This is a genomic window from Paractinoplanes hotanensis (assembly GCF_023717965.1).
GTDB lineage: Bacteria > Actinomycetota > Actinomycetes > Mycobacteriales > Micromonosporaceae > Actinoplanes > Actinoplanes polyasparticus.
In genome coordinates this window covers 1-88,720 of record NZ_JAMQOL010000068.1, presented here as the reverse complement: position 1 = coordinate 88,720, position 88,720 = coordinate 1, and the positions used below count along the sequence as shown (strand labels likewise).

Annotated in this window: 82 protein-coding genes, 1 tRNA gene and 4 pseudogenes; 62 read left to right on the top strand and 25 right to left on the bottom strand. The window is 69.0% G+C overall.

Annotation, left to right across the window (positions count from 1 at the left end; all coding sequences use genetic code 11):
- Positions 1-885 (bottom strand): annotated as a pseudogene (locus LXN57_RS41185) (hypothetical protein); the annotation flags it as partial.
- Between the two features lie 33 nt (positions 886-918).
- Here LXN57_RS41185 and LXN57_RS41180 point away from each other — a divergent pair.
- From LXN57_RS41180 to LXN57_RS41170, 3 genes are all read left to right on the top strand, one after another.
- Positions 919-2,151, top strand: a complete 1,233-nt coding sequence (locus LXN57_RS41180; protein WP_251803737.1) for a hypothetical protein — start codon at positions 919-921, stop codon at positions 2,149-2,151.
- Positions 2,148-3,152: an HAD-IIA family hydrolase gene (locus LXN57_RS41175; protein ID WP_251803736.1), complete on the top strand. Its 1,005-nt coding sequence runs from the start codon at positions 2,148-2,150 to the stop codon at positions 3,150-3,152. Before LXN57_RS41180 ends, LXN57_RS41175 begins: the two co-directional genes overlap by 4 nt.
- A gap of 86 nt (positions 3,153-3,238) precedes the next feature.
- Positions 3,239-3,871 carry a flavin reductase family protein gene (locus LXN57_RS41170; RefSeq protein ID WP_251803735.1) on the top strand — a complete coding sequence of 211 codons (633 nt, stop codon included), beginning with the start codon at positions 3,239-3,241 and terminating at the stop codon, positions 3,869-3,871.
- Between the two features lie 155 nt (positions 3,872-4,026).
- Here the strand turns inward: LXN57_RS41170 and LXN57_RS41165 are convergent, their stop codons facing one another.
- Entirely contained in the window at positions 4,027-4,362 is a 336-nt protein-coding gene (locus tag LXN57_RS41165; protein WP_251803734.1) for an alkyl sulfatase C-terminal domain-containing protein, read from the bottom strand.
- Positions 4,363-4,469: 107 nt separating this feature from the next.
- Between LXN57_RS41165 and LXN57_RS41160 the strand changes: the two genes are divergently transcribed.
- The 18 genes from LXN57_RS41160 (at position 4,470) to LXN57_RS41075 (ending at position 23,544) form a co-directional block, all read left to right on the top strand.
- Positions 4,470-5,351 (top strand): phasin family protein, encoded by an 882-nt coding sequence (locus LXN57_RS41160; RefSeq protein WP_251803733.1) that lies wholly within the window; start codon positions 4,470-4,472, stop codon positions 5,349-5,351.
- Positions 5,352-5,355: 4 nt separating this feature from the next.
- A complete protein-coding gene (locus tag LXN57_RS41155) occupies positions 5,356-5,640 on the top strand; it encodes a hypothetical protein (protein WP_251803732.1) in 285 nt (94 codons plus the stop codon).
- Entirely contained in the window at positions 5,637-6,494 is an 858-nt protein-coding gene (locus LXN57_RS41150) for a TlyA family RNA methyltransferase (protein WP_251803731.1), read from the top strand. Before LXN57_RS41155 ends, LXN57_RS41150 begins: the two co-directional genes overlap by 4 nt.
- Positions 6,491-7,378, top strand: coding sequence for an NAD kinase (locus LXN57_RS41145; protein WP_251803730.1), 888 nt, complete (start codon positions 6,491-6,493; stop codon positions 7,376-7,378). Before LXN57_RS41150 ends, LXN57_RS41145 begins: the two co-directional genes overlap by 4 nt.
- A 54-nt stretch (positions 7,379-7,432) precedes the next feature.
- The gene (recN, locus tag LXN57_RS41140) at positions 7,433-9,178 is read left to right on the top strand and encodes a DNA repair protein RecN (protein WP_251803729.1); all 1,746 of its coding nucleotides are present in this window, start codon (positions 7,433-7,435) and stop codon (positions 9,176-9,178) included.
- A 121-nt stretch (positions 9,179-9,299) separates the two neighbouring features.
- Positions 9,300-10,478 carry a putative cytokinetic ring protein SteA gene (steA, locus tag LXN57_RS41135; RefSeq protein WP_251803728.1) on the top strand — a complete coding sequence of 393 codons (1,179 nt, stop codon included), beginning with the start codon at positions 9,300-9,302 and terminating at the stop codon, positions 10,476-10,478.
- An 18-nt stretch (positions 10,479-10,496) separates the two neighbouring features.
- Entirely contained in the window at positions 10,497-11,438 is a 942-nt protein-coding gene (locus LXN57_RS41130) for a copper transporter (RefSeq protein ID WP_251803727.1), read from the top strand.
- 25 nt (positions 11,439-11,463) lie between these two features.
- Positions 11,464-12,297: a hypothetical protein gene (locus tag LXN57_RS41125; RefSeq protein WP_251803726.1), complete on the top strand. Its 834-nt coding sequence runs from the start codon at positions 11,464-11,466 to the stop codon at positions 12,295-12,297.
- Positions 12,294-13,985, top strand: coding sequence for a murein biosynthesis integral membrane protein MurJ (gene murJ / locus LXN57_RS41120; RefSeq protein ID WP_251803725.1), 1,692 nt, complete (start codon positions 12,294-12,296; stop codon positions 13,983-13,985). The genes LXN57_RS41125 and murJ overlap by 4 nt, the downstream gene beginning before the upstream one ends.
- Before the next feature lie 12 nt (positions 13,986-13,997).
- Positions 13,998-15,104 (top strand): glycosyltransferase family 4 protein, encoded by a 1,107-nt coding sequence (locus LXN57_RS41115; protein ID WP_251803724.1) that lies wholly within the window; start codon positions 13,998-14,000, stop codon positions 15,102-15,104.
- Complete coding sequence (locus LXN57_RS41110; protein ID WP_251803723.1) at positions 15,101-17,320, top strand: hypothetical protein; 2,220 nt, start codon at positions 15,101-15,103, stop codon at positions 17,318-17,320. The genes LXN57_RS41115 and LXN57_RS41110 overlap by 4 nt, the downstream gene beginning before the upstream one ends.
- Before the next feature lie 131 nt (positions 17,321-17,451).
- On the top strand, positions 17,452-19,131 hold the full coding sequence (pyrG, locus tag LXN57_RS41105) for a CTP synthase (protein ID WP_251803722.1): 1,680 nt from the start codon (positions 17,452-17,454) through the stop codon (positions 19,129-19,131).
- A complete protein-coding gene (locus LXN57_RS41100) occupies positions 19,128-19,724 on the top strand; it encodes an NUDIX domain-containing protein (RefSeq protein WP_251803721.1) in 597 nt (198 codons plus the stop codon). The genes pyrG and LXN57_RS41100 overlap by 4 nt, the downstream gene beginning before the upstream one ends.
- Positions 19,725-19,910: 186 nt before the next feature.
- On the top strand, positions 19,911-20,159 hold the full coding sequence (locus LXN57_RS41095; protein ID WP_251803720.1) for a hypothetical protein: 249 nt from the start codon (positions 19,911-19,913) through the stop codon (positions 20,157-20,159).
- Positions 20,160-20,418: 259 nt separating this feature from the next.
- On the top strand, positions 20,419-21,258 hold the full coding sequence (locus tag LXN57_RS41090; protein WP_251803719.1) for a hypothetical protein: 840 nt from the start codon (positions 20,419-20,421) through the stop codon (positions 21,256-21,258).
- Positions 21,259-21,358: 100 nt separating this feature from the next.
- The gene (locus LXN57_RS41085) at positions 21,359-21,496 is read left to right on the top strand and encodes an LPXTG cell wall anchor domain-containing protein (RefSeq protein ID WP_251803718.1); all 138 of its coding nucleotides are present in this window, start codon (positions 21,359-21,361) and stop codon (positions 21,494-21,496) included.
- A 286-nt stretch (positions 21,497-21,782) separates the two neighbouring features.
- Positions 21,783-22,541, top strand: a complete 759-nt coding sequence (locus LXN57_RS41080; protein ID WP_251803717.1) for a cutinase family protein — start codon at positions 21,783-21,785, stop codon at positions 22,539-22,541.
- A gap of 250 nt (positions 22,542-22,791) precedes the next feature.
- Positions 22,792-23,544, top strand: coding sequence for a hypothetical protein (locus LXN57_RS41075; RefSeq protein ID WP_251803716.1), 753 nt, complete (start codon positions 22,792-22,794; stop codon positions 23,542-23,544).
- A 40-nt stretch (positions 23,545-23,584) separates the two neighbouring features.
- Here the strand turns inward: LXN57_RS41075 and LXN57_RS41070 are convergent, their stop codons facing one another.
- Together LXN57_RS41070 and LXN57_RS41065 are read right to left on the bottom strand one after the other, a co-directional pair.
- A complete protein-coding gene (locus LXN57_RS41070) occupies positions 23,585-25,072 on the bottom strand; it encodes a M28 family peptidase (protein ID WP_438872972.1) in 1,488 nt (495 codons plus the stop codon).
- A 72-nt stretch (positions 25,073-25,144) separates the two neighbouring features.
- Positions 25,145-25,822, bottom strand: a complete 678-nt coding sequence (locus LXN57_RS41065) for an NUDIX domain-containing protein (RefSeq protein WP_251803715.1) — start codon at positions 25,820-25,822, stop codon at positions 25,145-25,147.
- A gap of 59 nt (positions 25,823-25,881) precedes the next feature.
- Here LXN57_RS41065 and LXN57_RS41060 point away from each other — a divergent pair, with 59 nt between their 5' ends.
- Together LXN57_RS41060 and LXN57_RS41055 are read left to right on the top strand one after the other, a co-directional pair.
- Positions 25,882-26,640 (top strand): DeoR/GlpR family DNA-binding transcription regulator, encoded by a 759-nt coding sequence (locus LXN57_RS41060; protein ID WP_251803714.1) that lies wholly within the window; start codon positions 25,882-25,884, stop codon positions 26,638-26,640.
- 63 nt (positions 26,641-26,703) lie between these two features.
- The gene (locus LXN57_RS41055) at positions 26,704-27,144 is read left to right on the top strand and encodes an Imm63 family immunity protein (protein ID WP_251803713.1); all 441 of its coding nucleotides are present in this window, start codon (positions 26,704-26,706) and stop codon (positions 27,142-27,144) included.
- Between the two features lie 186 nt (positions 27,145-27,330).
- Here the strand turns inward: LXN57_RS41055 and LXN57_RS41050 are convergent, their stop codons facing one another.
- Positions 27,331-28,284, bottom strand: coding sequence for a helix-turn-helix transcriptional regulator (locus LXN57_RS41050; RefSeq protein ID WP_285904730.1), 954 nt, complete (start codon positions 28,282-28,284; stop codon positions 27,331-27,333).
- Positions 28,285-28,337: 53 nt separating this feature from the next.
- On the opposite strand from LXN57_RS41050, the gene LXN57_RS41045 reads away from it, so the two are divergent.
- The 6 genes from LXN57_RS41045 (at position 28,338) to LXN57_RS41020 (ending at position 33,259) form a co-directional block, all read left to right on the top strand.
- Positions 28,338-28,988, top strand: coding sequence for an alpha/beta fold hydrolase (locus tag LXN57_RS41045; RefSeq protein ID WP_251803712.1), 651 nt, complete (start codon positions 28,338-28,340; stop codon positions 28,986-28,988).
- A gap of 125 nt (positions 28,989-29,113) precedes the next feature.
- Entirely contained in the window at positions 29,114-30,253 is a 1,140-nt protein-coding gene (gene ald / locus LXN57_RS41040) for an alanine dehydrogenase (protein WP_251803711.1), read from the top strand.
- A 7-nt stretch (positions 30,254-30,260) separates the two neighbouring features.
- A complete protein-coding gene (locus LXN57_RS41035; RefSeq protein WP_251803710.1) occupies positions 30,261-31,175 on the top strand; it encodes a site-specific tyrosine recombinase XerD in 915 nt (304 codons plus the stop codon).
- Positions 31,176-31,289: 114 nt separating this feature from the next.
- Complete coding sequence (locus LXN57_RS41030) at positions 31,290-32,219, top strand: ParA family protein (protein ID WP_221380227.1); 930 nt, start codon at positions 31,290-31,292, stop codon at positions 32,217-32,219.
- Positions 32,220-32,223: 4 nt separating this feature from the next.
- On the top strand, positions 32,224-32,892 hold the full coding sequence (locus LXN57_RS41025) for a zinc metalloprotease (RefSeq protein ID WP_251803709.1): 669 nt from the start codon (positions 32,224-32,226) through the stop codon (positions 32,890-32,892).
- Positions 32,893-32,998: 106 nt separating this feature from the next.
- The gene (locus LXN57_RS41020; protein WP_251803708.1) at positions 32,999-33,259 is read left to right on the top strand and encodes a hypothetical protein; all 261 of its coding nucleotides are present in this window, start codon (positions 32,999-33,001) and stop codon (positions 33,257-33,259) included.
- A 40-nt stretch (positions 33,260-33,299) separates the two neighbouring features.
- Here the strand turns inward: LXN57_RS41020 and LXN57_RS41015 are convergent, their stop codons facing one another.
- Positions 33,300-33,716, bottom strand: a complete 417-nt coding sequence (locus tag LXN57_RS41015) for a nitroreductase/quinone reductase family protein (RefSeq protein WP_251803707.1) — start codon at positions 33,714-33,716, stop codon at positions 33,300-33,302.
- Positions 33,717-33,955: 239 nt separating this feature from the next.
- On the opposite strand from LXN57_RS41015, the pseudogene LXN57_RS41010 reads away from it, so the two are divergent.
- The 4 genes and pseudogenes from LXN57_RS41010 to LXN57_RS40995 all read left to right on the top strand — a co-directional run.
- A pseudogene (locus LXN57_RS41010) lies at positions 33,956-34,921 on the top strand (segregation and condensation protein A); the annotation flags it as partial.
- 1,214 nt (positions 34,922-36,135) lie between these two features.
- Complete coding sequence (gene scpB, locus LXN57_RS41005) at positions 36,136-36,978, top strand: SMC-Scp complex subunit ScpB (RefSeq protein WP_438872973.1); 843 nt, start codon at positions 36,136-36,138, stop codon at positions 36,976-36,978.
- Entirely contained in the window at positions 36,965-37,702 is a 738-nt protein-coding gene (locus LXN57_RS41000; protein WP_221380233.1) for a pseudouridine synthase, read from the top strand. Before scpB ends, LXN57_RS41000 begins: the two co-directional genes overlap by 14 nt.
- Before the next feature lie 144 nt (positions 37,703-37,846).
- Positions 37,847-38,209, top strand: coding sequence for a DUF4383 domain-containing protein (locus LXN57_RS40995; protein ID WP_308206700.1), 363 nt, complete (start codon positions 37,847-37,849; stop codon positions 38,207-38,209).
- A gap of 171 nt (positions 38,210-38,380) precedes the next feature.
- Here the strand turns inward: LXN57_RS40995 and LXN57_RS40990 are convergent, their stop codons facing one another.
- Entirely contained in the window at positions 38,381-38,611 is a 231-nt protein-coding gene (locus LXN57_RS40990; protein WP_251803705.1) for a hypothetical protein, read from the bottom strand.
- A 179-nt stretch (positions 38,612-38,790) separates the two neighbouring features.
- Here LXN57_RS40990 and LXN57_RS40985 point away from each other — a divergent pair, with 179 nt between their 5' ends.
- Positions 38,791-39,069, top strand: a complete 279-nt coding sequence (locus LXN57_RS40985; RefSeq protein WP_251803704.1) for a hypothetical protein — start codon at positions 38,791-38,793, stop codon at positions 39,067-39,069.
- Here LXN57_RS40985 and LXN57_RS48085 read toward each other — a convergent pair.
- Positions 39,059-40,003 (bottom strand): NADP-dependent oxidoreductase, encoded by a 945-nt coding sequence (locus tag LXN57_RS48085; RefSeq protein WP_285904729.1) that lies wholly within the window; start codon positions 40,001-40,003, stop codon positions 39,059-39,061. The two genes, LXN57_RS40985 and LXN57_RS48085, sit on opposite strands and share 11 nt — an antisense overlap.
- Before the next feature lie 84 nt (positions 40,004-40,087).
- Between LXN57_RS48085 and LXN57_RS40970 the strand changes: the two genes are divergently transcribed.
- Positions 40,088-40,675: a TetR/AcrR family transcriptional regulator gene (locus LXN57_RS40970; RefSeq protein WP_251803702.1), complete on the top strand. Its 588-nt coding sequence runs from the start codon at positions 40,088-40,090 to the stop codon at positions 40,673-40,675.
- 140 nt (positions 40,676-40,815) lie between these two features.
- Here LXN57_RS40970 and LXN57_RS40965 read toward each other — a convergent pair whose 3' ends face one another.
- Positions 40,816-41,475 (bottom strand): enoyl-CoA hydratase/isomerase family protein, encoded by a 660-nt coding sequence (locus LXN57_RS40965; protein ID WP_251803701.1) that lies wholly within the window; start codon positions 41,473-41,475, stop codon positions 40,816-40,818.
- Between the two features lie 107 nt (positions 41,476-41,582).
- On the opposite strand from LXN57_RS40965, the gene cmk reads away from it, so the two are divergent.
- The 7 genes from cmk (at position 41,583) to LXN57_RS40930 (ending at position 48,587) form a co-directional block, all read left to right on the top strand.
- On the top strand, positions 41,583-42,263 hold the full coding sequence (gene cmk, locus LXN57_RS40960) for a (d)CMP kinase (RefSeq protein WP_251803700.1): 681 nt from the start codon (positions 41,583-41,585) through the stop codon (positions 42,261-42,263).
- Complete coding sequence (der, locus tag LXN57_RS40955) at positions 42,260-43,648, top strand: ribosome biogenesis GTPase Der (protein WP_251803699.1); 1,389 nt, start codon at positions 42,260-42,262, stop codon at positions 43,646-43,648. The genes cmk and der overlap by 4 nt, the downstream gene beginning before the upstream one ends.
- Positions 43,649-43,698: 50 nt before the next feature.
- Positions 43,699-43,775 (top strand) — tRNA-Pro (locus tag LXN57_RS40950).
- Between the two features lie 169 nt (positions 43,776-43,944).
- Positions 43,945-45,072: a site-specific integrase gene (locus LXN57_RS40945; RefSeq protein ID WP_251803698.1), complete on the top strand. Its 1,128-nt coding sequence runs from the start codon at positions 43,945-43,947 to the stop codon at positions 45,070-45,072.
- A 236-nt stretch (positions 45,073-45,308) separates the two neighbouring features.
- Positions 45,309-45,503 (top strand): helix-turn-helix transcriptional regulator, encoded by a 195-nt coding sequence (locus LXN57_RS40940; RefSeq protein ID WP_251803697.1) that lies wholly within the window; start codon positions 45,309-45,311, stop codon positions 45,501-45,503.
- Between the two features lie 63 nt (positions 45,504-45,566).
- The gene (locus tag LXN57_RS40935) at positions 45,567-46,244 is read left to right on the top strand and encodes a hypothetical protein (RefSeq protein WP_251803696.1); all 678 of its coding nucleotides are present in this window, start codon (positions 45,567-45,569) and stop codon (positions 46,242-46,244) included.
- 945 nt (positions 46,245-47,189) lie between these two features.
- Positions 47,190-48,587 (top strand): IS701 family transposase, encoded by a 1,398-nt coding sequence (locus LXN57_RS40930; protein ID WP_251803695.1) that lies wholly within the window; start codon positions 47,190-47,192, stop codon positions 48,585-48,587.
- Positions 48,588-49,113: 526 nt separating this feature from the next.
- Here LXN57_RS40930 and LXN57_RS48685 read toward each other — a convergent pair.
- Positions 49,114-49,626 (bottom strand): hypothetical protein, encoded by a 513-nt coding sequence (locus tag LXN57_RS48685; RefSeq protein ID WP_438872971.1) that lies wholly within the window; start codon positions 49,624-49,626, stop codon positions 49,114-49,116.
- Between the two features lie 227 nt (positions 49,627-49,853).
- On the opposite strand from LXN57_RS48685, the gene LXN57_RS40920 reads away from it, so the two are divergent.
- Positions 49,854-50,132: a hypothetical protein gene (locus tag LXN57_RS40920; protein ID WP_251803694.1), complete on the top strand. Its 279-nt coding sequence runs from the start codon at positions 49,854-49,856 to the stop codon at positions 50,130-50,132.
- A gap of 377 nt (positions 50,133-50,509) precedes the next feature.
- Here LXN57_RS40920 and LXN57_RS40915 read toward each other — a convergent pair.
- A pseudogene (locus LXN57_RS40915) lies at positions 50,510-51,343 on the bottom strand (transposase); the annotation flags it as partial.
- A gap of 123 nt (positions 51,344-51,466) precedes the next feature.
- Between LXN57_RS40915 and LXN57_RS40910 the strand changes: the two are divergent.
- The 3 genes from LXN57_RS40910 (at position 51,467) to LXN57_RS40900 (ending at position 55,156) form a co-directional block, all read left to right on the top strand.
- On the top strand, positions 51,467-52,093 hold the full coding sequence (locus tag LXN57_RS40910) for a site-specific integrase (protein WP_251803693.1): 627 nt from the start codon (positions 51,467-51,469) through the stop codon (positions 52,091-52,093).
- Positions 52,065-52,682: a tyrosine-type recombinase/integrase gene (locus LXN57_RS40905; RefSeq protein WP_251803692.1), complete on the top strand. Its 618-nt coding sequence runs from the start codon at positions 52,065-52,067 to the stop codon at positions 52,680-52,682. The genes LXN57_RS40910 and LXN57_RS40905 overlap by 29 nt, the downstream gene beginning before the upstream one ends.
- A gap of 71 nt (positions 52,683-52,753) precedes the next feature.
- Positions 52,754-55,156, top strand: a complete 2,403-nt coding sequence (locus LXN57_RS40900; RefSeq protein WP_251803691.1) for a tyrosine-type recombinase/integrase — start codon at positions 52,754-52,756, stop codon at positions 55,154-55,156.
- Between the two features lie 11 nt (positions 55,157-55,167).
- Here LXN57_RS40900 and LXN57_RS40895 read toward each other — a convergent pair.
- The 5 genes and pseudogenes from LXN57_RS40895 to LXN57_RS40875 all read right to left on the bottom strand — a co-directional run.
- Positions 55,168-55,677, bottom strand: a pseudogene (locus LXN57_RS40895) (transposase); the annotation flags it as partial.
- 236 nt (positions 55,678-55,913) lie between these two features.
- Positions 55,914-56,744, bottom strand: a complete 831-nt coding sequence (locus LXN57_RS40890; RefSeq protein ID WP_251803690.1) for an oxygenase MpaB family protein — start codon at positions 56,742-56,744, stop codon at positions 55,914-55,916.
- A 41-nt stretch (positions 56,745-56,785) separates the two neighbouring features.
- Complete coding sequence (locus LXN57_RS40885; RefSeq protein ID WP_308206699.1) at positions 56,786-57,985, bottom strand: MAB_1171c family putative transporter; 1,200 nt, start codon at positions 57,983-57,985, stop codon at positions 56,786-56,788.
- On the bottom strand, positions 57,975-58,532 hold the full coding sequence (locus LXN57_RS40880; protein WP_251803688.1) for an ImmA/IrrE family metallo-endopeptidase: 558 nt from the start codon (positions 58,530-58,532) through the stop codon (positions 57,975-57,977). Before LXN57_RS40880 ends, LXN57_RS40885 begins: the two co-directional genes overlap by 11 nt.
- 256 nt (positions 58,533-58,788) lie before the next feature.
- Entirely contained in the window at positions 58,789-59,646 is an 858-nt protein-coding gene (locus LXN57_RS40875; protein ID WP_251803687.1) for an SAM-dependent methyltransferase, read from the bottom strand.
- Between the two features lie 146 nt (positions 59,647-59,792).
- Between LXN57_RS40875 and LXN57_RS40870 the strand changes: the two genes are divergently transcribed.
- Positions 59,793-62,111 (top strand): ATP-binding protein, encoded by a 2,319-nt coding sequence (locus LXN57_RS40870; protein WP_251803686.1) that lies wholly within the window; start codon positions 59,793-59,795, stop codon positions 62,109-62,111.
- Between the two features lie 21 nt (positions 62,112-62,132).
- On the opposite strand, the gene LXN57_RS40865 is transcribed toward LXN57_RS40870, so the two are convergent.
- A complete protein-coding gene (locus tag LXN57_RS40865) occupies positions 62,133-62,585 on the bottom strand; it encodes a helix-turn-helix domain-containing protein (RefSeq protein ID WP_251803685.1) in 453 nt (150 codons plus the stop codon).
- A gap of 816 nt (positions 62,586-63,401) precedes the next feature.
- Between LXN57_RS40865 and LXN57_RS40860 the strand changes: the two genes are divergently transcribed.
- Positions 63,402-63,851, top strand: coding sequence for a helix-turn-helix domain-containing protein (locus LXN57_RS40860; RefSeq protein WP_251803684.1), 450 nt, complete (start codon positions 63,402-63,404; stop codon positions 63,849-63,851).
- Positions 63,852-63,910: 59 nt separating this feature from the next.
- On the opposite strand, the gene LXN57_RS40855 is transcribed toward LXN57_RS40860, so the two are convergent.
- A complete protein-coding gene (locus LXN57_RS40855) occupies positions 63,911-64,603 on the bottom strand; it encodes a hypothetical protein (protein ID WP_251803683.1) in 693 nt (230 codons plus the stop codon).
- A gap of 522 nt (positions 64,604-65,125) precedes the next feature.
- On the opposite strand from LXN57_RS40855, the gene LXN57_RS40850 reads away from it, so the two are divergent.
- Genes LXN57_RS40850 through LXN57_RS40840 form a run of 3 tightly spaced genes read left to right on the top strand, consistent with a single transcriptional unit; the run spans position 65,126 to position 69,386 of the window.
- The gene (locus LXN57_RS40850; RefSeq protein ID WP_251803682.1) at positions 65,126-66,904 is read left to right on the top strand and encodes an asparagine synthetase B family protein; all 1,779 of its coding nucleotides are present in this window, start codon (positions 65,126-65,128) and stop codon (positions 66,902-66,904) included.
- Positions 66,905-66,945: 41 nt separating this feature from the next.
- Positions 66,946-68,217, top strand: a complete 1,272-nt coding sequence (locus LXN57_RS40845) for a cytochrome P450 (RefSeq protein ID WP_251803681.1) — start codon at positions 66,946-66,948, stop codon at positions 68,215-68,217.
- A gap of 11 nt (positions 68,218-68,228) precedes the next feature.
- Positions 68,229-69,386 carry a histidine decarboxylase gene (locus tag LXN57_RS40840; RefSeq protein WP_251803680.1) on the top strand — a complete coding sequence of 386 codons (1,158 nt, stop codon included), beginning with the start codon at positions 68,229-68,231 and terminating at the stop codon, positions 69,384-69,386.
- A 45-nt stretch (positions 69,387-69,431) separates the two neighbouring features.
- On the opposite strand, the gene LXN57_RS40835 is transcribed toward LXN57_RS40840, so the two are convergent.
- Positions 69,432-70,277 carry a hypothetical protein gene (locus tag LXN57_RS40835; RefSeq protein ID WP_251803679.1) on the bottom strand — a complete coding sequence of 282 codons (846 nt, stop codon included), beginning with the start codon at positions 70,275-70,277 and terminating at the stop codon, positions 69,432-69,434.
- A 429-nt stretch (positions 70,278-70,706) separates the two neighbouring features.
- On the opposite strand from LXN57_RS40835, the gene LXN57_RS40830 reads away from it, so the two are divergent.
- The 11 genes from LXN57_RS40830 to LXN57_RS40780 all read left to right on the top strand — a co-directional run bounded on the left by LXN57_RS40830 (position 70,707) and on the right by LXN57_RS40780 (position 81,928).
- Positions 70,707-71,756, top strand: coding sequence for a MinD/ParA family ATP-binding protein (locus LXN57_RS40830; protein ID WP_251803678.1), 1,050 nt, complete (start codon positions 70,707-70,709; stop codon positions 71,754-71,756).
- A complete protein-coding gene (locus LXN57_RS40825; protein WP_251803677.1) occupies positions 71,756-72,121 on the top strand; it encodes a hypothetical protein in 366 nt (121 codons plus the stop codon). Before LXN57_RS40830 ends, LXN57_RS40825 begins: the two co-directional genes overlap by 1 nt.
- 8 nt (positions 72,122-72,129) lie before the next feature.
- Positions 72,130-74,247 (top strand): ICP22 family protein, encoded by a 2,118-nt coding sequence (locus tag LXN57_RS40820; RefSeq protein WP_251803676.1) that lies wholly within the window; start codon positions 72,130-72,132, stop codon positions 74,245-74,247.
- 27 nt (positions 74,248-74,274) lie between these two features.
- Positions 74,275-75,792, top strand: a complete 1,518-nt coding sequence (locus LXN57_RS40815; protein WP_251803675.1) for an SCO6880 family protein — start codon at positions 74,275-74,277, stop codon at positions 75,790-75,792.
- A complete protein-coding gene (locus tag LXN57_RS40810) occupies positions 75,789-77,357 on the top strand; it encodes a putative type IV secretion/conjugal transfer ATPase (RefSeq protein ID WP_251803674.1) in 1,569 nt (522 codons plus the stop codon). Before LXN57_RS40815 ends, LXN57_RS40810 begins: the two co-directional genes overlap by 4 nt.
- A complete protein-coding gene (locus tag LXN57_RS40805) occupies positions 77,357-79,213 on the top strand; it encodes a type IV secretory system conjugative DNA transfer family protein (RefSeq protein ID WP_251803673.1) in 1,857 nt (618 codons plus the stop codon). Before LXN57_RS40810 ends, LXN57_RS40805 begins: the two co-directional genes overlap by 1 nt.
- On the top strand, positions 79,213-79,827 hold the full coding sequence (locus tag LXN57_RS40800; RefSeq protein ID WP_251803672.1) for a hypothetical protein: 615 nt from the start codon (positions 79,213-79,215) through the stop codon (positions 79,825-79,827). Before LXN57_RS40805 ends, LXN57_RS40800 begins: the two co-directional genes overlap by 1 nt.
- Positions 79,824-80,123, top strand: a complete 300-nt coding sequence (locus LXN57_RS40795) for a hypothetical protein (protein ID WP_251803671.1) — start codon at positions 79,824-79,826, stop codon at positions 80,121-80,123. The genes LXN57_RS40800 and LXN57_RS40795 overlap by 4 nt, the downstream gene beginning before the upstream one ends.
- Positions 80,123-80,404, top strand: coding sequence for a hypothetical protein (locus tag LXN57_RS40790; RefSeq protein ID WP_251803670.1), 282 nt, complete (start codon positions 80,123-80,125; stop codon positions 80,402-80,404). The genes LXN57_RS40795 and LXN57_RS40790 overlap by 1 nt, the downstream gene beginning before the upstream one ends.
- Positions 80,401-80,850 (top strand): hypothetical protein, encoded by a 450-nt coding sequence (locus LXN57_RS40785; RefSeq protein ID WP_251803669.1) that lies wholly within the window; start codon positions 80,401-80,403, stop codon positions 80,848-80,850. The genes LXN57_RS40790 and LXN57_RS40785 overlap by 4 nt, the downstream gene beginning before the upstream one ends.
- 85 nt (positions 80,851-80,935) lie before the next feature.
- Positions 80,936-81,928 carry a VldE C-terminal domain-containing protein gene (locus LXN57_RS40780; RefSeq protein ID WP_251803668.1) on the top strand — a complete coding sequence of 331 codons (993 nt, stop codon included), beginning with the start codon at positions 80,936-80,938 and terminating at the stop codon, positions 81,926-81,928.
- A gap of 404 nt (positions 81,929-82,332) precedes the next feature.
- Here the strand turns inward: LXN57_RS40780 and LXN57_RS40775 are convergent, their stop codons facing one another.
- The 6 genes from LXN57_RS40775 to LXN57_RS40750 all read right to left on the bottom strand — a co-directional run bounded on the left by LXN57_RS40775 (position 82,333) and on the right by LXN57_RS40750 (position 88,416).
- Positions 82,333-82,992 carry a hypothetical protein gene (locus LXN57_RS40775; RefSeq protein ID WP_251803667.1) on the bottom strand — a complete coding sequence of 220 codons (660 nt, stop codon included), beginning with the start codon at positions 82,990-82,992 and terminating at the stop codon, positions 82,333-82,335.
- Complete coding sequence (locus LXN57_RS40770; protein WP_251803666.1) at positions 82,993-83,391, bottom strand: hypothetical protein; 399 nt, start codon at positions 83,389-83,391, stop codon at positions 82,993-82,995.
- 554 nt (positions 83,392-83,945) lie between these two features.
- Positions 83,946-85,175 carry an AlbA family DNA-binding domain-containing protein gene (locus tag LXN57_RS40765; RefSeq protein ID WP_251803665.1) on the bottom strand — a complete coding sequence of 410 codons (1,230 nt, stop codon included), beginning with the start codon at positions 85,173-85,175 and terminating at the stop codon, positions 83,946-83,948.
- Between the two features lie 202 nt (positions 85,176-85,377).
- On the bottom strand, positions 85,378-86,133 hold the full coding sequence (locus LXN57_RS40760) for a hypothetical protein (protein ID WP_251803664.1): 756 nt from the start codon (positions 86,131-86,133) through the stop codon (positions 85,378-85,380).
- A gap of 543 nt (positions 86,134-86,676) precedes the next feature.
- A complete protein-coding gene (locus LXN57_RS40755; RefSeq protein ID WP_251803663.1) occupies positions 86,677-87,999 on the bottom strand; it encodes a hypothetical protein in 1,323 nt (440 codons plus the stop codon).
- Between the two features lie 12 nt (positions 88,000-88,011).
- Positions 88,012-88,416: a hypothetical protein gene (locus LXN57_RS40750; protein ID WP_251803662.1), complete on the bottom strand. Its 405-nt coding sequence runs from the start codon at positions 88,414-88,416 to the stop codon at positions 88,012-88,014.
- Between the last annotated feature and the right edge of the window lie 304 nt (positions 88,417-88,720).

Here is an 88,720-nt window from a genome sequence, read left to right as displayed (position 1 = left end):
CGTCCTCAGGGCGGTGGCTTCCGTGACCGTGGTGACCGTCCCCAGGGCGGTGGCTATCAGGGCCGTGGTGACCGTCCTCAGGGCGGTGGCTTCCGTGACCGTGGTGACCGTCCCCAGGGCGGTGGCTATCAGGGCCGTGGTGACCGTCCCCAGAGCGGTGGCTATCAGGATCGCGGTGACCGTCCTCAGGGCGGTGGCTTCCGTGACCGTGGTGACCGTCCCCAGGGTGGCGGCTACCAGGGCCGTGGTGACCGTCCGCAGGGCGGGTTCCGCGACCGCGAGCGCGGCGGCTACCAGGGCCGGGACGACCGGGGCGGCGAGCGTCCGCAAGGCGGCGGCTACCAGGACCGTGGTGACCGCCCTCAGAGTGGCGGCTATCAGGGCCGGGGTGACCGCCCGCAGGGTGGCGGCTACCAGGACCGCGGCCGGGACGACCGGGGCGGGTTCCGTGGTGGCGACCGTCCGCAGAGCGGCGGCTACCGGGGCGACCGCGATGCCGGCGGCGCCCGCGGCAGCTACCAGGGTGGCTCCGGCGGTTACCGCGGCGGCGACCGTCCGCAGGGCGGCAGCTACCAGGACCGGGGCGACCGGCCCAGCGGTGGCTTCCAGGACCGTGGCGGCTTCCGGGACCGCCCGCAGGGCGACCGGCCGGGCAACCGCGGCGGCGGCGGCTTCCGCGACCGTCCGCAGGGCGACCGGGGCGGCTACCAGGACAGGGGCGACCGCGGCGGGTACCGGGGCGACCGGGGACCGCGCGAGGGTGGCTTCCGCGACCGCGAGGACCGCGGCCCTCGCGACGGTGGCTTCCGCAGCCGGGACGACCGCGGCTTCCGGGAGCGTGAGGACCGCGCCCCCAGCGTCCGCGACGACCGCGAGAATCGGCACCCGGCGAACGACGAGCGGGCCCGCGAGGACCAGGTGGCGTTCGTAGCGCCCGAGATCCCCGAGGACATCGAGGCGGCCGACCTCGACAAGGAGGTCCGCTCGGAGCTGCTGTCGCTGGCCCGGGAGATCGCCGACAAGGTCGCCCGGCACCTCGTCGCGGCCGGTCAGATCATTGACGAGGACGCCGAGCTGGCGCTCCAGCACGCGATCGCGGCCCGGCGGCTCGCGTCGCGCATCGCCGTGGTGCGCGAGGCCGTGGGCCTGGCCGCGTACGCGGCGGGGGACTGGACGACCGCGATCGCCGAGCTGCGTACGTACCACCGGATGACCGGGCAGCAGACGCACCTGGCCGAGCTGGCCGACTGCGAGCGCGCGCTGGGCCGCCCGGAGCGGGCCATCGACCTCTACCGGGGCGCCGACCTCGAGAAGATGGACAAGTCGGGGGCGATCGAGCTGCTGATCGTGGCGGCCGGCGCCCGCACCGACCTCGGCCAGAACGACGCGGCGGTGTCGATGCTCCAGGTACGCGAGCTCAACACCGACGAGGACGCCGAGTGGGCGGCGCGCTTGCGTTACGCGTACGCCGATGCCCTGCTCGCCGCCGGCCGGCGCGAGGAGGCCCGCGAGTGGTTCACCCGGGCCGCGACGGCCGACGACGAGGGCCTCACCGACGCGGCCGAGCGACTGCTCGAGCTCGACGGCGTGACCCTGGCCGACGAGGACACCGAGCCGGACGACGGTGACAGGCGCAGCGGCACGACTCCCGCCGAGGAGGAGGCCGAGCTCGACGGCGACGACGAGCGCGCGACCGTCGACGACGACGATGAGGACGACGAGTACGACGACGAGGACGAGGACGACGAGTACGACGACGAGGACGAGGACGACGAGCCGGCGGCCCGCGGCGACATCGAGGACGGCGACGACGAGGACGACGAGCCCGCGGCCCGCGGCGACATCGAGGACGACGAGGACGAGGACGACGAGCCGGCGGCCCGCGGCGACGACGAGGACGGCGACGACGAGGACGACGAGCCCGCCGCCCGTAACGACGTCGAGGACGGGGACGACGAGGTGGCCGCGGTGGCGGACACCGATGTCAACACCGACCCGGTCGCCGTCGAGGACGTCGCCGAGGAGCTCGAGGCGGACGCCGAGGAACTGGCCGACGAGAAGCGGGCCGAGGCGGGCCGGGACGAGAAGGACGAGAAGGACGAGAAGGCGGCCGACGAGTTCGTGAGCGAGCGGAAGCCGTCGCAGGAGTGACGGCCGATCTGGCGGGCGGCTACGACCTGGTCGTCTTCGACCTCGACGGCGTCGTCTACCTGATCGACAAGCCGATCGCCGGCGCGGCCGAGGCGGTCGGGCAGTTGCGGGGGCGGAAGACAGCGGTGGCGTACGCGACCAACAACGCGTCCCGCCGCGCCGCCGACGTGGCCGCGCTGCTCACCGGAATGGGTGTGCCGGCGGCACCGGCCGAGGTTCTCACCTCGGCCGGCGCCGCGGCGGCCGTGCTCGCCGAGAAGCTCCCCGCGGGCTCCCCGGTGCTGGTGGTCGGCGCGGACGCGTTGCGCGACGAGGTCCGCGAGGCCGGCCTCACCCCGGTCGGCGAAGCCGGGGACGAGCCGGTCGCCGTCGTCCAGGGTTACGGCCCGGACGTCGGCTGGCGCGTTCTCACCGAGGCCTCGCTCGCGGTGCGGGCCGGGGCCATGTGGGTGGCCACGAACACCGACCGCACGCTGCCGAGCCCGCGCGGCCCGCTGCCCGGCAACGGCTCGCTGGTGGCCGTGCTGCGCACCGCGCTCGACCGCGACCCGGATCTGGTGGTCGGCAAGCCGGGACCGGCCCTGTTCACCACCGCCGCGTCCCAGGCGCACGCCGAGCACCCGCTGGTGGTGGGCGACCGCCTCGACACCGACATCCGGGGCGCGGTCGCCGCGGGCCTGGACAGTCTGCTCGTGCTGACCGGCGTGAGCGGCCCGGCCGATCTGCTGGCGGCCGATGAGTCCGAGCGTCCCACGTTCGTGGCGGCGGATCTGTCGGGCCTGTTCCGCCCGGCGGCCGAGGCTGCCGTGCCGCTGAAGGCGGAGGACGCGGGCGGCTGGCGGGTGGACCGCGACGGCGACACGGTGACGCTCGCCGGCGCCGGCGACCCGGTCGTGGCGCTGCGTCTGCTGTGCGCGGCCACGTGGTCGGGCGTTCCCCTGTCGGGCATCACGGCCGCCTCCGACGCGGCCCGCGAACTGCTCGGCGCCTGGAAGCTCTAGACGTCTGCTTCGTGGCCCGACAGGGCGGCGACGCGACGTCCGAAAGCCGCCAGCCCTCGGCCGGGCGGCCGGGCCAGCATGGAGCCATGCATGTCGTACCCGGTCTCAAGGTCCTGTACTTCGGCACCCCGGTGGTGCTCATCAGCACGCTCAACGCGGACGGCACAGCCAACCTGGCACCCATGTCGTCGGCGTGGTGGCTGGGCCAGTCGGCGATGCTCGGGATGGGCGATCGCAGCCGTACCGCCGAGAACCTGCGCCGCGAACGCGAGTGCGTGCTCAACCTGCCGTCCTCGGCGCTGGTGGGCGCGGTCGACCGGATCGCCCTGACCACGGGACGCCCCGACGTGCCGCCGGCCAAGGCCGAGCAGGGCTACCGGTACGTGGCCGACAAGTTCGCGCTCGGCGGGCTGACCCGGCAGACGTCGGTTCTCGTGGCGCCGCCGCGAGTGGCCGAGTGCCCGATCCAGTTGGAATGCCGCGTCGCCCGGGCGCACCGCTTCACCGGGGATCTGCACGCCACGGCGTACGAGATCGAAGTTCTGCGGACGCACGTCGAGCAGAGCCTGCTCGTGCCGGGCACCGCCCACGTCGACCCGCTGCGATGGGACCCGCTGATCATGAAGTTCACCGAGTTCTTCGGCGGCGGGGTCAACCTGCACCCGTCCCGGCTGGCGGCCGGGTGGCGGATGCCCGCGCTGGGCGCCGCCGGGCGGTGAGCCTCAGAACAGCGGCTGGCCGCCGGGGTGGCGGATGCCCGCGCTGGGCCCCGCCGGACGGTGAGCCTCAGAGCAGCGATGCCCGCGCTGGGCCCCGCGAGACGGTGAGCCTCAGAGCAGCGATGCCCGCGCTGGGCGCCGCCGGACGGTGAGCCTCAGAGCAGCTTGCGCAGCTTGAGCAGGTCGAACGGGTTGGCCTTGACCTGGATCTGGCGACCGGCGAGGGCGCGGGTGACGTCGAGCTTGCCGGCGATGAGGGCCAGCAGCTCGTCGCTGTCGGCGATCAGCGCGATCTTCGCCTTCGGGTCGTCGCCGTCGGCGATGTCGACCAGCAGACCGTCCGTGAGCCGGCCGTGGAAGGCCGTCCGCAGGTCGGGGACGCGGCACGCCAGCGTGCGGTCGAAGTCGAGCCGGCCGCGGGTCTCGGCGTTGCGTTGCAGCCTCGCGGCCAGGTCGTGCAGAGCCTGCCGGCACTCGTCCACGGTGGCCATCTGAACCCTTTCCTCACGACACCTGTACGCGTACCGCACCGTACCTCACGAGGACAGGCCGACCGACCGGTAGCGTTGCACCCGACGAGCCGCGAGAGGAGCGGAACATGCCGGACGCATGGCGGGCGTATCTGGAGATGGCGCTCGGACTGACCGAAGTACCGCGCAAGCGCGCCCAGAAGGTCGTGGGCGACGTGGTGAACCGTGGCGGTGCCACGGCCGCGCAGTTGCAGGGCCTGGTCGACGATCTGCTGTCGGCCGGCATGGCGAACCGTGAGGCGCTGACCAACATCGTGCGCTACGAGGTCGACAAGGCGCTCGGCGTGGTCGGCCTGGCCACCGCGGAGGAGGTCACCGAGCTGACCACCCGCGTTCGGGATCTGGAACGGCAGCTGCGGGACGCCGAGTCGCGCGCCCAGACCGGGATCGCGGCCGACGCGCCCAGCGAGGGCGTCGGCGGCACCCGGGTCGACGAGCCGGCGCCGAGGCCGCGTGCGGCCAAGAAGGCGGTGGCCAAGAAGGCGGTTCCCAACGCGATGCCGTCGGCGGGCACCACGCCGTCGCAGCCGCCGGCCAACACCCCGCGCGAGACCCCGGCCAAGAAGGCGGTCGCGAAGAAGACGGTCGCCAAGAAGGCCGTGCCACCGCCCGACGAGGTGATCCCGGCCGATCAGAAGGCGACCGCGAAGATCGCCCCGGCCACGGCCCAGGCCGAGGCGCAGGGCGCGCGCCCTGCGAAGAAGGCGCCGGCCAAGAAGGCGGCCAAGGCAACCGAAGCACCGGCCAAGAAGGCGGTCAAGGCGACCGAAGCACCGGTGACCGAAGCGCCGGCGAAGAAGGCCGCGGCCAAGAAGACGGCGGCGAAGAAGGCGGTGGCCAAGAAGACCACGCCGAGCGCGCCGGCCGGCACGGCCGATGCCCCCAACGCCGCCGTACGCGAGGCCGCGGCCGCCACCGAGCTGCCGCCGACCTCGAGCCCGGAGGCGTGAGCCGATGACGTTCCCGACGCCGGGTAATTTCCGCCCCGGGCCGCCGCCGGTGCCGCGGCCGCCGATGCACGCTCCGAGCCCGCAGCCGGCGCAACAGTCGTCGACCGGCGTGCCGCAGGCTGTCGACCAGCAGACCGGCGAGATCGTGCGGGAAACGGGCCACCCGGCCGTCGACGCCGTGCTGAGCGCTCTCGAGAACGCTTCCCGGCTCGCCCCGTCCGAACAGATCGCCGAGTACGAGGCGGCTCACCAGGTTCTCCAGGAGACCCTGGCGAGCATCGACCGGTGAAGCGGGCCCGGCTCGACGCCGAGCTGGTGCGCCGCAAGCTGGCCCGCTCGCGCGAGCAGGCAGCGGCGCTGGTCGAGGCCGGCCGCGTGCAGGTGCGTGGCACGGTCGCCCGCAAGGTGGCCGCGATGGTCGACCCGGCCGACCCGGTGCTGGTCACCGGCGAGGATCCGGCGACCGAGTACGTCTCGCGGGGCGGGCACAAGCTGGCCGGGGCGCTCGCCGCGTTCGGCCCGCGGGGGCTCGCCGTCGAGGGGCGCCGGTGCCTCGACGCCGGCGCCTCCACCGGCGGGTTCACCGACGTGCTGCTGCGCGCGGGGGCCCGGCAGGTGGTGGCGGTCGACGTCGGCTACGGGCAGCTCGCCTGGCCGATCCGCACGAACGAGCGGGTCGTCATCTTCGAGCGCACCAACGTCCGGGCCATCACGCCGGAGTCGATCGGCGGCCTCGTCGACCTGACTGTGGCGGATCTCTCGTTCATCTCGCTGCGGCTGGTGCTGCCCGCGCTGGCCGGCTGCACGGCGCCCGACGGCGACCTGGCGCTCATGGTCAAGCCGCAGTTCGAGGTGGGCAAGGAACGGGTCGGCGCGGGCGGGGTCGTCCGGGACTGGAAGCTGCGGGCCGAGGCGGTGCTGGACGTCGCGGCGGCCGCGGCCGAGCTGGGTCTGGGCGTGGCCGGGGTGACCGCGAGCCCGCTGCCGGGGCCGAGCGGCAACGTCGAGTTCTTCGTCTGGTTCCGCCGCGACGCTCCGCCCGCCGATCGAGCGCAGATCGAAGAAGTTGTCGCGGCCGGGCCCGCGACCAAGGTAGCTTCTGCCGGGCCGGAGCAGACGGCATCCCCTTTGGAGGACACATGACGCGCTCGGCCCTGCTGGTCACGCACACCGGCCGGCGGCAGAGCACACAGCACGCTCGCACGGTCGCGCAGGACCTGCTGGCGGCCGGTTTCGAGGTCCGTGTGATCACCGAAGAGGTGGCCGATCTCGACCTGCCGCCCGAGGTGACCCCCGTCGAGGGCCGGGGCGTGGCCGAGGGCGTCGAGATCGTGCTGGCGATGGGCGGCGACGGCACCTTCCTGCGCGCCGCCGAACTGGCCCGCCCGGTCAAGGCGCCGCTGCTGGGCATCAACCTGGGCAAGGTCGGCTTCCTGGCCGAGGCCGAGATCGACCACCTCGACCAGGCCGTCAAGGACGTCGTCGACGGCGCGTACAAGGTGGACGAGCGGCTGACGCTGGACGTTCGGGCCGAGTACGGCGGCCGCGTGATCGCCGAGTCGTGGGCGCTCAACGAGGTCAGCGTCGAGAAGGGCCAGCGGGCGCAGATGCTCGAGCTGCTGGTCGACGTCGACGGCCGGCCGCTCGCGCGTTACGGCTGCGACGGTGTCGTGTGCGCGACGCCGACCGGTTCCACCGCGTACGCGTTCTCGGGCGGCGGCCCGGTGGTGTGGCCCGAGGTCGAGGCGCTGCTGCTGGTGCCGATCAGCGCCCACGCGCTGTTCAGCAAGCCGCTGGTGACCGCGCCGACGTCGACGTTCGCGCTGACCGTCGACCCCTACACCTCGTTCGCCGTGCTCTGCTGTGACGGTCGCCGCACCTGGGACCTGCCGCCGGGAGCCAAGGTCACCGTCGAGCGCGGTCAGCTTCCGGTACGCCTGGTCCGGCTCCAGCCGAGGCCATTCACCGATGTGCTCGTGGCCAAGTTCGCGCTTCCGGTGGAGGGCTGGCGCGGCAATCGCCGCTGATCCGTGGTGACCGCCGGTGGGCAAATGTCGGGGGGCACCGATACTGTCTGCCGTGTGCTGGAGGAACTGCGCATCACCGGGCTCGGCGTCATCGACGACACGACGCTGCGGCTGACGGCGGGCATGAACGTCATCACCGGTGAGACCGGTGCCGGAAAGACAATGGTGGTGACCGGTCTGGGCCTGCTGTTCGGCGGCCGGGCCGACGCGGGCCGGGTCCGGGCCGATCCCGGCCGCGCGGTCGTCGAGGGCCGCCTGCGGCTGGGCGGCAAGCTCGCCGGCGAGGTGACCACGCGCATCACCGACGCCGGCGGCGAGATCGACGACGACGGTTCGGTGCTGCTGAGCCGCACGGTGACCATCGAGGGCCGCTCCCGGGCCCATGTCGGTGGCCGCAGCATGCCGGTGGCGATGCTCAGCGACCTGGGCGAGCGGGTGCTCGCCGTGCACGGCCAGTCCGACCAGCTGCGCCTGCTGCGCCCGGCCGAGCAGCGGGCCGCGCTCGACCGCTTCGCCGGCCCGGAACACGAGAAACTTCTCGAGACCTACCGCGAGGCGTACGGCCGCTTGCGGGCCGTCGTCGACGATCTGGCCGACCGCCGCCGCAACGCGCGGGCCCGCTCGCAAGAGGCAGACCTGCTCAAGCTCGGCCTCGACGAGATCAGCCGGGTCGATCCCCAGCCCGGTGAGGACGACGATCTGCGGGCCGAGGTGCAGCGGCTCGAGCACGCCGAGGGGCTGCGGATCGCCGCCGCGCTGGCCGCCCAGGCGCTGGCCGGCGGGGTCGAGGTCACCGACGAGGCGCCCGACGCGACCGAGCTGCTCGGCACGGCCCGCCGCACCCTCGAGGCGCAGGCCCCGGTCGACCCGATGCTGGGCGAGCTGGCGGCCCGCATCGAAGAGGCGGCCACCCTGGTCGCCGACGTCTCGTCCGAGCTGTCGGCCTACCTGGGCAGCCTCGACGCCGACCCGGCCCGCCTCGAGCAGATCTACGAGCGCCGGGCCGAGCTGCGCGCGCTCACCCGCAAGTACGCCGACGACGTCGAGGGCGTCATCGTCTGGGCCGAGCAGGCGCGCACCAAGCTGGCCGCGCTCGACTCGTCCGACGAGCTGCTCGACGAGCTCGACAAGGAACGTCAGCGCCTGTCCGCCCAGGTGGGCGAGCTGGCGGCCCGGCTCACCGAGGCCCGGGTCGAGGCGGCGGGCCGCTTCTCCGAGGCGGTCAGCGTCGAGCTCGCCGGCCTGGCCATGCCGCACGCCAAGGTCGAGGTCGCGGTCGTCCCGCGGGTGACCGGCAAGGACGAGCCGACCGCCGGCGACCTGCCCGTCGGCCCCGACGGCGCCGACGAGGTGGAACTGCGTCTGCTGGCCCACCCGGGCGCGCCGTCGCTGCCGCTGCAGAAGGGCGCGTCCGGCGGTGAGCTCTCCCGGGTGATGCTCGCGATAGAGGTCGTCTTCGCCGGCGCCGGCGGCCCCGAGACGCTGGTGTTCGACGAGGTCGACGCGGGTGTGGGCGGCACCGCCGCGGTCGAGATCGGCAAGCGGCTGGCCCGGCTCTCGCGCACCCACCAGGTGCTGGTGGTGACCCACCTGCCGCAGGTGGCCGCGTTCGCCGACCGCCACCTGGTCGTCGCCAAGGACACCAGCGGCGCGATCACCACCAGCGGGGTCCGGATAGTCGAGGAGACCGAACGGGCGCGGGAGCTCTCGCGCATGCTCGCCGGTCTGCCCGACTCGGATCTGGGCATCGCCCACGCGGAAGAGCTGCTCGCCGTCGCGGGTCGCGAAAAAAGGGCCTGACCAGCAGGTTCGGTCATGGCACCATGACCGAGAGGGACTAGCGGGGCGAATGCCCCTTTTGTGGGTGAGATCGCGCATGTCGCGTGCCAGGCGCGTGATTCGGCATGTCAGGATGGCCGTGATGCGACTTCCCACTTTGCGCCGCGCGCGGAGCACCGATCCCGATGCCCTCGCCGGCACCGCCCGCCTCGACCGCCGGACCAAGCGTCTGACCGGCCGGCTGCGCCCGGGCGAGATCGCCGTGATCGATCACGTCGACATCGACCGGGTGGCCGCCGACGCGCTCGTCGCCGTCGGCGTCGCTGTCGTGCTCAACGCCAAGCCGTCGATCTCGGGCCGCTACCCGAATCTCGGCCCCGAGGTGCTGATCAAGAACGGCGTCGTGCTGATCGACGACCTCGGCGAGGAGATCTTCGAGAAGCTGCGCGAGGGCGACTCGGTGGTCGTCGAGGGCGACACCGTGCTGCTCGACGGCGAGGCGGTCGCCTCCGGCGTGCGGCAGGACGCGGAGACCGTGGCGCGCTCGATGGCCGACGCCCGCGAGGGGCTGTCAGTGCAGCTCGAGGCATTCGCCGCGAACACCATGGACTATCTGAAGCAGGAACGCGACCTGCTGCTCGACGGCGTGGGCGTGCCCGAGGTGCAGACCCGCATCGCCGGGCGGCACGTGCTGATCGTGGTCCGGGGTTACGACTACAAGGACGACCTGGACGTCCTGCGGCCCTACATCCACGAGTACAAGCCGGTGCTGATCGGCGTCGACGGCGGGGCCGACGCGCTGGTCGAGTCCGGCTACACGCCCGACATGATCATCGGCGACATGGACTCGGTGACCGACGACGTGCTGCGCTGCGGGGCCGAGGTGGTCGTGCACGCGTACCCGGACGGCCGGGCCCCCGGCCTCGAGCGGGTGCACAACCTGAACGTGGCCGCGCTGACCTTCCCGGCCGCCGCCACCAGCGAAGACCTGGCGATGCTGCTGGCCGACGACAAGGGCGCCACCCTGATCGTGGCCGTGGGCACGCACGCCAACCTGGTCGAGTTCCTCGACAAGGGCCGCGGCGGCATGGCCTCCACCTTCCTCACCCGGCTCAAGGTCGGCGGCAAGCTGGTCGACGCCAAGGGCGTGAGCCGGCTCTACAAGCAGAACATCTCCGGCTCGGCGTTGCTGCTCCTGGTGCTGTCGGCGACGGCCGCGATGGCCTCGGCGGTGGCCGTGTCGACGGTCGGGAAGGCGTACCTGACCGTGGTTTCCGAGTGGTGGGACAATCTGGTTTTCCAGCTCGGACATCTTTTCTGACGTTTACGGGGCATTGTCGTGATCAACTTCCGGTACCACGTGGTGTCGCTCACCGCGGTCTTCCTCGCCCTGGCCATCGGCCTGGTCGTCGGCACCGCGGCGCTCAACGGTCCGGTGGCCGACAACCTCAAGAGCCAGATCACCGCGCTCAACAAAGACCTGGGCAACAAGCGGGACGAGATCAACCAGTACCGCGAGGAGATCAACCGCAGCCAGGAGTTCGCCACCGAGATTGCGCCCACCGTGCTCAACGGCAAGCTCGCCGGGCGCAAGCTCGCGGTGCTGGCCCTGCCCGGCACCGACCAGTACGCCGACAAGGTCATCTCGATGCTGACCATCGCCGGCGCCACGATCACGGCCAAGGTCACGGTGCAGGACAAGTTCTTCGACCCGGCCGTCGAGCTCGATCTGCTCGACCTGGCCAACGAGTCGTCGCAGCCGACCATCCCGATCGCGGCCGTGCCGCTGAACAGCAACGGCGTCGAGACGGCCAGCGCCCAGCTCGCGCTCGCGCTGCTGCAGCGCAGCCCGGTCACGGCCACCCAGCCGGCCGCTGGTGACGTGACGGCGGTGCTGACCGCCTACAGCGAGCAGAGCTACATCTCGGTCGATGACAAGGCGGTGGGCGGGGCCGAGGCCACCGTGATGATCAGCGGCGCGCCGGCCGTCGACAAGGACGCGGCCAAGAAGTCGCAGTCGCTGGTCTACATGGCCACCGAGGTGAGCAAGAACCGTCCGCTGGTGGTGGCGGGTGTCGGCGTGGGCGAGGGCAACGTGATCTCGGCCGTGCGCGGCGACCCGACTCTGGTCAAGAGGATCTCCACGGTCGACAACGCGAGCACCGCCGACGGCCAGGTCGCGTCGGCCATGGCCACCGTCGAGCGGGTCGTGGACGACGAGGTCGGCCATTACGGCCTGGCCGCCGGCGCGTCCTCGCTGGTGCCCAAGGCCGCCTCGTAGCGCCGGTTCTCTAGACTTCCGACCCATGGCAACCCTCCGCTCGTTCGGCGCCGGCGCGGCCGTCGCCCGGGCCGCGCTCGCCTGGATCCGCCGCGACCAGCACGCGGGCGTGCTCGAGCGCACGAACTTCCACGGCCGCACGGTCACCCTCGCGGGTGGTCCAGCGCTCGCCGCGGGCGCGACCGCGGCCGCGGCACTCGGCGCGGGCAGCGGCCGGCTCGCCGCGGCGGCCGTGACGGCCGGGGCGGTCTCGGGGGCGGTCGGGCTCTACGACGACATCGCCGGCAACCGGCCCGAGCAGAAGGCGGCCAAGGGTTTCGCCGGTCACCTGGGCGCGCTCCGCGAGGGGCGGATAACCAGCGGCCTGGTGAAGATCGCCGGGGTGGGCGCGGCCGGCCTGGTGGCCGGCGCGCTGGTCGGCAGCAACCGGCCCAGCCGCCTCGGGCGCACCACCGACGTGCTGCTCGGTGCGGGGGTCGTCGCCGGCCTGGCCAACCTGGTCAACCTGCTCGACCTGCGACCGGGCCGGGCGATCAAGGCCGGGGCCATCCTGGGCGCGCCGCTGGCTGTGGGGCGCCGCGGCGGCATCGCGGCCGGCGCTCTCGGCGCCTCGGCGGCGCTGCTGCCGGACGACCTGGGCGAAGAGATCATGCTGGGTGACGCGGGCGCCAACGCGCTGGGCGCGCTGCTCGGCGTGGCTCTGATCGCGCGCTGCGGCCCCGGCGGGCGGCTGGCCGCGCTGACCGTGCTGGGCGCGCTCACCGCGGCCAGCGAGAAGATCAGCTTCACCCAGGTCATCAACGACACGCCGTGGCTGCGCGCCCTCGACGAGCTGGGCCGTCGCCCTCCGCAGGCGTGAGCGACACCCGCGGCGGGTCCGGCGAGCAGCGAGGCTCGACCGCCGAGCCTGCCGCGAGGAGCGCCGAGCCTGCCGCTGGGAAGGCCCAGCCTGCCGCGAAGACCGCCCAGCGTGCCGCGAGGATCGTCGGCCCCGGCGCGAAGATCGTGGGGGCGGCGGCGCTGATCACCGTGCTGACGGTGGTGGCCCGCATCGCCGGATTCGGTCGTACGTTCGTCTTTCTGCACACGGTCGGCCACGAAGACCTCGGCAACATCTACAACGCCGCCAACACGATCCCGAACATCGTCTTCGAGCTGGTCGCGGGCGGGGCCCTGGCCAGCCTGGTTGTTCCCCTGCTGGCCGGAGCGGTATCGGCTGGTGACCGCGAGCGGGTCAACGCGGTTTCATCGGCCCTGCTGACCTGGGTGCTGGTGCTGATGGTGCCGCTGGCCATCCTGGTCGCGCTGCTGGCCGGCCCCATCGCCGGGCTGCTGCCCAAGGTGCCGCCGGACCATCAGGAGACGGCCGCGAGCATGCTGCGGATCTTCGCGCCGCAGTTGCCGCTGTACGGCATCGGCATCGTGCTGACCGGCATCCTCCAGGCCCACCACCGCTTCGCCTGGCCGGTCATCGCCCCCTTGCTGTCCAGCGTCACGGTGATGGCGGCCTACCTCACGTACGCGGCGGTGGACGGAGCCAAGACCGACTTCGCCGGGCTGACCCGCACCGGCGCGCTGACCCTGTCGATCGGCACCACCTGCGGGGTCGTGGTCCTCGCGCTCTGCCTGCTGATCCCGCTGCGCAAGGTGAAGCTGCGACTGCGGCCGGCCCTGCGTTTCCCGGGCGACACCGGTCGGCAGGCGGTGCGGCTCGGCTGGGCGGGTGCCGTCACCGTCGGCTCCCAGCAGCTCATGACGATCGTCGCCATCGCGCTCGCGGTCAGCGACGGGCTGACCCTCTACAACGCCGCGCAGACCGTGTTCCTGCTGCCGTGGGCGGTGCTGGCAGTGCCGATGGCGACTGCCGTGTATCCGGCACTCTCGGCCGCGGCCAGCCGAGGCGAAGAGGACGCATACGCGCACGCGTTGTCGGCGGCGGCGCGGTCGGTGATCCTGCTGGCGGGCCTCGGCGTGGCTGCTCTGATCGCCCTGGCCGGTCCCCTCGCCTATCTGATCGACGCCGCCCCCGCGTCGTCCGGCATCGTGGGCTTCGCGCCGGGTCTGTTCGGTTACGCGCTGTTCGCCCTGCTCTCGCGGGCGTTGTATGCCCGGGGGGCCACGGTCGCAGCCGCGTTCTCGACGGCGGTCGGCTGGCTTGTGGCCGCCGGATCCGCCCTGGCCCTGGCCGGTCTGGGCGAGGACCGTCAGGTGTTCGGGCTCGGGCTGGCCAACGCCATCGGTATGTCGGTCATCGGCGTGCTGCTGGTGATCGCCGTGCGGCGGCACGCGGGCCCGCCGGCTCTCGCCGGTCTTGGCCGCGCCACGGCGGTTGGTGTCGTGGCGGCCACCTGCGCCGCGCTCGCCGGGTGGGGTGTGGTGGTCGGGGTCGACCGCCTGCTCGGCGACACCCCGCAGGCTGTTGTCAGCATCGTGCAAGGCATATTGGGTGGGCTCGTCGTGCTGGTGGCCTTCGTCGGCGCCGCCTACCCGATGGCCCGCCGCGAACTGGCGCCGCTGGCTCGCCGCCTGCGCCGCCGCGCGGCCTGAGAAGGAGGTTCCGTGGGCGAGGATTGGCGTGGTTCGGTGGCACTGGTGCTGGCCTCCAGCACGGGTGGGGTCGGCCAGCACGTCGCCTCGCTCGCCCGCGGCCTGGTCGCGGCGGGTTGCGAGGTGCTGGTGTGCGGCCCCGCGGCCACCGACGAGCTGTTCGGGTTCGCCGGCTCGGGCGCCATCTTCGTCCCGGTCGAGATTCCGGCCAGTCCCGGCCCGCAGGACGCGGGTGCCGTACGCCAACTGCGCAGCGCCCTCTCGGCCCGCCGGCCGGACGTGGTGCACGCACACGGCTTCCGGGCCGCCTTCGTGGCCCAGCTGGCGCGTTCCGGCACGCCGCTGGTTGTCACGTGGCACAACGCCGTGCTGTCGCGCAAGGGCCTGCGCGGGCAGGCGTCGCTGCTGGTCGAGCGGCTCGTCGCGCGCAACGCCACGCTCACCCTGGGCGCCTCGGACGACCTGGTCGAGCGGGCCACCGCGCTGGGCGCCCGCAATGCCCGCCTCGGGGCCGTCGCGGCCCCTACCCTGCCGCTGCCCAAGCGCACCCGCTCGGCCGTGCGGGCGGAGTTCCGCCTGCCGCCCGACACCCCGCTCATCGTCTCGGTGGGCCGCCTGCACCCGCAGAAGCGCTACGACCTGCTGGTCGACGCGTCGGCCCGCTGGCGCGACCTCGACCCGGCGCCGGTGGTCGTGGTGGCCGGCTCCGGGCCCAGCTACATGTTCCTGGCCCAGCGGGCGTCGCGGAAGCACGCGCCGTTCCACCTGCTCGGCCGGCGCAACGACGTGGCCGACCTGCTGCTCGGGGCCGACCTCGCGGTGATCACCAGCGAGTGGGAGGCGCGGCAGCTGTTCGCACAGGAGGCCCTCGAGTCGGGCGTGCCGCTGATCAGCACGGCCGTGGGCGGGCTGCCCGGCCTGGTCGGTGACGCGGCGATGCTGATCCCGCCGGACGACGTCGACGCGCTCGACAACGCTGTCCGGGCCCTGCTCGACGATCCGGCGCTGCGGGCCGACTACGCCGCCCGGGGTCCGGTGCAGGCCGCCACCTGGCCGCGGGAGGCCGACACGGTGGCCGACGTCCGCGCCGCGTACGCCGAAGTGACGGGCCGTTCGTGAGACTCGTCGACCGTCTGCGCCGGGTCCGTCCGGCCGCGTTGCCGCCGGCCCGCCGCCGCTGGACCTGGGTGCCCTACCTGCTGGTCGGGCTGATCGCGCTGGCCGGCATCGCCGGACTGGCGATCCGCCCGACGACCGACAACAACACCGGCAGCGCCGACTACGTGATCGTGGCCGGGTCGGCCGGGCTGCGCTGGGACGACCTCGACCCGCAGCGCACGCCCACGCTCTGGGCCGCGGCGTCGAAGGGCTCGATCGGCTGGCTGTCGGTGCGCTCGGCGATGCGGGTCACCTGCCCCTCGGACGGGTGGCTGACGCTCGGCGCCGGCAACTACGCCGCGTGGCCCCGGCACACCACGGGCAGCCAGTGCGAGCCCGCGTCGCCGGCGCTCACCCAGCCCGACGACATCGGCGCCAACCTCACCGAACAGCGCTCGGTGGTCCAGAACAACCAGGACACGCTTCCGTACGGGGCGGTGCCCGGCGCCCTGGCCGAGTCGGTGCGCTGCACGTACGCCTTCGGCCCGGCCGCGGCGATGGCGGCCGCCCGCCCGTTCGGCCGCGTCGACAAGTACCAGCCGTCGCTGCCGGTCGACCCCACCGGCCTGCTGTCGCAGTGCAACCTCAGCATCGTCGACCTGGGCGCGGTCTCGGGCAGCGGCGCCCAGCGGCAGCAGCAGGCGCAGGCGGCCGACGCCATGCTGGCCCGCGTCGTCGCCGCCCGCCCGCAGCGCTCCCTGCTGATGGTGGCCGGGGTGTCCGACACCGAGCGCTCGTCGCGCCTGCACGTGGCGATCGCCGAGGGCGACGGCTGGAACGGTGGCTGGCTCACCTCGGCCGGCACCGGCCGCGACGGCTACCTGCAGCTGATCGACCTCGCGCCCACGGTGCTGACGGCGCTGGGCCGGCCCGCGCCCGACAAGCTGTTCGCCGGGCGTACCGCCACTGTGGTCGAGGGCCGGCCGGCTGATGTCGCCGACGCGATGCTGGGCGTGCACAACGCCGACCAGCGCTCGGTCGCCCAGAACGCGGTCGCCGAGATCTTCTTCAAGGTGCTGGCCGGGCTGCAGATCCTGTGCTTCCTGCTGACCATCCCGGTGATGGTGCGCGCCCGCCGGCACGCCGGACCGCGGGGCCCGGCCCTGCCGTCGGCGCGGCTGGTCGCCGTACTGGAACTCGCTCTGATCGCGGCCGCGCTGGCCATCCCGGCCGCGCTGCTGGCCGATGCCACCCCGTGGTGGCGCTACGGGCACCCGGCCTGGGTCTTCGGCAGTGTCACCGGCCTGTTCATCGTGGTCGGCACCGTGCTGGTGCGGCTGGCCCCGCGCTACGGCCGCACCCTGTGGCCGCTGGGCGCGGTCGCCGCCATCGCGGCCTTGGTCGTCGGGTTCGACCTGCTCACCGGGGCCCAGTTGCAGCTCAACGGCGTCGCCGGCTATTCGGCGGTGTCCGGCGGCCGGTATGCCGGGGTGGGCGGGGTCGGCCTCGGCGTGTTCGTGGCCGGGCTGCTCGTGCTGGCCGGCTCGCTGGCCCAGTGGATCGCCAAGCCGTGGCGGCCGGTCGTCATGGTGCTGCTGGGCGGGATCGGCGTCGTCGTCGTGGGCAGCCCCTATCTGGGCGCCGACCCGGTGGGCGCGATCGCCGTCACCGCCGGGGTCTGCGTGGCCGCCGCCATCACCACCGGCGGCTGGCTGACGTTCTCGCGCTTCGCCTGGGCCGCGCTGGCCGGACTGGCCGTCACCATCGGCTTCGCGGCGGTCGACCTGCGCCGGCCGGCGGCCGACCAGGGCATCGTGGGCCGGCTGCTGACCGAGCTGGGCAACGGCACCGCCGGGCCGGCCATGCAGCGCGCGGCCACCGCCAACGGGCAGGCGCTGCTGGACAGCCCGCTGACGATCCTGGCCGTGGCCGGGGTGCTGATGCTGGCCTTCTGCCAGTTCTCGCCGTGGGGCGGGCTCAACCGGCTCTTCGGGCTGCACCCGGCGCTGCGGGCGGCCGGGGCCGGGATCACCGTGGCCGTGCTCATCGCCGGTGTGCTCAACGGATCGGCGCTGACCGTCGCCGGCGCCGCCGCAGCGGCTGCCGTGCCGACCGCGGTGCTCACCGCGCTGAGGGTGCTGCTGCACGCCGCCGACCGCACCCGCCCCGACGGGGAGTCCGACGGTCCGGGCGGTCCGGCCCTGCGCGGTCAGGCCTCGTCGGTCACTTCTGCGTGATCGCCCGACTGCGGACACGCGTCACCACCAGCCCGAACGTGCGGCCGCCGCCATAGGTGTTACGGTGGACTCCCGTGGATGGGGCCTCGCCCCGGCCGCAGTCACAATCAGGCGACCACGGGAGCAGGGCGTTGGCCTCTACAGTGCGCGACACGCGGCACATCTTCGTCACCGGGGGCGTCGCCTCCTCGCTGGGCAAGGGCCTCACCGCCTCCAGCCTCGGTAATCTTCTGACCGCGCGCGGGCTCCGGGTCGTCATGCAGAAGCTCGACCCCTACCTGAACGTCGACCCGGGCACGATGAACCCCTTCCAGCACGGCGAGGTCTTCGTGACCGAGGACGGGGCCGAGACCGACCTCGACGTCGGTCACTACGAGCGGTTCCTCGACCGGTCGCTCTCCGGCAAGGCGAACGTCACGACCGGCCAGGTCTACTCGGCCGTCATCGCCCGGGAGCGCCGCGGTGAGTACCTGGGCGACACGGTCCAGGTGATCCCGCACATCACGAACGAGATCAAGTCGCGCATCTTCGCGATGGCCGACCCCGACGAGTCCGGCCGGCGGCCCGACGTCGTCATCACCGAGGTCGGCGGCACGGTCGGCGACATGGAGTCGCTGCCGTTCCTCGAGGCGATCCGTCAGGTGCGCCACGAGGTCGGCCGCGACCACGTCTTCTACCTGCACGTCTCGCTCGTGCCGTACCTGGCGCCCTCGGGCGAGCTCAAGACCAAGCCGACCCAGCACTCGGTGGCGGCCCTGCGCAACATCGGCATCCAGCCCGACGCGCTGGTGTGCCGCAGCGACCGCGAGATCCCCGAGAAGCTGAAGCACAAGCTGGCGCTCTACTGCGACGTCGACCGTGAGGCCGTGGTGGCCGCGCCCGACGCCCCCAGCATCTACGACATCCCCAAGGTGCTGCACCAGGAGGGGCTGGACGCGTACGTCGTACGCCGTCTGGGTCTGTCCTTCCGCGACGTGAACTGGACGCAGTGGGACGATCTGCTGCACCGCGTGCACCATCCGAAGCGGACGATCACGATCGCGCTGGTCGGCAAGTACGTCGACCTGCCGGACGCGTACCTGTCGGTCAGCGAGGCCATCCGGGCCGCCGGCTTCGGCAACAACGTCAAGATCCAGCTGCGCTGGGTGCCCAGCGACGACTGCGAGACCACGGCCGGCGCCGCGGCTGCCCTCAAGGGCGTCGACGGCATCGTGATCCCCGGCGGCTTCGGCGTCCGCGGCATCGAGGGCAAGATCAATACTTCCCGGTACGCCCGCGAGAACCGGATCCCCATCCTGGGCATCTGCCTCGGGCTGCAGTGCATGACGATCGACGCCGCGCGCCACCTGGCCGGTCTGGCCGGGGCCAACTCGCTCGAGTTCGACGAGCGGGCCCCGTACCCGGTGATCTCGACGATGGCCGACCAGGAGGACATCGTGGCCGGCAAGGGCGACCTGGGCGGCACGATGCGCCTGGGCGCCTACCCGGCGGCGCTGACCGAGGGCTCGATCGTCGCCGAGGTGTACGGCTCGACCGACATCTCGGAGCGGCACCGCCACCGCTACGAGGTCAACAACGACTACCGGGCCAAGCTCACGGAGGCCGGCCTGGTCTTCTCGGGCACCTCGCCCGACGGCCGCCTCGTCGAGTTCATCGAGCTCGACCGCGAGACCCACCCGTACTTCGTGGCCACCCAGGCCCACCCCGAGCTGAAGAGCCGTCCCACCCGTCCCCACCCGCTGTTCGACGGCCTGGTCAAGGCGGCCGTGGAGTACGCGGCGGCCGACGAGCTGCCGGTGGAAGCGTCGTGACCTCCTTCGCGCACGAGACGCGTTCGCGGACCCCGCGGTACGAGGGCCCGATCTTCACGGTCTTCACCGACGAGGTGACGATGTCGTCCGGGGGCACAGCCCGGCGCGACGTCGTGCAGAACAAGGGCGCGGTCGGCGTGGTCGCCCTCGACGACGTCGGCCGGGTCGTGCTGATCCGGCAGTACCGCCACGCGGTGGGGCGGCGGCTCTGGGAGCTGCCGGCCGGCTTGCGCGACGTCAGCGACGAGGCCCCCGAGGCCACCGCGGCCCGCGAGCTGGAGGAAGAGGCGGACCTGCGGGCGAGCCTGTTCCACCTGCTGATCGACCTGCACACGTCGCCCGGCTTCGCCGACGAGACGATCCGCATCTTCCTGGCCCGTGAACTGTCGGCGGTGCCGGACGAGGAGCGTTTCGAGCGTACGGACGAGGAGGCCGACCTCGAGGTCGCCTGGATCGACCTCGACGAGGCGGTGGCCATGGTCTTCCGCGGCGACATCACCAACGCGGCCGCCGTGGGCGGCTTGCTGGCGGCGGCCCGGGCCCGCGACGAGGGCTGGGCGACGCTGCGCCCCGCCGACAGCCCCGCTCTCTGAGACCGGGTGAGCGCGGGCCGGCCGCCACCGCCCGCGCTCACCGTTTCCTCGGCGCCGGCGGGCTCGGGTCTCGGTCCGGTCCGTCGGGTTTGGAAAGATCGTGATCGTGGCGGGGCTGGAGAACCAACGCGGCTACTGGGACACCGTCGGCGCCACGAAGACCTTCACCCATCCGATCGAGGTCGGGTGGCTGCGCGGTCTGAACGCCACGCCACGGCCCGGCTCGTCGACTTCGGTTGCGGCTACGGCCGGATCACCGGAATCGCCGAGCAGCTCGGGTTCACCAACGCCGCCGTCTGCCGCCACCACAGCGTCGAGTGGCTCCTCGAACTTCTGCGCGACCGGTTCACCGTGAACGCCACCCGGGAGCTCGACGTCGTGACGATGAACTCGAACACCGCCCGCGCGATGCAGATCCTCGCGGCGAGGTCGTAGCCACTCCCGGAGGCGATTGCCCTCCGCGCCGAGGTCAATTTTCAAGATTTTCTTGGACCCGTTCTGAGCTGCGCATTTGCGCCGTGGCGAGGGGTGATTTGGGGGGTCTGGCGGGTGGGGGCGTTGAACCGGGCGGCGGGTGGGGGCCGTACTGGCCCGCAACACCGGTGACATCGACGTCCAACGACGAGGAGTGGTCATGAGGCCCCGCACGTACCGACGACGGAACGACGGCAACCGGCGCAAGACGATCGGCGCGGTGGTCGTCGCGGGCGTGGTCGTCGCCATGGGTGTGACCGGGCTTCAGCTGGCCTCGGCGTCCACCGACCCCAAGGCCGTGAACCTGGTGACCGTGGACGGTCAGCAGTTCGACGTCTCGAAGTGTGAGGACGTGCAGGTCAACGCCGGCGCCATCGTCTGCGACGGCGAGCCGCTGGCCCCGGTCGAGGAGCAGGCGCCCGGCGACGCGGCAGCCGCTTCGGCGGCCGCGCTGGAGACGGCGTGCGACACGTTCGCGGCCGATGCGGCAGCGGCCGCGGGCGGCGGCGAGGAAGCGGGCGAGGAAGCCGCTCCGGGTTCGCCGGCAGCCAAGGCCGAGAACAAGGCTCAGGCCAAGAAGTGGGCCAAGACGCTGAAGGCCCGCGCGGCGGCCAAGGGCGAGAAGGCGGCCGGCGGGGCGGAGGCCGGTGCCGGTGAAGAAGCGGGCGAAGAGGCTGGTGCTGGTGAGGAAGCCGGAGCTGGCGAAGAAGCGGGTGCTGGTGAGGAAGCGGGTGCTGGCGAAGAGGCTGGCGCTGGCGAAGAAGCGGGTGCCGGCGAGGACGCGGGCGCTGCGGCCGACGCGGCCGCCAAGGCTGTGACCTCCGCCCAGCAGAGCCTGCTGCAGGCCTGCCTGGCGCTGGCCGACGCGAAGGCCGCGGCCGGCATCGGCGGCGACGCCGGTCAGGGCGAGGATGCGGGCGCTGGTGAGGAAGCCGGTCAGGGCGAGGACGCCGGTGCCGGTGAGGAAGCCGGGGCCGGCGAGGACGCAGGCGCCGGTGAGGAGGCGGGTGCCGAGGGCGGCGCCGCCGACGAAGGGGCAGCTCCGGCCGCGAAGAAGTAGCAGCGGCGCGTACGGCGGCGGTGTGGGGTCCATCCCGGCCCACACCGCCGCTCTTCTTTGCCCATCGGCCGTTCGGCCTCCCGGATCGCGGGGCAGAAAGTTGCGCTTCGTCCGGGCGGGGGCGGTACTGACGGGCGCCAACATCGCGGTCGTGGCGGGGGCCGGCGGGCTGCTGCTGACCGGCGGTCTGGCGGCCTTCGTGCTGGCGCGTCGTCGCCGTACGAGCTTCAGCGCCTGATTTCCACCATCGGTGAAGGGCTGGTCGCTTTCGGGCGGCCGGCCGTTCTCGCTCATTGCCGGACGACCATTTCCGGAGCATTTCTGAGACGGCCATCTCAACGCTGTGACCAGCGGATATGCCATTCGGTCAATGGGGTCGACATTCTCCGGCACACCCGCTCGATCCCGCCTGGCCGCTCTCGCCGTACTCGCCTGTAGCAACCGATCGATGGCGCGGTTGCGGGGATGAAGGAGGGCTAGGAATGGCGAAAAGGCGTGTGGGGGCCGGGAAAAGCAGGCGGTTCTTGACGATCGGCATCTGCGCCGCCGTGGTGGCGGCCGGCGCAGTGGTGACGCCGCAGGCTTTCGCGGGCACGGCCGGAAGCTCGGCCGCGAGCGCCGGGAGCGGCTCGTTCTTCGAGCGGCTCCGGGCCCGTTTCAACCAGGGCGGCAACGCGGGTAGTGGCAATGCCGGCGGCGGCATTGCGGGTGGTGGCCAGAACGGCGCGGGTTGCTCCGATGTGGAGCTCGTCTTCGCCCGCGGCACCGGCGAACCACAGGGTCTGGGCATTCTGGGGCGCCCGCTGGAGCAGGCGCTGGCCGACGAGCTGCCGAACCAGACCGTCGACTCGTTCGCCGTCGTGTACGCGGCCGCGAGCAACCAGCGAAGCGCCGGCCCGGGCGCTACCAACATGACCCAGCACATCCAGCAGGTGGCCCAGAGCTGCCCGGAGACGCAGTTCGTGATCGGCGGCTACTCGCAGGGCGCGACCGTCACCGACATCGCGATCGGCATCCGCGGCGCCGGCACCCAGGGCGAGGCCATCCCGGCCGGCCTGCGGGACCGGATCGCGGCCGTCGTCGTCTTCGGCAACCCGCTGGGCATCCGGCGGCAGACGATCGCCCGGGCCGCCCCCGAGTTCGCCGACCGCGCGGTCGAGTTCTGCGCCACCGGCGACCCGGTCTGCGGCGGCGGCAACAACTTCTCCGCGCACCTCGCGTACGCCCGCAACGGCGACGTGCGGGACGGCGCCGCGTTCGCCGCCGGCAAGATCGGCGGCTGAAGTCGGGCGGGCGTGCCGGTCACCCTCGGAAGTGGCCGTCCCGCCCGCCTCCCGTCCCGCCCGCCTCCCGTCCCGCGGGGCCGAAGTTTTGGCGCGAGACGAACCGTCTCGTCTCGGCTCGATGGCGCCGCCGCGGGAAACAGGAGGGCCGGAGCGTGCGCACCGTGTGCCCAGGCCGCCAACGATTCGGTCACCACGACGGCATGATCGCAGGATGTCACTGTGGACCGGCTGACCTACCGTGACCGCTGTGATGGTCGTCGCGACTGTGGCTTACTGCATCGGGGGCTGCCTGATCGGCGGCGCCGGCATCTTCGTCCTGCTCAACCTGGGTGACCATCGAGCGCTGCGCACACTGCGCCGGGTCGTTCCGTCCCCGGTGCCGGCGCGCACAAGCGGCCGCGTCGCGGTCGAGGGCCGCACCGAGTACGGGCCGTCGGGCCGCCAGGTCGGGCCGGTCACCGGCGAGGGCTGCGTGTGGTTCCACGTCCGGCTGATCCGCGAGCCGGCCCGGTGGCAGTCCACCGGCGAGACCGACCCGGTCTACGACGTGCTTCTCGAGTTCTCGTCGCCCGGCGGGTTCGCGCTCGCCGACCACAGTGGCCGGATCCCGGTCGACCCCGCGATCCTCGACCATCCGTACCCGATGGAACCGGGCGTTGCGGTGAAGACCACGCTCGAGCACGGGCCGAAGGCGCCGAGGACGCTACCGGCGGTGGTGCCGCGCGAGCTCGTCGACGACCTGCGCAAGAACGAGCGGCTCACCCTGACCGAGAGCCGGGTGCCGCGCGGAGTGCAGGTGTTCGCGCTGGGCCGCCTCGCCCGCGGGCAGTTGAAGCAGAGCCGGGCCGGGGTGACCGTCTTCACCACGAAGACGCGCAACGAGGTGATCGCCGCCCGCAAGGACGGCATCTCGCTCGGCAACCGGATGATCGCCAGCTTCGCCCTGCTGGGCCTGGCGCTGGCCGGCGGTGGCGTGGGCTACCTGGCGACCCTGGCCTGAACGCGGGTGACGGCCGGCGCCGTCACCCGCGTACGAGAAATCAGGCCTTGGTGATTTTGACGTTGTCGACGGCCGCTTCCACCAGTGAGGCGGTCGAGGCGTCGGCTGCCTCGACGCTCAGGCGGATGGTCTGGCCGGCGAACGACGACAGGTTGGCCGAGCCGGTGGCCCAGGACGCGGCCCGGTCGGACGCCGCTGCGGACTGGGTGAAGACCGTCGTCGTGGTGCTGCCCGAGACGACGCGGATGCGGACGTAGTCGGCGCTGCTCGCGTTGCTCAGGTGCGACAGGTACCAGCTGAAGCTCAGCGTCAGCGTGCCGGAGGGCAGGGTGATCGACGGGGACAGGATGGTGGTGGTACCGCCGTCCACGTCGTTGGCTCCGGCGCTGCTGCCCGCGGATGCGCCGGTCACCAGGTCGAAGGAGCCGCCGGCGGCGGTGCCCAGCTGCGAGGTGGTGGCGGCCGGGTCGGCCCGCTCGAAGCGGCCCGCGGTGGCGGTGTCGCTCGTGCCGGGGGTCCAGCCCGTGGCCGTCTCGAAGGTGTCCTCCCACACCGTCGTCCCGGTCGGCGGGGCGCCGCCGTCGGCGAGGTTCCAGACGGCGTACGCGATGGCGTCGGAGTTGCGGTCGAGCGCAGTGTCGTTGATGTTGGCGGTCGTGTCGCACGACGCGTGGTAGCAGGGGTCGAACGCGCCGGTCGTGCCGCCCCAGAGCTGCACCTGCGCGGCCGTCTTGCGGCCCTCGGCGCCGGTGAAGATGCCGCCGGCCGGGATGCCGTTGGCGATGAACGGGCCGTAGTCGCTGCGCCCGTCGAAGTCGGTGCCCCGGGTGGGCACGCCGATCGTGCCGAAGTACGCGGCCAGGGTCGCCTCGATCTGGGCCGAGCCGGCCGGGCCGGGGCCGGCGCCCGTACCGTCGGAGTTGTCGCCGTCGTAGAGGAAGTAGCCGGGGTTGGGCGAGCCGACCATGTCGAAGTTCAGGTACCCGGTGATCTCGCGCCGCTGGGTGGTGGTCAGCGAGTTCACGTACGCGGTGGAGCCGCGCAGGCCGAGTTCCTCGGCGCCCCACCAGGCGAAGCGCAGGTGGCGGTCGGGCTGGAAGCTGGTGCGGGCCACGGCCAGCGCGACCTCGAGGTTGGCGGCCGAGCCGGAGCCGTTGTCGTTGATGCCGGGGCCGGCCGTGACGCTGTCCAGGTGCCCGCCGATCATCAGGGTGTCGGCGGTGTCGCCGCCCGGCCAGTCGGCGATCAGGTTGTAGCCGGTGGCGCCGTTGTACGTGAACGACTGCTGGCGGGTGGTGTAGCCGGCCGCGTCGAGCAGGTTCTTGACGTACGTCACCGAGGCCAGATAGCCGGGACGGCCGTGTGCCCGGTTGCCGCCGTTGGCGGTGGCGATGCTCTGCAGCTGGGTGAGGTGCGCCTTGACGTTGCTGACCGGGATGTCGGGCGCGGCGACAGCCTGGGCTTGGGCCGGGGCGGTGGCCAGGCCCAGGATCAGCGCCGCGGCGCCGAGGACGAGGGGTGCTCGCACGAAGGTCCTCCGTGAGGCTCGGGGGTGTGCCCGCGAGCATGTCAGCGGAGCCGACTCATGCACTCATCCCAATCAATACATATCAACGTTCTGCCGAAACGGGCCGTGCAGAGCGGCCCACTGCAGCAGCATCACGGTCTTGGCGTCGGCGATGCGGCCGTCGGTCGTCTGCCGCAACGCCTCGTCGAAGTCGAGCTCGACGGTCTCGATGTCCTCGCCCTCTTCGGCCACGCCGCCACCGGGCCCGGTGCGGTCGGCCGCCGTGTAGGGGGCGGCGTAGAAGTGCAGACGCTCGGTGACCGAGCCCGGGCTCATCCAGATGCCGAACACGTGCTGCAGGTCGCCGACCGTCACGCCGAGTTCCTCCGCCGCCTCGCGCCGGATCGCGCGGGCCGGATCGTCGTCGTCGAGCAGCCCGGCCGCGGCCTCGACGAGCATGCCGTCGGGATGCCCGTTGACGTAGGCCGGGTAGCGGAACTGGCGGGTCAGCAGCACCATGCGCCGCTGCTGGTCGTAGAGCAGGATCGTCGCGCCGTCGCCGCGGTCGTACGTCTCGCGCTGTTCGGTGGTCCAGCTGCCGTCGCGGTGGCGGTAGTCGAACGTGGTGCGGCGCAGCACGTGCCACGCGGTGGCCAGCAACTCCACGTCCCGGATCTTCACGTCCGGGTTGCCGGTGAGGTCGCGGCCGGCCTGGTCGAGTCCGGTGCGTCCGCGGCTGTCGGGCAGGTCGAGCCCCTGGGTTCCGTTCATGGTCCGGTACGCTAGCCGGGAAACACGCAATAGTCGATAATAATGAGGAGGAACACGCAATGCTGCCGGCCGAGCGCCGCGACCTGCTGCTGGCCCGCCTGAGCGCGGACGGCAAGGTCGTGGCCAAGGACATCGCCACCGAACTGAGCCTGCCCGAGGACACGATCCGCCGCGATCTGCGCGAGCTGGCCGCGGCTGGTCGCTGCCAGCGGGTGTACGGCGGCGCCCTGCCCCCCGCCCCGGCCGAGGCGAACTATCAGGCCCGTACGGCGGTGGCCCCCGGCAGCAAGAATCGGGTCGCCGCTGCGGCCGCCGCCCTGATCCGCCCCGGCGCGACCGTGCTGCTCGACGGCGGCACCACGGCCCTGGCCGTCGTGGCCGCGCTGCCCGCCGACCTGTCGGCCACGATCGTCACGCACAGCGTCACCGTGGCCGCCGCGCTGGTCGAGCACCCCGCCGCCGAGGTCCTCGTACTGGGCGGCCGGCTGTTCAAGCACTCCGCGGTTACCTGCGGCGCCACCACCGCCGAGGCGGCCCACGGCATCGCGGCCGATCTGTTCCTGCTGGGCGTCACCGGTGTCCACCACCGGGCCGGGCTCACCACGGGCGACGCCGACGAGGCAGCGATGAAGCGGACCCTCGCCTCCCGCGCCGCCGAGACGTACGTGCTGGCCAGCGCCGAGAAGATCGGCGCCGCCTCGCCGTACACCGTGCTGCCCTCCGCGGAGGTGGCCGGAGTCATCACCGACGTACCCGGCGACGACCCCGAGCTGGTCCGGCTGAGCGCCGCTGGGGTGCCGCTGATCCGGGCCGCGTGACTCCTTCGAAACAATGGCCGCCGTATTACCGACCGGTACGGAAAGTTGTCTACCGTTGACGCTATGAAACAGTTTCGTCGCGACTCGGGCCCCGGCAACTCGGAGTGGGGCCTCGAGGTGCTGCGGGCCGAGGTGGCCCGCCTGGGCGCGTTGATCGACGCGCCGGCGGCCGACCTGGTCGCCTTCGAGCCGCGCGAGGCCGGCCGGCCCTACGTTCTCGTCGACGCCGACGGTGTCTACCACTGGCTGGTCGTCGAGCACGGCCAGGTGTTGCAGGACCGCACCACCACGTCGCGCGACGAGCTTCTCTACTGGTCGTTCGACGCCACGACGTACGCGATGGCCGGCGCCTGGGCGACCCGCCACCCGATCTCCGAGCAGGAGCTCCGGGTCACCCTGTGGCAGCGGCAGTTCGCCCTGCTGCGCGCCCTCGACCCCGACTGGGAGCAGCGCCGCCGCCGCGAACTGGCCGAACGCGTCGCCGACCTGCCGCCCCTGCCCTGACTACGGCCGGAGCCCGCGCCGGTGCGCGATCCGCCCTCTATCGAAGCAGCTGGAGGAATCATCGGCGCCCGCGAACTCGACGTGGCCCAGGGCTGGGACGCCCTGCGCGGCGCCGTCATCTGCGTTGAACAGCTGGCCGAGACTGCCCCCACGCCGGCTAAGACCGCTGACGTTCCCGGCTTGGGCTCAGGGCACAGCCTTGCCGAAGCGGGCCGCGACGGTGGCGACGGCGTCGCGCAGTTCGGGGCCTTCCTCGACGGTGAAGTCGATGGGGACGGTGGCCAGCCACTCCTGGGCGTACATCCGGGGGTTGGCGGTCGTGCCGGTCAGCACGCAACGCTCGCCGTCCGCCTCCAGGGTGCCCATGGGGGAGCGGATCCACGGCGCCACCTGCTCGAGCGGGGCGTGGAAGACGACCCGGGTGGTGTATTTCCAGCCGACGCCCAGGTTGCGGTCGAGCGCGGCCACCGGGTCGAGGTCGTCCGGCGGGAGGAACGACTGCGGCAGGCGCTGCACCGCGCGGATGCGATCTATCCGGTACGTACGGATGGCGTCCGCCCGGTGCGAGTGGCACAGCAGATACCAGCGGCCGAAGCGCACCACCACCGCCCACGGGTCGACCTCGGCGTCCCACTCGTCGCCGCCCTCGTTGCGGTAGGTGACCTGCACCCGGTGCCGGTCGGCCACGGCCGCGACCAGGGCGCTGGTCAGGGCGGGGTCGGCGCGCGCGGCACGGCGGTCGGGGGCAGCCGACGCGTACGCCCGTAGTGCCGCCGCCTGCCGACCGATGCTTTCGGGCAGGGCGCGGATGACCTTGCTGAGCGCGGCCCCGACCAGGTCGTCGGCGTCGATCGCGGCCGGCTGCCCGTCGAGCACGGCCATGACCAGCCCGAGCGCCTGCTCCTCGGTGAACACGACCGGTGGCAGCCGGGTGCCGCGGCCCAGCCGGTAGCCGCCGTACGGGCCGCGGACCGCCTCGACCGGGATGCCGGCCTCCCGCAGGATCTCGACGTAGCGGCGGGCGGCCCGCTCGGTGACGCCGAGTTGGCCGGCGAGCTGGGCTGCGGTCGTACCCGGGCGGGCCTGCAGGATTTCGAGCGTGCGCAGCGCCCGCGCGGTGGGACTCAAACCGGTCGGCACATCCGTGACCGTACCGGAAGTGGAACGTCCGGAATGGGTCCTAGGTTGGCCTCATGACTGCAGAACAGATTGTGCTCGTGGGTGGCCTGTGGCTCGACGCCTCGGCGTGGGACGGCGTCGTGTCCGAACTGGAGGGGGCGGCGCCGGTGTCGTTGCCCGTCCAGCCCGGCGCGACGCTCGACGACCAGGTCAACGCGGTGCTCGCCGTCGTCGACGCGGCGTCCGGGAAGTCGGTCGTGGTCGGGCACTCCGCCGCCTGCTCGCTGGCCTGGATCGTGGCCGACCGCCGCCCCGACCGGGTGGCCAAGGTGGTGCTGATCGGCGGCTTCCCGAACGCCGACGGCGAGGCGTACGCCGCCTTCTTCCCGATCGTCGACGGCGTCATGGCGTTCCCGGGCTGGGCGCCTTTCGAGGGGGCCGACTCGGCCGACCTCGACGACGCGGCCCGGCGGGCGTTCGAGGCGGCGGCGGTGCCGGTGCCCGCGGGGGTCGCTCAGGGGGTGGTCCGGCTGACCGATGAGCGGCGTTACGACGTACCCGTGACGTTGATCTGCCCGGAATTCACCCCGGCTCAGGCGCGTGAGTGGATCGCCGCGGGGGACCTGCCCGAGCTGGCCCGGGCCAAGCACCTCGAGCTGGTCGACATCGACTCCGGCCACTGGCCGATGCTGACCCGCCCGGCCGAGTTGGCCGCCCTCCTTTGAGAAAGCGTCGAAGCGGGTGAAGGGCGCATAACATCCAAAACGCGGAGTAGTCTTCGGCGGGGCGGCCGGGAACGGCGGCCGCCGGGGGACGTCACTCAGCGTTGAGAAAGGACGGTGTCGGCTCGATGAAGGTCGGCATTCCCAGCGAGATCAAGAACAACGAGTTCCGGGTGGCCATCACGCCCGCGGGGGTCTACGAGTTCCGGCGGGCCGGGCACCAGGTGCTCGTCCAGGCCGGGGCGGGCGCCGGGTCGTCCATCACCGACGGCGACTACATCGCGGCCGGCGCGACGATCCTGAGCACCGCCGACGAGGTGTGGGCCGAAGCCGAGCTCGTACTCAAGGTCAAGGAGCCGATCGCCGAGGAGTACCCGCGCATGCGGCCCGGTCAGGTGCTCTTCACCTATCTGCACCTGGCCGCGTCCAAGGAGTGCACCGACGCGCTCCTCGACCGCAAGGTCACCGGCATCGCGTACGAGACGGTCGAGCTGCCCGACCGGTCGCTGCCCCTGCTGGCGCCGATGAGCGAGGTCGCCGGCCGGCTGGCGCCACAGGTCGGGGCGTACCACCTGATGCGCTCCGGGGGCGGCCGCGGCGTCCTGATGGGTGGCGTGCCCGGCGTGTACGCGGCCAAGGTCGTGGTCATCGGGGCCGGCGTCTCCGGCATGAACGCCGCCGCCATAGCCCTGGGCATGCAGGCCGAGATCCTCGTGCTCGACCGCAACATCGCCCGGCTGCGCGCGGCCGACGCCGACTACCGGGGCCATCTGCAGACGGTCGCCTCCAACGCGTACGAGATCGAGAAGGCCGTCCTCGACGCCGACCTGGTCATCGGGGCCGTGCTGGTCCCCGGCGCGAAGGCGCCCAACCTGGTCTCCAACTCGCTCGTCTCGCGCATGAAGCCCGGCAGCGTGCTCGTCGACATCTCGATCGACCAGGGCGGCTGCTTCGAGGACTCGCGGCCGACGACCCACGCCGACCCGGTCTACAAAGTGCACGAATCGCTGTTCTACTGCGTGGCCAACATGCCGGGCGCGGTGCCCCACACGAGCACCTACGCACTGACCAACGTCACCCTGCCGTACGCTCTCGAACTGGCCAACCTCGGCTGGCGGGACGCCCTGCGGGCCGACCGCGCGCTCGCCCTGGGTCTCAACACCCACGACGGGCACGTCACCTACGGACCGGTCGCGGAGGCGCACGGCATGTCGGCAGTCGACCTCACCGAGGTGCTGAGCCTTCCCGCGGCGGAAAACCGAAAGTAACCAGTTTGTGCTGACCGTCCAGCGCGTCGTCACCGCCTACCTCGACCACCTGACCGTCGAGCGTGGGCTGTCGCGCAACACCCTCATGTCGTACCGGCGTGACCTCGAACGCTACGCCCGGGCGCTCGCCGAGGACGGGATCGACGATCTCGCCTCGGTGGGCGCCGGCCAGATCGCCGGCCACCTGGCCACTCTGCGCGCCGAGGGCCTGGCCGCCTCGTCGGCCGCCCGGGCGGTCAGCGCCGTCCGCGGCCTGCACCGCTTCGCCGCCCGCGAGGGCCTGGTCACCGCCGACGTCGCCGCCGAGGTCCGGCCGCCCGCGCTGGCCCAGCGCCTGCCCAAGGCGCTCGACGTCGACCAGGTCACCCGGCTGCTCGACGTGCCCACCGACACCCCGCTCGGCCTGCGCGACAAGGCCCTGCTCGAATTCCTGTACGGCACCGGGGCGCGCATCTCCGAGGCCGTCGGCGCCGCCATCGACGACCTCGACCTCGACGACGAACCGGCCGCCATCCTGCACGGCAAGGGCGGCCGCACCCGGCTGGTCCCGGTCGGCGGGTACGCCAAGGCCGCGTTGGGCGCTTATCTCGTACGGGGGAGACCGACGCTGGCCGCCAACGGCCGGGGCACCCCGGCCGTCTTCCTCAACGCCCGGGGTGGACAGTTGTCCCGGCAGAGCGCGTGGACGATCCTGCACCGCGCCGCGGCCGCCGCCGGCCTGCCGGTCGAGGGCCCGCACGCCGTGAGCCCGCACACTTTGCGGCACTCCTACGCCACCCACCTGCTCGACGGCGGCGCCGACGTCCGCGTCGTGCAGGAACTGCTGGGGCACGCCTCGGTGACCACCACGCAGATCTACACCCTGGTCACGGTGGACAGGCTGCGCGAGATCTACGCGACCGCACACCCGCGCGCTCGTTAGAGCATTGCGCACCCATAGACGGCGACACGCCGACAGCCTGGCCCGGATCGACGGCACGCGTGGCGTACAGTCGGGCATCGGCTCCGGGACATGAGTCGGAGAGGGGGCGAGGGCATGGCAGGTAACGATCGGGCAGAGGCCTGGACCTCGGCGCTCCGCGAGCAGCAGGGATCCATGGATCTCGGCGCTGACCTGGGTCCCGCCGACCCCACGGCCTACACGATGCGCCGTCCGATCCCCGAACCCATGCCGACCGACCGGCACGGCCCCGCGCGGATCATCGCCCTCGCCAACCAGAAGGGCGGCGTCGGCAAGACCACGACGACGATCAACCTGGGCGCGGCCCTGGCCGAGTACGGCCGCAAGGTGCTGCTGGTCGACTTCGACCCCCAGGGCGCCTGCTCCGTCGGCCTCGGCGTCAACCCGCACAACCTCGACCTCAGCATCTACAACCTGCTCATGCAGGACGACGTGACCGCTGAGGACGTCATCATCAAGACCGATGTCGCCGGCCTGCACCTGCTGCCGGCCAACATCGACCTCTCGGCGGCCGAGATCCAGCTGGTCAACGAGGTCGCGCGCGAGATGGCGCTGGCCCGCGTGCTGCGCTCGGTCCGCAAGGAATACGACTTCATCCTGATCGACTGCCAGCCCTCGCTGGGCCTGCTCGCGATCAACGCGCTGACCATCGCGCACGGCGTGCTCATCCCGCTCGAGTGCGAGTTCTTCTCGCTCCGCGGCGTCGCGCTGCTGCTCGACACGATCGACAAGGTGCGCGAACGCCTCAACTTCGACCTCGAACTCGAAGGCATCCTCGCCACCATGTACGACTCCCGCACCACCCACTGCCGCCAGGTGCTGCAGCGCGTGGTCGAGGCGTTCGGCGACAAGGTCTACCAGACCGTCATCACCAAGACGGTCAAGTTCCCCGAGTCCACCGTGGCCGGTTCGCCGATCACGTCGCTCGACCCGGCCTCGTCCGGCGCCCGCAACTACCGGCAGCTCGCCCGCGAGGTCATCGCCGCCAAGGCCGAGCGCGGCTGAACCTGTGTTGTACGCCCTCGGCGAGCCGGTGGCCTTTGTCGCCCTGGTTCTCTCCTTCCTGCTCGCGCTGGCGCTGCGCGCCGTCGCCATCCGGCTGGCCGCCCGCAGCCTAGGCCTGGCCGAACGCCGCGACTCGATCACGCCCCGCCTGCGCGAGGACGTCGACCCGTTCGGCGCCGTCGCGGCCGCGATCGGCGGCATGGGCTGGGGCAAGATGCTCTCGGTCGACGAGGTGCCCCGCTACCGCGGCAAGGCCCGCGCCATCATGGTGTTCGCGGCCGGGCCGGTGCTGTGCATTCTGGTCTCCCAGCTGATCCTGCTCGGCTACGCCCTGGCGTACCCGGAAAATGTGCTGTCGTTAATCGGACCGGCCGACGTGCTGCTCGGCATCGGCCTGCCGATCGTCCACCAGGTCGTGTTGTCCCTGGCCGTGGGCCTGCTGTGCTTCGGTCTGCTGGCGCTGATCCCGATCCCGCCGCTCGACGGCTTCGGCATCCTCTACAACGCCGTGAGCCGGCCCGGCCGCGGCATGCAGTGGATGCGGCTGTGGTTCGAGGACAAGAACATCGGCGTATTGGTGCTGCTCATCCTGTGCCTGTTCCCCTTCGGAGCGCCCTTCCTGCTGCAGCTGCTCAACGCGCTCGGCCTGGTCTTCGTCCGCGTCTGGGGGTAGTCCCGGAATCGTGCCTCCGGGGGAAACCTGGAGGCGATCTGTGGCGCACGGGGCGCACTCTGAAGTCGGTCCACTTACGTCGGCTCATCCACCGGAGTTGATCGAGATGCGAAGCCAGATGCTCGCCGCCCGCGCCGCCGCCCTGTTCGCCAGCGACCTGCCGTCCGGATCCCGGCCCAGCGCCGCGGTCGTGGAAAGCGCGATCGCTGTGTCCGTCCGCCGCTGCGGCGGCACCCGGGGGTGTGCGGCTACCTTGGCCGCCGCCTACGGCGACTACCCCGAGACCGCCGTCGTGCGCATGCGCTGGGCGCGAAGCGTGGTCCAGAGCGTGTACGAACCTTCGCCGGCGCTGGTGCTGGCCGCTTGAAGCACGGGGAGCGGCCCACGGACCGCTCCCCACCTAGCGGTCAGCGGACGGTGATCACGGCCATCGGGAACTTGCGGTCGGTCTTGGTCTCGTAGTCGGCAGCGTCCGGCCAGTACGCCTTCCACACGCCGTACAGGCGCTCCCAGTCGTCATCCTGGCCGGGACGGGCGACCCGGTGGTCGGCCTGCACGGTCTCGGCGCCGAGCTCGACGGTGACCGGGCCGTCGACGGCCTCGAGGTTGGCGACCCACTGGGGGTCGTCCGGAGCGCCGCCGGCACTGCCGCAGACCAGGTACGAGTCGCCGTCGGGCGCCGCGACGAGCGGATTGATGGTCACCTTGCCGGACTTGCGGCCCGGAGTGTGCAGCAGGAGGGTGGTCTTGCCCTCCCAGTGACCGCCGAGCACGCCGTCGTTGGCACGGAAGTTCTCGATCACGGTGTCGTTGAACGAAGCCATGATCCGAACGATAGTTGACCGCGGTAATTTCCTCCGTCGACTGTGACTCAGTCTGATTCCCGTTGTGTTCGCCCGAGCTTCCGATATGCCCGGTTGTCACCAGTCACCCGCCGTCGCCTCCGGCGTTGATCATCAGGAGCGATGGGAGTTGACCTGTGAGGCGGGAGCAGGTTGTCGGAGCCGTGGTCTACGGTCAGTTCGTGCCTGAAGAGTCGACCCATCCGCCCGCCTCCGTGCCGGTGACCGACGCCGACACCGACAAGGCGCCGCCTGCGGAGTCCGTGCCGGCGCCCCCGGCCGCTGCCGTCGTTCCGGTGAATGCCGGCGGCGTCGTTGTGGACGCCGAGGGCAATCCGGTCGACGACGGCAAGTTCCTCGTCCGGCTCGACAACTTCACCGGCCCGTTCGACCTGCTGTTGCAGCTCATCGGCAAGCACAAGCTCGACGTCACCGAGGTCGCGCTGCACCAGGTGACCGACGACTTCATCGCCTACATCCGGGCCATGGGCGACGACTGGGATCTGGGCGAGGCGAGCGAGTTCCTGCTGGTCGCGGCCACGCTGCTCGACCTCAAGGCGGCCCGGCTGCTGCCCGCCGCCGACGTCGAGGACGAGGAAGACCTGGCCCTGCTCGAGGCGCGCGACCTGCTCTTCGCCCGGCTGCTGCAATACAAGGCCTACAAAGAGGCCGCGTCGCACATCATGGAACTCGAGATCAACGGCATGCGCCGCTGGCCCCGGGCCGTCTCGATGGAGCCGCGGTACGCCGAGGCGCTGCCCGAGCTGGTGCTCGGCGTCGGCCCCGAGCGCCTGTTCAAGCTGGCCCTCAAGCAGTTCTCGCCCAAGCCCGGCCCGCCCGAGGTGTCGATCGCCCACATCCACCAGGTTCGGGTCAGCGTCCGCGAACACGCCACCCTCCTCAGCGACCGCCTGCGCCGCGCCGGCCACGCGACGTTCACCCTGCTCGTCGCGGACTGCGACAACACGCTCGAAGTGGTGGCCCGCTTCCTCGCGCTGCTCGAGCTCTACCGCGAGGGCCTGATCGACTTCGAGCAGCCGGTCTCCCTCGACGAGCTGACAGTCCGCTGGATCGGCGGCGACGCGGCCGACATCGACATCGACATCGACGACTACGAGGGAAGCAAGCCCGACCCCGACGCCCCCGGAAGCGAGCCCGCGTCCGACGATGACTCCGCCTCCGCGGAGGAGCTGCTTGCCGGCGAGATCGACCTCGACGATGACAGCGACTTCGACGACGCTCCCGCGTCAGTGGACAAGCCCGCTGCCGCTGACGGCTTGAGCGGTGGCGCCTGGGATCTGGACGACTCCGACAGCGAGCCCGGCGATGCTTCCGAGCCCCTGGATGAATCGGTCGGCGCGGGCGACGAGGTGGGCGGGGCCGGGGCTTCCGGGAGTGAGCGGGATGTTGCGGCGGGCCTGCGTGACGGCGCCGGGGAGTTCGACGACTCCGGAAGCGAGTCTGATCGCGCTGATCTCGTTGGGGAATCGCCTGGATCGGGTAGTGCTGAGGCGGATGACCGACTTGACGTGGGCCGCCGACTTGATGATCTTGGCGAGGAAGACGACGACGCGAGGGGGCGAGCGTGAGCGACGACGAGCGGCAGGACTCACTTGCGGCGCAGGCCGCGGCCTGGGTGCCGCCGTGGGAGCGAGTCCCGCGGCCGCCGGACCGGGCCTATCAGGCCGCAGCCGAGGACGAGGCGCGCACAGAAACCGACGCCGGCGCGGCGACGGCTTCCGCAGATCTTGACGGCACTGACGGCGACGGCGCTGGACGTCGCGCGGCCGACGCCGGTGCGGCGAAAGCTTCCGCCGATCTTGAGGGCACGGGCGCAGACGGCGCTGGGCGTCACATTGCCGACGCTTCGCCTTCCGCTGATCTTGACGGTGCGGACGCCGATGACGCTGGGCGTCGCGCGGCCGACGCCGAGTGGGCCGAAGCCGACTCGGCGGTCGCTGAGGGGCCTGACGCTCTTGTTGACGGGCCTGGCGCCGGGGCGACCGCTGCCCTTGACGATCGTGCGGGTGGGGGACGGGCCGACTCGGGGCCTGCGGTGAGGGCTCCCGACGACACGGAGTCGACCGACGAGTCGGGGCTGTCGGATGACGACGACTTCGATCCGGCTTTTGAGGGGCCTGATCCGGCTGTCGCCACCACGGACGACGCGGCGGGGGTGGACGCCGAGGTCGGCTTCGACGAGTCGGTGAGCGAGGTCGAGCCGGTCGACGTCCGGCCGGGGCCTGAGCTGCCGCTGCCGGAGTCGATCGAGCAGGCTGTGGAGGCGGCGAACGAGGACGAGCCGGGGACTCCGGTCGATGCGCCGCTGCCTCCGGAGGGCGACGACGCGGGCGATGTCTTCGACGCGGCGGCCGACGACGACGTGAGCGACGACGGCGAGATGGATCTGCCGTTCGCCGACGAGGTGCCGGTGTCCACGTCCGATCTCTTCGCCACGGAGGACGAGTCGGACGACGAGCGGGACGACAGCCCGGAAGAGCCGGCGGCGGCCGTGGCCGAGCCGGACGAGTCGGACGACGAGCGGGACGACAGCCCGGAAGAGCCGGCGGTGGCGGTGGCCGCGGCCGAGCCGGCGGACGCGGCGGTGCCGGGCCAGAAGCGCCGGGCGGCGAAGGCTGACGTCACGATCGATGAGGCCGGGCTGCGTACGCCGGAAATGGACCTTCCGGGGTTGACCGACGACGCGGAGCTGGCGGCGGCGCTCGAGGCGATCATGCTGGTGGTCGACGAGCCGGTGGCCGAGCTGCAGCTCGCGCAGATTCTGGAGCAGCCGACCGAGCGCATCGCGCTGATGCTCGACAACCTGTCGGCGCGGTACACGGCGGCCGGGCACGGGTTCGACCTGCGGCGGGTGGCCGGTGGCTGGCGTCTCTACACGCGGCCGGAATACGCGGCGTACGTGGAAAGGTTTGTTCTCGACGGGCAGTCTGTGCGGCTGACCCAGGCGGCGCTGGAGACACTGGCTGTGGTCGCCTACAAGCAGCCGGTGACCCGGTCGAGGATCAGCGCCATCCGAGGTGTGAACTGCGACGGGGTCATGCGTACGCTTGTCACCCGCGGCCTGATCGAGGAATGCGGCACCGAGAGCGAAACCGGGGCACACCTGTATCGCACGACCGGGCTGTTCCTCGAGAAGCTCGGCCTCAACTCGGTCGATCAGCTGCCGCCGCTCGCTCCGTTCCTGCCCGACGACGTGGAAGAAGTGCTTGATGCCACAGGCTGACACCGCCGAACGCCTCCAGAAAGTCCTGGCGGCGGCCGGTGTTGGATCCCGCCGCGCCTGCGAAGACCTGATCTTCCGCCGGCGCGTCACGGTCAACGGCAAGGTCGCCAAGCTCGGCGACAAGGTCGACCCCACCAAAGCCGAGATCCTCGTCGACGGGCAGCGGGTGATCACCGACACCAAGCTCGTCTACCTGGCGCTGAACAAGCCCCGCGGCGTCGTGTCGTCGCTCGACGACGAGAAGGGCCGCAACGAGCTCGCCGACTTCGTCGGCCAGTTCGACGTGCGGCTGCACCACGTGGGCCGGCTCGACGCCGACTCCGAGGGCCTGCTGCTGATCACCAACGACGGCGAGCTGACCAACAAGCTCACCCACCCGCGGTACGAGATCCAGAAGACGTACCTGGCCGAGGTCATCAACGGCCCGCTGCCCCGCACCGTGGGCCGCCAGCTGCTGTCCGGCGTCGAACTCGAGGACGGCCCGGCCAAGGCCGACTCGTTCAAGCTGGTCGGCGCGCTGGGCAAGACCGCACAGGTCGAGATCGTGCTGCACGAGGGCCGCAAGCACATCGTGCGCCGCATGCTGGAGGCGGTGGGCCACCCGGTCACCCGCCTGATCCGCACGGCGGTCGGCCCGATCCGCCTGGGCGACCTGCGCCCCGGCGGCTTCCGCCACCTCTCCAACGCCGAGGTCGCCGCCCTGTTCAAGGCCGCCGAAGACTGACGTTCGTGCCCGGTAGAACCCGGGCACCCGGTCCGTCCTCTCAGGAAAGGACGGACCGCGCGGCCACCCGTTCAGCGGCAGGCGCTCCCGCTGCGTGCGCAGCCCCGTACACACCACTGCAATGATCGTCAGCGTTGTTTCCTGTTGGTCGGGCTGGCCGGCTTCATCCCCGGCATCACCACCAACTACAGCGAAATGACCTTCGCCGGCCACCACTCGGACGCCCTCCTGCTCGGCGTCTTCCAGGTATCCGTGCTGCACAACATCGTCCACCTGCTGTTCGGGGTGGCCGGCCCGGCACTGGCCCGCACAGCCCCGGGCGCGCGGGCCTTCCTGATCGGCGGCGGGGTCGTCTATCTGGTGCTGTGGCTCTACGGATTGGTGGTCGGGCAGGACTCGTCCGCCAACTTCGTGCCCATGAACAACGCCGACGACTGGCTCCACCTGGTTCTCGGCCTCGGCATGATCGCTCTGGGGTTTCTCACCTCGCTGCGTGTCGCTCGCTGACGGCGTGGGGGCCCGGATCATCGATCCGGCCCCCAATGTCATCCCTGCTCTTTGTCGCTGGTCAGCGCTGGTTCGCGTCGGGCTGGCCCAGCGCTGGGCGCTGGTTCGCGTCGCTGGTCGGCGAGCCTTTGGCGCTGGCCCCGATGGTCGCCGCGGCCTGCGCGACGCCGATCAGTCGGGCCGGTAATTCGGGTCGTCGCCGGCCGTGCGGCGGGTGTCGTATCCGGCGCGGTGCACCTCGGAGGGCTGCGAGCCTTCGTCGTCTCTGTTGCCGCGCTTGTCCTCCGGCGCCAGGTCGCCCTGATCGTCGGCGGGTTGTTCCATGGAGTGCCCTGGCGGTCGCAGTGAAGCCTCGTACGCTGTGGTGCCGTCCGGCTCGTCGGTCGGGTGATTGTCGGTCATGCCCCCGGGGTTCCCGAGCCACATGCGAGCAAACAGGTGTGACCCCCCCGCTGATCGGGCATGCCGCGCGCCATGGAAACGGTGGTTGCGCCGGGCGGATGGACTGCTGATCGATGGGTCGTTTCCCGTGCCGGCGGAAGGGCGGCCGCACCGGGTTGGCGAGCCGGCGGGTGCGCGACGTGAACGCGGTGGCGGCGTCGAGCGAATGGATCGGGCCGGACGGCGTGCGGCAGCCGGGCGGCGAGGTGCACGCCTGGCGGCAGGGCACGAATCAGACCGTGTGCGGCCTGGCGCTGAATCGCAGCCGGCTGCGCCGCTTACCGCATGTGCCGTTCGACTTCCGCGCCACCGACGTGATCACGCCGGAGGACCAGGTGCGCCACATCTGCCCGCGCTGTGTCGCGGCGACCTCACGGCGCGGCGAACGGAACTGGACCCGGATCTCGCCTAGACCGTGATCACCAGCTTTCCGACGGTGTGGTCGCGGGCGAAATCGGTCAGCGCCTGGACGGCGTCGCGCAGCGGGTAGGTCGCGCTGACCGTCGGTGTGAGCGCGGCGACCTCGGCCATGCCGCCGAAGCGGCCGTCGAGGTCGAGGACCAGCTCGAACCGGAGGTCGGTGCGATCGATCATGTCGGGACGCGGGGGCGGGAACGTGATGGTGAAGAGCCGGCCGCCGGGGCGGATTGCCGCCGCCGCTTTGCGCAGGCGGTCGGTCGGCAGCACCAGGTTGAGCCCCAGATCTCTGCCGGTGGGGTAGTCGTCGTCGTATCCGATGACCGTGTGGGCGCCCAACTTGCGGAGCAGGGGCTCGTCGGCGGGGTGACCGGTGGCAGTGACGGTGACGCCGGCCTGGCTCAGCAGGGGCAGGAGCGTGGTGCCCACGCCGCCGGTGGCGCCGATGACGAGGGCGGTTTCGTCCGCCCGGGGCTCGGCGGTGGCCATCAGCGCGCGTGCGGTGAGCCCGACGGTGGGCAGCGCGGCGGCGTCGATCTTGCTCAGGCCTGGGGGCCGGGGCGCGATGAAGGAGGTGCCCGCCTCGAAGACGGCGTATTCGGCCAGCGCGCCGGTGGTCATTGACGGGTTGAGGCCGGCCATGGCGCGCAGCGCCCGGGGGACGGCGTGGCCGAAGACCTCGTCGCCCACCCGGTAGGCGGTGACGCCCGGGCCGACGGCGGACACTGTGCCGGCGAAGTCGTTGCCGGGCACGTGCGGGAACGTCAGGGGCGCTTGGGCTTTGTAGACGCCGCTGGGGATGACTATGTCGCCCGGGTTGACGGACGCGGCGGCGATGCGGACCTGGATCTGGCTTGGCCCGGGTTGGGGAATCGGCAGGTCGGTGAGCGCATAGCTCTCGGGTGGGCCGTAGTCGGTGGCGACGATCGCTTTCATGGGTTCCTCCGGAGGCGGCAAGCGGACCGTGCGGTCAGGTTAGTCGTAAGCGGACCGTGCGGTCAACTTGCTAATCTCGTCGCTGTGACACCCGACCGGCCGCTGCGCGCGGACGCTGCACGCAACCGCTATGCCCTGCTCAAGGCCGCTTCCGAAGAGTTCGCGGCGCACGGGCTCGACGCCTCCGTGGCCGACATCGCCCGCCGCGCCGGCATCGGCAAGGGCACCGTCTTCCGGCATTTCCCCACCAAGGACGTCCTGCTCGCCGCCGTTGTCCTCGACCGGATCGACGGGCTGGCTCTGCTCGCGCGCGAATTGCTGACCGATCCGGATCCGGGAGCGGCCCTGCTCGAGTTCATGGAGGCCGCGGCCGGCCGTCAGCGCCAGCTCGACCTGTCGTTCCTGCGCGATGCCGGCGGCGTCAACGACCTGCTCGACGACACCCGGTCGGAGCTGTTCACGGCGATCACGGCCCTGGTCGACAGGGCGAAGGAGGCCGGCGCCGTCAGGCCCGACATCACCGGCATGGACGTGATCCTGCTGATGTGCGCGCCCAACTACGTGGTCGGCTTCGTGCCCGACGCGCCACCCGACCTGTGGCGCCGCTACCTCGGCATCATCTTCGACGGCTTGCGTCCCGAGGGCGCGCGGCCGCTGCCGTCGGTGAGCTGACCGCGGCCCGGCCGACCGCCATCACGTGCGTGCGCTACGGCCTGGCCACCCACTCAGGCCGCAGCGCCAGCCGCCGGAGGCGGGGTGCTGCGCTCGTGCGGTGGGGAGGTTGATGGCGCGTACCTCCGCGATATTGATCTTCAGTCCAGGGTTTGCAGAGCCTTGAGGACGGGCGCGTAGAGGCGGGTTTTGATCGTTTCGAGCGTGGGTCCGGCCTTGCCGACTTGAGCCGCGGCGAGGGTGATGGCGGTGCTCAGGACGTCGGGCTCGGGCACCGCGTGGTCGACGATCTTGCGGGCGTACGCCTCCTCGCCGCCGAAGCGGCGGGCTGTGACCATCGCCTCATGGGCCGTTTGCGGGGTCAGCCGAGATTGGACGAGCGCCGACATTCCGGGCGTGAAGGGGATGTTGATGTCGGCCTCGGGCAGGCACCAGAAGCCGCGGTCGGCGCGCATGATCCGCAGGTCGTGGGCGAGCGACAGCATGGCGCCGGCGGCGAACGTGTGGCCCTGAAGTGCGGCGACCGTCACGCAGGGGAGGGTGAGCATGTGCGCGAAGAGGGCTTGGACACGCAGGCCGTACGGGGTGAATTGCTCGGGATTGTCGCCGAGCCACTCCAGGTCGAGGCCGTTCGACCAGATCTTGCCGCGGGCCGTGGTGACCAACGCGTGCGGACCGTCGGTCTTGGCGATCTCATCCAGCGCGGACTCGATTCCGGTCAGCCAGTCGGGATGAAAGCGGTTCTCGTTGTCGCCGAGGTCGAGGACGAAAACGGCATCGTGGCGCTCGAGGGTGGGCATGGCGGCTCCCTTCGCGTTACTGGCGAGTAACATACCCTAGTTCGTCGTCCGGTAGTGCTCCGGGCACAATGGGAGGGTTGGTCGGGCAGGCAAACTCAGGAGGAACGGTGGCAGAAGTTGTACGGCCGGAAAAGTGTGTGGTCGCGGTCGACGGCCCCTCCGGTTCCGGCAAGTCCACCGTGTCCCGGCGGCTCGCCACCCGGATCGACGGCGTGTATCTCGACACCGGCGCCATGTACCGGGCCGTGACCTGGGCCGTTCTGCAAGCTGGGGTCGACCTGAACGATCCCGACGCCATCGCGAAGATCGCGCTCGAGACCGAGTTGTCGATCGGCACCGACCCGGCCGCTCCGCATTTCGCCGCCAACGGCGTGAACGTCGACGTCCCGATCCGCGGCGCCGAGGTCACGCAGGCCGTGTCGGCGGTGGCCGCGGTCCCCTCCGTACGCAAGCAGCTGGTGGCCCTGCAGCGGGCGATCATCGCCGGACACCCGCGTATCATCGTCGAGGGCCGCGACATCGCCTCGGTCGTCGCGCCGGACGCCGACCTCAAGGTCTACCTGACTGCTTCCTCGGCCGCGCGGGCACTGCGCCGCAGCTCCGAGGGCGCCGCCGACGTTGCCGCCACCGAGGCCGACCTGGCCCGCCGCGACAAGCTCGACTCGTCCCGCAAGACCGACCCGCTCCGCCAGGCCGACGACGCCGTCGAGGTCGACACGACCGGCATCGGCATCGACGAGGTCGTCGCGTACCTTTTGGAACTTTTGAACAGCAAGGTGAGTTCGTGAGCGAGGCTCCGATTTTCGAGGTCGACGAGACGGTGGACGACACGGGCCCAGCCCCCGTCGTCGCCGTCGTCGGCCGTCCCAACGTCGGCAAATCAACCCTGGTCAACCGCATCATCGGCCGCCGCCAGGCAGTCGTCGAGGACGTTCCCGGCGTCACCCGCGACCGCGTGCCCTACGACGCGCAGTGGAACGGCCGCCGCTTCACCGTCGTCGACACCGGCGGCTGGGAACCCGACGCCAAAGACCGGGCAGCCGCCATCGCCAACCAGGCCGAGATCGCCGTGCAGACCGCCGACGTGGTCGTGTTCGTCGTCGATGTCACCGTCGGCCCCACGGACGTAGACGAGGCCGCGGTCAAGATGCTGCGCCGCTCCCACAAGCCGGTCATCCTGGTCGCCAACAAGGCCGACAACCAGTCCCTCGAGATGGAAGCAGTGTCACTCTGGTCCCTGGGCCTGGGCGAACCACACCCCATCTCGGCCCTGCACGGCCGCGGCTCCGGCGACCTGCTCGACGACATCCTGAACGCGCTGCCCACCCCACCCCCGATCGTCGAGGGCGGCCCCCGCGGCCCACGCCGGGTGGCACTGGTCGGCCGCCCCAACGTCGGCAAGTCGTCGCTGCTCAACCGCGTGTCCAAGGAGGAACGCGCGGTCGTCGACTCGGTAGCCGGCACCACGGTGGACCCGGTCGACAGCCTCGTCGAAATGGACGGCGAACTCTGGCAATTCGTCGACACGGCAGGCCTGCGCAAACGAGTCAACCAGGCTTCCGGTACGGAGTACTACGCCTCCCTGCGCACAGCGGGAGCCGTCGAGGCAGCCGAGGTAGCCGTAGTGCTGCTCGACTCAGCCGAGGTCATCTCGGAACAGGACCAGCGAGTCCTGACCCAGGTCGTAGACGCCGGCCGCGCGCTGGTCATCGCCTTCAACAAGTGGGACCTGGTAGACGCCGACCGTCGCATCTTCCTCGACAAGGAGATCGACCGAGAGCTCAAGCGCATCCCGTGGGCCATCCGAGTCAACATCTCAGCCAAGACCGGCCGAGCCGTGGACAAGCTGGCCCCCGCCCTGCGCAAGGCTTTGGCCTCGTGGGAACAGCGCGTGCCAACCGGCGCCCTCAACCAGTGGCTGACAACATTGACCCAGGCCACCCCCCACCCCGTACGCGGTGGCCGCGCCCCCAGAATCCTCTTCGCCACCCAGGCCGGCGTCGCCCCGCCGCGCTTCGTCCTGTTCACCACCGGCCCGCTGGACGCCGGCTACCAGCGCTTCATCGAACGCAAGCTCCGCGAGGAGTTCGGCTTCGAAGGTTCCCCCATCGAGGTCTCCGTGAAGCCCCGCAAGAAGACAGGCCCGGGGGGTCGCGGCAAGGCCCACGGGTAGCACTTGCTAAGGTATCTGAGTTGCCGCGCGGTGTTCGTGCCGGGTGGCGGCGGGCTGTAGCGCAGCTTGGTAGCGCACTTGACTGGGGGTCAAGGGGTCGCAGGTTCAAATCCTGTCAGCCCGACCAGCATTTGAAGGCCGTTGGCAAGGACGAAAGTCCTGGTCAGCGGCTTTTTTCATGGACGACAGTCGTTTGACCAAGATCGCTCTAGTGGATCTTGTGGTCACAGGCGTGGTCACAGACCGGCCTACCGTGGATGAGGTCAGCTCAGCTCTGTGACCACGGGGGTGCCCAGATGACCGTCGGCTCGTACCAAACTTCCACCAAGACTCTCTGGTTCTTCGTCATCGATCTGCCGGTCGGCGACGACGGTAAGCGGCGTCAGCACAAGCGAAGAGGGTTTCCCAGCAAGACTGCGGCGGAGAAAGCCGAAACCGAGGCACGCAAGGCGTACGGCGAGGCCGCGATCGGCGCGGATGGCAGTGTCGCTGCCGAGCTTTCCGGCTGGCTGTCCGAGCGGGAACTCGACATCGAGGAAACCACTCTGGACAACTATCGCAACCTGTTCCGAATGTACGTCATCCCGCACATCGGCGGGCGACAGCTCTACAGCCTCGACAAGCGCGTCGTGCAGGACATGTACAAGACGCTCGTGAAAGAAGGCGGCAACGGCAAGAAGCCGTTGTCGGAAACGACCGTCCGGACCGTACACCGGGTACTGATGAAGGCGTTCAAAGATCTCGGGATCGACCTCGGCGCGGTCAGGCAGCCGCGGCCGGCTCAACGCGAGGACCAAGGCCGCAAAGGCGTGTGGACACCAAAGCAGTCGAAGCAGTTCCTCCAATTTCATCGCGACGCTCGCCTGTACGCGGCATGGGCCCTTGCGGTGGTCGCCGGAACCCGGCGCGGTGAGATCGCCGGCCTGAAGTGGGCGAAGGTCGATCTCGACAACGGGATCGTCTACATCCACTGGCAGCGCACGATCTCCGGCAACAAGGTCATCGAGAAGGCGCCGAAAGGCAAAAGCCGTCGAGCGATCGCGATCGGCCCGGCGATGGTACGGGTACTGCGTGAGCACAAAGCACGCCAGGACAAGGAGAAGGCTGCCGCAGGGCTGCTCTATCACGATCACGACTGGGTCTTCCCACGCGAGGACGGCGAGCCCTATTACCCGCGCTACTACACCGATCAGTGGGAGAACGCGTGCCTCGCGGCCGGTGTGCCGGTCATCGTGCTGCACGACGCCCGGCACACCTCGGCCACGGCCGGGGCGGACGCCGGTGTTCCGGAGCACGTCATGCAGAAACGGCTCGGTCACGCCGACGCCCGGACAACACGCGAGGTCTACACCCACGTCCTTCCCGAAAGTGAACGCAAGGCCGCCGAGCTGATGGACTCCGCCCTCGGCGAAGAAGCCGCCTGATGATGGGCGGGGCGCGAAAGCGTCCCGCCCATCACGCTCCGGTCCGGGCGGAACAGTAGAAGACAGCCCCGGACAACTGCCCGCGTTGTGCTCGCCGTGGTGCGCTTAGTCAAGGAGCAATCCTCCTTGCTCGTCCCGGACGATCACGGGAAATGCGGCTTGGGGGAGTGCCACGAGCAGAAGGGGGTCGGATGCCCAGGCGCACATGGACAGTGGCGCAGGTCCGAGAACTCGGCATGGCTACAGACATCGAAACGGCGGCGTCGGTGCTGGGCATCGGCCGGACCACCGCCTACACGCTGGCTCGCGCCGGCGACTTCCCGACGCCGGTTATCCGGGTCGGGCGGCGCTACGTCGTCGCGGTCGAAGGGCTATTGACGGTCCTCGGCGCGGCTCGGTCAGTTGACGAAGAAGTTCCCTCGCACGGATGAACCGTTGCAGGGATCGAAGAGCGGGCGTCGACGCGATTCGCTCACGAGCGGAAGGATGGACAGATGAGTGACTCGCAGCTCGGGGAGCCCGAAGTCGACTGGCGCACATGGACAATGGATCACGCGAAGCTGGTCCGCGCCTTCGAGCCGGCCACCTTCGCCGCCGACGGTGACGAGGAGACATCACTGCTCGGCGCGGGAGCGCTGATCATGGCTGCCACCCAGATCATCGACGAACTGTTCCAGGACATCGAGACGCTGGCCACAGACGGCGGAGGCAGCGTCGCAGACAGCGCGGGCGCCTACTTCGTCCTCGAGGACCTGCCGCAGCGCTTCGCTCAGCAGTACAACGGGCGCTTCGTCCGCAACTTCCACGTCGCGACCGTTATGGTCACCGGCCGGTTGTCTGCGGAGCAGTGGATGCCGCCGGCGTCGGTCGGCGAAGCTCTCGCGTTGTACCTCGTCATCCAGCGGGCGCAGAACCTGCTCGTAGATCACGAGCTTCTCGACCAGGAGGAGGCGCGGGAGTTGTACCTCGGATTCGAGGATGCTGCCTTCGAGGACGTAGATCACGAGTGGCTCTACCGGGCAGACATGGACGGCTTCGAGAACGACAAGGAGTTCGCCGCCCGATTCGGTGCGACCGACATGCGCGTTCAGTCGTGGTTCCAGCCCGTAGGCAATGGGCCGGCATACGTCCACGCCTTCTCGATCGACTTGGAGGCGCCGACGCAAGCCTGACATGAGGGCTGCTGCGCCATGACGAACGCGCCGATTGAATCGAAGCGAGTAGGGGAGGGGCGGGGGAGGATCAGGATCTAAAATGGAGGCGAGTTCCGTGCCTCTGTGGCATGCGCGGCCAACGACCGACACACTGGCAGTGTGGGGGTCAGGGGTTCGAGTCCCCTCAGCTCCACCCATCTGAGCAGGCAAAACGCACCGTCCAACTCTCCAAGTTGGACGGTGCGATTTTTTTGCGCACACATGTGCACACCAAACGATCTTGGCGTGCTTCGATCGCCAGGCCATGAAGGCGCCGCGTCCTAGGCTTTATACCGCCTCTGAGCTGGGGAAACTCTTCAGAATGGCGAGATTTGCTGTACGACGGTGCCCGCATTCGAGCTGCCTACGATCTGGTATACGGTGACCCAAATCACATCTTGATCCAGGTGGTCAGAGTCCCGGGCCAACCCCTGAGATTCGCAATCCTTCCCATGGCTTGGCCGTTCCGCACCCTTGCTTGCGGCGCAGCGGGACAGCCCCGGACAGCATCAGTCAGGGCCTCGAGACCTGCCCTCGGCCGCCTTGTTGGACAAGGCTTGCAAGAGCCGGCAGAAACCCGCCTAGAGGCTCCTGCTGGAGGTCGAAAACACCTTCGCAACGGTGCAGCCGACGTCCGCCCTCCACTGGCTGCGTCGCTGCCTGCATGACGACGGGGAGAAACGAATGCCAAGGCAGGATGGCCGCCAGGCACCAAGCAAGGACGACGACCCGGACCTCTACTACTCCGTGGAGCAGGTAGCGCGCCGGTTGAGGGTCTCCGCACGATGGCTCGCTGATCAGTGCCGTGATGGCCACGTCGAGCATGTGCATCTAGTACGGCAGCCGCCATTAGCAGTCTGACCTGCTGGGATGCGGTGGGGGCAGTGTCCAATGTAGACGCAGCCGCCTGTTGATCATGTGTTTGTGAGGACAACAAGATCGAAGGCGGCTGCTGCTGCCAGGATAGAGGCTGCCCGGACGGCCCGGACCGCGGGTGAGCTGCTGGAGCAGTTGCGGTCGTGTTTCGTACGGACGCAGACCTGGCAGCACGCGGGCCGGTACGTGTCGGCGCTGGTCAGCGACATCCCGAAACGCAACGGGTGGACGATCGCGCAGCAGGCCGGGGACCGCACGCCGGATCGCACCCAGAGGCTGCTGAACCGGGCGGTGTGGGATGGGCAGGCGGCGATGAGTCAGGTGCGCCGGTTCGTCGTGACCGGCCTGGACGCGGTGGCCGGGCGCCGCACGCGGCGGGGGTTGCGGATCGCCGCGCTGGACGAGACCGGCCAGCAGAAGGCCGGCACGGCGACGTGCGGGGTGAAACGGCAGTGCATGGGCTGTGCCGGCCGGCTCGCGAACGGGATCAACACGGTGCACCTTGCGTATGTCCGCGAACGTGTCGGGCATGCGCTGGTCGCCGCGCGGCAATGGATCCCGGCCGAGCACCTCGCCGACCCGGGCACCAGGTCGCAGATGGGCATCGCGGACGGGCTGGTGTTCCGGACCAAGGGGCAGCTGGCCATCGACATCTGCACCGATGCCTACGCCGACGGCGTCGTCTTCGATTTCGTCTGCGGTGACGAGGTCTACGGCAACTGCACCCCGCTGCGGGAGTTCCTCGAAGAGCGGCAACAGGCCTACGTGCTGCGCGTCGCCTCGAACTTCATGCTCACCCTCAACGCCGAGACCCGGATGACCTGCGCGAAGGCCGTCGCCTTGCTCGCCACCGACAAACGCCGGTGGCAGGTTCGCTCGGCCGGTGCCGGTTCGAAGGGACAACGCTGGTACGCGTGGGCGTGGATCGCGGTCGGCTCACGGCATTACCTGCTGGTCCGCCGGCACCTCACCAGCGGTGACCTGGCCTTTCACTACTGCTACGTGCCGCAGAGCCAACCGTTGACCCTGGCCCGGCTCGTGCGGGCCGCCGGGCTGCGCTGGCCGGTCGAGGAGACATTCGAGTTCAGCAAGGATTCCTTCGGCCTCGATCAATGCCAAGCCCGGCTGCACACCGCGATCACCCGACACACCGTGCTAGTCATGACCGCCCTGGCCATCTGCGCGATCACCGCCGCCCACCTCAAGACCCGCACCGACACCCAAGCCCCACCACCGGACACACCCGATCAGCAGCCACCGACCGAGCCCGGCATGATCCCGCTGACCATCCCCGAGACCGCCCGCCTGCTCGCCGCGACCTGGCAGCAGCCGAAACCCGCCGACCATGACACCCACTGGCGCAACTGGCGGCGCCGTCACCAAGCCCGAGCTCGCTGGTTCCACCAACGCACCCGGCTCAGCCGAGAGTATTCCCTGGCCAGCTAGCAAATGGCGGCTGCCGTACTAGCGAGGAAACGAAAGTTCGCCCCTGAGCAGGTTCAGAAGCTGCTCGACAGCCACACGGTCAAGCCCGCGGAGGTCCGCGAGCAAGAAAGGGGTCATGAGCGGGCGGTGCAACGCGTGCGTCGGGAGCGCGAGAAACAACGCCGCTAGAAACGCTTCATGCCCGTGTGAATGGCATCGGGGAACGCCTGACTCCCACAAGAATTTCTGTGGGGGTCGCGCGTCACTGCCCGCAAATCGGGCTGCGGTCAGTCGCCTGATCCCTGGCCTAACCTTATCGCAGCGGCGCGTTGCCCGCCAACAAGCCGGCAGCCCTCGCCGTTGCCGCTTGTAGTACATCAATGGGGACTAAATGGATAGCACTCCCGACACACTTCCGCATCAATGTCGTGGTTCCATGCCGGCTGCGCTGTCATTCCCATCCGCGCTGATGGGATTGAGGCACCCCTCGTCTCGTGGCGCGGCTATAGACAAAAGCCGCCAGACCGAAGGCAAGTGGAACAGTGGTTCACAGGCAATCCTCCGGACCCTCGCCGTCGTCTGAGGGAGCGCCTCGGCGGGTCTTGAAATGCTTGAGTTGGAGGGGCGCCGTTAAAGAAGGGTTGGGGCCGGCGAAGCCGGCAAGGGCTTCGCCGTCGTCGCCTCCGAAGTCAAAGACCTGGCCCAGGAAACCGCGCGGGCCACCCAGCAGATCACCGAGCAGGTCAACGCGATCCAGGACGAGACCGGCAACGCGGTCACCGCCATTCAGTAGATCGCAAGTGTCATCGCCACGATCAACGACTACGCCACCACCACCACCATCGCCGCCGCCACCACCACCATCGCCGCCGCCGCCGTCGAGCAGCAGACCGCGACCACCGCCGAGATGGCCCGCAGCGTCGGCCAAGCCACTGAAGGATCGTCGAGCATCGCCGGCACCATCGCCGGGGTAGCCGAAGCAGCCCAGCAGGTCACCTCCCGCGCCTCCGAAACCCAGCAAACCGCCACCGAACTCGCCCGCACCGCCAGTGACCTGCAAACTACCGTCTCGACCTACCCCGTCTGACCGTGACCAGCCGCGGCCTTTAGCTGGCTAGACGACATCTGACTGTTTATGCGTCAGGGCTTCTGGGCGCCCGTCCGGGTCGGCTCATCGCACAGCGCGTCGCTGGTGCTGACCAGACGATGATTCCGCCGGGGCGATGCGATGAGACTCCGCAAACACCAGGCGCCATCTATCGAACAAATGTACGATACCGTGGTGAGGTGATCTGGAACGTCGACTACCGGACTCGGCGCAGAGTTCGCGAGTCTGCGACCTACCTGGCTGACGGTGTCCAGGCGCAGTACCTCGTTCGGGTTTGTGAGCTGACCGACGGCCGGTGGACCGTGTTCTTGATGGCACTGCCCTGGGATGACTGCGAGGTGGAGAACACATTTGCCACCGATAAAGAGGCGTGCGAGGCGGCCGACGCGCTTTACGCGATGGGCCTCGACGGCGGCCGCTGGGATGTGCGCCGCTGGAGCTGGCAGCGCCCTGGGTAGCCGACTGCAGCAGGCAAGCGCGTCTGGTCGTCGCCGACGTAGGGCCACGGCTCGGTCGCGCCCAGGGCCTGCCGGTGGCATCCGCGGTGACCTCACAACAGCATCGATCGAATGAGTTGGTAAGCGACTGGCGAGTCGGCAGGTGGGCTGAGCATTAGTTTGCTTAGCCTCCGTCTTTCATTAAGCGCCGCTTGCTTGAGCCGGCTGTTGATCGAGGTGGCGGGTTTTGGTGTTGGCCGTGTCCGGGCAGGTGGTGTCGCCCGGCCGGAGGCCGGGTTTCTCCGTGGGTCCTGGTCGCTGGTGCGGCGGATTCGTTGTCAGGTAAAGGGTTCGGGTAGCGCGGCGAGGCGTTCGAAGGCTTGGATGAGCTCGTTGGTCTAGGGCCAGTCGGCGGCGATGCGCAGAGTGGTCGTGCGGGCGGTCCGGGTGAGTTTCGCGGCGACGTGCAGCAGCCGGTAGCGCAGCTTCTTCGGCTCGGCGGCGGCCATCGCGCCGTCCAGGAGCAGGTGCTGGGTCCAGCAGAGCAGGTCGATGCCGGTCAGGGCGAGTTCGAGCCACGCTTGGTTGATCGCGAAGATCCGTGACGGGAACCGGCCGAAGCCGGTGGTCTTGCCGGTGCGGATGCGGTCCTCGACCCGGGCGTGGCAGCGGTGCCGGACTTCCAGAAACTGGATCGAACCACCACCGTGGGGTGTGTCGGTGGCGAAGACTTGGTGGCGCATCCCGTTGACCTGGTCGAACAGTGACAGTTGCGCGCCGGGGTGCGGGCGTTCCCGGCGGCAGATCAACCTCGTGCCGGCCGGGAACGAGGCCAGCACGGCTGGGTCGAGATAGTCAGTGAGCTCGACCAGTTCCGCGCCGTCGCGCAGGCTGCCGTCGCCGTCGAGCGCCGCCACCCAATCGGAGGCGGTGGTGATCGCGGCCCGGATCGGTGTAGTGATCGCGACCCCGACGGAGAACTCGGTGCCCAGACCGGCCTGCTGCAGGCCGCGGAGGTGAGCGAGGAACTCGTAGCTGCTACCCGCCGAATCGGACCGGATCAGGATCGGGTTGCCGTAGCGGTGCTGTTCGGGGATCTGTTGCAGGGCAAGGTCGAGGACGGTGATGTGATCGGCGGCGGTGTTCGACCCGGCGTTGCCCGGGCGCAGCATCCCGGCCAGGGCCTCACCGGTGGCGTCGAGGAAACACAACAACGGGTGGAACCCGAAACTGTAACCGTTAACTGAACTACCGCGAGGCCGTCCGTCTTCGGGTAGGAGGAAGAGCGGGGACCAGGGCTACGGTCTCGACCCATGATCGGTGACGATGTGGGTGAGCGTGATCTGGTCGCGTTGGTGGTGGCGAAGGTCGGTTCGGTCCAGGAGACCGGGAACGTGTGGGAGCCGTATCGGTTGAGTGATCCGGCGGGGATCGCGGTGGCGGCGGTGACGGCGTTCTTGAACGAGTTGCAGGCGTCGGGTCGGTCCGCGGCGACGCAGCGGTCGTATGCGATGGATCTGTTGCGCTGGTTCCGTTTCCTGTGGGCGGTCGGGGTGTTGTGGTCGCAGGCGACCCGGGTGGAGGCCCGCGATTTCTGCCGGTGGTTGGTGCTGTGTGACAAGCAGTCGCCGGGTGGGAAGGCCCGGCCGGTCGGGGCGGGTGCTGGCGGGGTGCGGAACCCGGTGACGGGTAAGCCGTCGTTGGCGAGGACGTATGCGCCGACGACGCGGGCGCATGGCGAGACGGTGGTGCGGGGCTTCTACGCCTTCCATCAAGAGGTCGGGTCCGGGCCGATGGTCAACCCGTTCCCGCTGGTCGGTGAGCGGCGAGGTAGTCGGGCTCATGCGCATCACAATCCGATGGAGCCGTGGCAGCGGGAGCGGTCGGGGCGGTACCGGCCGAAGTTGGTGGCGCGGGTCCCGCGGTGCATCCCGGATGAGCGGTTCAACCAGTTTGTTCGCCGGGCTGGGTTCACACCGTGACCGGGCTTTGGTGTCGTTGTGGGTGTCGACCGGTGCGCGGGCTGCGGAACTGCTTGGGGCGCGGTGCGGTGACCTCGACGCCGGGCAGCAGCTGATCACTGTGGTCCGTAAGGGTTCACGGGCCGTGCAGCAGATCCCGGCGTCTCCGGACGCGTTCGTCTGGGTGCGGCTCTATCAGTGCACGTTGGACAGCTCCACGCCGGTCGGCCGTGATGATCCGTTGTGGTGGACGCGTCGGCGTCCGTTGCGGGCGCTGAGCTATCCGGCGGCGCGGGCGATGTTCACCCGGGTCAATCAGGTGCTGGGTGCCAATTGGTCGTTGCATGACTTGCGGCATACCGCGGCGTATCGGATGGCCCGCGATCCGCAGTTGCCGCTCACCGACGTGCAGTGGGTTCTGGGACACGCGCAGTTGTCCACGACGCAGTTGTATCTGAACCCGATGCCCAGCGAAGTGATCGCCGCGGTGCTGGCTCACCATCGGCGTGGTCTCGACGGCGCGCTGCCCGCTGCGGTCGCGGACGGCGGTCCGGTCAGCGAGTACCGCGCGGAGTCGCTGGACACGTTGTTCAGCCGGCGCTCGTCGTGACCGTGCTGACAGCGGGCGAAGCCAGAGCGAGGCAGCAGACCAGGGCTGCCGGGCAGGTGTCGGGCCCGGACATGCAGCAGCTGTGGCTGCGGTTCCCGCCACGCACGCCACCGGCGAGTTGGCCGGTCACCGAACACGACCGGGACCGGCTGCTGGCCAGGCTGCTGGCACCACCGTTCACGCTCGAGGATGCTGATGCGCAGCGACGTCGGCGGCGGGGCCTGATCAGTGTGGTGGATTGGCTGGCCGAGCAGCCTGGGAGGACCTGGCAGCAGCGGTGGCAGGCCAGCGGCGCCGAGGCCCTGGGCAACGCCGATTGGTGGCGGCCCTGGCTGCAGCGCCTGCAGTCCGGCAGTCAGCGGCGCGGGCAGTCGGTGTCGATTACCAGCAACCTGCGGGTCTGCCTGCTGGTGCTGATCTGCGCGGAGGTCATCCGCCCGAGCGTGGGCTGGCTGCTCAACCCGCGGGCACCGCAGAACCTGGTGGCCGAACTGGCCCGCACCCGCGACCCGGACGGCTTCGCCGAGCTCACCGCATTGAGTGAAGGCTCTCCGGCCGGGCGGACCATGACGATGGCGGCTGTCCGCCGGGTGGCGACCATCGTTGCGGTCAAGGGCGGCACCGTGCATGACATCACCGTGGGTGACTGCCTGGAGTTGAGTCTCACCCTGGACGGCGATACCCGGCGCAAGAACAAAGGGTTGGGTTTCTACCAACTGCTGCATCAGATGGGGGTGTTCGGCCCGCACGCGCCGTCCACGCTGCGGGAGTTCGCGACCCAAGGTCAGCTCAGCCCCGCGCAGATGCTGGAGCCCTACGCCATCGAATGCGCCCCGATCCGTGACCTGCTGGTGGCCTATCTGCACGAGCGTCAGCCGATCCTCGACCACACCAGCCTGCGCAGCCTGGCGTCCACCCTCGGCCGGCTGTTCTGGCGCGACCTGGAACTGCATCATCCCGGGATCAACTCGCTGAGCCTGGCTCCTGAGGTCGCTGCGGCCTGGAAACAACGGGTCCTGACCAGAATCGTCCGCACGACCGTCGACGGGCAGGTCGTCGAGGAACAGCGGCACCGCTCCGACGGCCGCGGCCAGCTCACCCTGGTCCGGGCCTTCTATCTCGATCTCGCCCAGTGGGCGATGGAGGAACCGGCCCGATGGGGGCCGTGGGCAGCCCCATCCCCGGTGCGCCGCGAAGACCTGACCCGCACCAAGGAAATACGCCGGCGCAAGTCCCGCATGGACCAACGCACCCGCGAACGCCTCCCGGTCCTGCCCGCGCTGCTCGCCCGGGTCCAGCACGAGCGGCTGTCCAGCGCCGCCCGCCTGGCCGCGGCCAAAGTCACCGCCCCTGGAGACAGTTTCACCGGCGACGGGCGCCAGCGCCGGGCCGGCGGAGCTGCCACTGCCCGGGTCTGGGTCGAAGATCCCGGCACCGGCACCCGGGTGGATCTCAGCGGCTTGGAGGACCGGGCGTTCTGGACCTGGGCCGCAGTGGAAACGTTACGCCACACCGGAATCCGTATCGAGGAACTGACCGAGCTCAGCCACCACAGCCTGATCCAATACACCCTGCCGACCAACCGTGAACTCATCCCGCTGCTGCAGATCGCGCCGTCCAAGACCGACACCGAACGCCTGCTGGTCATCAGCCCCGAACTCGCCGACGTCCTCGCCGCGGTCATCCACCGCATCCGCGACCCGGACCGGGCCGTGCCCTGCGTGACCTCCTACGACCCCCACGAACGCCGCTGGAACCCGCCCCTGCCACTGCTGTTCCAACGCCACTTCGGGATGGGCACCCGATCAATCCCCGCCGGCACGCTGCGCGACTGGATCTGCCGAGCGCTGGACGGCAGCGGGATCACCGACGTCACCGGCCGGCCGTTACGGTTCACTCCCCACGACTTCCGGCGCCTGTTCATCACCGACGCCGTGCTGCACGGCATGCCACCCCACATCGCCCAACTCGTCGCCGGGCACCGCGACATCAACACCACCATGGGCTACAAAGCCGTCTACCCCGAAGAAGTGATCAACGGGCACCGCGCCTTCATCGCGCGTCGCCGCGCGATGCGACCCGGCGAGGAATACCGAGTGCCCACCGACGCCGAATGGCACGAGTTCCTCGGCCACTTCGAACGCCGCAAAGTCGCACTGGGCACCTGCGGCCGGTCCTACGCCACCCCATGCATCCACGAACACTCATGCTTGCGCTGCCCGCTGCTGCGACCCGACCCCGCCGGCCGCCACCGCATCGAAGAGATCCGCGACAACCTCCACGCCCGCATCGACGAAGCCCGACACGAAGGCTGGCTCGGGGAAGTCGACGGACTCCAGATCAGCCTCGCCGGAGCACGCCAGAAACTCGACCAACTCGACCAACTCGCCGCCCAACGCGACACAGTCAGCCTCGGCATGCCCAGCTTCTCCGACATCGTCGGACGCGCTACCCAAAACACCACAAATAACTAGTTCAGAGAATGTTTCCAGGTCGGCGCCGCCGACTCCTTCTCCGAGTGCGCGAGCACGATCGTCGCGTCGATGTCCAGCACGAAACCCGGCAGCGCCCGCCCGAGAACCGTGGTCGCCGGCAACGACCGGCGCGTCTCGACCAATTGCAGCCAGGCCAGCTCCCGCGCGGCTGCCCGGGCCGCCCGCAAGCGGGCCAGGGCTGCAGTGTCGACCGCGCCCAGGACCCGCCACGCGGTCGGATCCGAGGCCACCGGCCCGAACAAGCCGCTCTGCTGGCGCAGCACCGCCAAATCCGCGATGGCCTCGCCGCCATCGGCCAGTAACACCGCGAGATCGACCGCGACGCGGCCCGGCTCGTGCGCCGGACGGCGAACCCGGTCCAGCCCGAGCGCTTGAACGAAGCCGCTGGTCAACCCGGTCTTATCGGCGAGATCGGTCAGCAGCCGGGCGCCGGCATGACCGACCACACCACGAGCGCCACCAGCAACGACAACCTTCGGACGCGTTCGAGTACCCTGCACTCTGAAAGTGCCTTCCGTACGGGACGATCTTGACTCTAGACAAGCCAGATCATCCCAGATCAGAAGGCACTTTCGCGTTCCCCGGCCCCGCCACTGGCCGGCCTTACCGAAGGCGCGAGGCTAGGCCGATGTCCGACCTCGGGGGCATATGAAATGCTACGAATATCGAATCCCGCATTTAAGCTTGTCTGTACGGATGCAACTCGATTTAGCCAAGTTCGAGCAATAACTACAGGCTAGCTGGGATTGGCGCTGCTCGGCCTGCGGAGGCGTCGCATATCAGCACGATCAGGCAGGACGCGGGGCGCAGCAGCGTGGCGGAGCGCTTTCGCGCGGACCCAGAGCAGCCCGTTGAGTAGCCTAGTGGCCCAACGCGGAGAACCCTCAAGGCCAACAACTGTCCTGTATTTTTCGTCCAGAAGAGCTGGAAGCATGCGTTGGGCAAGTGGTACAAGCCAAGCCGGCATCTTGTTAAGCAGATCTCGAGTTCCCTTCATCAGCTCGATGCCAGCAGGCGTGGAGGCGAAGTTCTTGGCTTCGAAGGCAATGTACCAACTCTTATATTCCTCGAAAGTGCCCGGTATCTCCATAATTCCCATACGAGTTCCGATGTCGCGATAGAATAAGTATATTGATTCCTTTTCATGGCAGCACAATGATCGCCAACCGTGACGTTGAAGCCAATCAACCTGAGGAAAAATGAACGTGCCGAGGACGTATAAATAATCTTCCTCTCGGATGTTCCAGCGGCTGTGGATCGCGTTCATTATTCGTATTGCTTCAGCCCCTTCGGGTGAATTGGTTCCATGGTGGATGAGGTTGTATATGATCAGGGCGGTGTCGTCTGCCCTCTTTCTTGTTCGATTAATAGACTTACCAGTGCCGTACAGTATCTCAGCAACAGCTGGGACAGCGAATGTACGCCAGAACCCGAGTAGGAGTCCGGTTCGCACGTCGGATGGCAAGTCGAAGAGAGCGGTTATTCGGTAGATCGCCGAGTATTCGGTGGCGGGATCCATGGCTTGGATCTCTGCTAACCGGGTGAAGCGTCCAGTGCGATATAGCATCTATCAACTCCTTGCATTACGGCTCTTCTTCAGGTGGCCGTCTACGCTGGCAGTCTACGTAGGGCGGTGGCGAGCTGGACCAACCAACCGATGTCATCAACAGTGGCCTCTACCTCACGCTCTTCCGACGCCGCGTGTTCGACTGCTGAAGGACTTCCGAGTGATGGGTTGAATTGGTTCCGGCGATTGCTATTGACGCGTGCCGCCTCCCTGATCCGCATCGCTGTTTGAACAACGCCCTCAGGCAATTTGAGCTGAATGGCAATTTCGCCGGATTGCTCGGGCGTGGAAGCTTGAGACTGAACTGCCAGAATGCCATCGTTTATTTCGATGACGCGGCGGTTCAGGCGGTATCCTAAGTCTCTCAAATTGGCGAAGTCAACAAGTCGCGACTGCGGTTTGTCTAAAGCGATTCCTGGATATTGGGCTACGAGCTCAGCCCACAGAGAGTGGAGCTGCACGTATGTGATGGCCTGCCGCAATGTCTCCTTGGCGCTGGAACAGTGCGGGCCCCATGCCGGCATGGTCAATCCGAGGGTCATGGTGAGCGCCCCAAGCATCACAAGGATCGTTCCAAGAATATCGATAGCGCGAATTTCGAGGCCCACCCAGGCGGCGACGACAGAGAGTGCTTTGGTGGCGCAATAGCTAATTGCGAGCAGTGCGCCAGCCGCCGTGTATTGTAACCCTAGCTGCAGCCATGGCCTGCCGCCCGTGGCGGCCACCTGGCGGGCAAACTGTAGACTTTGCCGAGCTTCGGCTATCAGGCCAGCTGCGAATGAGCCGAGAAAGATGAGTAGAAACAAGCCGCCCACAGCGCTCTGGGCATACGCGCGCTCCATGCCGAGCGGGTCGGCCTCGTCAGCTCTGATGTTGAAGAACAGAATGATCATTGTGGTGATAGAAAGCGTGAAGAAGATGATGTATCGCACAATTAGAGGCTTCGCTAGGTGCGCTGGCATCTTCAGCAGCAGAGTCATGATGAACGCGCTGATGCTGTACCCCACACAGCAGCAGTACATAAGCAGGGTCGGCAGGTGCGGTTGACCGCTGACGCGGGCGATCGCCGAGTAGACGCCGTCGGTGGCGATGGTGATGCCCGTTGCAGGTACGGCGATAGTGAACAGCACCGCCCACAGCCGCGCGTTTCGCGGGTTACGGCGAACGGCGATCCCCTTGTATGCCACTGCTGCCCAAGCTAGTACGGCACACAGAATGAAACCGACCGTTTTAACTTGCATGCCGGGCAACTCGCCTTTCGTGCTCGAAGGCGGCGCCGAGCCTCAGCATGAGCGGATCGTCGACGTGGCTGGAGTCTTTGGGTGATGACCGCCATAGGCCCGCTCGATGGCCGAGGATGGACGCTAGGATCTCCGCCTCCCGTTCGTCCGTGGTGTTGTACGTGGTACGTGCAATCACCCGCCGATCCTGAATGACGCCCATGTTGAGATGAACGAAAAGTTGGTCAAGAAAATCGGTCACGCGGAGCTGGTGACCAAGCAGGAGATGGGAAATCTCGTGAAGGATGATGTGGGCGCGCTGAGATCCCGCTGCCGCCTCGTCCACGATGATGTAGTCACGAGTGTCGGTCGCAACGCAGACTCCGCGCGGCGCTCCCGCTGGCATGGAGAAGGCCATCGTCTCGATGGTGCGGCGACGGCTTGCTCCTACTTCTCTGACGAACAGATCGAGTTCGAACGGCTTAGGCACGACGATGCCCCGGGCTATTTGCTCACAGTGCTGGCGAATCTTTCGCGCCGTCGTGGGCTGCTGACCGTCTGACGTCATCGGATGCACCTTCTGCGGGTGGGTGTGGCAGGCACGGTCTGCTCGATCGGGCAGCAACCCGGGCGGGATCGGCATGCGCGCGATGCACCGCGTGTCAGGGTGCCAGTTGCGGCTTGGCGCTCACGGCGGTGCGGCCGATCTGTCCTGAGCGTCCGTCCTAGACTGCGTCAGGGGCGAGTCGGGTTGCGCGTCGAGGGTCGGCAACTCGCCGACTTTCTCACCCCTCGCGGACACGGGTTGCGGTGCGCGCGCGTGTCTACGGGCGTTCGGCGACCCACCAGCCGACGGTGAACACGCCGGCGGCGCGGGCTGTGTCGAGGCTGCGTTTGCCGGCCATGACTAGCTCCTGGGAGCGGCCGTCGTACTGCTGCCACGCTTGCGGCGGTTCGGTGCTGCCGAGGCAGAGTTCGTCGGGGAACTCATCGCGGGCGACTTTGACGACGAACCCGGCCGCGCTCATCATCGCTGTATAGCTGTCGAGGGTGCCGAGTCCTGCCAGTCGGAAGTGTTGGCAGACGGGATCGGTCAGTTGTGAGATCTGCTCTGTCGTGCGGTGTTGGCCAAAGGGTCGTTGAATCCAGTCGAGGCCGACGAGTCGACCGCCGGGCTTGAGGATTCGGTGGGTCGCGGTGAAGAAAGCCTCCCGGTCGGGCAGATGGCAGGGCGACTCCATGAACAAGACGGCGTCGATCGATCCGGCGGGCCAGTCGGCGAATGTCCTGTAGTCGTGGTCACCGATGGTTCGGAAGCTGGCCAGCTCATCCACGCCGCGCAGGGTGGCCAGGCGCCGGGCGTACCGGTTGATGGAATCGGTGTTCGACACACCGACGATCGTGGCACCGGTGGCGGACGCGAGTTCGACCGCGGCGCCGCCGTAGCCGGATCCGAATTCCAGGACGCAGCTGCCGGCCTCGATCCGGGCATGACGGGCGAGGCGGTGCAGCATCGCGATCTTCGCTTCGTGTGCGGATCCACCGGCTTTCTGAACCGACCAGTCGCCGTGAAACCACATGTCGCCCATCAGCGCCTGGTAGGCAGGCGCGGCGGCTTCGCCGCCGGAGTCCTCAGAGTAGAAGCGTCGGACCTTGCGCTCGTGGCTTTCCGCTACCGTCATGATGACCCTCTCGGGGAAGAGATCGGGACTCCCACCTGCGGGAACTGAGATCATCAAGGATTCTGCCGATCTCTGAAGGTGATTACATCGCCACAACGCGGTAACCGCGTCTACATTGGATACCTAATTTCGGGTAAGATCCATTGATGACCGTAGCGGGTATCAAGGGAAACCTGCCCCTGGACGTCACGCCGTTCGTCGGCCGGGAAGACCTCTTGGATCGGACGTCCCGCCTGCTCGGCCACGTTCGGATGATCACGTTGACCGGGCCACCCGGGGTTGGGAAAACCCGCTTGGCGTTGAAGGTCCTGCAGCGGGTGAAAGCGGACGCCGTCTGGATGATCGACATCAGGGCGTTGGCGGACAAGGCGCGCGGTAACGCGGAGACCCTGTATGCGCATTTGGCGCTGGAGTTGGGTATTCGGCACAACGGGCCCGCCGACTTGATGATCATCGTGACGCATTTGCAGGAGCGGCAGGTCGTTCTGGCGTTGGACAACTGTGAGCATCTGGTGCCGGAGGTTCGTGCTGTCGTGCGAACGCTTCTGGTGGCGGCGCCACAGGTGCGCATCCTGGCGACGTCTCGGCAGGTGCTGGCGGTCGAGGGTGAGTACACCGTTGTCGTGCCTCCGCTACCGTTGCCGGACGCGGTCCAACTGTTCGTCGAGCACGCGGCCGCGGCGGGCGCGGACCGGGCAAGCCTGCTCGCGGATCCGAACGTGAACCTGGTGTGCCGCAGGCTCGACGGGCTTCCGCTCGCCGTCCGCCTCGCCGCGGGCCGTATCCCGGCACTGGGTGCCGCCGATCTGGCGGTCCTGCTCGACGATCGGTTCGCGACGCTCAAGGCGATCGAACACGTGGTGGCGTGGAGCTATCAGCTGTGCGAGGCGGATGAACAGCGTCTGTGGATGATCGCCTCGATCTTCGCCGACGCGTTCTACCTGCCTGCCGTCACGGCCATCGCCACGTCCGCTGGTATCGCATCTGACCGTGTGGTCGACCTGGTCACCGGGCTGGTCCAGAAGTCCGTCCTCACCGTCGACAGTTCGGCGGGTACCAGCCGCTACGGGATGCTCGACACCGTCCGCGAGTACGGCCGGGACCGTCTGCTCGAGCGGGGAGATCAGCACGAGGTGCATGGCCTGCACCGTGACTACGTCCGCGGCCTGGTCGCCGAGGCCGCGGCCGGCTGGCTGGGACCTGACGAGTTGGGCGTCATGGCCGGTGTGCACCGGCAGATGTCCGAGATCATCGCCGCGGTCGACCATTGCGTCACCAGCGGTGATCTCTCGTCCGCGCGAGCGATCCTGCGGGATCTGGTGCGCAGCCGGGCCCCGTTCTTCTGGGGCTCGATGGGGTTGATCAGTCAGCAACTGCAACGGGTCATCGATGCGTCGTACAGCCAGGTCACGGATCGGGCCGACGCCGCGGATCTGGGGGCCACGGCCGCGTTGGCCGGATGGGTCGCGGTCACCGTAGGCCGTTCCGATGACGCGAGCCGTCTGCTGGCCAGCAGTGAGGACCTGTTGGTTCGGTGGGACCTGCCGACGATCGCGCCGGTAGTTTTCGCTGACGGCGGTCGTCAGGCGCTGGGGCTCGGCATGCGTGAAGGCATCGGCATGCTATCGGCAGCGCGGGGCCTGTTTCACGGCTCCGACCATGCCGGCGACCGTCACATGGCAACCATGGTGCGGGCGATGGCTTACGGCTTCTGCGGTGAGCCCGAAGCCGCCCGCGAAGCGAGCGACACCTATCTGGCCGAAGCCGTCAAGGCCCAAGCGCCGTGGGCTGTCTCCTGGGCAATGTGGAGCAGCGCCCTGGTAGCCCTGCGGCGGGAGGACTGGACGGCTGCCAACGACTTCATCGCTCAATGCCTGCGCCTGCAGCGCGGCATGGACGATCAGTGGGGCCAGACCTGGTCCATCGAGCTCGGCGCCTGGATCAGTGCAGCACAACTTGCCGGGGCCGCGAACCCGAAGGACCAGGCGCGGCGCGCGGCCTGGCTGCTGGGCGCCGCTCAGGCTCGCCAGGACAAACTCGGCGTGACCCTGACCGGGCTGCGCCCGTTCGCCGCCGGGCGAGCCGAAGCACAGGCTCGGATCAGGAATGTCCTCGACGAACTCGCCACCGCAGCCGCGACCGCCGACGGTCACCGCCGCCACACCCACGCCATCAGCGTGGCCCTCGGCGACCCCGTGCCGCGCGGGACCCGAGCTGCCACACCGGACGGGCTTTCCGAACGCGAGCGTGAGGTCGTCGAACTCGTTGCTCAGGGTCTGACCAGCGCGGAGATAGCCCAGCAACTCCACATCACCGCAAGCACGGTTGATACCCACGTTAAACGGATCATGGCAAAGCTCGGCGTTCGGAAACGGGCCGCCTTGGCGCTACACGCAGGTATCAACGGGCGACGTGCTGCGGACGGCGGCGATCGCGAAGCCCCTTATGACGCAAGGCCGATCTGACAGCAGATTCGTTCAAACTTCCTACAGCCCATCACGACCGTCGTTGCGCCGGTCGTCTATTTCCCTGATCGTGTCCATCAGCCTGCTCATGGCCGCGATAGCCTCAGCCGCGTCAGGCATGATCGAATCGCGCAGCGCGACCGTCTGTGCCTTGAGTCCTTGTAACGCAGCGACCAACGTGAGCTCCGTACGCGCTCCGGCGGCTACCTCCTCGGATGTGAAGTACTCCACCGGTACGCCGAAGAAATGAGCCAGAGCGCGAAGGTGACCGAGCGTCGGGTCGGTCTTGGCGCCGCGCCGCAGCTGAGCGATGTACGCGTGGGAGATGGGTTCGCCAGCTTCAGTGATCCTTCTGGCAACCTCCCGCTGGGAGAACTCCCGGCCATCCTTGTCTCTGACGTGCTCGAACAGCCAATCAAGGCGCGCTGCCAGCGATGACCCGCCCTCAGCGGTGAGCTTCTCGTCGTCAGGCATCCGTCCTCCTACCTCGCAAGTGCACACCTATGTTTACAGGAAACATTGGTGTGTATATAGGTGTTGACACCGTTCGTTGATACATGTCTATGATCGACGGTCCATTTCGGACGCAGCCGGCTCGGGACATCGGCTCACGGCGCCGGTCAGTGTGGCGCCGGCGTCTCCCACGATCCGGCGCCCGTGGTGCCGCGGGGCATCGCGATATCCAGCGGAGTGCAGGAGGGACGCGAGCAGCGATGAGCTCGTCGGATTCGCGACACGACGAATCGACCGAGAGAAGGGCTACTCCCGGCGCCCGTATTCGCCAAGCGCGCATGGGGCGGCAGTGGTCGTTGCAGCAGCTGGCTCTTCAGATGCGCCTTTACGCAGGGAGACGGGGGGATCCTGCGCCGGCGGTGTCGTCCTTGAAGCCCATGATCTCTCGATGGGAACACGACAAGGCGAGACCAGATGAGTACAACCGGCGCCTGGTCGCAGCAGTATTGCAGGTGACGGTCGAGGATCTAGGACTGGATAAAGACCCGGACTTCGTCTGGTAATGCCGGGCACGTGGATGCTAAATACTCGGCGGTGTCTCGCTGCTACAACAAGGCTGATCGTGGCAAGTAGTCAAGGCCAACTGCCCACGTAATGGCCGCCTGCCTGCCGCCCGAGACAGCGCAGCGAGCCGACGGTCACCAGAACGCCTCGGCAAGTTACCCCTGCCAGTCGGCCCAGCGCCGTTGTATCCGTTTGTATCTACACAACGACCGACAACCTCCAACAACACTCGACAACTTCCGCCGTAGTGGCGTCTGCGGAAGGGTCAATGCGGTGAAGACGACAACGACTCCGTTGGCCGACCGAGCTACGACGAAGGATGTGTTGAACAGATGCGACGAACCGGCGCTCATGGACGCCGATAGGACTGTATCGAGAGCGATCCATGCCAATCCGAAGCCAAATTGGAAAGGGGGCGACGCAGGAATGGAACCGGCCGACGTGGCCGATAGCGACTCAGAGGAATCCTTCACCTACGGCCGTAGGCTGCGCCGGGCGCGCCTGGCCAAGCAGTGGTCCCAGCTCCAGCTGGCGTATCGCATGCGCGACATCGGTGCCGAACATCGCGGTGCCGCAACTCTGCATTCTCTACTGATCATGATCAGTAAGTGGGAGAACGATCGCAAACGCCCGACCCAGTACAGCTTGCATCTGATCGCTGCAGCGCTCGAGATCGATGTCACCAGCCTCGGTCTGCCCGTCGATCAGGACTTCGTTTTCTAACCGAGCGCACCACAAAGGCCGTTCGCCCTGCACTCGGTCGTGGGGTCAGCAGGAGACGGCTACCGGCCGTTCGTCTCGCCAGACTCCTCCTGGCTAACACCGCTGAAGACGCCCAACGCCCAGACCAGCACGCTGGCGTACGTGTGTAACGCATTCGGAAACGCCACGAGTCGGCTCTCGCCGCCGTCGTTGCCTGCAGCGACGGTGGCGATGTCGTCGTACGAACTCGACGGTGTGCCTTGCATCTGGTTGGTGATCAAGTCAAGCAGGTGCTGGCGGGTCTGCGTCATCGTCTTGTTCTGCTCTGCCACAACCTGCTGTTCTGCGTCATCCTCGTTGAAGCGGACGGATGGCAGATAAAGTCCGGCTGCGGTGATGACGTCGGATGGGCTAATGCGTTCCGACCCTGGCAGTGGAGTTGATTCGCCGCTCGCCACCGCAGCCGCCACCTGCGATGCGTACACCGCATAGACCGTGCTGGCGCGAGCCAGAACGATGATCGCCTGCTCGAAGTACTGATCGGCCACAACTTGAAGGTCCCCGGTGACCTGCCACATCAGTGGGCTCGACCGCGGGTCGGTCCGTTGGGTCTCGAGCGCGGATTCGACCTGCAGCGTGAAAGTCAGTGCCTGATGAAGGTGCACGGCCGCCTGATTGCACGCTGTACCCATTTCCAGCAGCGAAGCGCGCACCTCGGTCGGCAGCCGTATACCCATATGGGGCTGTAATAGCTGGTGCGTCGTCGGCGCCATATGTCGCCGTCCCCCTTCCGCTCCCGCGGGCGCCCCGTCCACAGGAGACTTGCAGTCTATTGCCAGTTACTTATCTGGCTGCGCGGCACCGCGTCAAGAAGACCGAGTTGACAGCCGGAAGGACAGCCCCGGACAGCCCCGGACAGCTACCCCGAACGCATGATGTCGCCGAGGGTCGAACTCGTGGCAAACGTCCGTCTGACTGTAGACGTGGCCCTCCCGGGATTCGGCGCACAGCCCGACCCGGGTGGGCGATCCCACTCGCCTGAGGCAGCCGAGCCAGCGTCGACGCAGGCCGTCTCAACGCTCGCAAACGTGCCCCGACGCCACCGCGCCCTACCCACCGCAGGTCGCACCGGGCCGGCGCGGCGGCTGCGGGTAGCGGGATCGGTGCTTCCGGCGAGGCGATGGCTGCTCTGCACGTGGTGTCACCGGGCTGCCTCGTGCACTTCGAGGCGCGCTGACCCGCCACCTTCTCTCAGTCATTCCTGCGCCCAATCACTACGTCATGGGGGACACAGCATGGCAATCACCGGGTGGATCCATCCCACGCGGGATCTGCGCGACGAGCGGCCTGCGGTCAACGCGATGGCCGTTGCATTTGCGGCCGGGGTGTTGCGCCGCGACGTCGTCCGGCTGGCCCGGCGGAGCGCGTTCGCTCACCTCGGGCTGACCGGAGGCTACGCCGACTGGCGGCATCCGGAACGCCCCGACCCGGACCTGGCGCTGGCCATCGACGGGCAACTGAGCAACCGCACGCATCTCGACGAGCAGTTGTACGGTCGGCCACGGCCGTTGTCGGGTGACGCCGAGGTGCTTCTGCACGCTTATCGGGCCTGGGGCGTCGGCCTGGTCGACCGGATCGCCGGCACCTACGCCATTGCCATCTGGGACAACCTCGCCCGGCAGCTGCTGCTCATCCGCGACCCGCTCGGTGCCCGCACCCTGTTCTACTCCGTGGTCGACGGCGGAATCGTGTTCGCGACCCGGGCCACCGCGCTGCTGGCCCACCCGGCGGTCAATCCGGTCGTCGACGCCGACGGCCTCAATGAACTGCTCACCCTCGGCCCGGTGCGCACCCCGGGCCACGGCGTCGTGGACGGCGTGGCCGAGGTCCTGCCCGCCGAACTCATCCAGGCGGGTCCGGGTGGGCTGCGACGGCGCTATTACTGGTATCTCGAGGCCGACGACTCCCGCCACGACGCCGACACCGCCGTTCAGGTGGTCCGTCGTGCCCTGGCCGAGACTACGGCGGCGACCCGCACCCGCCGGGCGGGAGCGGTGCTGCTGTCCGGGGGCGTCGCATCGGCTACCGCGGCCGTCTACGCCGCCGGAATGCGCGGGCACCGGCTGGCGGCCTGGACCCTCGCCCTGACCGGCCCGCCTGAGCTGCCCGGGGACGTCGGCGCGGACGTGGAGCAGGCCGAACGCGCCGCCGGGCACCTGCGCCTGCGGCACAATATGCTGGCCATCGGCCGGGACACGCTGCTCGACACCGCGCCCGGCGCGCGCGAGGCCCTCGATTTCCCCGGTGAGGCCGGCGCCGATGCCCTCCTGCTCGCCGTGCTGCGGCGGATCGCGGCGGCGGGCAGCACCGGCGTCGTGACAGGTCACGGCGCCGATGCGGTGTTCGGCGGCTACCGGTGGCTGCACGACTCGCTCACCCTGGCCACGGATGATTTCCCCTGGCCCGGTGTCGGCGACCCTGCCGACCTGCTGAACGCCGATGCCCGCCATCATCTGATGCCGGGGCTGTACCGGCAGCACCGCTACGAGCAAGCCACCCTGGGCGTGCCCCATCTGACCGGTGCTGACGCTCTCGGGCGACGCCGACGCACGATGGCCTACCTGACTCTCACTCGGTACCTGCCGCACCTGCTGACCCGCCTCGGCCAGCTCGCCGACGCCGCCGGAGTCACCCTGCACACGCCGTTCGTCGATTGGCTGTTCGCGGCCTACCTGTTCAACACGCCAACGGGTCTGCGGCACCTGCTCGGCGTCCCGAACGGGCTGCTGCGCCACGCCGTCTCCGACCTGCTGCCGGCCGAGACCACGTGGCTGCGGCCCCGCCCGTTCCCCAGCGCCGAACTGCTCGACGGCTGGCAGCAATCCCGTACGGCGCAACTGCGCGACATCCTCGACGACCCCGAGGCGCCACTGCGCCCGCTGCTGGACCGAGGCCGCGTCACCGAGCTTCTCGTCCGGCCTGCCGGCCCGGTTAGCGACCGGGCCCCGGCCACCGTCGCATACCTCGTCGACGTCAACGCCTGGTTGCTGCGCCACCACATCTCACTCACCTGACCTTCCGCCGAGCTTCCGAATTTCTTCCGCAGGAGTACGCGATGAGACTCGACCCGTTTAGCGGCCCCTACAGCCGCGACCCCGCCACCACCTGGCGGCGCATCAACGCCACCGCCACGTCCATCAGCTACGACGATCACCTCGCGATGTGGCTGATCGCCGGACACGACAACGTACGCACCGTGCTGGCCGACACCACCCGCTTCAGCAACGCCGCCACCATGCTTCCCATCACCGCGCTCACCGCCGACGCCGGCGACATCCTGGCCGGTCTCGACGCCCCGGCCGTGGCCGTTGCCGCCGATCGCCCTCAGCACCTGCGCACCCGAGCGATCCTGCGGGCGTTGATGCCCACCACCGTGGCCCGCGCCGAACAGCAGTGGGGGCCGCTGGTCGCGGCCCGCACCGACGACCTGATCACCGGCATGACAACGAACGAACCGACTGACCTCATGCACTTCGCGGTGCAGCTGCCGCTGCTGGTCATCCACGATGTTCTCGGCCTGCCGGTCGCAGCTGCTGAGCAGGTCCGCGCGTGGACCGACGACTTCGCCGACCTCGTCTGGGGGAATCCCACTGCCGAAGCTCAGATCGCGCAGGCGTACTCCAGCGTCGCGTTGTGGCGATTCTGCGCCGACATCGTCTCCCGCCGTGCCGACCGCGGCCACGACGGCCCGGGCCTGATCGGTGAGCTGCTGCGCTACCGCAACAACGACGACAGCAACCTCACCATCGCCGAGGTGGCCGCTCTGGCGCTCAACATCGTCGGCGCCGGCTGGATCACCACCACCGGCGCTCTCGGCAACGCCCTCGCCCACGCCCTGGCTGAACCGGTCCGGTGGGCACGGCTGGCCGACGACGAGCATTACCTCAACCTGCACGTCGAGGAAACCCTGCGGCACAGCCCCGCCATCGACGGCTGGCTGCGCCTGACCATCACCGACGTCACCCTCGACGGGGTCACCATCCCGGCCGGCAGCCGCTGCCTGGTCCTGATCGGCGCCGCGAACCACGACCCTGCCGTCTACACCGAACCGGAAGTCTTCGATCCCCGCCGCGGCCGCGGCGGGCAGCACCTCGCCTTCGGCGCCGGCCCGCACTACTGCATCGGCGCGGCCCTGGCCCGCCTCGAACTGACCACCGCGCTCCGAGCACTGGCCCGCCGGCTACCGAGTCTCGCCTTGGCGGCCGGGTTCCAGCAGCAGTTCAAGACCAGCGCGGCCCTGCGGCAGCTCACCAGCTTGCCCGTTGAGCAGCGCCCGGCCGGCCGGTGCCCCGTCGCGCACGGCACTTCCGCGGGGCCGCGGTCATGACGGGACACGGCATGACCGACACCCTCCCGGCCGGTTCCGTCATCCGGTCCCCGGGCGCCGTACGGGCGATGGACGCGCGTCTGCGCGCTGTCGAAGCGCGGCTGGCCGCCGCCACCTCCACGAACATCGGGTTTCCCGGCGCCCGCGACATCGACTACCGGCCGCTGGCGCCGCTGCTGGGTCATCTGCTCAACAACCTCGGCGACCCCCGCATCGACCCGCTGTACCCGGGCCACGTACACGATCTGGAACGTGACGTTCTCGACTTCACCGCCGAGCTGTTCCGCGCCCCGCCCGGCTGGAGCGGCTACCTCACCAGCGGCGGCACCGAAGGCAACCTGTACGGCCTGTGGCTCGGCCGCACGAAACTCCCGAACGCTGTCGCCTATTACTCCAGCGCGGCGCACTACAGCGTGCCCAAGGCGTGCCACTTGTTGGGCCTGCCCGCCGTCGAGGTCACCACGACTGCCAGCGGCCAGATCGACTACACCGACCTGACCCGCAAAGCCGCGCGGCACCGCAGCCGGCCGGCGATCGTCGTGGCCACCATCGGCACCACCATGACCGAGGCCGTCGACGACGTCACCGACGTCCACAACGCCCTGGACGTCGCCGGAGTCCGTCACCGCCACATCCACAGCGATGCTGCCCTCGCCGGCGTCCCGCTCGCGACCACCGCCAACCGGCCCGCATTCGACCTGGCCGACGGCGCCGACAGCATCAGCGTGTCCGGCCACAAGTTCTTCGGAACCCCCGTGGTCTGCGGAATCGTCCTGACCCGGCGCAAGCCCGAAGAGCTCAGCCCCACCGTGCCGTACCTCAATACGCATGACACCACCATCAGCGGATCCCGCAACGGCCTCGCCGCAGCGATGCTGTGGCACGCGACCACGTCCCTCGGCGCGACCGGGCACGCGGACCGCGCCGAGCGAGCCCGTGAGGTGGCCGCCTACGCCGTACAACGACTTCACCAGATCGGATGGCCGGCCTGGCGCAACCCCCTGTCCTTCACCGTGCTGCTCAGGCGGCTTCCCGCCGATATGGCAACCGTCTGGCCACTGCCGACTCAAGGTGACTGGTCCCACGTCATCTCCATGCCCGGCGTCTCGACGTCGCACATCGACGCACTCGTCGACACGCTGGCCGCTTACGGCAGCAACCCCGATTGAGAAGTCCCGAGTGGACATTCTCCGCGGGCGTTTCGTTGCGACTTCTTACTGCCCCCATCGGGCATACAGCTGTTTCAGGCTGATCAGGTCGCGCTGACAGTGTTCCCGCTCTTGCTCATCCGAAGCAAGATCGACAAGTGTGCTGAAAGATTTCACTGCGCGGTCGAAATCTGCGCGCGCACCGTCGCGTTCGAGTCGTGTGACCAGCAGCGGCCCCAGCAGTTGGTGAGCCCGTCGAATGGCGGGGCTGGTGATCCGCGGATGGCGTAAAGCGCGTTCGGCCATATTGATGGCGTCATCGAGGTCAGATCCGGCCGCAGACGGCATGAACCGGCTGCGTGACGCGGAGACGCCGGCAAGGTCGAGCAACCTCATTGCGTAGGCAGGGTCGTCGTCCATCGTGTGGTCGAGCAGCCGCACGAAAACAGCGACAACAGTGTCCGCCAGTGCTGGATCCTGTGTCTTCAGCCATTGAGCGCGAACGGCTGAGGCGTGGCCTTGCAGTGCACGCAGCACAGCGGTCGGCTCGTCCGTCTCGGCGCCGCGCGCGATAGCGTCATCGACCTCTCGGCGTAGCTGGGGTGCGACATCACCCCCGTTCGCGGCGTGCATCCACACCGCGAGAGCGACGTAGGCGTGCCTGTCTTCCGCACTCGCCAGTTCCGTCGCGCGCAGCCGATGCACGACGATGACATCGGCCAGAACACCTACCGGCAGCGCGGCGCCCTGGCAGCGCTGCAGCAGCATGCCATCAAGTGCCTGCGAGGTGTCGGCGAGCGCCTCGTCTTCAAGTGCCGCACGCATGCTATGGCGGTCTACATAGTCCTCGACGCGGCGGTGCAGCCGTGCTTCGACGGAAGAAGGCGCTTCTCGGCGCCGCCAGAAAGCCACCGGCCGAGGCTAGCCGTCACCGGCAAGCCGATCCAACGCGATTGCCGCGACTCGTCCTGCGGCGGTCAGCGGCTGCTTCGTCGTCGGGCCTCCGCGCAGTGGCTTCCGGCCGTCCACAGAAGCGTTGCGGGTTAGCGAAGGACAGTACTGGACAGTGCCGGACAACTGCCGTCGCCATAACAGCCAAGGCAGGGTAGATGGCGTGACCGATCGGCATTTCTGCGAGAGGAAGTGCGGTCGGGCGACGAGCGATGAATACACGTCAGAGGGGGCGTCGATCGTCGCCTCGAATAGTGATTCACCGATGCGCTGAGGAACTTGACCGGCCGAATTCCCCGCGCTGCTCGAGTCACCGGCCGGTACTTATCGGCTGCCTATCGCTGACCACGTGCGATTGCCCCAATCAATCGCACGTGGTCAGCAAACAACGTGACGACACTCGAACCCAATCCGAGGGGATGGATGGTGCTCTCGATCGCCGCGCCGGATGCGCCACCCGCTGATGCGATGGTGGCTGCTGGGGATTCCGCATCGCTGGACAGCGGCACGGAATGGCCGGCCTATCCGGTAGCTGACCAGCGCAGCCACGAACGGCCGGTGAACCAGCCGGTCGTCGTGCGAGCGCGCGCAGTGCCCAGCGAGTTCGGACCCGCAAACATCGCGGAACGGGCCTGGCTACGAGCCGCCGCCCTGCATCCCAACGCGATGATCGCGGTGTCGTCCGCCGACGGCGGAGTCGGCCGCTCCACCCTCGTCGCCGCGCTCGGCGACCTGCTCGCCCTCGCCGTTCCGGGACCGGTCGTCGCAATCGATATGCACCCCGTTCCCTGGGGTGGTCTCGGCGAACGTATCGGCCGGTCGAACGCCGGGACTATGTGGGACGCGGTTCGCGACCTGCATACCCTGACCAGCCGCCACGAGGTCGAACGGTGGACCCAGCGCAGCCCCTCGGGGCTGCTGGCGCTGGTCGGGGAAACCGAAGGGCAGGGCCGGCGCCCGCCACGCCACGACGAAGCCGCGGCGGTCGTCGAGGCGCTGCGCAGGATCTACCCGCTCACGATCTGCGACGTCATGCCCGCCCTAGTCACCGGCGTATGGCGCACCCTGGCCGCCGCATACGCGCCGGTGCTGGCCGCGCGAGCGACCACGGACAGCCTGCACCACACGATGCGGCTGCTCACCCACCTACGCGCGGCCGGAAACGGCGCCGTGGTCGACCGAGCTGTGCTGGCCGTCATCGCCACCTCTCCGGCCACCGACCGCACGGTGCGCGCCGTGCTGCGGCAAGTAGCCACGGTCGTCCCCGACGTCGTTTCGATCCCTTATGACCCCCAGCTCGCCCGGCCCGAGCCGGTCGACGCGCGGCGCCTGAAGAAGCAGACGCGGACCGCGCTGGTGCAGCTGGCCGACGCCGTCATCGGCCGGTGCGCCGATTCCCGGGTCGCCTTACCCATCGCCGCCCGAAAGGAGCGCGCCTGATGATCTCCACGCTGACTGCTTGGCTCGCTGTGCGGCTACCCGATGTCGCCCAGCAGATGCTGGCAGCACCCGAGCCGACGCCGTCGAACGGCCCCGGCGGGTTCGACTGGAACCGCGTATACCCCGACGGCTCGGCGATCCCGAAATCCGACATCTTCTACACGATCATGCGGTCGGTCATGTGGCTCGGCGGCGTGGCCGCGTTCTGCGGCCTGGTCGCCGGCGCCATCGCGTTCGGTGTCGGACCCATTTTCGGCGCGCACATCGTTTCCGACCGCGGCAAGAGCATGATGTGGCGCAACGGCCTGGTGGCGATCATCGTCGGGTCCGGGACGGTTATCATCGCCGGGCTGCTGGTGCTGTGACCGCGGCCATGCACACGACCCAGGCCGCCCGGGCCGGCTCAGACCATCGCACCTCTGGCCGGGCAGGCATCGCGCGCGGGCTGCTGCTGATCGCTGTCTGCATTGCGGTGCTGCTCGGCGGTGCGGTCCGCGCTGAGGCGGCCCCAGCCCCGAGCCCCGCATCGTCGAGCCCGGTCGTCGACGTGGCGTGCGCGGCGAAAGCACCTGGGTCGGTCGCGTGGTGCATGCCGTGGGCCGTGCACGTCGACAAGCCCACCGCTCAGGGGCGCTCGCACTGGGTCACTCAGTGCAGCAAGGCGACCAGCGACGCTGACAAGCAATCCTGTGCCGCTGCGTCGATCACCTTGAGCGGCAAACCGCGCGACGGGACCGCGTCGGTGCTGATGGACGGCCCAAGCACCGCGGCAGGCCCCACCGGGCTGATCAACTGCGCGGCGCAGCTACCCGTCGGCTACAGCCCCGACTCTCACACGCGGCCGGATGTCGATCTCAAGTACAGCTTCTGCCAGCAGCAGGTGGCCGTGTGGGCGACGCAGATGTATGACCCGGATCCGAAGCAGCCGGACTGCCCGGTCACCGATGTCAGCTGCAAGGTCCAGCGTAATGCTCAGGAAGCCTTGGAAACCGGTGTGCGAACGGGCATCCAGGGGCTCGTGGACGCGGCGGTGCAGGGCGTGGTGTTCCTGCTGTCCAAGCTGGCCAGCTGGGTCTTCACGGTCACCGCGATCTCGTCACCGGACGCCGCGTTCTACTCCACGTACAACTCGCTCGCCGGCGTGATGGTCGGCCTGATCTTCATCTTCTTCATCGTCTCCACGGTCATCAACGGGCTGCGCACCACCGGCGGTCCCAGCCCCGTCGCGTCCCTGGGCGGTCTCGTGCGGGCGGTGCTGGGCGTCACCTTCGCCGGCGGGCTGGCCTACACGATCGTCGCGGCGTGGGACCAGGCCACCAACGCGGTCATCGCCGCGAACGCGCGGACCGCGTACGACCCGTCGACGCTGGTGACCAGCTTCAGCAACCTCACCGGCGGCGCCGGGACGATGTTCATCGCGCTGCTGCTGTCCGTGCTGGCCACGATCGGCCTGCTCCTGCTGTTCGTGATCATGCTGTTCCGCGGTTTGCTGGCCACCGGCGCGGCACTGTTCGGCGCGGTCGCGATGTCCGGGCAGGCCATGCACGAGACCCGGCATTGGGGGCGCCGCTGGTTCTGGACGGTCAACGCCCTGGCCAGCAGCAAATTCTTCATCGCCCAGCTGTGGATCTACGGCTCCCGCGCGGCGTACGGGTCGGACGACCTGATGAACGCACTGCGCGGGGTGCTGCTGATCTGGCTGATGGTGGTGGCGCCGTGGATCCTGCTGCGGCTGACAACGCTGTGGGACGGCTACCTGTCCGACGTCAACGCCCATGGCATCGTGTCCAGCGCCGGTGGCCCGCTGCAGCTGGGCGCCGCCTTTGCCGATGGGGTCCGCGGCGGGGCCGCCGACGCAGGTGGTGGTGGGAGTCCGGCGTCCGGTGCCGCCGGCGTCATGGACGAGACCGCCGCGAGTGTGCCGACCAGCCCGAGCGAGGCAGCCGGGGTCGGTGACGGCACCGGTCGGCAGATAGGCGACGCCGCGTCGACCGGCGCCGACGGCGGAAAGGTCGGCGAAGCCACCAAGGGCGCCGGGAGCGAGGAACAAGGCCAGGACGGGCCCAGTGAGACCCCGAACGGCGACGAGGCCGACGGCATTCAGTCGGGTGCGCAGAGCGCGCAGCACGACGTGGCGTCCGGGCAGCTCACCGCTCCTGGCGATGCCACCGGCTCGCACGGTTCCCTGCCGGTCACCCCCGGCGGGGGGCAAGCCGCCGGCCCGACCGGTGGCGTTACCAGCGACCTCACCGGCATCCCGGCCGGCGTCGGCACGGGTGGCGGATCCGGCGACAGCGGCACCGGCACCGGGGCGGACGCCTCGTCGGCGGGTGAGCCACCAGCAGCGGCACCGGTAGCGGGGCCGGACACCCCGCCGCAGCAGCACTCATCAGCCGACGGTGATCAGTCCGGTAGCCGCTCGGGCGCCGCAGCGGGTGGCGGCGATGGTGCTGCCAGCGCGGCCTCCGAAGCGCCCATCGTGCCGATCTAGCCCGACCTTCACGAAAGAGAAGAACCGATGAGATTTCAGTTCCCGCCGCGCTCAACCCGCGGAGCGGTCCTCGGGTTCGCCTGGTCGCAGATCACCCTAGTCATGGCCGGTGTCATCGCCGCCGTCGTCGCCCTGAACCTGCTGGTCGCCGGCCATCGTGGAGCGGCGATCGGTGCACTGGCGGGCTGCGTGCTGCTGGTGACGCTGGGCCTGCTGCGGTTCAAGGGCCGGCGCGTGACCGAGTGGGCGCCGGTCGTCGCCGGAGCTCTGCTGCAACGCCGGGCCGGGCAGAACGAGTACCGCGGCGGTCCGTACGCGCCCAGCAGCGTCGAGCGGTGGATGGACCTGCCCGGCCCGGCCGCCGCCTACGTGTGGCTGCCGGCGACCGCGACCGACGGCACCACCCAGATCGGGCTGCTGCATCACCGCAAGGAGAAAACGGTGACCGCAGCACTGGTCTGCTACGGCACCAACCTCATCCTGGCCGACCACGACGTGCAAGCCCAGCGGCTGACCGACTGGGCGCAGCTGCTCAACATCCTCGGCAGTGAGTACGCAGACGCCGGGCTGATCCGATGGTCGGTGACCTCCCGCGCGGTACCGGACACCGGCAACGCCGCGCAGCGTTACCTGGTCAACCGGGCCGTCGACACCACCAGCGCGGCGTACCGGTCCCTGGCCCAGCTGACCGCCGCTGCGGCGCCAGCGGCGCAACGCCACGAGATCTACCTGTCGGTGGTGTTCGACATCGCCCGGCTCTCCGGGGAGATCACCCAGGCCGGGGGGACGGACGCGGCGATCGCCGCGGTGGTGCTGGACCGGCTGACCGGTATCGAGTCCGCCGTGATCGAAGCCGGTATCACCACAGGTGGGTGGCTGTCGCCGCGCGCGTACGCCGCGGTGATCCGTACGCAGTTCGACCCTGATGATCAGGAAGTCGTCGACCTGCGTGCCAGCACCACCCCGACCCGCGACGGCCCGACTGCGGCGGGAGGCGAGCCGCGGCTGGCCGGGCCCGTCGCCGCCCGCACGGCGGGTTGGAACACCTACCAGCACGACTCGGCATTCTCGAGAACGCTGTGGGTGGCGCAGATGCCGCGGCAACTGGTCGACGCGACGTGGCTGAGCCCGCTCTACATGCGCACCACCTGCCGCCGCACCGTCACCCTGGTCGCGCAGCCGGTCCCGGCCGCGGTGGCGCAGCTGGCCACCCGCCGGGAGAAGGTGTCCCGCGCCGGCGATGAGGTCACCAAACGCAAACTGCGGCTGGTCCGGACCGCCCGCGAGGACGACGAGGCCCGCGCTGTTGAGCAGATTGACCGGGAGCAGGCCGCCGGGCACTCGCGGTACCGGTACGCGTTGCTGGTCACCGTCACCGCTGCCACAATGGCCGACCTCGATCGTGATGTGCGCTCGGTGAAGCGGATCCTGTCGCGGGCGGGGTGCGAGGCCGTCGTCCTGGCCGGGGAGCAGGACCAGGCGTTCGCCGCCGGGGCGCTCCCCTTGGCGCGTGGGTTGAAGCCGGCCCGGGGGTGGTCCGCGTGAGCCGCCGGCTCCTGCGCCGCGAGGGTTCCCTGTCGGATCGCATCGAGCAGCGGGCCGCCGCCCGTGATCTCGCCCGTGCGCAGGCCGCACTGGAGCGCGAACAGCGGGCGGTGGTCCGGCAGGAGGATCGGCTGCTCGGCCCGGTCCTGGTCGGCCGGCACGGCGCCTACGGCCGCGCGGCGGGACGGGTGTTCTGGCAGCTGCAACTACCGCCGCTGACCACCACCTCGGCCCAGCTCTGCAGCGTCTACCCGTTCGTGTCCGACCCAGGCCTACCCGTTGACGGACCGCTGATCGGGTTGGAGGTCTACTCCCGCTCGGCGTTCACCTTCTCGCTGCATGAGCTGTACCGGGCCAAGGTGATCACCGCGCCGAACATGGTCGTCACCGGCGAAATCGGCACCGCGAAGTCGTCACTGCTGAAAACGTTGGCTTTCCGCGGGGTGCCGTTCGGGCAGAAGTTCTACATCACCGACGTCAAAGGCGAGTACGAGCAGCTGGCTGGCCTCGCCGGGATCAAGCCGGTACGCATCGGGCCCGGCCTCGGCGTCATCATGAACCCCCTCGCCGGAATCCGCAGGCATCCGCACCAGACCGAGGAGCAGTGGCGGCAGCTGCAGCGCTCGCGCCGGCTGCTGTTGCTCGAAGGACTCCTCGAGATCCAGCTCGGCGGGCGCTTGCACGAAGCGGAGCGCTCGCTGGTGGAGTATGCCGTCGACGCGGTCACCCGCGAGCAAGACACCTCCGCCGATCGGATGGCCACCCCCACGCTCAGCGTGGTCCTGGCGGCCATGGGCAAGCCGGAGTTGTGGGCGCACCGCCTCGACGGGCTCCACTACCCCGTCACCGTGTTCGTCGATGATTCCCGGCGCGTGCGTCTGGCATTGGAAAGGCTCATCTCCGGTGCGCTCGGCGGAGTGTTCGACGGGCCCGTGGAATCCAACGCCCGCCTGGACTTCACCCAGCCCGGCGCCATCTTGGACCTGCGCACCATCCGCGCCTCGGACCAGATGACCGCGATGGCGATGACCTGCGCCCAGTCCTGGCTGGAGACCGAACTGTCGGCGCCGGATGCCCCGCCGAGGGTCTGCTTCTACGACGAGTTCGCGCTCATCGCTCGCCACCTGCCGCTGATTCGCCGCATGCGGGAGCAGTTGAAGTTGGCGCGGGCGTTGGGTATCGCGAACGTGCTGGCGTTTCACCGCTTCTCCGATTTGGCGGCGTCGGGGTCGGCGGACTCCGAACAGGTCCGCATCGCCCGGGGGCTGATCGAGGACTCCGGTGTACGGGTGTCCTACCGCCAGGCCACCGGAAGTCTGGAGCAGGCCCGTGAATTCCTTGGCACCTCCGACGTCGAAACGGACCTGCTGCGTTTTCTGCGCCAAGGCGTGGGCCTGTGGAAGATCGGCACCCGTTCCTTCGTCGTCAAACACCAGCTCAGCCAAGCCGAGACGGCGATGGTGCACACCGACAGCCGGATGGAAGCCGACGAGCCCGCCGAGCCGGTCGACGGAGCGGACTATGACGCCCGGCTGGCCGCCGCGACTGACGGGGCGGCGGCGTGATGGCCCGTCCGCCGCTGTCCTCACCCGGTCACCGGCCGCCCCGGCAGGGCCGTGCCCGCGCCGACATCCTCGGCCGGCTGATCCTGCTCGTGCTGTTCGTCGTGGTTGCCGTGGTCGTCGTGGTGTCGCTGTGGACGGCCGGGCAGCTGTCCGCGCTGCTGGTGCACCACCGGTGGGCGGACACCACCATCGGGCAGACGCCCGGGATCGTGGTGCGCCTGACCGCGCACCTGAGCCGGCCTGCCGACGCGTGGCCGGCGACCGCCCGCCCTGTGATCGGTGGGCCGTGGCTGCTGTATCCGCTGTGGGCGCTCATCTTCTTCGGCCTGCTCGCCGGGATCGGCGGGCCGGCCCTGCACCTGGCCAAGACGCGGATGCGCCGCAGCGGTTTCGCCACGAATGCTGATCTGCACCGCACGCTGACCGCCGACGCGGTCCGCAAGCGGGTCGACGTGGTGCGTCCCGGGCTGACGATCGTCGACACCGACGACCAGCTCACCCGTGCCGCGAAGGATTCCCGGCGCGGTGACCCGCTCGAGGTCGCCCGGTTTTTAGGCAACGACGCCACCAGCGGCCGGCCGCTGTACCTGGCCAACGAATACACCCTGCTCGCCGCGGCGGTGCCGCGCTTCGGTAACAAGACCACCCGCTACGTGATCCCAGCGGTCGCAGATGCGCGCGGTGCGGTTCTCACCACCTCGACCCGCTTGGACGTCGCGGAGATCACCTACGACCGCCGGGCGGCGATCGGCCCGTCCCACATTTTCGAGCCGCAGGGCGAGATTCGTGGCGTGCCCCGCATGGCGTGGTCGCCGATCGAAGGCGCCGACGACCAGATCGTCGCCATGCTCCGAGCGAACGGCTTCGCCGCGGGCTCCGGTATCGGCGACGAGAGCGTGGAGAACGGCAAGTGGTTCCGCGACCAGGCCGCGACGATCCTGCGCGGTCTGTTGCACGCCGCCGCCCTCGATGAGCACGCCACCATGCTCGATGTCCTGGCCTGGTCGCAGAACCCGTCCAACTCGCGGCCGGAGCGGATCCTGCGGGCGCACGGCGTCGATTCGTGGGCTGACCGGCTGGCCCGGCACCGCGAAACCAGCGGCCGGGCCCGCGACACCATCCAAACCGTTGTCTCCGGCGCCCTGGACGCGTTCAACGACCCCCGAGTCTTGCTGGCCTGCTCACCGCCGCGGGGTACGCAGTTCAAGCCGGTCGACTGGCTGCGTGAATCCGGCACCATCTACCTGGTCGGCACCCGCGACGCCCAAGCCCTGATCGCGCCGCTGCTCGCCGCCTTGAGCGAGGACATTCTCTACCAGGCCAAACGCCTCGCGCTGACCGCGCCGGGCGGGCGGATCGAGCCGACGCTGTATTTCATCGGTGACGAGATCACCAACATCGCACCCCTGCCAAGTTTGCCCAGCTTGATGAACGAGGGCGGCGGCTCGGGCATCGCCGTGTCGATCTTCGCGCAGAACCTGCACCAGCTCCGCGAACGGTGGGGCGACAAGGGCGGACGGGCCATCGCCGACTCCGCCAGCGCCCGGCTGCTCATCGGCGGCAGCAGCGACGTCACCGGTATGCGCGACGCCCAAGCCCTGGCCGGGCAGGTCACCGATATCACCTCCAGCCACTCTTGGGGCGGCGGCCGCGCCTCGGTCAACGAAAGCACCCGCCGGGAGAACCTGCTGGATCTGGCCGACCTGCGCACCCTGCCCGAAGGCCGCGCGCTCGCCCTGGTCGGCAACCTCCCACCGGTCGAGCTCGCCGTGCCGGCGTGGTGGGAACGCCCCGACGCAGGCGAGTTGACCGCCGGCCGTGACGCCTTCCGCAAACGACTCGCCGAGGCAGCCTGATGGACGCCTTCGACTTCCAGCTGCCGGACAACCCGCCTGCGGACATGGTCGCCGTCGCGCAGCTCGCCGCGACCGTGGCCCGGCTGACCGAGGCCGTCGACACCCTGCATCAGCAACACCTCGCCCTGACCGACACCGTCGCCCGCGACCAGAACGCCGGACCGCGCAAGGCCCCGCTGAACACTCCATGGCCGCTGCGCTGGACCGAGCTCAACCGCGACGCCGCCGCGCAGGCGTGGGCGTGGCTGATCGACTGGGTCGGCTGGGCCGTCGACCGCTACCAACTGGCCGAAGAAATCCCCGCCTGCTGGTACCAGCACCCGCCGCTGATCGAGGAACTGACCGCGCTCGCCGCCGCCTGGCACACCGCATACGACGACACCGCACCGGCCGACGGGCCGCTGCTGTGGCACGAACGCTTCGCCCGCGCCCGCCTGCGGCTGCGCGACTGGGACGACTACACCCGCTGCCGCAACGGCACCCACACCGATCGACACCTCGACCTCACCTGGCCCGCCGCCTGGCGTGAGACCGCGGTGCTCATCGCCGATGCCGACCTCACCGGTCGGCCATCCGCGCCTCCGGCCGGTAGCCCGCAGGAGGCGACGTCATGACCATGCCCGCCGAAGTCACCTCGGACGCCGCCTGGGACCGCCTCACCACCTTGCTGCGGGCCATGTACGGCGACGTCGACGCGCTCTACCAGCGCATTACTGAACCCGAAGCCGACGAGGAAACCAAGCCGGAGGAGACCAACCCCGTGAGCGATCCGAATGCCGAATACGAAGCGGAAGGTCGCGCTGCCGAGTACACCGACGAACAACGCCAGCGCCTCGACGCCGAGACCGACGGCCGCCTTGACGGCGACTACGACACCGACGTCGACGACGAACCCAATCTGGGGGACTGATGCCTGGCCACCCCACCCTCGCCCACGGCTCCGACGTCACCGTCGACGCAATCACCGGCCAGTCGGTCGGCGAGAACTATCTGTTCTACCTCGACATCCTGCGCGCGCTCGACGACCAAGGCGCCGCGGTCAACGTTGCGCTTCTCGAGGCGCACACCGCCGACACCACCGAGCAGCGCCGTGCCGCGCTGACCAGGCTGCACACCCGGCTGCGCGACATGGCCGCCACCGCCAACGACGCCCTCGGCGCCTGGCCCGAACCCGCCGACGGACCGGCATGAGCCGCCGCCGGCTGGCCGTCGTCTGCGGTCTTGTCGTCGCCGTGACGGCGGGCTGCAGCTCGGTCGGTGGCTCCACCGCGCCGAGCGCGCCAGCTGTGACCGTTAGCGACGGCCATGGTCCTGCCGTCAGCGGTCCACGCCGTAACGCCGCGTTGCTCGCAGCGTTGACCTACGTCCGGTTGTGGGCCCGCCCCACGCAGGACCGCAAGGCCTGGCACGCCGGCATACGGCCGATGGTGACGCCGGCCTACGCGCAGCTGCTCGCGAATACCGACCCGGCGCAGATTCCCGCCCGCGTGGCGACCGGCAGCCCGCGCCTGGTGTCGGCGGACACGGCTGTGGTGGTTGCGGACGTGCCGACCGACGCAGGCCTCATCCGGGTCACGGTCGCCAGCACCGGCGGGCGATGGCTGATCGACAACGCCCGTCTGGCGCCGACGCCATGACGCAACAGACCACCCGGATGACTGACACCGCGGGTCCTGGGGTCGCGTCATCAGGCACTGCTGCCTGCACGCCTCGGCGGCGGCCATGACCAACCGCGCCGTTGCCCTGGTAGTGGGGGCCTTCCTGCTCGTCGGCTGCTGCCTCGCCGGGCCCCTGCTGGTACTGACCACCGTCAACGACGAGTGCGTCCCCGCGCCGGCGATGTCCTTAACCAGCAGCCAGCCTGCCGAGCAGTGGGACGCCGAGCAACTGGCCAACGCCCGCACGATCGTCAGCGTCGGCGCCGAACGGCGCATCTCGGCACGTGGCCAGATCATTGCGCTCGCGACCGCCATGCAGGAGTCCGGGCTGCGCAATCTCGCCGGCGGTGACCGCGATTCCATCGGCCTGTTCCAGCAACGCCCCAGCCAAGGCTGGGGAACCCCGTCTCAAATCGGCGATCCTGTTTACGCCGCCGGCAAGTTCTACGACAAACTCGCCACCATCCGCGGCTGGCACACCATGCCGCTGACCGACGCCGCGCAAGCCGTCCAAGGCTCTGCTCTCCCGAACGCCTACGCGAAGTGGGAAGACGACGCCACCACTCTGGGCCAACAGCTCGGAGCAGATCCCGGCAGCGCAATGGACTGTGCTGCCATCACGGCTGGCATGGCGGATGCGGTCACGCGCCACCCCGACGGCTCCTGGCCGGAGGAAAGCTGCACCATCCGTCCGGATCCGACCACCGGCTCAGGCTGCTTGACGCCACGGACGTTGCACCTGGTGCAACAAGCCACAGCAGCCGGGTTCCCGAAGCCGGGCTGCTACCGCGTCGATGATCACGGCGAGCATCCCCAGGGCCGCGCCTGCGACTGGATGATGACCGCCGGCGGCGAAGCGTCCGGAGCCCAAAAGGCCCGTGGTGACGCGATGGCCGCATGGGCCGTTGCCAACGCCGATCGCCTCGGCATCCGGTACGTCATCTGGTTCCGCCGCATCTGGACCCGCTCCGAAGGCTGGCACGCCTACAACAACCCCTTCGGCGGCGACGACCCCTCCGGCTGGCACACCAACCACGTCCACATCAGCGTCGAGTGAAAAGATTGAAAGTGTCATTTTATGATGGATTCGCACTATTGGCCAACGTCCGACGAAGCTGTCATCAGCGGGAACTTCATCCGCGAGGAGACCTTACCGTTATGGCCCTAGTTGTCCATGGATCGCCCGGGTGGCCACCTAGTCTTCTTTCATCAGAAGAAGGATTCGTTCTCGAGGTGAAGGGTGTCGTGGGTGGCTGTTCGGGTGGTCGATATTCCAGGCGCGGCGCAAGTCCAGCGGTAACTGGACCGCGAAAATAGCCCGGTATGCCCTACCCATTCACACCATTCGAGTACCTGTACTGCCCGGCAACCAGCAACAGCCCAGAGGGATTAGTAGCCGATCTCAGTGCACCGCGCCGACGCTCAAGAACCGAAGGAGCGTCAGGTCGACTGCGGCCCGCGCTATATCGTGTTATGCCGAAAATCAATGCTGAAAACATCTCCCGAGGCGGAGTAGTTTAGAATCTTCGAATCGGTTGAGTACACGAGCAGAACAGATGGCGGGAAGGCTTCAACCGTGGCGCTGGGCCACATCGTAAAAGGAGTGGAACTTGGACCGACATACATGCTTAGTTCCCTACGTACACCCAGTGCGGCCCTGACCATATGTTTCTGGAAAGAAGTGTTCTTGCACTCCACTCCGATAGCTACCTGGTCGTGGTGTGGGCGCCCCGTGACCCCAGCAGGAACAACGACAATATCCAACTCATGGTAATGGCCTGGCATTAAAGCTGGGGCGCTTGGGTTGAGCGTGAAGGTTTGGCCTATGAACTCTACGTCCGTCCAGACCTCGAACTCCTTCACGCTGCCCTTCATCAGCACGAAATGAGGATAACTAGCGTTGATCGGCCCCGGGGATGACTTCAACGTCAGCATATTCGAGCCCACAAAAGCCGGCGCCAGCGACTCATGAATTCGAAGGCTGTCCAAGACTTCGGCCAAAATCCACGCCTCATAGAGCTTGCCGCCGGTCAGGCGCCTGCCAAGCAGATTCCTGCGCGCTCCATAGCCCTTGATAATCCTGTTGATGCGAGTCTTCGCCTGCCCAGATGTCAAGGCCATCTACATCTCTTCTCGCAGTAGGGCGATAAGTTCGTCAATTTCGGAAACGATCTCATCGAGTTCACCGTCGCCGGTCAGGTCAAGCCGAGGCACGCCGTAGGTTGCGTTATCGACTTCGTCCAGCGTTACGGCAATACCAGTAAAGCGGAAATCTCCGTGCTCACCTACCTGATTCAATCGATCCAGTGTCCTTCGAGCCGCCTGTGCGCTCGACCAGAAAACTTCATTGCGGAGGCCTTCGAGATAGTCGAGCAGCTGCTGAAGCGGGTTAAATGACACCTCGCCATTTTCGTTCCTCGGACGCTCCTCGACCAGAGCGTCGTCGAGATCCGTGCCGCCCTCCTCGCGTAGCAGCTGTCGGGTGTAGCGCAGGAGCTCGGCGTAGTCTTCTCGGTTCATCCGAAACCACCTATCCTGCTTCGCTACCATGTGACCGGGAATCTGTGCCCGACCAAGTAAAGCGGACGGACAGATAAATCCCAGTATGACAGAGCCTGCCTGAACACGGGCGGTGACCGAGGTTCTTCACCTGCCGCCGACCGTGCGTGGCGCCCGAGAATAAGTCATCATGCCTGGTGGCTCGCCCGCAGCCTCTCGCGACGTCTGCGATTCTTGAGGAGATGGGAATAGGCGTGGCTTCCTATTCCCAGCCCTCTGGCAATCGCCTGCCCGTTGGACTCCATTGCTTCGCTTGGTCGCTGCGCGTCACCGAAGGACCGGGCACCTTTAGGATGCCGGCGGAAGTCATCATTCCGGGATTTCCTACATGTACAAGTCGACCGCGACATTGGAGTTCATTCGACGGGCCCAACAGCGCTGAGGGAGAACTGTGACCGAGCAGGAGCAGACCTCCTGCGGCTCGTCTTCCCAGCCGGTCCAGGTGCATGGCGGGAGTAACGCGTGCAGGCCCTTGACGGTCCCGACCAACTACCGCCTGCACCCATCCCAGTGCTCTAGTCGTCGAGGAGTCCACGGTAGGCTGTGGGCGCAGTTCCCAGTCCGCGCATCAGCCGGTCCACGAGGCGTTTCGTTACAGCCCCGGGTCGCGAGCACAGTTCGGATGTCACGGCCTCCGTCGATCGAAGGTACTGCTCAGCGTTGAACATCGGGCTGTACCCCTGGAAGTGGGTGGACGACGCGGGCAGGCCCCGGGTCCGGGTGACACCTGTGGCGAGTAGCCACTGCCCTCCGTAGCGGTACTCACGACCGATGTCGCCAGCTAATTCGACGACGCCGCGAGAAAATAACACAATGCCGTAGTCGTTGAGTGCCGAGTGATCCCGCCGGATGAACGTGCCTTTGCCGCAGAACAAGGCAACGGTACCGTCGTCCTGCACTTCCAGGTCTATCAGTTGATCTTCGGGCTCTTCGCTGAATTCTCTGGGTCGGTACTGGCGGCTGGGCAGTCCGCCGGAGTGCCAGGCGGCTCCCTCTGCTCGTTGCGTAGAGTGCGATGCATGCTGCCAGTTCGGTACAGCGTTTCCCGGCAGCCGTCGCGCCAGGGCGTGGACCAGCTGGCCGATGGACCGGTCCTCAATGGCCGACGTCAAGAGATCTGGCCGGGACACACGCGGTTTGGCCACGACGTAGACATGTCCGTTGAGGTGCTCATCGGTGGGCCCAACCGGGTCGCGTGCGATCTCGACCTGGATGAGCTGTTCGGCGGTGAAACGGTGCGCTGATCGGACGGTGACATGACGCTCGACCTCGGCGTCTGAAAGGAAGTGTTTAGTCGTGTCACCGCGGCCGTAGTACCGGCCGTCCACCATGTGCGGCGCTCCGGCGCTGGGCGGCACCTCCACCAGTAGCAAGCCTCGGGTGTCATCGCCGGCGACCGGTATTGGCCGGCAGGCCACATACAGCGGCGGGTCACACCGCGAGCGCGCCAGCTGACTGACGCGCTCCGGCAAACCGCGAAGGTCTTGCGGGGCCAGGGTGACCTGTTGACTTCTCTTGTCCTCATCCGCGCCGATGATGAGCGCGCCGCCGTCGATAGCGAACGAGGCCAGTGCTGCGGCGATCTTCTTCCTCGCCTCGTCGCTGGAACCGACCTCCCGTTTGAAATCGAACCAGTGGTTCTCACGGAGAGACCCATCGTCGATCGCTTCTTGTACGTCCTCGGTGGTCTGCGGCGCCCATCGAGGGAGCGCGGGCCCAAGGTACAGCGGGAGCGGCTGCGTCATGCGGTCATCTAACCCGAACCCCGCTATCACTGTTGCGGGTGCACCGCCGTCAGCTGGCTTCCGTCCTTCACGACCGATGCTCTTCTACCTGCCGTACACGGGCGGAGAGATTGCGCCTCGCCACGCAGTAATTTATCCGGAACGGTGTTGCAGCGAGCCAGTCCACCCAAACAGCGTGGCGGCCATGAGACGCGACGAGTCATCACTCGCCTTCCGCGGCCGCAGCGGCATAGGGAGCGGCCAAGAGCTTGACGAGATAGTCGCCGTACCCCGTGATCTCGTACTCAGGCTCCCAGCCTCCGTTGGGGGTGTGGCCCTCGCCGACCTTCGTGATCAGGCCGTGCCGTTCCAAGACCACGACGGCTCCCCACGCAGCGTCCGCCAGACCGGAGTCAGCGCCCGCGATGCTGTAGGGATGCCAGCGCCGGGCGCCTTGTGGGTCGACGCCGTGAGCGATGGCGTACTCAGCAAGGTGCCGTGGTGCCTCACTCATGATTCGCAAGACACGGATATGGACGGCATCTAGGTCAGCAATGACCCGGGCGTCAGCGAGTTCGCTGTCGACCTTTGTTCCGGTGTCATCAGCGGCGTTGGCCAAGACGCGGCCGAGGGCTCGCCGCTTGTCGCGCATCGCGCTGTCCTGCGCTGCGCTCAGCACCCGTGCCAACAGTTCCCGATGCTGTTCATCGCGGGCGAGCTTTTCGACGAACATCTCGAACTCGTCGTCCTCGACGCCGGCCGCCTGAGCCGCGTCAGCGAGGGTCTCGGCGGCGTTGACCATTCGCTGCCGGAAGAACCGCTTGTCCAGGTATACGAAGGCACGTTCGAGCACAGGGGTCAGCGCCGCCCCGGCTAGAGCCCCACCCGGTCCTGCCAAACCAACAGCGGCACCGACTGCTCCCGCAGCGGCACGAGCAGCAAGGGCCCGGGACTTTTGATCATCATCTTCGCCGGTCATGCGTCAAGTATCGACGGCGGCGGCAACGATACCGAGCGCCAATAGCGGGTCGATCGATGTCCGCTGGCTTCTGGCCTTCACGACGACCCACTGCGGTGAGCGGGGCTGTTGGGCCTGGTACCGCCACCAACCTACTAGCCAGCGGGACAGGTGGAGACAGCTATTCCGACGCGTTTGTCCTACCGGCAAAGTCGTCGCTGTGGTTGCTCAGACTGACGCCTCGCATTGCCTTGGGCCCGAATACGCGTGGGAATACCTGACCTCCTCAGTAACACCGGTCCCCAGCAACGTTGCAGCCCTCGTGGCCTCGTCGGGTGCGGAACTGGCCCGCAGGCAGTAGCCCCGCAGTCGTGCCTCCGCTACAGAAAGCTTGCTTGCGGCTACGGAGCAGTCCGACGCGACGAGGGATCGGTCACCCGGCCCGACTCATTGAGACCGTTGGAATATCTGCACTTCCCCGGCGACTTTCGAAAATGGTAATACCGGCAACGAATCAGTGAGCCGCACAACGGAAACTAATTCCTAGATGAAATATGTCGATGGCTACCAGCCGGTGAGGGGATTGTCGCGTGTCCGTGACTCGCTGGCATTTCGGCGCACGTCTCCCAAGTCGAGGGAGAACGCAGAGGTTTCGACGACCTGATTACTCGAAACCGTCGTCACAGGAGGCAGCGATTCGGTCAGCGGGCGGAGGCTAGGAATGGGAACATCCGTCCGAAAGGCAGCTATATCGGTGACCTGCTCGTTGAGCTGGATCACGTCGCCTACACCTAGGCCGTCGACGTCAGCAACAACCATATGGACGCCTGGGGGCGGCATCGGACACCACACTCCGAGCCGCAACTTACCCGCTGGCTCAAACTCCAACTGCTCGACGGCCACACGCAGATGCTCCTGGAAAAGTTTGGAGTCGCACTGCTGCCTGGGCGGCGGACACAACAGGTCGGCAAGGCTCCCGGCCAGATCGGGCTGCACATGCAGCAGCGCCGCAGCGCTGGGTGACCGCGGGATCCGGTAATAAAACGACGATTCTTGTCGACTGAAGTCGCCGACCTGAAGGCCGACGACGTCTGCGAGCAGAAGCTCCCGAAGGAAATCGAAGAAGCCGGTCCGGCGGGCGACGACTAGACGATCACCGTTGGAGGAGCCAGGCGCGGTGCTCAGACGCTCGATCAGCCGCGAGCGGAGTTCAGCGCTGTCGGGGTCCGCGCGTAGCGCCCGTACAGCGCTGGTCACGCGGGACGACGCTAGCAGCGCGTCAAATCTGATCGTCATAGTGGATGCCTGCGCGATGAACGTCGTCCGTTGGACGCCGCCGTCGCCGATCTGAGCTGCCCGTACGCGCCTAAGTTCGATGACCGCAGCCTGCACAACGCCGACTGCCGCGTCGTCAGAGGGCAGCCATCGGGTGGCGTACTTTGGGGTCACTTGAGCGGTAGGTCCGGTGTTCATGACCGGGGAGGCCGGATATATCCCCGAGGCGTGAACGGCTCCGACCTGGCCGCCGGGCGCGGGGCCGATGGTCTCGGACACGCCGTGAACGAAGTCACTAACCGGCGGTAGTGCGCCGATAACCTCCTCCGCGCCGATCAACCTTATTGACAGCCCTCCGCCGCATGGCTGAAGCGTTACCTTGACGTGCCCGGGCGTACTCCCGCCAAGCAGACTCTGGCTGGCCCCGGGCTCGATCTCCGGTACCTGGTCGCTGACGCCAGCGGTGTCTCGCATCGGGTCGGACATCCAGAAGTGGGACACCACGTCGTCGCCGTACTCAATGACTCGGTGTAGCAGGAGCACCATTTTGGCGCCGGGCCCGCACAGCCACAGCAGTCTGATACGGACCTTTGCGGACGAGGCTTGGTTCATGGCTTAGCCCACCTACTTGCCGCGCCGGGGCGGTGGTGTCCCACGCTTTCCACGAACATGGCGAGGTTGAGAGCCGACAAGCATGAAGCTGCCTTGGCCCGTTTGAATATTTTCGATCTTGTTGGCATGTACCGACGTCCCACCCGATACCGGTGGCTTGTCGCTACCTTGACGGTCTGCATTAGGGCCGGCTGGTGCTCCTTTGAGGTCTTCGCGAAGGTCATTGCTACCCGAATCGGGCAGCGGCAGCAGATATGGAGCGCCGAGAGCCAAGATCGCTGCAACCGCGGCTACGCAACTGGCGACTTTGTCCGACTTGTCAATACCTAAAATGCTTAGGTAAACGGTCAAACTGGTGACAATGATCGCGAAAATTCCGCGTCCAACCCAGATCTGACGGGAGGTACGAAGAATCATGCGGGCCCGCCTTTCGCCGCTCGGGTTTACCGCCCCAGACAAGCCAGTGTAGACCCGGCAAGCACACTCGGTACATGTACGGTAACTTTAAGTGTTGACACGGGGCGGTAGCGGCGGTGATCGGATGCCGATGTCGACGAGCGATTCGCTGGCATGCGGGTCGGGGGTGAGCCAGGGCCTTTGCGTGTTCAGGCAGCGGTGGCATGACCTGGGGATACGCGGGTGATCGGCCTTTGTGGAGGGTGCTCAGGGCGGGTGAGATCGCCTAGGTGATCATGGGAGTTCTCACGCTTCCAGCCACCCT

Bases quoted from the DNA above. Each gene is read 5' to 3' on its own strand.
- LXN57_RS41170 (WP_251803735.1), top strand. From the start codon at position 3,239: ATGCATGTCGTACCCGGTCTCAAGGTCCTGTACTTCGGCACCCCGGTG.
- LXN57_RS41165 (WP_251803734.1), bottom strand. From the start codon at position 4,362: ATGGCCACCGTGGACGAGTGCCGGCAGGCTCTGCACGACCTGGCCGCG.
- LXN57_RS41160 (WP_251803733.1), top strand. From the start codon at position 4,470: ATGCCGGACGCATGGCGGGCGTATCTGGAGATGGCGCTCGGACTGACC.
- LXN57_RS41155 (WP_251803732.1), top strand. From the start codon at position 5,356: ATGACGTTCCCGACGCCGGGTAATTTCCGCCCCGGGCCGCCGCCGGTG.
- LXN57_RS41145 (WP_251803730.1), top strand. From the start codon at position 6,491: ATGACGCGCTCGGCCCTGCTGGTCACGCACACCGGCCGGCGGCAGAGC.
- steA (WP_251803728.1), top strand. From the start codon at position 9,300: ATGCGACTTCCCACTTTGCGCCGCGCGCGGAGCACCGATCCCGATGCC.
- LXN57_RS41125 (WP_251803726.1), top strand. From the start codon at position 11,464: ATGGCAACCCTCCGCTCGTTCGGCGCCGGCGCGGCCGTCGCCCGGGCC.
- LXN57_RS41065 (WP_251803715.1), bottom strand. From the start codon at position 25,822: ATGAACGGAACCCAGGGGCTCGACCTGCCCGACAGCCGCGGACGCACC.
- LXN57_RS41060 (WP_251803714.1), top strand. From the start codon at position 25,882: ATGCTGCCGGCCGAGCGCCGCGACCTGCTGCTGGCCCGCCTGAGCGCG.
- LXN57_RS41055 (WP_251803713.1), top strand. From the start codon at position 26,704: ATGAAACAGTTTCGTCGCGACTCGGGCCCCGGCAACTCGGAGTGGGGC.
- LXN57_RS41045 (WP_251803712.1), top strand. From the start codon at position 28,338: ATGACTGCAGAACAGATTGTGCTCGTGGGTGGCCTGTGGCTCGACGCC.
- ald (WP_251803711.1), top strand. From the start codon at position 29,114: ATGAAGGTCGGCATTCCCAGCGAGATCAAGAACAACGAGTTCCGGGTG.
- LXN57_RS41030 (WP_221380227.1), top strand. From the start codon at position 31,290: ATGGCAGGTAACGATCGGGCAGAGGCCTGGACCTCGGCGCTCCGCGAG.
- LXN57_RS41020 (WP_251803708.1), top strand. From the start codon at position 32,999: ATGCGAAGCCAGATGCTCGCCGCCCGCGCCGCCGCCCTGTTCGCCAGC.
- LXN57_RS41015 (WP_251803707.1), bottom strand. From the start codon at position 33,716: ATGGCTTCGTTCAACGACACCGTGATCGAGAACTTCCGTGCCAACGAC.
- scpB (WP_438872973.1), top strand. From the start codon at position 36,136: ATGGATCTGCCGTTCGCCGACGAGGTGCCGGTGTCCACGTCCGATCTC.
- LXN57_RS41000 (WP_221380233.1), top strand. From the start codon at position 36,965: ATGCCACAGGCTGACACCGCCGAACGCCTCCAGAAAGTCCTGGCGGCG.
- LXN57_RS40990 (WP_251803705.1), bottom strand. From the start codon at position 38,611: ATGACCGACAATCACCCGACCGACGAGCCGGACGGCACCACAGCGTAC.
- LXN57_RS48085 (WP_285904729.1), bottom strand. From the start codon at position 40,003: ATGAAAGCGATCGTCGCCACCGACTACGGCCCACCCGAGAGCTATGCG.
- LXN57_RS40965 (WP_251803701.1), bottom strand. From the start codon at position 41,475: ATGCCCACCCTCGAGCGCCACGATGCCGTTTTCGTCCTCGACCTCGGC.
- LXN57_RS40945 (WP_251803698.1), top strand. From the start codon at position 43,945: ATGACCGTCGGCTCGTACCAAACTTCCACCAAGACTCTCTGGTTCTTC.
- LXN57_RS40940 (WP_251803697.1), top strand. From the start codon at position 45,309: ATGGCTACAGACATCGAAACGGCGGCGTCGGTGCTGGGCATCGGCCGG.
- LXN57_RS40935 (WP_251803696.1), top strand. From the start codon at position 45,567: ATGAGTGACTCGCAGCTCGGGGAGCCCGAAGTCGACTGGCGCACATGG.
- LXN57_RS40900 (WP_251803691.1), top strand. From the start codon at position 52,754: ATGCAGCAGCTGTGGCTGCGGTTCCCGCCACGCACGCCACCGGCGAGT.
- LXN57_RS40890 (WP_251803690.1), bottom strand. From the start codon at position 56,744: ATGCTATATCGCACTGGACGCTTCACCCGGTTAGCAGAGATCCAAGCC.
- LXN57_RS40885 (WP_308206699.1), bottom strand. From the start codon at position 57,985: ATGCAAGTTAAAACGGTCGGTTTCATTCTGTGTGCCGTACTAGCTTGG.
- LXN57_RS40880 (WP_251803688.1), bottom strand. From the start codon at position 58,532: ATGACGTCAGACGGTCAGCAGCCCACGACGGCGCGAAAGATTCGCCAG.
- LXN57_RS40875 (WP_251803687.1), bottom strand. From the start codon at position 59,646: ATGACGGTAGCGGAAAGCCACGAGCGCAAGGTCCGACGCTTCTACTCT.
- LXN57_RS40870 (WP_251803686.1), top strand. From the start codon at position 59,793: ATGACCGTAGCGGGTATCAAGGGAAACCTGCCCCTGGACGTCACGCCG.
- LXN57_RS40865 (WP_251803685.1), bottom strand. From the start codon at position 62,585: ATGCCTGACGACGAGAAGCTCACCGCTGAGGGCGGGTCATCGCTGGCA.
- LXN57_RS40855 (WP_251803683.1), bottom strand. From the start codon at position 64,603: ATGGCGCCGACGACGCACCAGCTATTACAGCCCCATATGGGTATACGG.
- LXN57_RS40850 (WP_251803682.1), top strand. From the start codon at position 65,126: ATGGCAATCACCGGGTGGATCCATCCCACGCGGGATCTGCGCGACGAG.
- LXN57_RS40845 (WP_251803681.1), top strand. From the start codon at position 66,946: ATGAGACTCGACCCGTTTAGCGGCCCCTACAGCCGCGACCCCGCCACC.
- LXN57_RS40840 (WP_251803680.1), top strand. From the start codon at position 68,229: ATGACCGACACCCTCCCGGCCGGTTCCGTCATCCGGTCCCCGGGCGCC.
- LXN57_RS40825 (WP_251803677.1), top strand. From the start codon at position 71,756: ATGATCTCCACGCTGACTGCTTGGCTCGCTGTGCGGCTACCCGATGTC.
- LXN57_RS40820 (WP_251803676.1), top strand. From the start codon at position 72,130: ATGCACACGACCCAGGCCGCCCGGGCCGGCTCAGACCATCGCACCTCT.
- LXN57_RS40815 (WP_251803675.1), top strand. From the start codon at position 74,275: ATGAGATTTCAGTTCCCGCCGCGCTCAACCCGCGGAGCGGTCCTCGGG.
- LXN57_RS40805 (WP_251803673.1), top strand. From the start codon at position 77,357: ATGGCCCGTCCGCCGCTGTCCTCACCCGGTCACCGGCCGCCCCGGCAG.
- LXN57_RS40800 (WP_251803672.1), top strand. From the start codon at position 79,213: ATGGACGCCTTCGACTTCCAGCTGCCGGACAACCCGCCTGCGGACATG.
- LXN57_RS40795 (WP_251803671.1), top strand. From the start codon at position 79,824: ATGACCATGCCCGCCGAAGTCACCTCGGACGCCGCCTGGGACCGCCTC.
- LXN57_RS40790 (WP_251803670.1), top strand. From the start codon at position 80,123: ATGCCTGGCCACCCCACCCTCGCCCACGGCTCCGACGTCACCGTCGAC.
- LXN57_RS40785 (WP_251803669.1), top strand. From the start codon at position 80,401: ATGAGCCGCCGCCGGCTGGCCGTCGTCTGCGGTCTTGTCGTCGCCGTG.
- LXN57_RS40780 (WP_251803668.1), top strand. From the start codon at position 80,936: ATGACCAACCGCGCCGTTGCCCTGGTAGTGGGGGCCTTCCTGCTCGTC.
- LXN57_RS40775 (WP_251803667.1), bottom strand. From the start codon at position 82,992: ATGGCCTTGACATCTGGGCAGGCGAAGACTCGCATCAACAGGATTATC.
- LXN57_RS40770 (WP_251803666.1), bottom strand. From the start codon at position 83,391: ATGAACCGAGAAGACTACGCCGAGCTCCTGCGCTACACCCGACAGCTG.
- LXN57_RS40765 (WP_251803665.1), bottom strand. From the start codon at position 85,175: ATGACGCAGCCGCTCCCGCTGTACCTTGGGCCCGCGCTCCCTCGATGG.
- LXN57_RS40760 (WP_251803664.1), bottom strand. From the start codon at position 86,133: ATGACCGGCGAAGATGATGATCAAAAGTCCCGGGCCCTTGCTGCTCGT.
- LXN57_RS40755 (WP_251803663.1), bottom strand. From the start codon at position 87,999: ATGAACCAAGCCTCGTCCGCAAAGGTCCGTATCAGACTGCTGTGGCTG.
- LXN57_RS40750 (WP_251803662.1), bottom strand. From the start codon at position 88,416: ATGATTCTTCGTACCTCCCGTCAGATCTGGGTTGGACGCGGAATTTTC.